The following is a 110,726-nucleotide window of genomic DNA, read 5'->3' on the forward strand; positions in this document are numbered from 1 at the left end:
ACCGAGGGCGAGACGATCCTTGCGATGAACAACGCCGAGGAGCCGTTCAACGACCCCGAAGTGCGTGAAGCCGTGGCCCATGCCATCGACCGGCAGGCGATCATCGATGGCGCGATGTTCGGCCAGGGCACGCCGATCGGCACGCATTTCGCGCCGCACAATCCCGATTACGTCAACCTGACGGATCTGTCGCCCTACGATCCCGAGATCGCCCGCCAGCTTCTGGCCGATGCGGGCTACGAAGAAGGGTTCTCGACCACGCTCAAGCTACCGCCGCCGTCTTATGCGCGGCGCGGCGGCGAGATCATCGCAGCGCAGCTTCGCGAGGTCGGTATCGAGACGGAGATCACCAATCTCGAATGGGCCCAGTGGCTCGAGGAAGTCTTCCGCGGCAAGGATTTCGGCCTGACCATCGTCAGCCATACCGAGCCCTTCGATATCGGGATCTACGCGCGCCCGGATTACTACTTCTCCTACGACAATCCCGAGTTCCAGGAACTGATGGCGACCCTGACCGCGACGACCGATCCCGCCGAGCGTTCCTCGCTGGTGGCCGACGCGCAGCGCATGATCTCGGAAGATTACGTCAACGCCTACCTCTTCCAGCTGGCCTATCCGACCGTCGCCGATGCGCGGCTTCGCGGCCTCTGGGAGAACCAGCCGACCCAAGCCAACCCGCTGGCCGGTGTCAGCTGGAGCGAGTGAGCGTTCGGCTGCGGCGGGCACCAGACGGAGAGGCATCATGCGGATCAGGCCGACACACCCGGACGATGTGACGGGGATCAGCGAGATGCTGACGGCGCTTGCCGATGCCGGCAAGCGCACCCGTCCGAGCGATCCCGATTTCGTGCGCTCGACCTATGTGGAGAACGATGCGCTCGTCTCGAGCCATGTCGCCGAGGGCGAAAGCGGGCGCATTCTGGGACTTCAGGTCGTCATCCTCGCCGGGCCGGACGACCCTTTCGGCGTGCCAGAGGGTTATGGCTCCATCGGCACGCATGTGGCACCCGATGCCGGCCGTCGGGGGATCGGATCGCGTCTCTTCGAGGCGACGGAGGCCGTGGTTCGCCAGTCCGGGCTGCCCGCGGCTGATGCGAGCATCGCGGACGACAACGCCGAGGGGCTCCAGTATTACGAGGCGATGGGATTCCGGACCGACCGGGAAGGCGCGGGCCGGATCGTAAAGCGCCTGTCCTTCGCGTGATGCCGCGCCGGATTCGCGCATGTTGAGATACGCCCTGAACCGCCTGGTCTCGCTCGGGCTGAGCCTCATCGTGGCCTCGCTCGTGATCTTCCTCGTCGTGGAGGTCGCGCCCGGCGATCCGGCGAGTTTCATGCTCGGCATCAACGCGCAGCCCGACACGGTGGCGGCGCTCCAGGCCGAGCTCGGGCTCGATGTGCCGAAATGGCAGCGTTACCTGACCTGGGTCGGCGGCATGCTGACGGGCGATTTCGGCACCTCCTACACCTACCGCACCCCGGTGTCGGAGATGGTCGCGGATCGGCTCTGGATCTCCCTGCCTCTCGCGCTCTACGCCTTGGCGCTGTCGACCGCGCTGGCCTTTCCCGCCGCGCTCTATGCCGCCTCGCGTCGGGGCCGCCCCGGCGACATGGCGGTGATGGGAGCGACGCAGCTCGGTATCGCGGTGCCGAATTTCTGGTTCGCGATGCTGCTGGTCCTCCTCTTCGCGATCAATCTCGGCTGGTTCTCCGCGGGGGGCTTTCCGGGCTGGGACGATCCTCTTGCCGCGATGAAGGCGCTGACGCTTCCCGCCATCGCGCTTGCCCTGCCGCAGGCGGCGATCCTCGCGCGGGTCATGCGCTCCGCGCTCATCGACATCATGGCCGAGGATTTCATGCGGACGGCCCGGGCCAAGGGCCTGACACGCAGCCAGACGCTCTGGCGGCACGGTGTCCGTAACGCGCTGATCCCGGTTCTGACGATCATCGGGCTGCAATTCTCCTTCCTGCTCGCGGGTGCGATCATCATCGAGCAGGTCTTTTTCCTGCCGGGCCTCGGGCGGCTGATCTTCCAGGCCATCTCCCAGCGTGATCTGATCGTCGTCGAAAGCGTCGTGATGCTTCTCGTTTTCGCGGTGATCCTCGTGACCTTCCTGACGGATCTGGCCTATGCGGCGGTCGATCCGCGGCTGAGGCGGCGGGCATGATGCGTCGTCTCGCCCCCGGCGCGGCGCTGAGCGCGGTCTTCGTGATCGCGGCGCTCCTGTCCTTCCTGTGGACGCCCTACGCGGTCGACGGGATGGCCATCGCGAACCGCTTGCAGCCGCCGTCGGCGGCGCACCTTCTTGGCACGGATCACTTCGGGCGGGACATCCTGTCAATGATCATGGTCGGCGCGCGCACCTCCATCGCGGTGGCGCTGGTCGCGGTCGGGATCGGCATGGGGCTCGGCGTGCCTCTGGGCCTCGCGGCTGCGGCGCGGCATGGCGGCCTTCTCGACGAACTCATCATGCGCGGCAACGATCTGGTCTTCGCCTTTCCGAGCCTTGTCATCGCGATTCTCATCACGGCCATCGCGGGCCCTTCTGCGGTCAACGCGATCATCGCGATCGGCATCTTCAACGTGCCGGTCTTCGCGCGGCTGACCCGCGGCGCGGCGCTGGCGCTCTGGTCGCGGGATTTCATTCTGGCGGCCCAGGTCGCGGGCAAGGGCCGTGCACGGATCTCTCTCGAGCATATCCTGCCGAACGTGACGAACCTCCTGATCGTGCAGGGAACCATCCAGTTCTCGCTCGGCATTCTGGCGGAAGCTGCGCTGTCCTATGTCGGCCTCGGCGCGCAGCCGCCGATCCCGTCCTGGGGCCGGATGCTTGCCGACGCGCAGACGATGGTCGCGATGGCCCCTCATGTCGCGCTGATGCCGGGGCTCGCGATCGTGCTGACAGTGCTTGGCCTCAACCTTCTGGGCGATGGCTTGCGCGACGCGCTCGATCCCAAGCTTGGCGAGGGGCGGGCATGAACGTGCTGTCGGTCGAGGCCCTCTCGGTCCGCATCGGCGCGGCAGAAATCCTGCGCGATGTCTCCCTGACCGTCGCGCCCGGCGAGATCGTCGCGCTGACCGGCGAAAGCGGGTCCGGCAAATCCATGACCGCGCTTGCGACGATGGGTCTTCTGCCTCGCGCGGCCGAGGCGTCAGGTGAGATCCGTGTCGGAGGCGCTCGGATTTTGCACCGGCCCGAAGCCGCGCTGTGCCGGATGCGCGGTGCGGAGATGGGCATGGTCTTCCAGGAACCGATGACCGCGCTCAACCCGGTGCAGACCATCGGGCGGCAAGTGTCCGAGACCGTGCGCCTGCACAAGGGCGCGTCCTCCGCACAGGCGAAAGAGCTGGCCCGCGCCGCGCTCGACCGCGTGGGCCTGACCGAGATCCCGCTCGATCGTTATCCGCATGAGCTCTCTGGCGGGCAGCGCCAACGCGTCGTGATCGCGATGGCGACCGTGCTGCGCCCGAAGCTCCTGATCGCGGACGAGCCGACCACGGCGCTCGACGTGACGACGCAGGCGCGCATCCTCGATCTTTTGCGCGGGCTCGCGCGGGACGAGGGCATGGGACTGCTGCTCATCACCCACGATCTCGCTGTCGTGCATGGCATCGCGGACCGGCTCGCGGTGATGAAGGCGGGCGAGATCGTCGAGGCGGGACCGACCGCCGATGTCTTCGCGGCGCGCGCGCATCCCTATACCGCCGCGCTCTTCGCCGCGTCCGGACACCGCGCCAGCTTGACCTCGCGCGCGGCGGACGCACCGCTTCTGTCGGTCGACGGCCTCGATCAGAGCTATGCCTTGCCGCGGACGAGCCTCTTCGGTGCGCGGCCGCGCTTCCCCGCGCTGAAGGGCGTCTCGCTCGAGATCCGAGCGGGTGAGCGGGTTGGGCTCGTCGGCGAGTCGGGCTCCGGCAAATCGACGCTGACCCGCGCGATACTGGGGCTCGAGACGCCCGACCGGGGCGAGATCCGTCTCGGCGGCGCGGCGATCGTGCCCGGCGCAACACTGGCCGAGACGCGGGCGGATATGCAGGTCGTCTTCCAGGATCCCTATGGCAGCTTCAATCCGCGCCACCGGGTCGAGCGGCTCGTGGCCGAACCTTTTCACCTCATGGCCGATCCGCCGCGCGGCGCGGCGCGTCAGCAGGCAGTGGCGGACGCGCTCGAGGCCGTGGGGCTGAAGCCCGAGGACGCACGCCGCTACATCCACGCCTTCTCGGGTGGGCAGCGTCAGCGCATCGCCATCGCGCGCGCGCTCATCACCCGGCCGAAATTCATCATCTTCGACGAGGCGGTCTCGGCGCTCGACGTGCGGGTGCGCGCGCAGATCCTCGACCTGATTGCCCGCCTCTCGGACGAATACGGGCTTGCCTATCTCTTCATCAGCCATGACCTTTCCGTGGTGCGGGGGATCACGACGCGGGTGCTGGTGCTGAGGCGCGGCGAGATCGTCGAGGAGGGGCCGACCGAAGAGGTCATGGGCGCGCCGCGCCATCCCTATACGCAAGAGCTGATCGCGGCCGCGCCGCGTCTGCCGGAAGATCAGGCCCGAACGGAGGAGAGCCATGCGACTTGAAGGAAAACGCGCCATCGTTACCGGTGGCGGCTCGGGCTTCGGCGCAGGTATCGCGCGCGCCTTCGCCGCCGAAGGGGCACGGGTCATGGTGGCCGACATCAACGAAGAAGCCTCGCGCGCCGTTGCCGCCGAGGTGAATGGCGTTGCGGCCCGCGCGGATGTGGCCTCGGGCCCGAGCGTCGATGCGATGGTGCGCCGTGCGCGCGAAGTGATGGGCGGTGTCGACATCCTGGTGAACAATGCCGGGATCACGCACATGCCGACGCCGCTGGAGGATGTCTCCGAAGAGGAGTTCGACCGTGTCTTCGCGGTCAATTGCAAATCGGTCTACCTGACCGCGCGCGCGGTGGTGCCGCTGATGAAGGAGAGCGGTGCGGGCGCCATCGTGAACATCGCGTCTACCGCCGGCCTCTCGCCACGCCCGAAGCTCAATTGGTACAACGCCTCGAAAGGCTGGATGATCACCGCGACAAAGACAATGGCCGTGGAACTCGCGCCCTCCGGCATCCGTGTGAACGCACTCTGCCCCGTTGCGGGGGAAACGCCGCTTCTTGTGTCTTTTCTTGGCGAGGACACGCCCGAGATGCGTGCGAAATTCCTCGCCACGATCCCGATCGGACGCTTCTCGACGCCCGAGGATCTGGGCCGCGCGGCGCTGTTTCTGGCCTCCGACGAGGCGTCGATGATCACCGGCACTGCGATGGAGGTCGACGGTGGCCGCTGCATCTGAGCCGAAGACGGGCCCGCGCAATACCATCACCGACGTGACGGGGCTGCATGTGGGAAGCGCCGAGGACCGTCGCCTGAAATCGGGCGTGACCGTCCTGACGGCGGGTTCGCCCTTCACGGCGTCGGTCGCGGTGATGGGCGGTGCGCCGGGCACGCGGGAGACCGACCTTCTGGCGCCCGACAAGACCGCGCCCGGCGTCGATGCGCTGGTCCTCTCGGGCGGATCGGCCTTCGGCCTCGCGGCGGCTCAGGGAGTGATGGACGCGCTCGCAGAGGCCGGGCGGGGCTTTGCCGTCCTGTCGGCGCGGGTGCCCATCGTGCCCGCGGCGATCCTCTTTGACCTCTTGAACGGCGGCGAGAAAGGCTGGGGCGAGAACCCTTATCCGGCGCTCGGCCGGGCCGCCCTCGGTGCCGCTGGCGCGGACGTCTCGCTGGGATCCGTCGGGGCGGGAGCCGGCGCGCAGACCGCTCAGGTCAAAGGCGGGCTCGGCTCTGCCTCGCTGGTGCTGGACAGCGGAGTAACCGTCGGCGCGCTCGTGGCCGTGAACCCGATGGGCTGCGTGACGACGCCGTCGGGTCGGCACTTTCACGCGGCCCCGTTCGAGATCGGCGCCGAATTCGGCGGTCTTGGGCCCGACCCCGCACGCGGGCTGCAAATGGCTCCGCCCTCGAAGAAGCTCGCGGCGATGGCGAGCCTTGGAAACACGACGATCGGTGTCGTCGCGACGGATGCGGCACTTGATAAAGCGCAATGCCACCGTATGGCGATCGCCGCACATGACGGGCTGGGCCGCGCGATCATGCCCGCGCATTCGCCTCTCGATGGCGATCTCATCTTCGGGGCCTCGACCGGCGCGCAAGCCCTGTCCGATCCGGCGGGCGAGCTTGCCGCAATCGGCCATGCGGGTGCGATCTGCATGGCGCGCGCCATCGCGCGGGCGATCTGGGAGGCCAGTCCCGAGCCGGGCGATCTGCTGCCGACCTTCCGCGAGACGTTGGGCTGAGATGCGAGGGGCCAGCCCCTCGCGCTCCCCGCGGGTATTTGGGCCAATCCAAAGAGACAGTCAGTCCGTAAGCAGGAGCTTCTCGAGCACCCGGGCCATCACGCGGGCGCTTTCGAGCATGTCCGTGACCGAGATCCATTCGTCCGGCTTGTGGGCCAGCTCCAGCTTCCCCGGCCCGTAAGCCACGCAGTTCTTCAGACGGCCGATGCGGTCGATATGTTTCTGGTCGTAGCTCCCCGGTGAGGCCACATGCTGGGCCTTCGACCCGAGCGTCTCGGCGATGGCGGCTTCGAGCGTCATGACCACCGGCGCGGCAGGATCGGTCATGGAGGGGATGACGCGATTGATCTCGCGCAGCTCGTAATCGAAATTCGCGCGCCGCGCTTTCAGCCCGTCGAGAAGGCCGCGCATCTCTGCCTCGACCGCCTCGATGCCCTCCTCGATCAGGAAGCGGCGGTCGATGGTGATCCGGCAGCTGTCCGGTACACAGTGAACGGGCAGGGAGGTGCTGTCCTCTGGCTCTTCCGGCTGGCCGCCATGAATCGCGTTGATGTTCATGGTCGACGAGCGCGCGCCATCGGGAATGACCGGCATCTCGGTGCGCCGCGCGGCAAGGGCCGGAAAGAGGTCGCGTTCGAACGCGTCTAGAACCGCGCCCATGTGCCGGATCGCGCAATCGCCAAGGAAAGGCATCGCGCCGTGGGCGATTTCGCCCTTCGTTTCGATCTCGGCCCACCAGCCGCCACGATGGCCGAGGCAGATCCGATCCTTGCCGAGAGGTTCGGGGATGATGACGTGATGCACGCGGTCCGGATCGAACCAGCCCTGTTCGGCAAGATAGGCAACCCCGCCATAGCCGCCCGATTCCTCGTCCGCCGTGCCGGAAATCTCGATCGCGCCCGCGAAATCGGGATGCTCGATCAGGAACGCCTCGGCGGCGAGGATCGAGGCGGCAAGCCCGCCTTTCATGTCGCAGGCACCGCGCCCGTAAATCCGGTCGCCGTCTAGCTCTGCGCCGAACGGGTCTCGGGTCCAACCGGCGCCCACTTCCACGACGTCGATATGGCTGTTGAAATGCACGCATTGTCCGGGCCGCGCGCCTTCGCGCCGCGCGACGAGGTTCCAGCGGGGATACGCGTCGCTATCGCCCGGCGCGCCCGTCGCACGGACCAGGTGCGTCTCGAACCCGGACAGTGCGAGCCGTGTTGCCAGATCTTCGCAAATATCGCGGTAATGCGCACCGGGCGGGTTCAGCGTGGGCACGCGCAACAGGCTTTGCGTCAGCGCGATCAAGTCGTCGCGCGCATCCTCGATGCGGGTGGCCAGCCGGTCGGTCATGGCCATACTCTCAGGTCTTGGCGCGCCGCGCGCAAGCGCTCAGGAGCGTGGCAGAGCGGGAATGCGTCCCAGCGGCAGAGGCCCGAGCCTGACGCGACCGTCGTCGATCCGCAACTCGGCACTCGGATTGCCGCCGCCGGAGATCCGGCCGAGCACCGAGAGAACATTTTGCAGCGGCGGAACCAGGATGGCGGGAAGCCGGCCGCTCTCCTGCGCCTCCTCGAGAAGCGCCTCCCAGTCTTCGGCGCGCAGCGCCAGTGTGCCGGTGGCACGACCATCGCTGCCGAATGACAGAGGCCCGGACAACGCAACGCGGCCCGCACCATCGGCATATTCGAGCGTGGAGAGGTCGATCTCGCGCAGCGTTCGAGGATCGGTCGGATCACTGGTGCCGAGCATGGCGTTCAACGTCACACGGGCGTCCGTGGCAGCGGCGTCCGCGCTTTCGGCCGGATAGGCATTGAAAGCCGCGCGCCACATCTCGGGGCCGCCCGAGGATTGCAGCGCAGCTGTCATCTGGGCGAGGTGAACGGACCCGGCTTCGTTATGCGCGAGGCTGATTGCGCCGCTTTCGGCGGCGACGCGATCGAGGCGGCCCTCCTGCCACACCGCGCTGGCCCGAAGACCTTCGCCGTCGATGCGCCAGGTGGTTCCGCCGCGCTCGACAATCTGCTCGCCGGATGCCGCGACGATGAGGTGGTTCGGGCGGTAGACAAGGCGCATGACCTGCAATTCGGGCACCTGCCAGCGGGGCCCGTCCTCGGGCGCGAGCACCAAGTCCGAGAAGCGCGCATCGAGGCGGTTGGGAAATCCTCTGACAGCGATCTCGGACGCCTCGGCGGTCCAGCCTTCGGCGCGGCGGGCCTCGAACCAGGTATCGATCTCGGCGCGCAACGCGCGGGCCTGCCAGACCCAGAGTCCCGACCAAAGAAGGGCGGCCAGGATGACGGCGAGTGTCAGTCTCTTCACGGGGGATGCCTTTCCTGCACGTGCGATCCGTGTTTAGAGCCATGCCAGGCAAAGGACCAGAAACCATGACGCTTTGGGTCTTCGGATACGGATCACTTCTTTGGAACCCGGGCTTCGAGGTGATCGAGCAGGTGCCGGCGCGGCTCTCGGGGTATCGGCGGAGCTTCTGCATGCGCTCGATCCACCATCGCGGCACACCGGAAGAGCCAGGCCTGGTTCTTGCGCTCGACGCATCGGACGAGGCGCATTGCGACGGCCTGGCACTGGCCGCCGCGCCTGACCAGAGCGAAGCGGTCCTCGCCTACCTGCGCGAGCGGGAGCTTGTCTCGGCGGCCTATCTCGAACGTCTTTTGCCGCTCGCCCTCGAAGATGGGCGCGACGTGACGGCGCTCGTCTATGTGATCGACCCCGATCATGTGCAATATTGCGCGCTCGATCTGGAGGAACAGGCACAGATCATCGCACAGGCTGTCGGGGGCCGCGGGCCGAACAGTGAATATCTCTATAACACCTCCGCGCATCTGGAGACTTTGGGCCTGCCCGATGCAGAGCTGCAATGGCTGGACAAACGGGTGCGTGAGTTGACCGCATAAACCTTTCCTTGACTGGGCAAGGCGTCTAACCTTCGCCCAACGATAACCGAGCGTCAGGAGCGATCCCCTTGGATCAACCGGACCTAGAGGCCGAGCCGCATTTTTCGCAACCGCTGCGCCAGGTGTTCCTGATGCTGGCGGTGCTTGGCCTGTCGGCCTTCGGCGCGATCATGGCCTTGCCTTCGGTGCTGCCGGTCTTCCAAGCCAATCCCTATCTCAACGGCTTCATCCTGTTCGTCTTCGGGATCGGGGTGCTCGCGTGTTTCTGGCAGGTGGTGCAGCTGATGTACTCGGTCCGCTGGATCGAGGATTTCGTGCACGGCAAGGCCAAGGCGGGGCGCGCGCCGCAGCTGCTGGCTCCGCTTGCAACGCTCTTGCGGGCACGCGGTCGGCGGATGAAGATTGCCACGACGTCGAGCCGGTCGATCCTTGACTCGGTCGCGCAGCGGATCGACGAGGCGCGGGAAATCACCCGCTACATCGTCTCGCTGCTGATCTTTCTTGGACTTCTCGGCACGTTCTGGGGGCTTGCAACGACGGTTCCGGCGCTCGTGGATACGATCCGCGGGCTTGCCCCGCAGGAGGGCGAGAGCGGAACGGATGTTTTCTCGCGGCTCATCGGCGGGCTGGAAAGCCAGCTCGGCGGCATGGGGATCGCGTTTGCCTCCTCGCTTCTGGGGCTGGCAGGATCGCTGATCGTGGGGCTCCTCGAGCTTTTCGCGGGGCATGGCCAGAACCGCTTCTATCGCGAGCTCGAGGAATGGCTGTCGTCGATCACGCGGATCGGCGTGTCGGCCGGGGATGGCGAAGGCGCGGGCGAGATGTCGGGCGCGGCCTTGGCGCTCGAGCAGGTGGCCGATCAGCTCGACGGAATGCAGAGGCTTTATGCCCGCTCCGAGGATGGGCGCTCTGAGATCGAGGGGCGTCTTGCACAACTGGCGGACAGCGTGGAGCGCATGACCGAGCGGATCGAGGCCTCCTCGCCGTCTGCAGCGACCTTCGCGCGACTCGCGGACGGGCAGGAACGGCTGATCGAGGCATTGTCGCACCAGGAAGAGACCGGGCTCGACGCCGAAAGCCGGATGCGTCTGCGGTCGATCGACGTTCAGATGCTGCGTATCCTCGAAGAGATGTCCGCGGGCCGGCAGGAGAGCATGGCAGAGATCCGCACCGATCTGGCCGCGCTCAGCCGCGTTCTGGGGCAGATGAGCCGCCAGCAAGGGCGTTCGGGCGATACGCCAACACGGCCGCAGCGCGTCACCCGTCGGCAGGAGGGCTGAGTCATGGCGCTGTCGCGCCGGACAGGGCAACGGTTCCAGAGCTCGATCTGGCCGGGATTCGTGGACGCGATGACCGGGCTTCTCCTGGTGTTGATGTTCGTGCTGACGATCTTCCTGGTGATCCAGGCGGTCCTGCGCGAGACGATCACGGGCCAGGAAACGCAACTGACCTCGCTCACCGAACAGATTGCGGCCCTGTCCGAAGAGCTTGGCATGGCGGAGCGGCGCAACACTGCGCTCTCGAACAATGTCAGCTCGCTGGAAGCCACGCTCGACAACCGCGACGCGCGGATCCTTGAACAGGAAAGTATCATCACCTCGCTCAGCGCCGAACGGGACCGGCAGGCTGCCGCGCTCGAAGAGGCGGAAGGGCAGATCAGCGATTTCGAAGACCGTGTCGCGGCGCTTCTGGCCCAGCAGGATCGCGCGGAGGAGCGGATCGCGGACCTGACCGCATCGCGTGATGAGCTGGAAGCGGCACAGCAAGAGCTGATCTCGGAGCAGGAGGCGCTTCAACTGGCACTGTCCCAGGCCCGCGACGAGGTCGATGCCAACGAGGAAGCGGCGCGGCTCGCGGCCGCCCGGCGGGAGGCGCTCGAAGCGCTTGTCGCGGATCTGCGGGCCGAAAATGCGGGCGCCGAAGATCAGCTCGCGCAGCTCTCGGGACAAGTCGATGAGCTGAGCGAGGCGTTGAGCGAGGAAGAGGCTGCCCGGCTGGCCGAAGCAGAGGCCGCCCGTGCCTTGCGCGCCCGCCTCGAGACCGCCGATGCCGAGCTGACCGCGATGACCCTGCGCCTCGAAGAGCAGCGCCGCGAGGCCGAGGAAACGCTCACGCTGTTGGCGGCTGCGCGCGCGGCCGAGGACGAATTGAACACCCGGCTCGCTGCCGCGCTCGAAGGACGCGAGGCATCCCGGGAGGTCGAGGCCGATCTGCGCGAGGAGCTGGCGCGGGCCCTCGCGGCTCAGGCAGCCTCGGAAGCCGCCGTCGAAGAGGCGATGAGCGAGGCGGAGCAGCAGGCGACGCTTCTGGCCACTGCGCGCGACACGCTGTCAGAGGAGCGCGAGCGGGCCACGGAAGCGGAGCGCGAAAGCGAGGCGCTTAGCCAATCGCTGGCGCAGGTGCGCCGGCAACTCGCCTCCCTGCAGGAGACCTTGCAAGCCGCCGAGGCGGCGGATGATGCGGCGCAGGTCCGGATCGACAATCTTGGCTCGCGGCTGAACGCGGCGCTTGCAAGGGCCGCTGACGAGGAGCGTCGCCGCCGGGAAGCCGAAGAGGAAGCACGGCGCCTCGAGGCGGAACGCGCGGCACGGCTCGAGGAGGAGAACCGCAACCTCGCACGCTATCGCTCGGAGTTCTTCGCCGAGCTGCGCGACCTTCTGGCGGACCGCGAGGGTGTGCGGATCGAAGGCGACCGGTTCGTCTTCTCCTCCGAAGTGCTGTTCGCGCCGGGTTCCGCGGATCTGTCGGCGGGGGGGCGCCAGCAGATCGCCAATGTCGCGGGCATCCTGCGGGACATCTCGGACCTCATTCCCGAGAGTATCGACTGGGTCATCCGGGTTGATGGACATACCGATTCCACACCGCTTCTGCCCGGTGCGGAATTCGCCGACAACTGGGAGCTCAGCCAAGCGCGGGCCTTGTCGGTCGTACGGTTCCTGACCGACACGCAAGGGATCCCGCCTTCACGGCTCGCGGCGAACGGCTTCGGGGAATACCAGCCCATCAATGAGGCCGATACCGCAGCGGCGCGTGCTCAGAACCGCCGCATTGAGTTAAAACTGACCGAGAAGTAGCTCTTTCGCCCTGTCAGGCGCTATCGCACCGAGACATAGGCGTGGCGCACCGCGATTACCGTCTCGCCGCGCATGAGACGGGCCGTGCCGGTATAGTCGCCGGAGGGCCAGCCTTCCTCGGGCGCGCGTCGACCGAAGGCGCGAAAGGCCTGGGCGTCATCCGTTTTCACGAGGATCGAGTGGTCGAAGACGGAACGGTCCGGTCCCTTCGCCTCGAGATGCAGGACATCGCCGCGCTCTGCGTGGAACATGTGTGCATAAAGCACGAGCGCTGTGTCCGCGGCGAGACTATCGACGCGGGCATCGCCATTCTGCACCTCGGAAAACTCGGGCACCTGGTTCGAAAATCCTGCCGTGAAGAGTCCGGTCTCGACGTAAGGTGGCGCGTCCTCCCAGAGGGTCGGCGCAGTCGCGCCGCAGATGCCAGCCGCCTCGTAGTCGAACGGATCGATGCTCTCTCCGTCGCGGAGCACGGTGAAATGCAGGTGCGGGTAATTCGTTTGACCCGAAAGGCCGATGCGCCCAAGCGCCTGCCCCCGTTCCACGCTATCGCCCTCGGCGACGGTCAAGGAGCCTTTGGCGAGGTGGCAGTAAAGCGTCTGCAGCCCATCCCCATGATCGAGGCGCACCGCGTTGCCGCATTCGATGCCCGAGATGTCTTCCGCGTTGTCCATGCGCCGGTCTTCGACGCCGTCCCTGAGCGCGGCGATGCGTCCCGGTGCGGCGGCGAGAACATCGACCCCGGCGAGGCGCTGTGCGTCGGACAAAAGCGCGATGTCGGTGCCGCTATGCTCGTCCCGGCTTTTGAGGCCGCACATGAAGTCGCTCATGCCCGGGCCGGGCGTCGCATCCACGTAATCTTCGATGAAACAGGTGCGGCCGTTGTCGCAATCGACAGGCCAGGAAAGCAAAACCTCCGCCGCGGTGGGCGCGGCGGAGGTTCCTGCGATCAGCGCGAGAAGCGCCGACCTAATCATTCAGCCGTCAGGAGCGGCGGCTTCTTGGAGGACAGGCGCCGCTTTTCGGGCCCGTCGAGCTGCAGGTCGAGCTCGCCGTCCTTCACCGCGACTCGAACGATCCCGCCCTTGGAGAGCTTGCCGAACAGAAGCTCCTCGGCGAGCGGCTTCTTGATATGCTCCTGAATCACGCGGCCCAGGGGACGCGCGCCCATCTTGTCGTCGTAGCCGCGCTCTGCCAGCCACTCCGCGGCGGGCTGCGTCAGCTCGATGGTCACGTTGCGGTCCAGAAGCTGCGCTTCGAGCTGCAGGACGAACTTCTCGACCACGCGGAGGATCACCGACTTCGGCAGCGGCTGGAATGAGATCACCGCGTCGAGACGGTTGCGGAATTCCGGCGTGAACGTCCGCTCGATCGCGGCGGTATCCTCACCCTCGCGGCGGTCACGGCCGAAGCCGATCGCCGCTTTTGCCTGCTCGGTCGCACCCGCATTCGAGGTCATGATGAGGATCACGTTGCGGAAATCCACCGTGCGACCGTTATGGTCGGTCAGCGTGCCGTGATCCATCACCTGCAGCAGGATGTTGTAGACATCCGGGTGCGCCTTCTCGATCTCGTCGAGCAGAAGCACGCAATGCGGGTGCTGGTCCACGCCGTCGGTGAGCTGGCCGCCCTGGTCGAAGCCGACATAGCCCGGAGGCGCGCCGATCAGGCGGCTGACCGCGTGCTTCTCCATGTACTCGGACATGTCGAAGCGCAGCAGCTCCACCCCGAGAGAATCGGAGAGCTGTTTGGCCACCTCGGTCTTGCCGACGCCGGTCGGGCCCGCGAACAGGTAGTTGCCGATCGGCTTGTCAGGCTCGCGCAGGCCTGCCCGCGCCAGCTTGATCGCCGAGGACAGCGCCTCGATCGCGAGGTCCTGCCCGAAGACGACGCGCTTCAGCGTGCTCTCGAGATCCTTGAGCACCTCGGCATCGTCTTTGGAGACGTTCTTCGGCGGGATCCGCGCGATCTTGGCGACGACGGCCTCGATTTCCTTCGTGCCGATGGATTTGCGGCGCTTCGATTCCGCCAGAAGGTGCTGAGCCGCGCCAGCCTCGTCGATCACGTCGATCGCCTTGTCGGGCAGCTTGCGGTCGTTGATGTAACGCGCCGACAGCTCGACCGCGGTCTTGATCGCGTCGTTCGTGTACTTGATCGCGTGGTGCTTCTCGAAATAAGGCTTGAGGCCCTTGAGGATCTTCACGCTGTCCGCGACCGTCGGCTCGTTCACGTCGATCTTCTGGAACCGGCGCGACAGGGCGCGATCCTTCTCGAAGTGCTGACGGAACTCCTTGTAGGTGGTGGACCCCATCGTGCGAAGCTTGCCGCCCTGAAGCGCGGGCTTCAGGAGGTTCGAGGCATCCATCGCGCCGCCCGAGGTCGCGCCCGCACCGATCACGGTGTGGATCTCATCGATGAACAAGACCGCATCGGGATGCTCTTCGAGTTCGGTCACGACGGCTTTCAGACGCTCCTCGAAGTCGCCGCGATAGCGGGTGCCGGCGAGCAGCGCGCCCATGTCGAGCGAGAAGATCGTGGTCTTGGAGAGAACCTGCGGCACCTCGCCCTGCACGACCTTGCGCGCGAGACCCTCGGCGATGGCGGTCTTGCCTACGCCCGGATCGCCCACGAGGAGCGGGTTGTTCTTGCGGCGGCGGCAAAGCACCTGGATGCAGCGCTCCACTTCCTGCTCGCGGCCGATCAGCGGGTCGACATCGCCCTTGCGCGACTTCGCGTTGAGGTCGACGCAATACTTGGCGAGCGCGGATTCCTTACCATCGTCGGACGGCGCAGCATCGGCTGTCTGGGCATCCTCGTCATCGCTCGATCCCTGGACGGGACGGCTTTCGCCGTAAGCGGGGTTCTTCGCGACACCATGCGCGATGAAGTTGACCGCGTCATATCGGGTCATGTCCTGCTCTTGCAGGAAGTAGGCCGCGTTCGACTCGCGTTCGGCAAAGATCGCGACGAGGACGTTCGCGCCCGTCACCTCTGTCCGGCCGGAGCTTTGCACGTGGATTGCCGCGCGCTGGATTACGCGCTGGAAGGCCGCAGTAGGCACGGCTTCGGAGCCTTCGATGTCGGTGACGAGGTTCGACAGATCATCGTCGATGAACTCCACCAGCGTTGTGCGCAGCTCTTCGGTATCCACGTCGCAGGCTTTCATCACGCGGGCCGCGTCTGGCTCGTCGATAAGGGCCAGCAGGAGATGCTCCAGCGTGGCGAACTCGTGGCTGCGCGAATTGGCAAGCGCCAGCGCCGCGTGGATGGACTGCTCAAGAGAGTTCGAGAATGAAGGCACGGGCGGTGCTCCTCTTGTCTGCGCCGAGGCGGTTTCCCCAGCATTGCCTCTTGAAGTTAAAGTTTGGTCGATTGCCGCACTGCTTCAAGTTTTTTCTGTGGCCTTGATGGTCACAAATCCGGAACTGTCATGCAATCGCCCGCATCACAGGCGATCAGAATGAATCCTTCCGGCGTCGTATTTCAGCGAAGACCTCCGCCGCAGGCGCATCTGTCATTCCGAGGTTTTCCCGGACTTGGGCGTCGCCCGCACGCAAGAAGGGGTTGGTGGCCAATTCTTCCGACAGACGCGAGGGAACAGTCGGCTCACCCTTCGCACGGGCCGCTGCCACCGCGTCTACACGAGATTTAAGCGCATCGCTGTCCGGTTCAATAGTGAGCGCGAAACGTCCGTTCGCTTCGGTGTACTCATGGCCCGAGCAGATCGTCGTCTCGGGTGGCAGTTTCGCGAGCTTGGAAAGGCTCTCCCACATCTGCTCCATCGTGCCCTCAAAAACACGCCCGCAGCCGAGCGCCATGAGGCTGTCGGCGGTGAAGGCGATTTCCTCTTGCGGCAGATGGAAGGCGATATGCCCGATTGTATGGCCGGAGACATCCATGACATGCACTTCGCGGCCGGCGAAATCGAAGCTGTCGCCATCGCCGACCTTGCGATCGAGATCGGGAAGGCGGTGAGCGTCGGCGCCTGCACCCGTCACCGTGGCGGATCGCCCGTCGAGCAGCGCGCCCAGCCCCTGGACATGGTCTGGATGGTGGTGCGTGATCCACACCTCCGACAGGGTCCAGCCCCGGCTGTCGAGCGCTTCCGCGAGGGGCGCTGCCTCGGGCACGTCGATCACGGCGGTCGCGCCGCTATCGGGATCGTGCAAGAGGTAGGCGTAGTTGTCCGAAAGGCAGGGCACGGTCACGAGCTCAAGGGGCATGGCGTTTTCCATCACTCTTTGTCAGGGTTCTCTTAAGGCTAGGACGGCGGCAGGGGCCCGGCAATGCATCTCGACGTGCGCGATCTGAAGGACTTCTATTACAGAAGCGCGCTCGGCCGCGAAGTGCAGAAGGTGATCCGCACACAGGTGCGCGCCACCTGGCCCAATACTCACGGTCACACCGTTGCAGGCTACGGGTTCGCCGCGCCGCTTCTACGACCGTTCCTCTCGGACAGCCGCCGTGTCGTGGCACTGATGCCAGCGCCGCAGGGCGTGATCTCCTGGCCGGCGGGACTGCCGAATGTTTCGGTCCTTTGCGAAGAAACGCGCTGGCCGCTCGAGACGGGCCATGTGGACCGGCTCGTCGTCATGCACGGGCTCGAGACATCCGATGATGCCTCGGCGCTCCTCGATGAATGCTACCGCGTGCTGGGGCCGGGAGGCGAGGCGCTGTTCATCGTGCCAAATCGCACGGGGCTCTGGGCGCGGTCCGACCGGACACCCTTCGGATATGGCCGCCCCTATTCGCTGAGCCAGCTCGAGAACCTTCTTTCCTGGCACGATTTCGTGCCGGACGATCACGTCTCGCTGCTCTACCAGCCGCCCTCTACCCGGCGATTCTGGATGAAGACCGGCGCAATGTGGGAGCGGATGGGCCGCGCCATTCCGGCGGTGATGGCGGGCGGCGTCATGGCGGTGCGCGCGGTCAAGCGGCATCCTCCGCGTCCGCGCGGCACGCAAGAACGGGTGCGCGCGCCCCTTGGCGCGCTGGCGCCCAAACCGTTGGCAAAGCCGGTCTGACCGCAATTGGGGCCGGGCAGATCGCGGGAATCGTTTCAAAAGGTTGAAATTTCGTTGCCGCTCAGGGGGTTCGGAGCGGCACAGAAGGTCGCACCTGGCGATGTCTCGGGCTAAGTCCTTGGATTCACAGGAAACGGCGGTTTTCTCTAAAAGCGCCCTAGCATGTTGCGGGGTCGGGTATGCTCTGCTACATCCGCGCTGATTTCAGCGCCCCGGCTCCTGCCGGGAGACAAAAACGCCTCCGGGTCCGCATCGCGACGGGCCACGGGGGCTTGATAGCGGAAGGATGGACGTGTCTGAACCAGCTTCGATTTCCTCCGGCATCGCAGAGCGCTATGCAGCGGCCGTCTTCGAACTCGCCCGGGAGGCTGATGCGCTCGACACGCTCGAAGCCAATCTCGACGATCTCGCCCAGGCTCATGCGGACAGCAGCGATCTGCGCGACCTGATCCACTCGCCGGTCTACAGCCGCTCCGTTCAGGAGCAGGGCATCCGGGCCGTGGCCGACAAGATGGGCCTGATGGATACTCTCAAGAACGCGCTCGCGCTGATGGCTTCGAAGCGGCGCCTCCTCGTGCTGCCCGCGCTCATCGTGCAGCTGCGCGAGATGATTGCCGATGCCAAGGGCCTCGTGACCGCCGACGTGACCACTGCGGTGGAACTGTCGAGCGAGCAATCCAAGAAACTTGCCGAAACGCTCAAGGCCTCCGTCGGCCGCGACGTCCAGATCAAGACGACCGTCGACGAGAGCCTCATCGGCGGTCTTATCGTTAAGGTGGGCTCGAAGATGATCGATACCTCGATCCGCTCGAAGCTCTCCTCCCTACAGAATGCAATGAAAGAGGTCGGATAAATGGGTATCCAAGCAGCCGAAATTTCTGCGATCCTGAAGGAGCAGATCAAGAACTTCGGTCAGGAGGCCGAGGTTGCCGAGGTGGGTCGCGTTCTGTCTGTCGGCGACGGGATTGCCCGTGTGCACGGTCTCGACAAGGTGCAGGCCGGCGAGATGGTCGAATTCCCCGGCGGGATTCGCGGCATGGCGCTCAACCTCGAGCAGGACAATGTCGGTGTCGTGATCTTCGGTTCCGACCGCGACATCAAGGAAGGCGACACGGTCAAGCGCACGAACTCGATCGTGGACGTGCCCGTCGGTGATGGCCTTCTCGGCCGCGTCGTGGACGGTCTCGGCAATCCGCTCGACGGCAAGGGCCCGATCGAATCCACCGAGCGCCGGCTCGCGGACGTCAAGGCGCCCGGCATCATGCCGCGCAAATCGGTGCACGAGCCGATGGCGACCGGCCTCAAGGCCGTCGACGCGATGATCCCGATCGGCCGCGGCCAGCGCGAGCTGATCATCGGCGACCGTCAGACCGGCAAGACCGCCGTGGCGCTCGACGCGATCCTGAACCAGAAAACCTACAACGAGCGCGCAGGCGACGACGAGAGCCAGAAGCTCTACTGCGTCTACGTCGCGATCGGCCAGAAGCGCTCCACCGTGGCGCAGCTGGTGAAGAAGCTCGAAGAGACCGGCGCGATCGAATACTCGATCGTCGTGGCCGCGACCGCGTCGGACCCCGCGCCGATGCAGTATCTCGCCCCGTACACCGCGACCGCGATGGGCGAATACTTCCGCGACAACGGCCGGCATGCGCTGATGGTCTACGATGACCTCTCCAAGCAGGCCGTGGCCTACCGCCAGATGTCCCTCCTGCTCCGCCGCCCGCCGGGCCGCGAAGCCTACCCGGGCGACGTCTTCTACCTTCACTCCCGCCTGCTCGAGCGTTCGGCGAAGCTGAACGAAGAGAACGGGTCCGGCTCGCTCACCGCGCTGCCGATCATCGAAACCCAAGGCGGCGACGTCTCGGCCTTCATTCCGACCAACGTGATCTCGATCACCGACGGCCAGATCTTCCTCGAGACCGACCTCTTCTACCAGGGCATCCGCCCGGCGGTGAACACGGGCCTCTCGGTGAGCCGCGTGGGCTCCTCGGCGCAGACAAACGCGATGAAGTCGGTCGCGGGCCCCGTGAAGCTCGAGCTCGCGCAGTACCGCGAGATGGCGGCCTTCGCCCAGTTCGGCTCGGACCTCGACGCGGCGACCCAGCGCCAGCTGAACCGTGGTGAGCGTCTGACCGAGCTGATGAAGCAGCCGCAATACTCGCCGCTGACGAACGCCGAGATCGTGGTCATCATCTTCGCCGGCACCAACGGCTACCTCGACAAGATCAAGACGTCCGATGTGGGTCGTTTCGAGCAGGGTCTCCTGCAGCACCTGCGCGGCAAGCATTCCGATCTTCTCGACTGGATCACCAAGGAAGATCCGAAGGTGAAGGGCGATGCCGCCGACAAGATCAAGGCTGCGCTGGACGAATTCGCCGCCGACTTCGCGTAAGGAGAGAGCCTCGTGGCAAATCTCAAGGACCTGAAGAACCGGATCTCCTCGGTCAAATCGACCCGGAAGATCACGAAGGCCATGCAGATGGTCGCGGCGGCCAAGCTCCGCCGTGCCCAGGACGCGGCCGAGAGCGCGCGTCCCTATGCCGAGCGGTTCAACGCCGTCATGGGGTCGCTCGCGGCTTCGGTCGGGGACAGCGACAGCGCGCCGCGTCTTCTGCGCGGCACGGGCAGCGACAAGGTGCAACTTCTCGTCGTGATGACCGCCGAGCGCGGTCTGTGCGGCGGGTTCAACACCAATATCGCCAAGCTTGCGCGGTCCCACGCGCAGAAGCTCAAGGCCGACGGCAAGGAGGTCAAAATCCTCACCGTCGGGCGCAAGGGCCGCGACCAGCTCAAGCGTGACCTCGGCGAGCACCTCGTCGGGCATGTCGATCTGTCGGACGTGAAGCGCCTGTCCTACCCGGACGCGCAGAACATCGCTAAGGATCTGCTCGAGCGGTTCGACAACGAGGAATTCGACGTCGCCACGATCTTCTATTCGAAGTTCGAAAACGTCGTGAGCCAGATCCCGACCGCGCAGCAAGTCATCCCGGCCGATTACGACACCGAGGAGGCAGACGGCTCGGAGGGCAGCACGCTCTACGACTACGAGCCCTCGGAAGAAGAAATCCTGCGCGATCTTCTGCCGCGCGGTGTGGCGACGCAGATCTTCGCGGCGCTCCTCGAGAACGCGGCCTCCGAGCAGGGCGCACGGATGTCGGCGATGGACAACGCCACGCGCAATGCGGGCGAGATGATCGACGACCTCACGATCGAGTACAACCGCACCCGCCAGGCCGTGATCACCAACGAGCTGATCGAAATCATTTCGGGCGCCGAAGCCCTTTAAGAACCGGAGAAGACACATGGCAAACGCGAAAGGCAAAGTGACGCAGGTCATCGGCGCCGTCGTTGACGTGCAGTTCGACGATCACCTGCCCGCGATCCTCAACGCGCTCGAGACCGACAACAATGGCAAGCGCCTTGTTCTCGAAGTCGCGCAGCACCTGGGCGAGAACACTGTCCGCTGCATCGCGATGGACGCGACCGAAGGCCTCGTGCGCGGTCAGGAAGTCAGCGACACCGACGGTCCGATCACCGTGCCGGTGGGCAACGCGACCCTCGGCCGTATTCTGAACGTCATCGGTGAGCCGGTGGACGAGGGCCCGGAGGTCAAGGCGGACGAGTATCGCCCGATCCACGCAAACGCGCCCGAGTTCAACGAACAGTCGACCGAGTCCGAAGTGCTCGTGACCGGCATCAAGGTGATCGACCTGCTGGCCCCCTACGCCAAGGGCGGCAAAATCGGCCTCTTCGGCGGTGCGGGCGTCGGCAAGACCGTTCTCATCATGGAGCTCATCAACAACATCGCGAAGGTGCACTCGGGCTTCTCCGTGTTCGCCGGCGTGGGTGAGCGCACCCGTGAAGGCAACGATCTCTATCACGAGATGGTCGAGTCCAACGTGATCAAGCCCGACAACCTGCCCGAGAGCCAGGTGGCTCTGGTCTACGGTCAGATGAACGAGCCTCCGGGGGCACGTGCCCGCGTTGCGCTGACCGGCCTGACGCTGGCCGAGCAGTTCCGCGACCAGTCGGGCACGGACGTTCTGTTCTTCGTCGACAATATCTTCCGCTTCACCCAAGCGGGCTCCGAGGTGTCGGCGCTTTTGGGACGTATCCCCTCCGCCGTGGGCTACCAGCCGACGCTGGCGACCGACATGGGCCAGATGCAGGAGCGGATCACCTCCACGAAAGCCGGCTCGATCACCTCGATCCAGGCCGTGTACGTGCCCGCGGACGACCTGACCGACCCCGCTCCGGCGACGACCTTCGCGCACCTCGACGCGCAGACGGTTTTGAGCCGCGCGATCTCCGAGCTTGGCATCTATCCCGCCGTGGACCCGCTTGATAGCTCGTCGCGCCTGATGGACCCGCAGATCGTTGGCCAGGAGCATTACGATGTGGCCCGCGAAGTGCAGGGTATCCTTCAGCGCTACAAGTCGCTGCAGGACATTATCGCGATCCTCGGCATGGACGAGCTTTCCGAAGAGGATAAGCTGACCGTGGCCCGCGCCCGGAAGATCCAGCGCTTCCTGTCGCAGCCCTTCGACGTGGCGAAAGTGTTCACCGGCTCCGACGGTATCCAGGTGCCGCTGGAAGAGACGATCTCGTCCTTCAAGGCGGTCGTCGCGGGTGAATACGATCACCTGCCGGAAGGCGCCTTCTATATGGTCGGCGGCATCGAGGACGTGAAGGCCAAGGCCGAGAAGATGGCCTCCGAGGCCGCCTGATCCGCATGGAACATTGGGGCGGGCTCGCGTCCGCCCCGGTATGGCATGGCTTCTCGAGCCGGACGTTCTCCGGCTCGCCGACGGCCTGAAAGGAACGAGACATGGCAGACACGATGCAGTTCGACCTCGTCAGCCCTGAACGGCGACTTCTGCAGGCCGAGGTCACATCGGTGCAGATCCCCGGTGCGGATGGCGACATGACCGCGATGCCGAACCACGCGCCGCTCATCACGACGCTGCGCCCCGGTATCCTGACCGTGGAGACCACCAACGGCACCGAGGAATTCGTCGTCACCGGCGGCTTTGCCGAGATGGGCGAAGGGCTTTCGGTTCTCGCGGAACGCGCCTTGCCGCGCGGTGACATGGACCAGGAGACCTACGACAAGCTCGTAGAGGACGCCGAGACCGAGTACCGCAAGGCGAAAGAGACGTTCAAGAACGAGCCGGGCCCGGTTGACGATGCCGCGAAACTCCTCGCGGACATGGTCGCGGTCGGCACGCATATCGGTCTTTCGACCAAGCAGCCGAACCTCTGATCCGGCTGACTTTCGACGCAATCCTGCCCCCGGCCGCTCGGTCGGGGGTTTTTCTTTGCGGACAATCTGCGCGACACACGCCGTGAGGTCGCTTTAAACCGGTCTTTCGTCCGCCACGGGAATTCCCCATTATCGCTCAACACCTTTGCTATCGAGCGGCTCCATGAAGAAACTCGCATCCCATCTTGTCGGCATTGATCAGGGCGAGGTCGAGCTGTTCTCGGATTTCGCCTCTGGCGGCGACATGTGGACGGGAGACGGCTCCCGCGAGCGCCGCAAGCGCGTGACCTTCTCCGAGCCCTTCCGCGAGCCGCCCAGCGTGCAGGTCGCGCTGTCGCTCTGGGACATCGACAGCAGCGCCAATATCCGTGTCGATCTCGGAGCGCAGAAAATCGACACGAAAGGCTTCGACATGGTCTTCAGAACATGGGGCGACAGCCGCATCGCGCGCGTGCGAATGAGCTGGACCGCCTTCGGCGAGGTGAAAAGCGACGACGACTGGGACCTCTATTGAGGCCTCAGAGAATCCCCTCGTAGATTGGCCCGAGCGTGTCGATCTCGAACAGGGACGAGACCGACGTGCCGTTCCAGATGTTCAGGATGGCCTGCGCGAACATGGGCGCGGTCGGCACGACGCGGATATTCGGTGCGGCTTCGGCTTCTTCAGTGCGAGCGATGGAATCGGTTATGACCAGCGACTTCATCACGCTGCCCTTGATCCGCTCGACCGCCGGGCCCGAGAGGACGCCGTGGGTGATGTAAGCGTGAACCTCGGTGGCGCCGTGCCCCATGAGGATTTCCGCCGCCTTGCACAGCGTGCCCGCCGTATCGCAGATGTCGTCCACGATGATGCACTTCTTGCCTGCGACATCGCCGATCACCGTCATCTCCGCGACTTCGCCGGCCTTCTCGCGCCGCTTGTCGACGATGGAGAGCGGCGCGTTGATGCGCTTGGCCAACTCGCGGGCACGGGCGACGCCGCCCACATCCGGCGAGACGACCATCAGATCGTCCATCGACCCTTTGAATTGCGATTTCACGTCGAGCGCGAAGATCGGCGAGGCGTAGAGGTTGTCGACCGGGATGTCGAAAAAGCCCTGTATCTGAGCCGCGTGCAGATCCATCGTCAGAACCCGCTCAATGCCGGCTGAGACCATCATGTTCGCCACGAGCTTGGCGGTAATCGGCGTGCGCGCCTTGGTGCGCCGGTCCTGACGGGCGTAACCGAAATAGGGGATCACGGCAGTGATCCGCGCTGCGGAGGACCGGCGCAGCGCGTCGGCCATGATCAGAAGTTCCATCAGGTTGTCGTTGGCAGGGTTCGACGTCGGCTGGATCACGAACATGTCCTCGCCGCGCACGTTCTCGAACACTTCGACGAAGATTTCCGCGTCGTTGAACCGTTCGATACGGGCATCCACGAGTCCGACGGACATGCCTCGGTAGAGGGACATGCGGCGGGCGATGGATTTCGCCAGATCGAGATTGGCGTTGCCCGAGATGAGCTTGGGTTCGATGACGGTGGGCATGGAGGCGCTGTCCCTTTGGGATTCGATATTGCCGGGGCCTTAGCATGGGCTAGGCTGGGCAGGGAAGCGCGACGCCCGAGGACCATTGAAGATGCCGCATATCGATTACTATTTCGCCACGATTTCCCCCTTCACCTATCTCGCGGGCACGAAGCTCGAGGAGTTGGCGAAGACCCACGGCTGCACGATCACGTACAAGCCGCTCGACATCATCACGCTCTTCTCGCGGACCGGCGGCACGCCACCCAAGGACCGGCACCCGTCGCGGCAGGAATATCGTGCGCAGGATCTGCCACGGCAGGCGAAGAAGGCGGGGCTGCCGCTGACCCTTCATCCCGCGCATTGGCCTACGAACCCCGCGCCGTCCTCCTACGCGATCATCGCGGCGCAGCAGGCGGGGGGCGGCGATCTCGGCGGGCTTGTCCACGGAATCTTGCGCGCCTGCTGGGCCGAGGAAAAGGACGTCGCCGAAGACGAGGTGATCCGGGCCTGCCTCTCGGATGCCGGGTTCGATCCGGACCTGACGAATAGCGGTCTTCTGTCGGGGGCGGAGACCTATGGCCGCAATCTCGAAGAGGCAGTCGCGGCCGGCGTGTTCGGGGCGCCGTTCTACGTGCTCGACACCGGACAGAAGTTCTGGGGCCAGGACCGGCTTGAAGATCTCCAGATGCATCTCGAAGGCAAGCTCTGATGCCCAAGGACTTGCGGGACGGCGCATCCGTTCACTGGATCGAGCTTGGCGACGAGAGCGGCGCACCCGCGCTCGCGCTGCATTGCGCCCTTGCTCATTCCGGCGCCTGGGGCGGCTTGGCCAAGGCGCTTGGCGGACGACTGTCGATCATCGCGCCCGACATGCCCGGTCATGGCCAGAGCGCTGATTGGGACGGGCCCGAAAGCGGCGATTTCCACGACAACGTGACCGGGATAGCCGAGACCTTCCTCGAGGACGGCATGACGCTGATCGGTCATTCCTTCGGTGCGACCGTGGCCCTTCGGCTCGCCGAGACCCATCCCGACAAGATCCGCCGCGTTATCCTGATCGAGCCGGTGCTCTTCGCTGCCGCTCGGGAAAGTGCGCCCAAGCTTTTCGCCGAGCGCCGGGAAGCCGCGCGCCCGATGATGGAAGCGCTCGAGCATGACGATCCCGAGACCGCGGCGCGGGCCTTCACCGGCACATGGGGCGTGGGGCGCAGCTGGCACGACATGAACGACCGGGCCCGCCGTCAGATCATGCGCCAGATGCGGATCGTGCAGAACACCGAGACTGCGCTGACATGGGATGGTGCGGGTCTGTTGCATGACGGGCGTCTCGAGGCCTGCACGATGCCGGTGCTCTTTGTCCGCGGGGAACAGACCGAGCCGATCCTGGCCGAGATCCACGCCACGCTGATGTCGCGGTTGCCCGACGCGCGCGAAGCGGTGATCGAAGGTGCAGGGCACATGTCGCCGATTACCGCGCCGGACGCGGTCGGACAGGCGATCGCGGCGTTCCTGGACGAAAGCTAGGGCTTCTGCCCGACCTTGGGCTCGGTCCCTGCGCGCAGCCGCGCGATGTTCTGGCGGTGCCGCCAGTAGATCAGCAGCGTCATGAGAATTCCGAGGAGAAGCGTTTCTGGCCGCGCCAGGAGGATCATCCAGATCGTGGAGCTTGCCGCCGCCAGGAGCGCGCCCATCGACGAGATCCGTGTCAGTGCGAGACCCGCGATCCAGACCGCGCAGGACAACAGGCCGACCACGAAGTTGAGGGCCAGCAACAGCCCGAGGAAGGTGGCGACGCCCTTGCCGCCACGAAACCGCAGCCAGATGGGATAACAATGGCCGATGAAAGCGGCGAGCGCCGCGATCTGAGCGGCGTCCTCTCCGGCGAGGAACCGCGCGAGTAGAACGGCTGCGACGCCCTTCAGCGCATCGAGCAGCAGGGTCAGCGCCCCTGCCGCCTTGGAGCCGGTCCTCAGCACGTTCGTCGCGCCGATATTGCCTGACCCGATCCCGCGCGGATCCTGAAGGCCCATCGCTTTCGTGACGACCAGTCCAAAGGGGATCGAGCCCAGAAGGTAGCCGATCAGAGCCCAAAGCCCCAGGATCAATGACGTGTTTTCGATCAGTGGCATGATTGGCTCCGGTCCCGGTCGGTATCTGGCGCGACATTACAGCGCGCCGACGGGCGGTCAAACCGGTAGAGCAGCCCGTGGAAACGCGGACGGCAATCGTGGCAGATCAGGCCCGGTAGACCGCCTTGCCGCCGACGAATGTCGCGAGCACCCGGCCTTGCAGGCGGGCATTGTCGAACGGTGTATTCTTGGATTTCGACAGGAGCTTGAACCGGTCAAGGATGAAGGGCTTGTCGGGGTCCAGCAGCACAAGGTCCGCCGGAGCGCCCTTGGCCATGCGCCCGCTTTCAAGCCCGAGCCGCTTTGAGGGGTTCAGCGACAGCGCGCGGAACAGTGTCGGCAGATCGAGATCGCCTGAATGATAGAGCCGCAGCAGCACCGGCAGCAGGGTTTCGAGCCCTACCGCGCCGCTTGCCGCCTCCTCGAAGGGCAGGCGCTTCGATTCCTCGTCCTGCGGCGTGTGCATCGACGAGATCACGTCGATCAGGCCCGAGCGCACCGCCTCGATCACAGCCTGGCGGTCTTCTTCGGCGCGGAGCGGCGGCTTCACCTTGAAGAAGGTCCGGTAGTCCGAGACGTCTAGCTCGTTCAGCGTCAGGTGATGGATCGAAGTGCCGGCTGTCACGTCGAACCCGTTGTTCTTCGCGCGTTCCAAGGCGGGCAGGGCGCGCATCGCGGTGATCTGGTCCGCGTGGTAGCGCGCGCCTGTCATCTCGACCATCGCGATGTCGCGGTCGAGGCCCATCCGCTCGGCCATCGGCGAGACGGCGGGCAATCCGCGCAGCGAAGCGAATTTGCCCGAGGTCGCCGCCGCCCCCGCCGAAAGGCCGGGCTCCTGCGGATGGCCGATGATGAGCGCGCCGAGAGCCTTGGCATAGGTCATCGCCCGGCCGAGCACCTTGGTGTCGCGCACGGGACGGTCGCAATCGGTGAAGGCGACGGCACCCGCATCGAGAAGAAAGCCGATCTCGGTCATCTCTTCGCCGGCGCGACCCTTGGTGAGTGCAGCCATTGGCAGAACCCGCACAGGAGCGACTTCGCGGGCACGGCGGCGGATGAACTCGAGCGCTTCGGGCGTGTCGACCGCCGGATCCGTATCGGGCCGCGTGACCATCGTCGTGACGCCGCCCGCCGCCGCGGCAGCCCCGGCGGTCTTATAGCTTTCCTTGTGCCGCTCACCGGGCTCGCACACCTTCACGCCGATATCGACGATGCCAGGGGCCAGCACTTTGCCGTTCGCATCGATGCGGTTCTCGGGCGCGGCGCGTGCGCGCAGACCCTCTCCGCTCTCGGCGGTGATCTCCGTGATGACGCCCTTCTCGATCAGGACGTGGCCTTCGGTGACGCTCCCAGCTTCGGGGTCGACGATACGCGCATTCTCGATCAGCGTTGCGATCATGCCTGGCCTCACCCGAACAGCACGTAGAAGAGAACACCGAGAAGCGCCGCGCCGATGACGATCAGAATCGCCCTCAAAAGCGGCGAGCCGCCCTTGGCGAGAGGGTCTTCCGGCCCCTCGCCGCGTGGCACCGCGCCCTTGACGCTCTGGCTGCGGATGGGCTGGGCCTCGGTCTCCGGCTCGACTTCCGAGAAGGTGCCGATCCAGCGCAGGGGGCTCGCGACGGTCAGGGTCTGGCTGGTATTTCCGAAAGCCTGGCTCGGCAGGATCACCACGTGCCCCTTGAGCCCGTCGATCTGCGGGCGCAATCGCGCGAAGTCCTTCCCGGTCACACCATGCGCCTCGGCAAGGTAATCGGACAGCCGCATCTGCCCAAGAACCTTGATCGCGACGGTTTCCACGAAGCTGGGGCGCAGCTTATCGGCCCCGAGCGCGTAGGAAAGCGGCCATTCCCCGGTGCCCGCCTGTGTGGTGAAGCGATCGACGGCCTCGGGGGGCAGGTCGAGATGAAACAGGCGGGTGACGCCGGTCTCCGTGCCCTTGATGTCCATCTTGGTCATGCCATCACCTCGTTCGGTCGCGCGCGCAGGTTCCGGGCGAGCAGATCGAGCGCGGCCATACGCACCGCGACCCCCATCTCCACCTGCTCCTGGATGACGGAGCGGTTGATGTCGTCGGCAATGGTCCCGTCGATCTCGACGCCGCGATTCATCGGTCCGGGATGCATCACGATCGCGTCGGATTTGGCGAAGGCCAGCTTTTCCGCGTCGAGACCGTAGCGGTGGAAATATTCCCGTTCGGAGGGGATGAAGCCGCCATCCATGCGCTCTTTCTGAAGGCGCAGCATCATCACCACATCGGCGTCGCGCAGTCCTTCGGCCATGTCGTGATAGACCTCGACGCCGAACTCCCCGATGCCGGCGGGCATCAGGGTCGGCGGGCCGATCAGGCGCACGCGGTTTTCCATCTTGTGAAGAAGCAGAAGGTTCGACCGCGCGACGCGGCTATGCGCGATGTCGCCGCAGATGGCGACGGTCAGCCGGTGGAGCCGCCCCTTGGCCCGCCGGATCGTCAGCGCATCAAGCAGCGCTTGCGTGGGGTGTTCGTGCCGCCCGTCGCCAGCGTTCAGAACCGCGCAGTTCACTTTCTGCGCCAGAAGATCCACCGCACCCGAATTGGGGTGCCGCACGACCAGAAGGTCGGGATGCATCGCGTTCAGCGTCAGCGCCGTGTCGATCAGGGTCTCGCCCTTCTTGAGCGAGGAGGCCTCCATCGCCATCGACATCACGTCCGCGCCGAGCCGCTTGCCCGCCAGCTCGAAACTCGCCTGCGTGCGCGTCGAGTTCTCGAAGAACATGTTGATCTGCGTGAGGCCCGACAGGATGCCCGACCGCTTCTGCCGTGAGCGGTTGAGCGTGGCATAGCGATCCGCGAGGTCCAGAAGCGTTGTGATCTCGTCAGGGCGCAAGGGCTCGATGCCGAGAAGGTGACGCTGGTCGAAACGCATCGGGGAAGGTGCTCCGCTCGGGGGTGATCGTGGCGTTATAGGAAGCCCCTGTCACGGCAGCAAGAGGGCGAAACCCGATCGGAAATTCGCCGCCTTCCTGCCGCCTTCGGCGAGGTCTATGCTGCCTTCCGATGGATTCGCTCGATTGGCATAGCGCGCAGGCGATGCTCGCCTGGCAGGCGGAGATGGGCGTGACCGAGACGATCTCGGAAATGCCCGTCGACCGGTTTGCCGCCGCGGAGGCCGCGCTGGCCGAGACCGCGGCAAAAGCGACCGCTGCGGTGGCGGGCGCCAGCGTTGCCGAGGCCGAGGTCGACCCCGTGGGTCTGGCGCGGCAGGCGGCGGCATCGGCTGGGGATCTTGCCGCGCTGAAGGCCGCTCTCGGGGCATTCGAGGAATGCGAGCTGAAGCGCGGCGCGCGGAATCTCGTGTTCGCGGATGGCATGCCGGAGGCCCGCGTGATGATCGTCGGCGAGGCGCCGGGGCGCGATGAGGATCGCGAGGGGCGTCCCTTCGTCGGACGCGCGGGACAACTGCTCGACCGGATGCTGGACGCCATCGACATGGGCCGCGGGAAGGATGGTCCGAAAGGTGTTTACATCACGAACGTCCTGCCCTGGCGGCCGCCGCAGAACCGCGAACCCACGACCGAGGAAATCGCGATGATGCTGCCCTTTTTGGAGCGGCACGTCGCCTTGGCTGATCCCGACATCCTGATCGTGATGGGCAATATCTCCGCATCCGCGGTTCTTGGTAAGCGCGGCATCACCCGGCTCAGGGGCCAGTGGACAGAAGCGATGGGACGGCCTGTCTTGCCGATGTTCCATCCGGCATACCTCTTGCGGAACCCGCAGATGAAACGCGAGGCCTGGGCCGACCTCTTGGAATTGCAGGCGAAACTGGAGACGACAGCGACATGAACCGTATCGACGAGACGCGCGACTTCATTCCCGTCCGCATCGCGGTGCTGACCGTGTCGGATACGCGCCAGGTCGAGGACGACCGCTCGGGCGACACGCTTGTGGCACGCATCGAGGCGGCCGGGCATGTCCTTGCGACCCGCGCCATCGTGCCCGACGAGCGTGAGATGATCGCGGGCAAGCTCCGCGAATGGTGCGAGAACCCTGATATCGACGTGGTGATCTCCACCGGCGGCACCGGCCTGACCGGGCGCGACGTGACCGTCGAGGCGCATCGCGATGTCTACGAGAAAGAGATCGACGCCTTCGCAATCGTCTTCACCCATGTCTCGATGGCCAAGATCGGCACCTCCGCCGTTCAGTCCCGTGCCACGGGCGGCGTTGCGATGGGAACCTACCTCTTCGCGCTGCCGGGAAGTCCCGGCGCTTGCAAGGATGCCTGGGACGAGATCCTGTCGTTTCAGCTCGATTACAGGCACCGTCCATGCAACTTCGTGGAGATCATGCCGAGGCTCGACGAGCATATGCGCCGGAAGTAGCGCGCCCGGCCGAATTTTTTTCGACGGATACCGGTGTCCGCTTCGTAAAAGGGTGGTGAGGTGCGGTCCCGACGCTTTGGAAAAGGTCTCGGGACGGCTACCTTTTAACCAGTGCGGAGGATGATCCTCCGGTCCACGCCGAGGTGCCATGCGGTTTCTAAGACGTTCTCTGACCGGACTTTTTCTCCTGGCAGCCACGCTGGGCCTCTTGGTCTATGCCGGTGCGCTTGTCTGGGGTGCCGTCGAGACGCGCATGGCCGACGAGCCGCGCATCCCCGATGCCGAGGAGCGCGTCTTCTCGGTCAACGTGGTCGAAGCGACGCCGCGCACCGAAACGCCGGTCCTGACGGCCTATGGGTCGGTCGAAAGTCGCCGCACGCTCGAAATCCGGACCGAAGCCGCCGGGCGGATCGTGGAGCTTGCGGAGGATTTCGACGCCGGTCGCCAGGTCGAGGCAGGTCAGCTTCTGGCGCGCATCGACCCTGCGGATGCGGAAGCGGCGCTCGATCGGGCGCGGTCGGCCCTCACCGATGCCCGCGCGGAGGCTCGCGATGCGCGCCGCGCGGTGGAGCTCGCCCGCGAGAACCTGGCCGCCGCCGAGGAACAGGCCCAACTTTACGAGCGCGCATTCACCCGGCAGCAGGATCTCGTGGACCGCGGTGTCGGCAGCGCCTCGGCGGCGGAGACCGCGGAGCTGCAGGCTTCGACCGCCCGCGCCGCGGTGATCCAGCGCCGCCAATCGCTCAGCGATGCGGAGGCGAGGGTCAGCCAAGCCGAGACCGCCATCTCCCGCACCGAGATCGATGTGGCCGAGGCCGAGCGCCGGCTCGAGGCGACCGAGATCCGTGCGGATTTCGCAGGTGTTCTCAGCGACGTTTCTGTGGTCGAAGGCCGACTCGTCTCGACCAATGAACAGATCGCCACCCTGATCGATCCCGACGCGCTCGAAGTGGCCTTCCGTGTCTCGACCCAAGGCTTTGCGCGCCTTCTGAACGAATCCGGCCGGGTGCGCCCCGCCCCGGTGACCGCGACGCTCGATGTCTACGGCACCGACCTTGTTGCCGAAGGCAGGATCGACCGCGCGAGCCCGCAGGTCGGCGAAGGCCAGACCGGACGGCTCGTCTATGCCCGCCTGACCTCCTCGGCAGGCTTCCAGCCAGGTGATTTCGTCACGGTCCGGGTCGATGAGCCCGATATCGAGAACGTGGTGCGTCTGCCCGCTACGGCTCTTGGCCCGAACGGAGATGTGCTGCTCGTGGGCGCGGATGATCGCCTTGAGGCCGCTGCCGTGGAACTCGTTCGCCGCCAGGGCGACGACATCCTGGTGAGTGCCGGAACGATCACAGGCCGTCAGGTCGTCGCTCAGCGCACCCCGCTTCTGGGGTCGGGCATAAAGGTGCGGGCGCGCAGCATGGCGCCGCCGGAGGACGCCGAAGCGCGCGTCGAGGACGACCTGATGGACCTCTCCGAAGAGCGCCGCGAACGCCTTCGGGCGTTTGTCGAAGGCAGCGACCGGATGCCGGATGCGGCCAAGGAACGTATCCTGGCCCAGCTTAGCGAGCCGCGCGTGCCGGCGGCGATGGTCGCCCGGCTCGAAGCGCGGATCGGGGGCTAGGGTATGGACCGTAGCAGAACGCCCTTCTTCGGTCTGTTCTCATACTTCACGCGTCACCGGACCCTGGCGAACCTCCTTCTGGTGTTGATGATCGCCGCTGGCGCCTTTGCGGTGCCGAACATGCGCGCGCAGTTTTTCCCGGACGTCATCGTCGACGAGATCGACATCTCCGTGCGCTGGGACGGCGCGGGCGCGGAGGACGTGGATCAGGGTATCGTGCAGCTTCTGGAGCCTGCGCTTCTGGCGGTGGAGGGCGTCGAGTCGAGCGAGGCGCGATCGCGCGAGGGATCGGCCCGGATCGAGCTCGAATTCCAGCCCGGCTGGGATATGGGGCGCGCGACCAACGATGTCCGGCAGGCGGTCGACAGCGTCACGCAGCTCCCCGAGGAGGCCGATGAGCCCGAGATCAGCCGCTCGACCTGGTTCGACCGCGTGACCGACGTGGTGATCCAAGGCCCGGTCGCGCCGGAGCAGCTTGCCAATTACGCCGATCTGTTCGTCAATCGTCTCTTTGCGGAAGGCGTGACGAATACGACGATCCGGGGCCTCTCCGCTCCGCAGACCATCGTGGAGGTGCCCTCCACCAATCTCATCGCTCACGATGTGACGCTGCGCGAGATCGCGGCGGCCATCGGCGGCGAGGTCGACGCCGATCCGGCGGGTGAGGTGGACGGTGCCAATGCCCGCGTGAGGACCGGGACCGAAAAGCGGAACGCCGACGAGATCGAGACCATCGTCCTGCGCTCCAATCCGGACGGCACGAAGCTGACCGTGGGCGATGTCGCCAATATCCGCGTCGAGGGCGTGACCCGCGAGCGCAGCTATTTCGTGGGCGAGAACCCCGCGATCTCGATTCGCGTCGACCGCACGGCCCAAGGGGATGCCATCGCGATCCAGCGGCAGGTCGAGGAAGTTGCGGCGGAATTGCAGGCGGAGATGCCGGAGGGGTCCTCCATCGACCTCATTCGTACGCGGGCCGAGGCGATCTCGGGGAGGCTCAACATCCTTGTCGACAACGGGCTGATGGGCCTCGGCCTCGTCGTTGTGCTCTTGTTCCTGTTCCTCAATGCCCGCATCGCTTTCTGGGTCGCGGCGGGCATACCGACGGCGATGCTGGCTGCCATCGCGCTGATGTATGTGGGCGGGCTCACGATCAACATGATCTCGCTTTTTGCGCTGATCATCACGCTCGGGATCGTGGTCGACGATGCCATCGTCGTGGGCGAACATGCCGATCACCTCGCGCGGCGCGGGCTCGGACCGGCCGAGGCTGCGGAGACTGCCGCCGCGCGCATGGCGATGCCGGTATTCTGCGCGACCCTGACGACGCTCATCGCCTTCTTCGGGCTCGTGGCCATCGGCGGGCGCTTCGGCGGTCTGATCGCCGACATCCCCTTCACGGTGATCGCGGTCCTGATCGCAAGCCTCGTCGAGTGCTTCCTGATCCTGCCGAACCACATGCGCCATGCGCTGCACCATGCGAATGCGCGCCACTGGTACGATGCGCCGTCGCGCGTGGTGAACCGGGGTTTCCGCTGGGTTCGTGAACGGCTGTTTCGCCCGTTGATGGCGGGGGTCATCGCGGGCCGCTACGTCGTTGTCGCCGCCGTGATCGCGCTTCTGGCGAGTCAGGCCGCGCTCCTGATCAAGGGCGATGTGCCGTGGCGCTTCTTCAACGCGCCAGAGCAGGATTCCGTGACCGGCAACTTCGCGATGGCGCCGAGCGCGGGCCGCGAGGACAGCATCGAGCAGATGCGCGCGATGCAGGCGGCGGTGAACGATCTCGCCGCCGACTACGAGGAGCGCTACGGCCGCAGCCCGGTTGCTTACGTCCTGTCGGAGATCGGCGGCAATTCGGGGCGGGGCCTGGCGGGCAGCGATACGAAAGAGCCCGAACAACTCGGCTCCATCGCGATCGAGCTCATTTCGGCGGACCTGCGCCCCTATTCCGCCTTCCAGTTCGTCGGCGAGTTGCAGGACCGCGTGGAGCAGCATCCGCTTGCCGAGACGATCAGTTTCCGCGGCTGGCGGTCGGGTCCGGGGGGCGACGCACTCGACGTGCAGTTCTTCGGCGCTGATGCCGACACCCTGAAGGGCGCGGCCGAGGATCTGAAGACCGCGATGGCACGGTTTCCGGAAGTCTCTGCCGTCGAGGACGACCTTGCCTACGACAAGGACGAGCTGGTGCTCGATCTGACGGCGCGGGGGCAGGCGCTGGGCTTCGACATCGACTCTCTCGGTCAGACGCTTCGTGCGCGGCTTGGCGGCGTCGAGGCGGCGACCTATCCGGTGGGCCCGCGCTCCGCCGCGATCCGGGTGGAGCTGCCCGAGAGCGAGCAGACGGCTGATTTCCTCGAACGGATGCAACTCCGCACACCGGAGGGGCAATACGTGACACTCGCCGATATCGTGCAGGTGGAGCGGGAGGTCGGATTCTCGACCGTCCGGCGCGAGAACGGGATCCGGCTCATCTCGGTCAACGGGGATATCTCGGAGGACGACCCGGCCGCCGCCGCCGAGGTCATGCAGGCGCTCGAGGACGAGATCCTGCCGACAATCGCCGCTGAGCGGCAGGTCGATTACCGGCTCTCGGGCCTCTCCGAGCAGGAGGACGAGTTCCTGGCTGACGCGCTCGCCGCCTTGGTGATGGTGCTCCTTGGAATTTACCTCGTCCTCGCCTGGGTCTTCGCGAGCTGGTCGCGTCCGATGGTCGTGATGGCGATCATCCCCTTCGGCCTTGTGGGCACGATTTACGGCCATGCGCTCTGGGACGTGCCGATGTCGATGTTCACGGTGGTCGGCCTTCTCGGCATGACTGGAATCATCATCAACGACTCGATCGTGCTGGTGACGACCATCGATGAATATGCCGCGGATCGGGGCATTCTGCCGGCCATCATCGACGGCGCGGCAGACCGGCTGCGGCCCGTGCTTCTGACGACACTGACCACGGTTCTCGGCCTCGCGCCGCTTCTCTACGAAGGGTCGAGCCAAGCGGAGTTCCTGAAGCCCACCGTCATCACGCTGGTCTACGGGCTCGGCTTCGGCATGGTCCTGGTGCTGCTGGTGGCGCCCGCCCTCATCGCCATCGGAGAGGATTTCGCGCGTGCCAAGGCCAGTGTCCGCAGGGGCCTTCGCTACCGCGATGCGCGGGTGCGCGGCGGGTATCTCGCGGGGCTTGCCGCGCTTGTTGCCTGGCTGGGCGTCACGCTCGGATGGCATGTCGCGACGGGCGCGCTGCCGGTGCCGCTGTCGGCGCTCGTTCCGGGTGCCGGCCTGTCCGCAGCCTTCGCGATCTTCCTGGCGGGGGCCGCGCTGGCCGTGCTCGTCGCCTATGCCGTCGCGGCGCTTCTGATCGGGCTTGGCCGGAGAAGGCGCGCCGCGGGCTGACCCCTCAGCGGCTGCAGCCTTCGATCTCGACGGCGTGGCTCGATCCGAGGACCGTGAAGGTCAGGCTCGAGCGGTCGAGGGCGAAGGGCCGCTTCTCGACGTGCCGCACTTCGGCGCGGGTCACGAGCGTGTCGCCCTCGCGGCGGCTTCGCGGCTCTGAGACCCAGAGAAGCGGATTGCCGGTTTCGATCACGACATCCTCACGTGTGCCGGCAGGGTCGACGGCGATCTCGGCGGTCAACGTCATGCCCTTCTCGGAAGGATCGACGCGGCACTCTGCCGACGCGCCACCGACATCTGCCGCCGTGAACGGGCGATCGGCGAGCGCGGCCACGATGGCCGGATCGCGTGGCGACGGAGCGGCGGGCAGCACGGCCGAGAAACTCAGCTCGTGCGGCATGCAGATGTCCTTGCAGATGCCGAGCCGCATATCGCCCGCAAGCCGCACGTCGCCACCCGACGCGGGCCGGATCGCAAGCGGCAGGATCACTTCGTCATGGTAGCCGATGCTGCGCATGCCGCCCTGCTCGAACACGTCCGGGCGCGGCCAGACCACCGACACGCCCGAGAGGTTCGCCGAACCGCGCCAGCCGAATTCAGGGGGAATGCCCGCATCGCCGGGCGCACGCCAATAGGTCTTCCACCCCGGTGCCAGCTTCAGATGCAGCGCGGCCATATGCGTGCCGTCGGCCTGACGCCAACCCGGCCGCAGCTCGGCAGAGACAACCCGGTCGATATCCTGCGCGCCAGCGATACGCGGCGCGGCGGAGAAGAGGCAGGCCGCAGCGGCGGCAAGGCAGAGCGATCTGAACATCCAACTTCTGTGCCCCGGTCGTCCTGAAATGAAAAGTCACGTCTCAGCGAAGGTGGCGGACTTGCCACGCGCCCGGTCGCGCCCCATCCTTGCATGGATGCAGGATTCCGAGCCCGACACCAGCGACAGCGATCTCACCGGCCGCATGCTGATTGCCATGCCCGGCATGGGCGATACGCGATTCGACCGCGCGGTCGTTTTCCTGTGCGCCCATTCGGCGGACGGGGCGATGGGCCTCATCGTGAACAAGCCTGCGCCGGGACTCGAGATCGCAACGCTTCTCGAGCAGCTCGAGATCGTGAGCGAAGAGGATCGGGCGATCGGATTCGAGCCCGTCTTCTTCGGCGGTCCGGTCGAGACGGGGCGGGGATTCGTCCTGCACAGCCGCGATTTTCAATCCGACGTGACCTCGCTCGACGTGAACGAGGGCGTGTCGATGACCGCCACGCTCGATATTCTGGAGGAAATCGCCGCCGGACGGGGCCCCGAGCGGCGGCGCATGTGTCTTGGCTATGCTGGCTGGGGGCCGGGGCAACTCGAGGAAGAGCTGCAGCAGAATGGCTGGCTCGTCTGCGATTCTTCCGACGCGCTGATCTTCGGCCAGGATGCGGATGGGATATGGGAGGCCGCGCTCGGCTCTCTCGGTGTCTCCTCGCTGATGCTGTCGGAGGAAGGCGGACAGGCGTAGGCCTAGCGCGGTGCTGCCGCGCGGCTCAGCCGGTCGTTGATCGCGATGCCGAGGCCGCGATGTGGCACGGGCGCCACCGCGATGACCTCCCGCCCGGAGCGGTCGAGGGCGTGCAGATGCGCGAAGAGATTCGCCGCTGCTTCGCTCAGATCCTCGCTTTGCGACAGATTTAGATCGCAGGGCATATCGCCGAACCCGAGCGTCGCCTCCCCGTCCTGCCATTCGGCCGCGTTTAGGCGGAGCGTTGCGCGCGGCGCATAATGCGAGGGGGTCTGGCCGGGCGCGGAGATTGCCTCGGTATCGCGGCGGGTGAAGACATGCGTGCCAAGCGTGCCCACGAGCGCCTCGGCGGTGATACCGCCGGGCCGCAGAAGCGTCGGTTTACCGGTCAAGCCAAGGATCGTCGATTCGAGACCCACCTGCGATGCGCCGCCCGCGACCACCGCATCGATCCGCCCGTCGAGCGTGTCGAGCACATGCTCGGCCCGCGTCGGGCTGATCCGGCCCGAGCGATTAGCGGACGGCGCCGCGACACCGCGGCCGAAGGCGGTCAGCAGGCGGCGCGCGACGGGATGCGCGGGCATTCTTATCCCGATCGTGTCGAGCCCCGCCGTCACCAGCCCGGAGACGGGCGCGCCATCGCGCAGCGGCAGGACCAGCGTCAGGGGGCCGGGCCAGTATGCAGCCGCGAGCGCCTCGGCCCGGTCGCTCCACACTGCGAGCGCCTTGGCCTGGTCGAGGCTGGCCACATGGGTGATGAGCGGATTGAAACTCGGCCGGTCCTTGGCGGCGAAGATCGCCGCAACGGCTTTGTCGTTGCCGGCATCGGCACCGAGGCCGTAGACCGTCTCGGTCGGGAAGGCGACGAGGCCCCCTGCGCGCCAGATCTCCGCAGCGCGCACGATGTCCGCCTCGGCCAGGGTCAGACGTTCGGTCATGGTTCTGTCTCCGACGCTCGTGACGCGGCGTTTGTATTGCCCGGACCAGATGGCCGGGCCACCCTTCGCTGCGAAAACATGCGCTATCCTGGCGCGGCGTGGTACTGGATGACCGCCCCGTTGCCAAGATGCGAGAGGAAGCGAAGCCTATGCCCTATACCGCACCCGTTGCCGATTTCCGATTCCTGTTCGAACATGTCGTGGACCTCGGGCAGGTCACCTCGCAGGACCGCTACGCCGATGCCACGGCGGACGTCATCGACGCGATCCTCACCGAGGCGGGGCGTGTCTGCGAAGAGGTGATCGCGCCGACCCGCCGGGCGGGCGACACCGATCCCGCGCGCCTCGAGAACGGCGTCGTTCGTACGAGCAAGGGGTTCAAGGAGGCATATGCCGCGCTGGCCGAGGGCGGCTGGGTGGCCGTTGCGGCCGGGCAGGAGCATGGCGGCATGGGCTTGCCGCAAGCGATGGCGACGGCCGTCAACGACATGCTCTCGGCAGCCAATCTGTCGTTGCAGCTCTGTCCGCTTCTGACGCAAGGCCAGATCGACGCGCTCGAAGCCTGGGGCACCGAGGAGCTGAACGCGCTCTACCTGCCGAAGCTGATTTCCGGCGAGTGGACCGGCACGATGAACCTCACCGAGCCGCAGGCAGGCTCAGACGTGGGCGCGGCGCGGGCGAAGGCAGAGCCCAACGGCGATGGCAGTTTCGCGGTGTCGGGTCAGAAGATCTACATCTCCTGGGGCGATCACGACGTGGCCGAGAATGTCTGCCACCTCGTCCTTGCGCGACTGCCCGATGCGGCACCGGGCACAAAGGGTCTGAGCCTCTTCATGGTGCCGAAATACATCCCGAACGAGGATGGCAGCCTCGGACCTGTGAACGATCTGCGGGTCGTCTCGCTCGAGGAAAAGCTCGGTCTGCATGGCTCGCCCACGGCGGTCATGGAATATGACGGCGCAAAGGGCTGGCTCGTCGGCGAGGAGCATGGCGGCATCAAGGCGATGTTCACGATGATGAACAATGCCCGGCTCGGGGTCGGCGCGCAGGGCGTGGGCGTGGCTGATGGCGCCTACCAGCACGCGCTGGCCTACGCACAGGACCGCACCCAGGGCAAATCCAAGATCGAAGGGGCGACGGGCAGCATCGTCGATCACGCCGATGTCCGCCGGATGCTCGCTTCGATGAAGGCCGACACGTTCGCGGCGCGAGCCATTGCGCTGGCTTGCGGTGTCGCGATCGACATGTCCCGCGCCACGGGCGAGGCCGAATGGGAGGCGCGCGCGCAGCTGCTGACTCCGATCGCCAAGGCCTTCGGGACCGAAACCGGCATCCGCGTCGCCAACGAGGGCGTCCAAGTTCACGGCGGAATGGGCTTCGTCGAGGAGACGGGCGCGGCGCAATTCCTGCGCGATGTGCGGGTGACCGCGATCTACGAGGGCACGAACGGCATTCAGGCGATGGACCTCGTGGCGCGCAAGATGATGGATGGCGGCGAGGCGGCGTTCGCGCTTCTCGATGAGATCGAGGCCTTCGCAGAGACAGCCCGCGCGGACATGCCCGACCTGGCCGAACCTGTCTGGCAGGCGACAGAGACCCTGCGCGAGACGGTTGAATGGCTGGTCGCGACGGAGGACATGAATGCGCGCTTCGCAGGCTCCATGCCCTTCCTGATGGGCTTTGCCCGCGTGCTCGGCGGCTATTACCACCTGCGCGCAGCCAAGGCCGATCCGGAGGGCAGCCATGCGCGGCTCGCGCGGTTCTACATCACGCGGCTTCTGCCGGAGCATACGGGCCTTCTGGCTCATGCGCGCGGCGGCGCGGACGACCTCTACGCGATCACGCCCGACGATCTCGCGGCATGAACGCGCCCGCCCGCGGCATACGTTACCCTTGGGAGACGCCGCCTGCCGAGGGCGAGGCGATCGAGGTTGCCGACGGTATCCTTTGGCTGCGCCTGCCGCTGCCGATGGCGCTCGACCACGTCAACGTCTACGCTCTTGACGACGGTGAAAGCTGGACCCTGATCGATACGGGCGTGCATTCGCGCCGCTCGGTCGCGCTTTGGGAGAAGATCCTCGCGGGTCCGCTCAGGGGGAAACCCGTCACCCGCTTGATCCTGACCCACCACCATCCCGATCACGTGGGCATGGCCGGCTGGTTCATGGCGCGCGGAGCCGAGCTTGTGACGACGCGCACGGCGATGCTGATGTCGCGGATGCTGACGCTCGATGAGCAGGAGCGCCCGACGCCCGAGACGCTGCGTTTCTGGCGGCATTGCGGGATGGAGCGGCGGATCTACGATGAACGCGCCGAGACGCGCCCCTTCAACTTCGCCGACATCGTGCACCCGATCCCGCTCGGATATACGCGGATCAAGGAAGGCGACCGCCTTCATGCTGCGGGGCGTGACTGGGACGTGCGGATCGGCAACGGCCACGCACCCGAGCACGCGACGCTATGGTCGACGGACGGCACGTTGATCCTTGCAGGCGACCAGATCCTGCCCTCGATCAGCTCGAATATCGGTGTCTACGCGACAGAGCCCGAAGCCGATCCGGTCAGCGACTGGATCGAAGCCTGCGAACGGCTGAGCACCCATGCCACGACCGAGCAGCTCGCGCTCGGCGGGCACAAGCTGCCGTTCCGCGGGGTGCCGACGCGGCTGCGCCAGCTCATCGACAACCACCACGGCGCGCTCTCGCGGCTCGAGGACTTCCTGTCTGAGCCGCGCACGGCTGCGGAGTGCTTCCCGCCGCTCTTCATGCGCCGGATTTCAGACGGCGAATACGGGCTCGCTCTCGTGGAAGCGATGGCCCATTGCCTGCACCTCTGGCACGAGGGCCGGGCCGAGCGGATCGTCGGCGAGGACGAGGCGTGGCGGTTCCGCGCCATCTGACGGGCCTGCGGCGGAATGGCCGCGCGCGGTATCGTGACACGCGCGCTCGAATCCGCTAATCCCCGCCCGAACGACATTTGGAAGGACGCGTCATGGCTGAGCACAAGCACGGCGAGATGGATACAACCGAGCAGCAGAAGACCTTCGACGGGTTCGTGACCTTCACGATCCGCACGGTCATCGTCATCCTCGTGGCGGTGGTTCTCCTGGCGATTTTCAACGCCTGAGGATTCATCGCGCAATGATCCGTTGCTTACGTCTCGGGCTGGCCGCCCTCGGTTTGGCGGCCCTTTCCGCCTGTGCGCCGCAGGGGCAGGGGCCGGATGCGAGCCTTGAAGAGGTCAGCCGCGCGGTCTATCGCCATGACGGGCCGCCGGCGCTGACGCTCTACACGATGGTGTCGAACCGGTCGGGTGAGGGCGCGCATACCAGCCTGATGATCAATGCCTCGCAGCGGGTGATCTTCGATCCCGCAGGATCCGTGTCGAGCGATCGCATCCCCGAACGGGGCGATGTCCTTTACGGGATTACGCCGCAGATCGAGGATTTCTACGAACGCGCCCATGCCCGCGAGACCTATCACGTGGTGATCCAGCGCGTCGAAGTGCCCCCAGAGGTCGCGGAGCAGGCGCTGCAACTTGCGATGCAGAACGGCCGGGTGGGGCAGATGTTCTGCACCTCGGCCACGGCTGGTATCCTGAAACAGCTTCCGGGGTTCGACGGCATCCGCTCGACCTTCTTCCCGACCGCCCTTTCAGAGCAGTTCGCGAAGCTGCCGGGCGTCGAGACACGGCGGGTCTACGAGACCGATGGCGACGACAAAGGCGAAGCCATCGCCGAGTTCGAGGCCGAACTCTAAGGCTCAGCCGAAAAGGCCGAGCCCGATCCCCAGGATCGCCGCGCCCGTCAGCATCGCCGCGATGACGTTTTTCGTGACGTAAGCCACGGCCAGCGTCGCCATCCCTGCGGAAAAGCGCACCGGTTCGAATTCGCCGCCCGCGCCCCGCGGCCAGAGGATCAGCGGCGCAATCAGAGCGGGCAGGATCGCGACGGCCGTGTACCGCAGGTGCCGCAGCGCCCATTCGGGCAATTCGCGGTCGCCGACGAGGCCCAGGAATACGAAGCGCAGCCCGAAGCTGCCGATCCCGAGCCCTGCGATGATGAGCCAGAGGGTCGTTCTGTCGATCTCGATCATGCCAGCTTCCTCTGCATCATGCGCCGTTCGGCTTCGGCCCCGGCGATCATGCCCGACAGGCCGCCCGCGATGAGGCCGAGATTGAAGGGCAGCCAGGCAAAGAGGATCGCGGCCAGCGCGCCGACCAGCGCCGCGACTACGTGCGGCCCGGTGCGGAGCATCGGTCCGATCATCGCAAGAAACGCGATGGGCAGTGCGAAATCGAGCCCGTATCCGGTCGAGATCGCCCCGCCCGCCAAGGCTCCGATCAGGGTCGCGACGTACCATATCGGGCAGATCGGCGTGACGACCCCCATGAAGTAGGCGAACCGCTGTCCGGCGCTTTCCGCAGGGTGGCGTTCATAGTCGAGCGCGGCGCAGGCATAGACCTGGTCGACAAGGAAATAGGCCGCGATGGCGCGCTTCCAGATCGGCAGCTTGCCGAGATAGGGCGTCATCGACGCCGAATACATCGCCATCCGAAGATTGATCGCGAGCGCCGAGCCGAGCACGATGAAGGTCGGCGCTTCGTCCTGCAGAAGCTGCAGCGCGGTGAACTGCGCCGCGCCCGCGATCACCACGACCGAAAAACCGAGCGCCTCGGCGACCGACAGGCCCGCCTCGGTCGCCAGAACCCCGAAGAGCATGCCGAACGGCACGATGACCAGCAGGAACGGCAGTCCGTCCCGGACGCCGCGCCGATAGCTTGACATTGCGTCTGAACCCGCCATGACTCCTGCCCCGATCCTGCGCCTCGTTTGGAGGCTTACGCCCGCGACAGGGAATGTGCAATTGCCAGGCAAGCTCGACCATCAAAGCCGCTATATCATCGCCCCCGACCCCGGTCGCGCGGGTCTCACGAGGCGGTTGACCGGCACCGATCAGACCGGCGCGGAGGTCGAGATCCCGGTCGTCGAGGAACGCCCCCTGACGATCTATCTCAATTCTCAGGAAATCGTGACCGCGATGACGATCGGGGATTATCCCGAATATCTTGCGGTCGGTTTCCTGCGTAATCAGGGCATGCTCGCGGACGCGGAGACGATCACCGGCATCGACTTCGACGAGGAACTGGAAACGGTCGTCGTTCGCACCGCCTCCGCGACAAGCTACGAGGACAAGCTGAAGAAGAAGACCCGCACCTCGGGATGCGCCGTGGGCACTGTCTTCGGCGACATGATGGAGGGGCTGGCGGATGTGACGCTGCCGGCGACGGAGCTTCGCACGTCGTGGCTCTACGCGCTGGCCCACGAGATCAACACGACGCCGTCGCTATACCTTGAGGCGGGCGCGATCCACGGCACGGTGCTTTGCCACCAGGACCGGCCGCTCGTCTACATGGAGGATGTCGGACGGCACAACGCGGTCGACAAGATCGCGGGCTGGATGTTCCTCGAGGATGTCGATCCGGCGGACAAGATCCTTTACACGACGGGCCGGCTGACGTCCGAGATGGTCATCAAGACCGCGCTCATGGGCATCCCGGTTCTCGCGTCGCGGTCCGGCTTTACGGCCTGGGGCGTGGAGATCGCGCGCGAAGTGGGGCTGACCTGTATCGGCCGGATGCGCGGCAAGCGCTTTACCTGCCTCTCCGGGGCGGAGCGGCTCCTGCGTGATGCCGACCCTGACGCCGTGCCCGAGGAAAGCGCGAAATCGCGCCGCAAAGGCGCAAGCGCATGACCGCGCCCCGAGGCGGAGCCGCCGAGCAGCACGCAGAGACGATGCCGCGTCTTGATCCCGCGCATCAGGAGGCGGTGGGAGCCGCGCTTGTCTTCATCGCGGAGAAGCAGCGGGGCGACTGGCACTCGGTGGCCTCGGTGGTGCTGACCGCCTCGGGCGCGCGGTATCTCGGTCTCAATCTCGACAGCACATTGCCCCGTGCGAGCGTTTGCGCCGAACCGGTCGCGCTCGGCATGGCGATGGCGGCGGATCCGGACGATCCCGTGACCTTCGTCGCGGCGGTCAATCGGCGCGGCGAGGTGATCCCGCCCTGCGGGCCATGCCGCGAGCTGATGCTCGACTACGCGCCGCGCGCGCTGGTCGCGATCCCCGAAACCCACGGGCCGGAGACGCGCGGGCCCGGGCGGTTCGTGGCGGTCGAGATGGCGGCGCTGATGCCGACCGCCTACAAACACGACCGGAGAAAGCCGTGAGCGCGCCGCTTGGTGTCATTCTCGCCGGCGGTCGCGCAACGCGCATGGGCGGCGGCGACAAGGGCCTGCTCAAAGTTTGCGGACGCACGCTCCTCGCGCATGTGATGGAGAGGCTCGCGCCGCAGGTCAGCGGCATGGCACTTAATGCCAACGGCGATCCGTCGCGGTTCGGTGCGCTGGGCCTCGATGTGCTGCCGGACACCGTGTCGGACTATCCCGGCCCGCTCGCGGGTGTTCTCGCCGGGCTCGACTGGGCCGCGGGGAAGGGTGCGGACCGGATCGTGACCGTCGCTGCCGATACGCCCTTCTTTCCCCGCGATCTTGCCGCGCGTCTCGAAGACACGGGCACTGGCATGGCGCATCCGCTCGTCCTTGCGGCGACGCCCGATCCAGACCGGGGGCAAGTGCGGCACCCGACCTTCGGCCTCTGGCCGGTGGCGCTCCGCGACGATCTGCGCGCCGCGCTGGAAGACGGTGTGCGAAAGGTCGTGATCTGGACCGACAGGCACGGTGGGCGCGAGGCGCTGTTCGACGGAGAGGGCGAGCCGTTCTTCAACGTCAACACGCCCGAAGACCTCGTGCGCGCCGGGGAGATCGCGCCATGAAGCTTTACGGTGTCACGGGTTGGAAGAATTCCGGCAAGACGGGCCTGATGGAGCGGCTCGTCGCGGAGATCACGGCACGGGGCTTTTCCGTCTCCACCGTCAAACACGCGCATCACAGCTTCGACGTCGACCAGAAAGGGCGTGACAGCTATCGCCACCGGGAGGCCGGCGCGCGCGAGGTGCTGCTGTCCTCGCGCAACCGCGTCGCGCTCATGACCGAACTCAGGGGCGAAGAGGAGCCCACGCTCGAGGCTCTGCTCCAGCGTCTCGCGCCCGTCGATCTTGTGCTGATCGAAGGCTACAAGCGGGACCGCCATCCCAAGATCGAAGCGCATCGCGCCGAGACCGGGCAGCCGCTGATCGCCCCCGAGGACGAGACGATCCGCGCCGTCGCCTCGAATACCCGCCCGGACGTGGACCGTCCGCTTTTCGATCTCGACGACACGGCGGCGATTGCGGATTTCATCCTTCGCGAGGTGGGGCTGTGACGGGCTTTGACACATTTCTCGTTGCCGATTGGTCAGCGGCGCAGGGAGTCCGCCGGGCTGGAAAGGACGCAATTTGGATCGCCCTTGCCCAAGACGGGGCTGTGAAGCCTGCACGTCATTTCTCGACGCGGCTCGACGCCGAGGCATGGATCGCGGAGACAATCCGCGCAGAGATCGCCGCAGGTCGCAGGGTCATGGCTGCCTTCGACTTCCCTTTTGGATATCCCACAGGCGTTGTGGAGATCATCTGCGGTGCTGCTGATCCGCTCGCACTCTGGGATTGGCTCGCGGCGCGAATTACAGACGATGCGCGTGGGCGCAACAACCGCTTTGCCGTCGCCGAAGAGATCAACGCGCTTTTCCCGGGCGAGGGGCCATTTTGGGGAAAGCACAATCGCGACGCATATCCCGGCATCCCCTATGGCGGGCGGTCCCGTACCGCCGAAGTGAGTGAGAAGCGGGCTTGCGATATTTCGGCCAAGGCTTCCTCGTCAGTTTGGCAATTGGCATTCCCGCCAACGGTTGGAGGTCAGGCGCTCATGGGCATGCCGATGCTCTCACGCCTGCGCCGGATACAGGGCTGCGCCGTTTGGCCTTTCGAGGCATGGCAGGAGGCGCAGGCGGTCCTGACCGAGATTTGGCCGGGGCTTATCGAACCGGCCGTGCGCGCGTCAGACGATTTGCGCGACCGTGCTCAGGTTGAGGGCCTGGCGCGCGCTCTTTCTCGACTGCCGTTAGCCGAGCTTGAGCGGATGATGGACATTGATGCGCCGGAGGAGGGCTGGATCCTTGGTGCGGGACACGGCGAAAGATTGACCGATCTCGCCCGTCCCAATTCGCTCCGCCCGCCGCCCTTGCGCAACGATTGCTTTGCCTTGCCCGCCGGTGTCGACTGGACGCCGGTCGACACAGCGCTCGCTCTTCTACGAGAGCGCCTGCATCCGGTAACGGGGACAACGAAGTCGGGGCTCTTCGAGGCGGAAGGACGCATCCTTGCCGAGGACGTGATCGCCCGCCGCGCGAACCCGCCGCATCCCAACACCGCCGTGGACGGCTACGGGTTCGCCGCGGCATCGGTCGGTGAAGGGGACGCGGTGCTGCCTCTCGTCCAAGGACGGGCGGCCGCTGGCGCGCCGTTTGAGGGGCCGGTGCCCAGAGGCTCGGCGCTCCGCGTTCTGACCGGCGCGGATCTGCCCGCGGGCGTCGATACGGTCGTCCTCGACGAGGATTGCAGCGTCGGAGATGGCCGCGTCGCGTTTCGGGGCGGGGTCAAGCCCGGTGCGAATACCCGCAAGGCCGGCGAAGACGCAGGCGAGGGCGACCGCGTGCTGAGCGCAGGGCGGAAGCTGACCGCGCCCGATCTCGCTCTTGCCGCCGCTGTGGGCCACGGCACCCTCCCGATCCGCGAGAAGCTGCGCGTTGCGGTTCTGTCCACCGGGGACGAGTTGACCGAGCCCGGCGACGTGCCGGGTGCGGGAGGTATCTTCGACGCGAACCGGCCGATGCTTCTGTCGACGCTTGCGCGTTGGGGGCATGTGCCCGTCGATCTCGGACGTATCCCCGATGACCGCTCTGCGGTTGCCGCCGCATTCGACCGCGCGGGCCGGGACGCGGACGTTCTTCTGACGTCTGGCGGCGCGTCGGCCGGGGACGAGGACCATGTCTCTGCGCTCCTGCGCGAGGCCGGGGCGATGCAGGAATGGCGGATCGCGCTGAAACCGGGGCGCCCGCTTGCGCTTGGCCTCTGGAACGACATTCCCGTGTTTGGCCTGCCGGGAAATCCCGTCGCCGCTTTCGTCTGCACGCTGATCTTCGCGCGGCCCGCCTTGACGGTTCTTGCAGGCGGCAATTGGGCCGAGCCCCAGGGGTTCGAAATCCCCGCCGCTTTCGAAAAGCGCAAAAAGCCCGGACGGCGGGAATACCTGCGCGCGCGGATGCGCGACGGGTGTGCCGAAGTCTTCCCGTCCGAAGGGTCGGGCCGCGTCTCGAGCCTTTCCTGGGGCGAAGGGCTCGTCGAGATCGAGGATGGCGAGCGCCATATCCGGCCCGGCGATCCGGTCAGGTTCATCCCTTACGGATCGTTCGGCCTCTGACGCGCGTCAGTCGAAGGTGCCCGTCACCCGCCCGATGAGCATGAACGCCCGCGCGCTGCGCGTATCGGCGAGGGCTTGAATGTCGGTGTCGCTGGCCTCGGGCTCGAACCGCGCAAGCCCCTTGTCGAAGAGCCGCAGGAAATGATGGGCGGCGTCGCGGAAGATCGCGTCTTCCTTCATCCGTGTATTGGTAAGCGCCAGGGAAGTGCGATCCCGCACGCCCCCGAGCGCCGCGACGGCGCGTCCGCGTTCGCCCTGGGCGAAGCGGCGCCAGAGTTCGGGCCGCGCCATGTCCGGGCGCAGGTCGTCCATGTAGATGCCGTCCTGGCTCAGAAGGGTCAGCACGTCCTGACTCGCCTGGACGAGCTGTGCCGATGGCCGATGCTTGAGCGCCCGGCGGAGCGCCGCGAACCCAACCTCGTCCTCGGCGGTATCGGGGAAGTTCAGCGCACGAATGAAATCGCCATTGGACAGCGGCTTGGCGAAGGCTTCGGCGGGGGTGCCAAGCGCGAGATCCTGCTGATCGGTCTCATTATGTGCCGGGCCGCCGGGGCTCTGGCGGCTTGTCACGGCCTCTCTCGCGCGGGTCGATGTGAACATCGCGAGCGCCGTCTCGGTCTTCTTCTGCGTCGCTGCGATCTCGTCGAGTTTCTTGGCGATGGCCGCGCTCGTCTCGGGCGCGGCATCGCGCGTCTGCTGGACATAAGCCTTGCGAAGCGCGTCGACCGCTGTTTCGAGCCGCTGCGCCTCGATCCGCATCACCCGCGTCGCCCGAAGCGCCATTGCGGCGACCCAGATCATCGCCACGGGAAGGAACACCACCATCAGCGTCAGAAGGAAACGCAGACCGCCTTCGCCATCGATGCCGACGAGCAGGAAGAAACCGACGGCGATCAGCAGCCACAGACCGCTGAGGCCGACCGCCATGCGTTCCACTCCGGTGACGCCGGGCATGTCGCGGGCGGGCGGTGCCACCTGAGCGGTCGGGCGGCTCTGTCTGGGATCGACGGCCATCTGCCGGTGCCCTCGCGCTGTCAGATGTAGTCGATCGAGAGGATCTCGTAGGACTTGTCGCCACCGGGCGTCCGCACCTCGACGCTGTCACCCTCTTCCTTGCCGATCATGGCACGGGCAATGGGCGATTTCACGTTGAGCAAACCCTTCTCGATGCTGGCCTCGTGTTCGCCCACGATCTGCCAGGTCTTTTCCTCGTCGGTGTCCTCGTCGACGACCTTCACGGTCGCGCCGAACTTCACCGGGCCCGAGAGAGTCTTGGGATCGACAACCTCGGCGAGGCCAAGCACGCTCTCGAGCTCCTTGATCCGGCCCTCGATGAAGCCCTGTTTCTCACGCGCGGAATGGTATTCCGCGTTCTCCTTGAGATCGCCAAGCTCGCGCGCTTCCGCGATCGCCTGAATGATCGCCGGGCGCTCTTCGGACTTGAGCTGCTTCAATTCGGTTTCGAGCGCGGTGTAACCCGCGCGGGTCATCAGTATCTTTTCCATGGTGCCGTCCGAACGTCTTTGGTCCTGGGCCCGGTTCCCTGCGAAACTGCCCAATTGTTATGAAATACCTGACGCGAGCGGCGTTCGATTGCAAGGGGCGCGCGCCGCATCACGTCACGCTACCAGAGCCAGATCACCATGCCCGTCGTCGCGATCAGAAGCACTAGACCCCAAAGCAGCGGGCTCGTGTACACGGGAGTCCCGACTTTCGTCAGCAGCTCGCGCGCTTCGGCGGAGGACCATACCAGCTCGTCCACGCCCTCTTTCTTCGGCTGGCGGGTCGCGGCGGAGATCCCGAGGTTGAGGGCGATACCGACGAAGAACAGGATCGTGCCCATCACGGTGTAGTGGATGTCGGGCAGGCCGATGCCATCCCAGACGCCCGTGACCTCCTTCAGGATGAAAGTCGGAATGCCGACGGCCAGCCCGAAGATGATCGTCCAGAACGCACCTGTGCCGTTCGCCCATGTCACCCCGAGGCCCACCATGTAGGTCGCGACGATCGTCGGCACGATGTAGCTCAGCGAGGACTGGAAATAGCCGAAGAGCGTGCCGAACGACCCGATGAAGGGCGCATAGACCGCCGCGAAGGCAAGGAACCCGCCCGTCGCGATCTGGCCGATGATGACGAGCCGACGCTCGCTCATCTCGGGGTTCATGGGCTGCACGAAGTCCTTCACGACGAGGGAGGACAGTGCCGTCGCAGCCGAGTCCACCGAGGACATGATCGCCGCGATCAGCGCCGCCATGATGATGCCCCGGATGCCGATGGGCATGAGTTCGAAGGCGAGCTTGGGAAAGGCGAGGTCCGGCGTTTCGAGGTCGGGATAAAGCTGTAGCGCGATAAGCCCGGGAATGATCATAATGAAGATATTCGGCAACTTCAGAAAGCCCGCGAACACTGCGCCGAGCCGACCGTTCTTGAGGTCTTTCGCCGCGAGCGTCCTCTGGGCGACGAACTGGTTCATGGTCCAGAGGTAGAAGCTCAGGAGCGTCACGCCCCAGAGCCCGTGCCACGGCGTGAAGTCGTTCTCGCGCGGCAGGATGAGATGCTGCTTGGACTCCTCGACATTCCAGATCTCGCTCCAGCCGCCGATTTCCTGCAGGCCGAGCCAAAAAATCAGGAGACCCCCGAGGATGAGCAGGATCGACTGAACCGTGTCGGTCACGACGACCGCCGCGAGACCCCCGAGAACCGTATAGATCCCCGCGATCAGCGCAAGAATCGCCGCGGCGGTCCAGATGTTGAGGAACGAAAAGGTGTTGGCGATGACGAGTCCGCCCGCATAGAGCGCACCCGCCACGTCGATCAGCATCACCGCGAGGATGGTGAAGATCGAGTAAGCCTTTCGGGAGCGCACGTCGAACCGCAATTCGAGGAATTCCGGCGTCGTCGCGATCTTGGCGCGCAGGTAGGACGGCAAGATGAAGATCGCGAAGAGGATGAGGACGATCGCCGCCGTCCATTCGTAATTGTAGATGGCGATGCCGTTCTCGTAAGCGCCGCCCATCAGGCCCACGAAGCTCGAACCGGACATGTTCGAGGCGAAAAGCGAGAAACCGATGACGAACCAGCCTAGATTGCGGCCCGCGAGGAAATAATCGTCAGACTCACCGCCCCGCTTCTTCGAAACGTAGACGCCATGCGCGATGATGCCCACGAAATAAACAACGACGATCAGGGAATCGATCAGATGGAGCTCGAATTGCGCTTCGCCCATGCCGTTCGTCCTTCGCGCGATGCTGGCGTTGCCACTCAACCCTGCTGAGAAAGTGCAGTTCCGTCAGCAACTTATGCCGCAGCGCGGAAAGTCGGCGCGGCGCCGACAATCGTCTTTGATAACCAACATCTTAAACTCATCAAAAATATTTTGGTGCGGGCGGGATGGCGACACGCTGTCAGGGCGGCTCATCGGTCGGGCGCCGCCAAGCGACCATTCGCGGAACGGGTCGCGAACGCCGCTTTCGGTACATTCCGGTGCATGAAATCGGGGCAAAAGCCGCGCAAAGAGGCCATCGGGACGCGGTGTCACAATTGACCCCCGCCCCTTGCGCCCTTTAATCCACTGCAGGTTTTCACGAAAAGGGGCCTCCGGCCCCGAAGGGAGCGACATGACCGAGATCCAGCGCGAGGCGATGGAATATGACGTGGTGATCGTGGGCGCAGGGCCGGCCGGCCTTTCTGCCGCGATCCGCCTGAAGCAACTCGATGCGGACCTGAACGTGGTCGTGCTCGAGAAAGGCTCCGAGGTCGGCGCGCATATCCTCTCGGGCGCGGTGCTCGATCCCGTCGGGCTCGATGCGCTCATCCCTGACTGGAAGGAAAAGGGTGCGCCGCTCAATACGCCGGTGAAGGAAGACAATTTCTATCTCCTCGGCGAGGAGGGCAAGGTGCGCGTGCCGAACTGGCCGATGCCTCCGCTCATGAACAATCACGGCAATTACATCGTCTCGATGGGGAATGTCTGCCGCTGGATGGCCGAACAGGCCGAAGAGCTGGGAGTCGAGATCTTCCCGGGCATGTCCTGTTCCGAACTCGTCTATGGCGAGAACGGCGAGGTGAAAGGCGTGGTCGCGGGCGTCTTCGGGCTCGAGGCTGACGGCTCCTACGGGCCGAACACCGAGCCGGGCATGGAGCTTCACGGCAAGTATGTCTTCCTTTCCGAAGGCGTGCGTGGATCGCTCTCGAAAGAGGTGATCGCCAAATACGATCTGGCCAAGGACAGCGAGCCGCAGAAATTCGGTCTCGGCATGAAGGAAATCTGGGAGATCGACCCGGAGAAGCACCGCGAGGGCACGGTCACCCATACGATGGGCTGGCCGCTTGGCAAGAATGCGGGCGGCGGCTCGTTCATCTACCACCTCGAGAACAACCAGGTTTATGTCGGCTTCGTGGTGCATCTCAACTACGAGAACCCGCACCTCTACCCCTACATGGAGTTCCAGCGCTTCAAGCATCACCCAATGGTCGCCGAGCTTCTGGAGGGCGGCAAGCGGGTGGCCTATGGCGCTCGGGCGATCTCCGAAGGCGGCTACCAATCGATGCCCAAGATGGTCGCGCCGGGCGTGGCGCTGCTCGGCTGCTCCGTGGGGATGGTCAACGTGCCGCGCATCAAGGGCAATCACAACGCGATGCTTTCGGGCAAGGCGGCGGCCGAGGCGGCCCATGCGGCGCTGGCCGGAGGTCGCGCCTCTGACGAGCTGACGGCCTACGAGACCGAAGTGCGGACCGGCGCAATCGGCGAGGATCTCAAGAAGGTCCGCAACGTCAAGCCGCTGTGGTCGAAATACGGGCTCACCACGAGCCTCGTCGCGGGCGGGCTCGACATGTGGACGAACACGCTCGGCTTCTCGTTCTTCGGGACGGTCAAGCACGGCAAGTCCGACGCCGAGGCGACCGGCAAGGCCAAGGATCACAAGAAGATCGATTATCCCAAGCCCGACGGGAAACTGAGTTTCGACCGGCTGACCAATGTCTCCTTCGCGGCGACGAACCACGAGGAAAGCCAGCCGTCGCATCTCAAGCTGAAGGACGAGAAGACGCCGGTGGCCGTCGATTGGACCGAGTATGCTGGACCGTCGCAACGCTACTGCCCTGCTGGCGTTTACGAGTTTGTCACGCCCGACGAGGGCGGCGAGCCGAAGTTCGTCATCAACTTCCAGAACTGCGTGCACTGCAAGACCTGCGACATCAAGGATCCCGCGCAGAACATCGTCTGGACGGTTCCGCAGGGCGGCGACGGACCGAACTATCCCAACATGTGATGCGCTTGCGTTATGATGCATGACGCCTGGGGCGGTCTTTCGGGGCCGCCCTTTTCGTATTCTGCGCTCTGCAAAGCAGCCCTCACCGCATCGTGCGAGCCTGTGCAGATCCCTGTGGCGCTGTCCGCATTGCAAGCCGGGGCGGGGCAGGGTTAGTCTTATGGGAAATACGAGGCCCGAGCCGAAGGATATGCCAATGACCGGCCCCACCACGCATTGGACGAAAGCCGCGCTGGCGTCACTGGCGCTTGCCCTGCCCATCGGCGCAGAGGCGCAAGGTGTCGCGGGCGATTACCTCGCCGCCCGCCATGCCGGCATGAGCGGCGATTTCGAAGCCGCCGCGCGGTATTTCGATCGCACGCTGATGCATGACCCCGAGAGTCTCGAATTCCTGGAGCGCTCCGCCCTGGCGCATATGTCCCTCGGCAATGTCGAGCGCGCCGCGGACCTCGGAGAACGCATTCTGGAGACCGGCCAGAATACGCAAGTCGGGCAAATGGCGGTGCTCGCCGCGGACATGGAGCGCGAAAACTACGCCGCGGTCCTTGCGGCGATCGATAACGATCGTGGCGCGGGCCCGCTCGTCGATGGCCTGATCCGTGCCTGGTCGCTGTTGGGGCAGGGCGACATGTCATCTGCGCTGAACGCCTTCGACGCGGTGGGCGAGACGCAAGGACTGGCGCCGTTCGCGGCCTATCACAAGGCGCTGGCGCTCGCCTCCGTCGGCGATTTCGAAGGGGCGGATGCGCTCTTTTCCGGCGAGATGGGCGGCGGTGTCGATTTCACCCGCCGCGGCATTCTTGCGCGCACCGCCATCCTCAGCCAGCTCGACCGCAACGAGGAAGCGCTCGCGCTGATCGACCAGAGCTTCAATTCCGGGCTCGATCCCGAACTGCGTGACCTAGTCGCTCGGCTGGACGCCGGTGAGACAGTGCCGTTCGACATGATCCGCGGCGCGAAGGACGGGCTTGCGGAGACGTTCTTTACCATCGGCTCTGCGCTGACGACGGATGCGAGCGAGGATTTCACCCTTCTCTATGCGCGTGTCGCCCAGCATCTCAAACCGGACTTCGCGGATGCGACCCTCATGGCTGCCGAGCTGCTGCGCGCGCTCGAGCAATACGAGCTGGCCGCCGAGACCTATGACACCGTCCCGCGCGACGATCCTGCCTTTCATGCCGCCGAGATCGGCCGCGCCGAGGCGCTGCGCGAGATCGGCCGCACCGATGCCGCGCTCGAAGCGCTGCAGAGCCTCGCGGAGACCCATGGCGATTTGCCCGTCGTGCAATCGACCCTCGCGGATTTCCTGCGCCGCGAAGAGCGGTATGACGAGGCGATCGCGGCCTATACCCGCGCGCTCGACAGCTATGAAAAGGAAGCGCGCGAGCAATGGTTCCTCTACTATGCCCGCGGTATCGCCTATGAGCGCTCTGGCAATTGGGAGCAGTCCGAAGCCGATTTCCGCGCCGCGCTGGAGCTTAACCCCGAACAGCCGCAAGTTCTCAACTACCTCGGTTATTCGCTGGTCGAGCAACAGGTGAAACTCGACGAGGCGCTCGACATGATCGAACGTGCCGTCGCGGCGCGCCCGGATGCGGGCTACATCGTCGACAGTCTCGGCTGGGTCTACTACCGGCTCGGCCGCTACGAAGAGGCGGTGGATCAGCTCGAGCGCGCCGCCGAACTCATGCCCATCGATCCGGTCGTGAACGACCATCTCGGCGATGCCTACTGGGCCGTGGGGCGCGAGCTTGAAGCCGAATTCATGTGGAAGCGCGCGCTTTCCTTCGTCGATTTCGAGAACGTCTCCGAGGATGCCGATCCCGAGAGGATCCGCCGCAAGCTCGAGGTCGGGCTTGACCGGGTTCTCGAAGAGGAAGGATCCGCGCCCCTCGACGTGGCCGTTGGCAATGGTAATTGAGGAACGCGCACCAGCCAAACTCAACCTCTCGCTACACATCACCGGACGACGGGCCGACGGATATCACCTCCTCGACAGCCTTGTCGTGTTCGCCGATCTTGGCGACGTGGTGCGGGTTGAGGCAGCCGAGGATCTGTCGCTCGATGTGACAGGTCCAATGGCGGATGGCGTGCCGGATGGCGAGGACAACCTTGTCTTTCGGGCGGCGCGGTTCCTGGATCCAGTACGCGGGGCGAAGATCACGCTTGAAAAGCACTTGCCGAGCGCAGCCGGGATCGGCGGCGGATCGTCGGACGCCGCGGCTGTCTTGCGGGCCCTGTCCGAGCTCTGGGGCATGCCCCTGCCGCGTCAGGCGATGGCGCTTGGCGCGGATGTGCCGATGTGCCTCGATCCCAAGGCGCAGCGCATATCGGGCGCAGGCGAGGCGATCCGGATCGTGCCGGGCTTGCCGAAGATACCCGCCGTTCTTGTCAATCCGGGTGTCGGCGTGTCGACGGCGGAGATCTTCAGGACTTTGACGGCGCGAGAAAACCCGCCGATGCCCGAGACCTGGCCCGAAACGCGCGATGTCGCCGATGTCGCCGATTTCCTTTCCGGCACACGGAACGATTTGACCGCGCTAGCCATAGCCGCCGCGCCCGAGATCGAAACCGCGCTCGCGGCGCTGGACGATGCGCTTTTCGCACAGATGTCGGGATCGGGCGCGACCTGTTTCGGAATCTATACCGATGCAGGGGCCGCCGACGCGGCGGCAAACCGGATCTCAGCCGCGCAGGGCAATTGGTGGGTTCGGGCCGTAACGCTCAACCCGTGAAGGGCGAGGGGCGCTGCCCCTCGCGCTCCCCGCGGTATTTGAGCCAACCCAAAGAAGGGGAGCGGCGTCTCAGACGAACCGGTTCACCAGGTTCTCGAGGCGTTCTTGACGCCCCGAACGCGGGCTTGGATTGATGTTCTCTTCCAGAACCCGCTCGTAGAGCGTGCCGAGGTCCTGGCCGAGGACATCAGAGCTGTCATAGCCCGCGTAGCGCGCCACTCTCGCCTCTTCGAGCGAGCCGTCCTCGAGCATCGCCCAGGCCGCCTTGAAGCCGCGTGCGCAGGTGTCCATTCCGCCAACATGCGCCAGGATCAGGTCTTCCGCATCAAGCGATTGGCGGCGCAGTTTGGCGTCGAAATTGGTGCCGCCCGAAACGAACCCGCCTGCTCGCAGCACCTCGTAATAGGCCAGCGCGACTTCGGGCACGTTGTTCGGGAACTGGTCGGTGTCCCAGCCCGATTGGTAATCGTTCCGGTTCATGTCGATCGATCCAAGAATACCGAACGCCGCCGCCATTGCCAGCTCGTGTTCAAAGCTGTGGCCCGCCAGGATCGCGTGACCCTGCTCGATATTCATCTGCACCTCGTTCTCGAGGCCGAATTCCTTGAGGAAGCCGTAGACCGTGGCCACGTCGTAATCGTACTGGTGCTTGGAGGGCTCCTGGGGCTTCGGCTCGAGAAGGATCGCGCCCTCGAAGCCGATCTTCTTCTTGTAGTCGACCACTGCGTTCAGGAACCGTCCGGCCTGCTCACGCTCTCGCTTCAGGTCGGTGTTCAGCAGCGTCTCGTATCCTTCGCGCCCGCCCCAGAGCACGTAATTCGCGCCGCCGAGCTTCTTGGTGGCATCCATGCAGGATTTCACCGTCGCTGCCGCATAGGCGTAGACATCGGGGTCGGGGTTGGTTGCCGCGCCCGACATCCAGCGGCGATGGGTGAACATGTTGGCCGTGCCCCAGAGAAGACGCGTGCCGGTCTCGTCCATTTTCTGCCCGAGATAATCGGTGATCTCTTCAAGGTTGCTCAGGCTTTCCGCGAAGGTCTCGCCCTCGGGACGCACGTCGACATCGTGAAAGCAGAAGAAGGGCTGGCCGAGGATGCGGAACATCTCGAAGGCGGCGTCGGCCTTCATCTTGGCAGCGTCCATCGTGTCTCCGAACCAGGGCCGCTCGAAGGTCTGGCCGCCGAAGGGATCGCCGCCCTCCCAGGCGAAGGAATGCCAGTAGGCGACCGAGAAGCGCAGATGCTCGGCCATGGTCTTGCAGCCCAGCGTTTCGGACGGGTCGTAATGGCGGAAGGCGAATTCCGTGTCGCTCTCAGTTCCCTCGAAGCGGATTGGCGGGATGTCCTTGAAGAAATCAGTCATGTCAGGTCCTTGAGTGCGTGGTAGGCCGCGCGGTAGCGGGCATGTGCATCGGCGAAGGCATCGCGAAGCGCGGGGTCGGGGGCGAAGACGCGGTCGGTCTCTGGCGGTTGGGCGATATCCGCGCTCGCACCATCGGCCATCATTGCAAGCCGCGCCGCGCCGAAGGCACCGCCGAAATCGCCCGAGACGGGCCGTTCGACCGAAAGATCGAGCGAGGTGGCCAGCGCCGACAGCCAGTAGTCGGACCGCGCGCCGCCACCCACGGCGATCAGCTTTTCGATCCGTGTGCCCGTGGCGGTCAGCGCATCGAAACAATCGCGGATGGCGTGGGTCACGCCCTCCAGGACCGCGCGCGTCAGCGCGGCCTGGTCGGAGGCGTGATCGAGATTGAGGAACGCACCGCGAATGCGCGCATCGTTATGCGGGGTCCGCTCGCCGCCGAGATAGGGGAGAAACAGCGTTCGCGCCGGAGGTTCGAGCGCCCCGAGCGCGCCGGTCAGCGCCGAAGCCTCTTTGCCGGTCGTACCCGCATACCAGTTGAGCGCATCGGTCGCGGCAAGGATCACGCCCATCTGGTGCCAGGTGCCGGGCAATGCGTGGCAGAAGGTGTGAACCGCCGTTTCCGGCGCGGGCTGGTAGGCATCGGCGGCCGCGAAGAGGACGCCGGACGTGCCGAGCGAGACAAAGGCTTCGCCTGCGCGCACCACACCGCAGCCGATGGCCGAGGCCGCGTTGTCGCCACCCCCGCCCGCAACGGTGACGCCTTCGGGCAGGCCCCAGCGGCTGGCAAGTTCGGGCCGGACGATGCCGGAAGGCTCCGACCCTTCCACGAGGCGCGGCATGTGTCCGCGCGAAAGCCCTGTCAGCGACAAGAGCTCGTCCGACCAGTCCCGCGCGCCGGTATCGAGCCACGACGTCCCCGCCGCATCGGACATCTCGGCCACGGCCTCGCCGGTCAGCCAGAGGCGCAGGTAATCCTTCGGCAGAAGGACGCGCTTGGTTGCGGCGAAGGCTTCGGGCTCGTGACGGGCGGCCCAGACAAGTTTCGGCGCCGTAAAGCCCGGAAAGACGATATTGCCGGTGATTTCGCGCCAGCGCGGGTCCGCATCCAGTTCCGCGGCCTCTTCGCTCGCGCGCGTGTCGTTCCAAAGGATTGACGGGCGCAGCGCGCGGTCATCCGCGCCGACAAGCGTCGCGCCGTGCATCTGCCCCGAGAGCCCGATCGCGCGTACGGCAGAGAGATCGCCAAGCCCGGCCATCGCCTGATCCGCCGCCTCGCACCAGCTTTCGGGATCCTGTTCGGACCAGCCGGGCGCGGGGCGGGCGACGGTGAGCGGGACGGTCTTTTCCGCGCGAATCGTTTGCGTGTCGTCGACGAGAACGGCCTTCAGGCCCGACGTTCCGAGGTCCAGTCCGATATACATGAATTACCTCAGGCGACCGCTTTTTCGCGAGGATTCTTGCCAAGGATGATCATCGACAGGATGTCGTCCTCGGTCACGTCCTCGACCCGTTCGGTGCCGATCAGCTGGCCGTTCTTCATCACCGAGACGCGGTCGCAGAGCTCCATCATCTCGCGCGTGTCATGGCTGATGAGGAAGATACCCAGACCTTGCGCCTTCAGCTCCTTGATGAGGTCGGCGACCATCTGCGTTTCGTGGACCCCGAGCGCGGCGGTCGGCTCGTCCATGATCAGGATCCTGGCGTTGAAATAGACCGCGCGGGCGATGGCGACAGACTGGCGCTGGCCGCCCGAGAGCGCCGAGACCGGCTCGGTGATCTTTTTGAAGTTGGGATTGAGCCGCTTCATGATCTTGCGCGTCTCGGCTTCCATGCGCGCATCGTCGACGAGGCCGAAGACGTTGGTCAGCTCGCGTCCGAGAAAGAGGTTCGACGGTGCATCGAGATTGTCGGCCAGCGCGAGGGTCTGGTAGATCGTCTCGATGTTGTGTCGGCGCGCATCGCGGGTGGAGGAGATGTCCACCTTCTCGCCGTTGATACGGATCTCGCCGGAATCCATCTTGTAGGCGCCCGACAGGATCTTGATGAGCGTCGACTTGCCCGCGCCGTTGTGGCCGAGGAGGCCGAGGACCTCGCCGGGCATCAGGCTGATGGACACATCGTCCACCGCCTGCACGCCGCCGAAGGCGATCGAGATGTTCTTGAGTTCGACCAGGGGAGTCGTCATTTTCCTTCTCCCGTCCATTTGCGGTACTGGATGTCGATCCACACGGCGAGGACCAGGACGCCGCCCACGACGATGTTCTGGAACGGCGCGTCGACGCCCATCATCGCCATGCCCGATTGTAGCGATTGCATGATGAGCGCGCCGAGGATCGCGCCGTAGATCGTGCCGATCCCGCCCGAGAGCGCGGTGCCCCCGATCACGGCGGCTGCGATGACGCGCAGCTCGTCGAGCGTGCCGATATCGTTGGTGTGGTTGGCAAGGCGTGCAGAGGCCACGACCGCGGAGATCGCGCAGAGCGCGCCGAGGATCGCGAAGACCTTTACCGTGAGAAGCTTGGTGTTGATGCCCGACAGCTCCGCCGCGTCCGGGTTGCCGCCGGTTGCGAAGATGTAGCGGCCTAGGCGCGTGCGCGTTGCGATGATCGTCATGACGATGGCGACCGCGATCAGGACGAGGACCGAGAATGGCAGGCCGTAGGACGCGGTATAGCCTTCGGGCAGAACGCGGCCCGCGGCTTCGAAGTCGCGCTCCAGCACGCGCTGGGGGATCTCGTAGGAGGTCAGGATCCAGACGAAGCCGAGGATGCCGCCCGCGATGATCGCCGCGACCACACCTTCGGCCCAGAGCGGCTTGACCGGGAAGTCGTGCGCGACCTTGTTGCGGCGTGCGGACCATAGGCCGACGAGTGCCGCCGCGACGGCGATGAGGCCGACGACCCAGCTCCAGAACGAGCCGAGAGTGCCCTGGATGCCGCCGAAGGCGGAGTAGGTCTCGTTGAGTGGCCCGATTGTCTGTCCGTCCGTGAGATACCAGGCGACGTTTCGCCAGACGAGCAAGCCTCCGAGCGTCACGATGAAGGCCGGGATGCCTTGGTACCCCGCGAGCCAGCCCTGGAAGGCGCCGATGATCGTGCCGACGATGATGCCCGCGCCGATGGCGAGCCAGGGCAGAAGCGGATGGCCGAGATCGAAGCCCAAGTCGAGCAGCCAGCGCGTCTGCATCATTGCCATGACCGCCGAACAGGTCGCCAGAAGCGCGCCGACCGAAAGATCGATGTGCCGGGTGACGATGATGAAGACCATGCCGGTCGCCATGATCGCGACCGAGACCGTCTGGATCGTCAGGTTGAAGATGTTGCGCGGCGTCAGGAACCGCCCGCCCGTCATGATGTTGAAGATGACCGCGATGGCGATGAACGCCCCGATCATGCCGAGGAGGCGTGGGTCGATCTCGAGGCTCTTCCAGATGGATCGGCGCTGCCGTCCGCCGGAGGAGGAGGCTTGGGTCGTGTCGCTCATGGGATTGGCTCGTCTCGGGGCTCGGACCGGGCGCGGCGCGTGAGGGGCGTCCGGGCGGTGCGATTGGGGGCTTGAAGTGAAAGTCCCGCGGCGGCTGTCCGCCGCGGGACGTGTTCAGATCGTCAGGATCAGTTGCAGGGCGCGGGGCCGTTCTCGACGCCCTGGCAGAGCGCTTCCTGCTCGATCCAGCCGGCATCGACGACAACGGAGAGGTTGTCCGCCGTGACCGGGACCGGCTCGAGGAACTCGGCCCAGAGCGTCGTGCCCGCGGGCGACGTCCACTCTTCGGCGCCTTCGATCTCGGACATCTCGGTGCCGCCAGCGAGCGACAGGGCGATCTCGCCCGCGCGGTTTCCGAGGTCGCGGGCGTCTTTCCAGACGGACACGGTCTGCGTGCCTTGCGCGATGCGGTTCAGCGCGGCGTGGTCGCCGTCCTGGCCGGAGACCGGGATACCCTCCATGCCCTGAGCGGTGAGCGCTGCGACAGCGCCGCCGGCGGTGCCGTCATTGGAGGCGACGACCGCATCGACGTTGTTGTCCTGCGCGGTCAGGATCTGCTCCATGTTACGCTGCGCGTTCGCGGGGAGCCACTGATCGGTATAGGCCTCGCCGACGATGGTGATGTCACCCGCGTCGATGGCTTCCTGCAGGACTTCCTGCTGACCGCCGCGCAGGAAATCCGCGTTGGGGTCGGTGGGCGAACCCTTGATCATCACGTAATTGCCGGTGGGCGCTTCTTCGAGCACGGCACGGGCCTGCATCCGGCCGACTTCGACGTTGTCGAAGGTCAGGTAGAAGGCGCGGTCGTCCTCGATCAGACGGTCATAGCCGACGACCGGAATGCCTTCCGCGAAGGCTGCGTCGATGGCGGGGCCGATGGCCTGTGAATCCTGCGCGAGAATGATGAGCGCGTCGACGCCCTGCGCGATCAGGCTCTCGACATCCGAGAGCTGCTTGGCGGACGAGGATTGCGCGTCGGTCGAGACATATTCTGCGCCAGCCTCGTCGAGTGCGGACCGGATCGCCGCCTCATCGGTCTTCCAGCGCTCTTCCTGGAAATTCGACCAGCTCACGCCCACGGTCAGGTTGTCCTGGGCGATGGCTGCCGAACTGAAGCCGACCGTCGCGACGACGGCGGCAAGCAATGCCTTATGCATGTCTTCCTCCCTATGCGTGTCGCCCGCCTCTCCAGGACGGACGCCGAGTCTTGTGACCCTGACCAAGGAAGATGCGTTTATTATCTTCACGTGTCAAAATAAAATTGACAGGATATACGTGAAAATGTCGAAATCGGCGGCGGGGAGAGACAGTCTTGCGCTGGAATGAGGAAAGTATGGCCGACGAGCAGACCGCTTATATTCGAGATGTAAAGAAATTCGGTGCGCCATCAGCGCTTGATGCGGGTGGCGATTCGCTTATGGCCGAGGGGTGCGGCCCGCTCCTGCGCGGTGACAATGGCGAGGCGAAACCGCTGCGGCAACAGGTATTCGAGCATGTGCGTGCGCGAGGGCGGGCCACCCGCGCCGAGACCGCCCGCGATGTCGGGATCAGTGCCGGCTCGGTCACGCAGATCTCGGCGGATCTGATCGCGCGCGGACTGCTCGAAGAGGTCGAGGAAACGGATCGTGCCGCCGTTCGGGGCCGCCCACCCATCGCGCTCAGTGTCGTCGGGTCTTCGGGCTGCGTTCTCGGTGTGAAGCTCTCGGACCAGATCCACTCCGCGATGATCTCGGACTTCGCGGGGGCGGAGCTTGGCGCGCTCACGTCCGAGGCGCGCGCCGGTCGGCGCCCGATGGCGGAGCGGGTCGACGAGGTCGCCGCGCTGGTCGAGAGGACACTGACACAGGTCGGACTTGATCTATCCGCGCTTTCGGCCCTGGCGGTAGGATTGCCGGGGCTTGTCGATCACGATCGCGGCCACGTGCTCTGGTCGCCCCTGATGCGCGAGACCGACATCGATCTCAAAGCAGCGCTCGAGGCGCGGCTCGGTCTTCCGGTCCATCTCGACAACGACGTCAACATGCTCGGCCTCGCCGAGCTCTGGTTCGGCGCGGGCCGCGCGAAAAGCGACTTCGCCGTCGTCACGATCGAGCAGGGCGTCGGCATGGGCATGGTCCTCGGCAACCGGCCGTTCCGCGGCTCGCGCGGGATGGGCCTCGAACTTGGTCACACGAAGGTGCAGCTCGACGGCGCGCTCTGCCGCTGCGGCAAGCGCGGCTGTCTCGAAGCCTATGTCGCCGATTACGCGCTCGCCCGCGAGGCCGCGATCGCGCTCGACCACGGACCGGAGACCATTGCCGCGCCGCACCGCGCCATCGAGGCGCTGTTCCAGGAGGCGCGCGCCGGCAACCGGGCCGCCCGCACGATCTTCTCCCGCGCCGGGCGCTACCTCTCGCTCGGCCTGTCGAACGTCGTGCAGCTCTTCGATCCCGAACTCATCATTCTATCGGGCGCGCGCATGCGCTACGATTACCTCTATGCCGACGAGGTGCTGGCCGAAGTCGCCGCGCTCTCGCTCAACGAGGGGCGCACGCCCGCGCGCATCGAGATCCACGCCTGGGGCGACCTTGTCTGGGCGCGCGGCGCGACGGCGCTGGCCCTCTCGGCAGAGACGGACCGCATTCTCGGAGGCGCGGCATGAGGACCATCCTGGCCGTGGCGCTGATCGCCAGCCCTGCATTCGGCGAGCCGCGATTCGAGCGGATCGACACTCCGCTCGATGACCATGTCTATTCCGGCGGATGGGAGCATTTCGTGGGCGGCGGCGTCGCGGTCTTCGATTGCAACGACGACCGTTTGCCCGAACTCTTCGCCGCCGGTGGCGAGACCCCCGCGGCGCTGTTTCTGAACGAAGGGGGCATGCAATTCGCAAAGGGCGACCTGCCGGAACTGACGGGAGTGACCGGAGCCTATCCGCTGCATCTCGATGATGACGCGGAGATCGACCTCTACGTGATGCGCGTCGGCCCCGACTTGGCCCTTCTGGGCGATGGGGATTGCGCGTTTCGCGACGGCACCGAAGAGATCGGCCTGCCACAGACGGATCAGTGGACAACGGCCTTCACCGCATGGTTCGAACCCGGCGAGGACCGGCCGACGCTGGCAGTGGGTCACTATGTCGACCGCAGCGATCCGGACGGCCCGTTCGAGGTCTGCGACGCCAACGCGATCCTGCGGCCTGGCCCAAACGGTTACGAGGCCGAGGAATTGACGCCGGGCTTCTGCCCCTTGTCGATGCTCGCCGCGAAGGATTGGCGCCGCGAGCCCACGCTGCGTATCTCCAATGACCGGCATTATTACGTGCGCGGCGGGGCCGAGCAGATGTGGGATATTGGCGAGCGGCGCTTTCTGACCGAAGCGGATGGCTGGGATGGCCCGCAGCTCTGGGGCATGGGCATCGCCGCGCGCGATCTGACCGGGGACGGGCGCGCGGAAGTCATGCTCACCTCGATGGGCGACCAGCTTTTGCAGATCGCGGGTCGGGATGGCTACAAGGCCGCCCCGTTCGAGATCGGCACCTACGCGCAGCGGCCCTTCACCGGCGGCGATGGCCGACCCTCGACCGGCTGGCACGCGGAGTTCGGCGATGTGAACAACGACCGGCTCGACGATCTCTTCATCGCGAAGGGCAATGTCGACCAGATGCCCGGCATGGCGATGGACGATCCCAACAACCTGCTGATGCAGGAAGAGGACGGCACGTTCGTTGAGCATGGCGAGAGCGCTGGCATTGCGACGCTGGACCGTGCGCGGGGTGCGGCGCTCAGCGATCTCGATTTCGACGGCCGGCTTGATCTCGTCGTGGTCAATCGGCGTGCCGGGATGGAGCTATACCGCAACGTGACCGAGGAGACCGGGAACTGGATCGCCATAGATCTCGTGCAGCCCGGTCCAAATCCCGGCGCCGTCGGTGCCGAGGTTCGGGTGAACGGCCGCTTGCAGGAAGTCACGGTTGGCGGCGGCCATGCCGGCGGCGATGCCGGGCCTCTGCATTGGGGCCTTGGGGATGCCGGCTCGGCACGGGTCGAAATCACTTGGCCCGACGGCACGCAGGCCGGCCCGCTGCGGCTCAGGCTGAACGGGCTCCACCGCCTCGTCAGGGAGTAGGCACGGGCAGGCCGCTCGGGACCGATCCCGGAATACCGAGACGACCTTCGCGCGCCGCAGGATCGGTCAGGGCCTCGAGGAAGGCGACCAGCGCTGCGATCTCGCCCTCGCCGAGAGGGGCGGGCGCGCGATGAACCGCGGCTGCAATCGCGGCGCGCTCGTCGCTGTCCGAGAGAATCCGCCAATCCTCCGTCTGAAGCGCGGGCAGCACCGCACTTGTCTCGTAGCTTTCCAGCTTTGCGCGCGGGTCGACATGATGACGAAGATACGCGGCAAGCTCGTCATAAGCGCCCGCGTGACCGTAAGGCGACGTCAGCGCGACATTGCGAAGGGAGGGCGTGCGAAACGCGTAGGCGTCGGCCGGATCGCCGGTCACGCGCATGCGTCCCTCATCGCGCGCGTGGCTTTCGAAAGCGGCGGCCTTGCCCGGGCCGAGCTGCACATCCCCCATCGCGTGGAACCCGTGATCGGTCTGGAATTTGCCCGAATGACACTCCGCGCAGCCTGCCTCGCCGTAAAACAATTCCATGCCGCGCTCCGCTTCGGTGCTCAGGGCATCCTCGCCGCGCAGGTAGGCGTCGAACGGGCTCTGATCCGAGCGCCATTCGAATTCGATGAAGGCGGCGATCGCGTCCGAGATACGGGTGAAGGTGATGTCCTCGGGTGTCTCGATATCCGCATAGACCGCCGGGAAGCTTTGCGCGTAGCCCTCAACCCCCGCGACACGCCGGGCGATGAGATCCCAGGCCCCGCCTTCGCCGGTCAGGCGACCTTGGCGCACGGCGGTCGAGATCTCGTTTTCCTGGTGATGCCCGGCCATTTCATCGGCCGACAGGACAGGAAACATGGTCTGCGCGGAGAGGAGCGAGGCGAAATCCTCAACCATGTCCTGCCCAAGCGGGGTGCGGATGGAGCCATCCTCGCGGATCTCGACGCGGCCATCGTGGAACATCACCCGGAACTCGTGAGCCCCGAGGTTCCACAGCGCCTGGGCGTTGCGGGGAATACGCTGCTCCGGCATGTTGTCAGGGTTGGGCGTGCGCTTCGGCCCCATCCCGATGCCGCCATCGCCGAGCCCGAGCGAGAGCCCGTCACCGGTTCCGAACTCCGGATGGTGGCAGGACGCGCAGGCCACTTCACGGTTGCCCGACAGGATCGGATCGTAAAAGAGCTGCTGGCCGAGCCAAGCCTCGGAGATCCTGACCGGGCGGTAGTCGTCGTCTGTGACGGGCGCAGGCAGATCGGCCGCGACAAGCGCGGTCGGGATCAGAAGCGGGGCGAGGATCGTGGAGCGGCGCATGAGAAACCAGTCAATCGCTTTGCCCTCAGCGTGGCTGAGCCTTGCCCCTCTGGCAAGGCCCTAGCTGATCCGCGCGACCACGTAATCCGCCAGATCGATCAGCATCTCGCGCAGATCGCTTCGCGGAAGTTTGGACATCGCGTCCTTTGCCTTCGCCGACCAGCCGAGCGCATCGTCTCGCGTCGCCTCGAGCGCGCCGTGCCGGTCGAGCAGCATCAGCGCATGATCGAGATCGCCGTCTTCCTGCTTGCCCTTCTCGATGACGCGAGACCAGAAGGCACGCTCTTCGGCGTCTGCCTGAGCGACGGCCTTTATGACCGGCAGCGTCAGTTTGCGCTCGCGGAAATCGTCGCCGACATTCTTGCCGGTGGCCTTCGTATCGCCTTGGTAGTCAAGCAGATCATCGACGATCTGGAAGGCGATGCCGAGCGCGTCACCGTAGTCGAAAAGCGCCTCAACCTGCGCCTCGTCGACGCCCGCGATCACGCCGCCGACCTCGGTCGCCGCCGAGAAGAGCGCGGCGGTCTTGCCGCGCACGACCTTGAGGTAGATGGACTCGTCTGTCCGAAGATCCTGCGCGGCGGAAAGTTGCAGCACCTCACCTTCGGCGATCGTCGCAGCGGCGTTCGACAGGATGTCGAGCACGCGCAGATTGCCTGTCTCGACCATGAGCTGGAAGGAGCGGGCGAAAAGGTAGTCGCCCACCAGAACGCTCGACTTGTTGTCCCAGAGAAGGTTTGCGGTCGGCCGCCCGCGCCGCTGGGCGCTCTCGTCCACGACGTCGTCATGCAAGAGCGTCGCGGTGTGAATGAACTCCACCGTCGCGGCGAGATGCACGTGGTAGGGACCGGGATACCCGCACATCTTCGCCGCGGCGAGCGTCAGCATCGGGCGCAGACGTTTGCCGCCCGCTTCAACAAGATGCGCGGTGACTTCGGGGATGCGCGGCGCATGTTCAGAGGCCATCCGCGTGCGGATGAGCGTGTTGACCTCGCCCATCTCTGACTCGAGAGCGGCGGCGAGGCGGTCATGCGGTTTCTGCGCGGGGTGATCCAGGCTCATGGGGTCTCCGGGCTCTCGACACTCGAAATAGCAGAAGGTTAACTCGCGCCCATGGAAGAATTGCTGCGCACGAATGACATCACGCTGATCCCCCTGGCTCGAGCCATACTCGACGACGAGGGTATAGAGAGCTTCGAGTTGGACGTAAACATGAGCGTCCTCGAAGGCTCCATCGGCATTTTGCCGCGCCGCCTTATGGTGCGCTCGAGCGACCTGGCGCGTGCGAGGACGGCACTTTGGGAAAACGGGGTCAAGCTTGACGGCTGACGGGCTCGGCTTCGCCGAGGCGGAGCTGAGCCATGACGCGTTTCTTGGCGGACGGATCACGCTTTATCAGCCGAAATCGGGATACCGCGCGGGGATCGACCCGATTCTCCTGGCCGCCTCCGTGCCCGCGCGCCGAGGCGAGCGGGTGCTGGACCTTGGGTGCGGGGCGGGGCCGGCACTTCTGGCGCTGGGCGCGCGTGTGCCTGGCCTGTCGCTGACCGGGCTGGAGCGACAGGCGGCCTATGCCGACCTTGCGGTGCGAAACGCTGCGGCGACGGGCATCGCCGCGCGGATCTTCGCGGCGGATTTGCGGGAGATGCCGGCCGAGCTCCGGGCCGAGAGTTTCGATCATATCATTGCCAACCCGCCCTATTTTCAAGCGGCTGACCGGACCGCCGCGCGGGATGCGGGCCGGGAGGCCGGACGCGGCGAGGAGGCCCCGCTTGCAGATTGGGTACGCGCGGGATCGAAGCGCCTCGCGCCAGCCGGGCGTCTTACGATGATCGTCCGGGCCGAGCGCCTGCCGGAGCTTTTGGACGCGATGCAGGGCTTGCTTGGCAGCCTCGAAGTGCAACCTCTCGCGCCGCGATCAGGCCGCGCGGCGCGGCTCGTGCTCGTGCGAGGCCGCAAGGGCGGACGCGCGGAGTTTCGCCTTCACGCGCCGATCGTCCTCCATGAAGGCTCGCGTCACGTCCGAGATGGAGAAGACTATGCCCCGCGCATACGTGCGGTGCTCCGCGAGGCGGCTGCGCTCCATTTCGGGGCATCCGATCAATAAAATTACAATCGGCGGTGTTTTGCTTTGCGGATTTTGCGCCTGCAGCGTGACTTCCTATGTCTCTTATGCTCCACTTCGGAGTCTCACATCAGTCTAGGAGGTCTACCATGAGCCTGAGTTCGCACCTGTCGGAGCTGAAGAAAAAGCATGCGATCCTGTCGGACAAGGTGGAGGCGGCCCAGCGCTCTCCCGGGACGGACGGTCTTCGCGTGGCTGAGCTCAAGAAGCAGAAGCTGCGGCTCAAGGAGGAAATCTCGCGTCTGTCCGCGCATCCCATGCACTGACGCGGCGCGATGATCCTTTTCGGCACCGCGCGATCCGCGGTGCCGGACAGTTGAGGACTTGTTCAGTCAGGACAGAAATTCGGACAGAGCCTCGATCTCGGAATGCGCGATCTCGTGACCGCCGGGATGCCAACGTGCGGTGACATCCGCGCCTTGGTCTCCAAAGTAATCAACGAGTGCCTGTGTCTTCGGTTCGGGACAGATCGGATCGCGCTCGCCCGCGCTGATCAGGATGCGCCGGCCCGAGAGACCCGGCTGCGAGGCAGGGGCCCACGGAATCAGCGGGTGCAAAAGCGCCAAATCGGTAAAGATCTCGGGCGCTTCGAGCGCAACCGCCGCGACGATATTCGCGCCGTTGGAGTACCCGAGCGCTATAACGCTGCGCGCCCCCAGCCGAGAGACGTGAGCCTTCAGAAATCCCGTCATCGCGGCGCGTCTCTGCGCCAGATCTTCCATGTCGTAGACGCCTTCGCCCGTTCGACGGAAGTAGCGCAGGGCGCCATGTTCCGAGACATCGCCGCGCGGCGAGATGACATGCGCTCCCGGCACGAGGTCCGAGGCGAAACGGTGGAATTGCTGCTCGGTCCCGCCGGTGCCGTGAAAAGTGAAGACGAGGGGCGCACCGGGTGCGCCCTCCGTTTCTGCGAAGGTATAGGCCGCCTCAGTCATGGATCGGCTCCAGATACCGGCTTTCGAGCGCGGCGCGCAGGTGCTCATGCTGGCTTGGCAATTTCAGCGCTTCGCCGAGATGCGCGGTATCCTCGTCTCGGTCGAAGCCGGGCTCGTTGGTCGCCACTTCGAAGAGCACGCCGCCGGGCGTGCGGAAGTAGATCGCCCAGAAATAATCCCGGTCGATCACCGGCGTGACCTGATATCCCGTGTCGGAAAGCGCCCGGCGCACTTCGAGTTGCGTCTCGCGGTCCTCGACGGCGAATGCGACGTGGTGGACCGAACCAGCCCCCTGATCGGCATGTGGCGCGGCGATCTTGGTAAGGTCGATCGTGTTGGCGTCGTTGCCGCCCGGAATGGCAAAGCGCGTGACTTCCCCCTGCGCGTCCACCTTCTCATAGCCCATGAAGGTCAAAAGCTCCGCCGTCGCAGCGGTGTCGGTGAGCCGCATATCAGTTGAGTGGAAGCCGCGGATGGCCACATCCGCCGGCACGCCGTGACCCGTCCAGGGCGTGCGGCTGTCGCTGTCGACCTCAGCGAGCGCGAAGCCGTCGCCGTCGGGCCCCGCGAAGCGCAGCCTTTCTTGGCCGAAGCGGCTGTCACGGGTGAGGTTGGGAGTGCCAGCGGCAGACAGCCTTTCTTCCCAATAGCCAAGGGCGCCTTTCGGCACGGAAAACACGGTTGTTCCGACCTCTCCGGTACCGGCGCGGCCGCGGCGGGCGTTAGGGAAAGGGAAATAGGTCATGACCGTACCGGGCGTGCCGATCTCGTCACCGTAATAGAGGTGATAAACCTCGGGCGCGTCGAAATTCACCGTCTTCTTGATCCGGCGAAGGCCGAGCGTCTTGGTGAAGAAATCGTTGTTCGTCTGGGCGCCCGATGCCAGCGAGGTGACATGGTGCAGGCCTTGGATGTCCTTGATCATGGGATGTCCCTCCATCTCTGTTCGCGGCAAAGATAGGCGCGCAGATCTGCGCGTAAATGCGAGTTTACGCGCGACGTCTGTGCGAAAAAGCAAGAGCCCCGACCGAGGGGACGGGGCTCTTTCGCCCTTGCGGGCGGCATTGCAGCGGAGATCAGACGAAGAACTGAGCGCCGTTGGCGGAGATCGTCGAGCCGTTGATGAATTGCGAGTCGTCCGAGGCGAGGAAGGTCACGCAGCGCGCGATCTCCTCGGGCTCGCCGAGGCGGCCTGCGGGGATCTGGCCGATGATCGCTTCGCGGACCTTCTCGGGGACGGCCATGACCATTTCTGTCGCGATGTAGCCGGGGCAGATCGCGTTGGCGGTGATGCCCTTGCCCGCGCCTTCCTGCGCCAGCGACTTGACGATGCCGAGATCGCCCGCCTTGGTCGCGGCGTAATTGACCTGCGCGAACTGGCCTTTCTGACCGTTGATCGAGGAGATGACGATGATCCGGCCGAAGCCGCGCTCGCGCATGCCCGGCCAGAGCGGGTGGACCGTGTTGAAGACGCCGGTAAGGTTGGTGTCGATGACCTCCTGCCATTGCTGGGGCGTCATCTTGTGGAAGGGCGCATCGCGGGTGATGCCGGCATTGGCGACGACGACCTCGATCGGGCCGAGATCGGCCTCGACCTGGGCGAGGCCCTCCTTGGAGCTCTCGTAGTCGGCAACGTTCCACTTGTAGGTCTTGATGCCGGTCTCGTCGGTGAAGGCCTTGGCCTTCTCGTCATTGCCGGCATAGGTCGCCGCAACTTCGTAACCTTCGGCTTTCAGCGCTTTCGAAATTGCCGCGCCGATGCCCCGGCTACCGCCAGTGACCAATGCTACACGTCCCATATGTCTTCCTCCTCGCTTGGTAATAGTGTTGCTATCGCGCGCCCCTCACGCGCAACATTATTTCATGTGTCGAGAGACCATCAATCCAGCTTGCCGTCAAGCCACCGCCGCGCATCGGCCTCGCCCTGCTCCCAGGTCAATCGCAGTTTCTGTGGATCGGTGAAGTCGATCTTGTCGGCGGGTGTCGCCTCGCTCGGTGCGATATAAGTCAGACGATCCTCGTCTCGCAGGTTCCGGTAGCGCCGGGTCAGAAGGATCGTCGTGTCGCCTTCGTCGGGATCGGGCATCGGGGCCTGGTCGGCCATGCCGCCGTCGATCACCGGCTTGTCGTCCCATTGTGGCGGCTTGAACACCGGGGGGATCGTCGCCGCTGCGCAGACGAGATGCACGAGCTTGCCCTCGCGTGCGGCCTTGTTCGCATCGACGAGCGAATAGGTCAGACCCATCTTCTCGGCCCAGCCGAAATGCGGGCTCGACTTGATGTAGAGCTCGGCCTGATAGGCCATCGCCATCGCTGCGCCCGTCGTGGCCGGCGCCTTCGAAGCGGGCGGATGGGCGATCAGGATCTGCAGCTGCGGACCGTCGGCAATGCGCCGCTCCGCCTCCGCATCGATGGCGTTCTCGACCACCTTGCAGTAGATTTCCTGATGCGGGGTCAGCCCGCCTTCCTTCTCGTCGAAGAGCGAGTCGGCATTGTGGTTGCGGTGCTGTTCCTCGAAGGCGGCGCACATCTCGTCATAGAGATCGTGTTCGCGGCCCGAGAGGAACCCCACCGCCGAGAGCGCGCCGCCCGACACGCCGGTGACCCGCTTGGGCGCGATCTCGTGCTCCTTGCAGACGACCTCGAGAAAGCCGCCCTGCCAGAAGCAGCGCAGACCGCCTCCGGAGAAGACGAGTTGCGTGGGGGGCATGAACGCGTGCGCCATGAAAAAAGGCGGGGAGTTTGACCCCCGCCCGCTCTTTCAGTCGCGCTCGACGCAGAGGGCGACGCCCATGCCGCCGCCGATGCAGAGTGTCGCGAGTCCCTTCTTGGCGTCGCGGCGCTTCATCTCGAAGAGAAGCGTATTCAGAACGCGCGCGCCCGAAGCGCCGATCGGGTGGCCGATGGCGATTGCGCCTCCGTTGACGTTCACGATCTCGGGGTCCCAGCCCATGTCCTTGTTGACCGCGCAGGCCTGTGCCGCGAAGGCCTCGTTCGCTTCGACGAGATCGAGATCTTCCGGTTTCCAGCCTGCCTTCTCGAGCGCCTTGCGCGACGCGTAGATCGGACCGACGCCCATGATCGACGGATCGAGGCCCGCGGTCGCGTAAGACGCGATGCGCGCCAGCGGCTCGATGCCGCGCTTTTCAGCATTCTCGGCGGTCATCAGAAGCGCGCCGGCAGCACCGTCATTGAGACCCGAGGCGTTGCCCGCGGTGACGCTGCCATCTTTCGTGAAGGCGGGGCGCAGCTTCTGCATGTTGTCGATGGTCGCGCCGAGGCGGATGTACTCGTCCTTGTCCACCACGATATCGCCCTTGCGGGTCTTGACCGTGAAGGGGATCACCTCGTCGTCGAAGCGGCCAGCCTTTTGCGCGGCTTCGGCCTTGTTCTGGGAGGCGAGGGCGAATTCGTCCTGCTGCTCGCGGCTGATCTGCCACTTCTCGGCGACATTCTCGGCAGTCTGGCCCATGTGGTAGCCGTTGAACGCGTCCCAAAGTCCGTCGCGGATCATCGTGTCGATATACTTGACGTCGCCCATCTTGTGGCCGGCGCGCAGATGCGCCGCATGGGGGCTGAGAGACATGCTTTCCTGACCGCCGGCGCAGATGATCTCCGCATCACCGAGCATGATGTGCTGCGCGCCGAGCGCAACGGCGCGAAGACCCGAGCCGCAGACCTGGTTGATGCCCCAGGCCGCGCTTCCTTCAGGAAGGCCAGCGTTAATGTGCGCCTGTCTTGCTGGGTTCTGGCCTTGGGCCGCCGTGAGAACCTGGCCGAGGATCGTCTCCGAGACTTCGGACTTGTCGATGCCCGCACGCTCCACCAGCGCCTCCAGAACGGCGGCGCCCAGATCGTGGGCCGGAGTGGCGGCGAAACTGCCGTTGAAGCTGCCGACGGCTGTCCGTGCGGCGGATGCGATCACGATATTGGTCATGGCCCATTCTCCTCTCGTGCATGGGTCGCTCGGGCCCGCACCAGAGGCGCACGGGCCGTGCGCGTTGCCCAACTCGTATCGGATGCATCCGGGCTCGGCAACAGACCTGCACCACGTGCCAAGGGACTGTTAGCGTCAGTCACGGCTGTTTTTCCATGCTGTCGCGCGCCAGGGCGGCTCGAGCGTGGGCGCGGCGAAGAAATACCCCTGCAGGCAATCGATCCCGGCATCGCGGGCGAAAAGAGCGTCTTCAAGCGTTTCGATGCCTTCCGCGACGGTGAACAGATCGATCTCCCGTGCCATGGCGAGGATCGCGCGCAGAAGCGATTGCCGGTCAGGATCGGCGCCGACGCCCCTGATGACGGTCCCGTGGACCTTTATGATGTCGAACGGAAACCGCGTCAGCATGCCCAGATCGCTGGGCCCCTGGCCGAAATTGTCGAGTGTGAAGGAAATGCCGGTCCTCGCGTATCGGTTCATGAAATCCCAAACGAGTTCGGGGATGCGCTGTACCGAGGCATCGCGCAGCTCGAGGATCAACCGCTCTGCTATCGTTGGGTCGTCACCGAGGCCCTGCTCGAGAATACGCGCGTATTTTCTGTAGCCGACGGACCGCGCCGATAGGTTGAGAGCGAGGCGGACGCCCGGATTGCGCGCCAGGATGCCGAGCCCCTCGCTCAGCACTACGCAATCGAGGGCACGGCCTGCCTCCTCCTCTTCTATGACGCGGATGAAATCGGCGGCGGGCAGGCTGCGGCCATGAGGATCCTGCACGCGGGCAAGCGCCTCGTGATAGGCGATGCGGTCCTGCGCGGCCGCCTGCACGACCGGCTGGAAGGCGAGCTTGACACGCCGGTGCCGGATCGCGTCCCGCGCCAGCGCAGGGGCGTCGCGCACCCGCGCCTGAACGGCGACGTCGAGCGCGTTTCGCGGCTGGTCGATATCAGTGAGCCGGGACATGCGGCGGACTCCGAAGACTGCGGTGTCGCGCCAGATTTCACGCAACATCTTACCGCGGCCCTAACGATACAGCGCGCCACGGCAGGAAAAGCCCGCTCAATGCGATTGAATTCGTTGGGGCACGGCATGTGTTGACTCACGGCCAAAGGCCGATATAACCGCGCCTTCATTGGTGTTGGTGGCCCCCGCAAGGGGATGCCTGTCAGGGTGCAAAGCACCCAGAGGACAACGCCCTTCACAGATGCCGGGCCGACCACCCGTCTGGCATCGCATCAGAAGGAGATCAGACGGTGACCAAACGCACCTCTGCCAAGTACAAGCTCGACCGCCGGATGGGCGAAAACATCTGGGGTCGTCCGAAATCCCCGGTCAATCGCCGTGAATACGGCCCCGGCCAGCACGGCCAGCGCCGCAAGGGCAAGATGTCCGACTTCGGCCTTCAGCTTCGCGCCAAGCAGAAGCTCAAAGGCCATTACGGCGATCTGACAGAGAAGCAGTTCCGCCGCATCTTCGCCGAAGCCGAGCGTCAGCGCGGCGATACCGGCGAGATCCTCATCGGCCTTCTGGAGCGCCGCCTCGACGCGGTCGTCTACCGCGCGAAGTTCGTGGCGACCGTCTTTGCCGCGCGCCAGTTCGTGAACCACGGCCACGTCCTCGTGAACGGCCGCAAGGTGAACGTGCCGTCCTACCGCGTGAAGGAAGGTGACGTGATCGAGGTTCGCGAGAAGTCCAAGCAGCTCGCATCCGTGATCGAAGCCTCCCAGCTGCCCGAGCGCGACGTGCCCGATTACATCGAGGTCGACCACTCCAAGATGACGGCGACCTATCTGCGTCAGCCGGGCCTTTCGGACGTGCCGTTTGCCGTTCAGATGGAACCGAACCTCGTCATCGAATTCTACGCGCAGAACTGATTTTTCCGTTCTGCCTCAGCGCATTCGAAAGCCGCGTCCCGAGGGGCGCGGCTTTTTTGCATTACTCCCGAACGAATTTTTTTCCTCAATCAATTTCCGGAACACAAATCTGCAAATTCGGGTTTCTTGTTCATCCAATCGCAGGGAGCCAGTTATGACACCGTTTCTCGTTTTTTGCCTGATGGCGATTACCGTGGTCGCGTCCTTCGCGACCTGGGGTGCGATCTTGTCGATCGTGGACCGCAAGGCGCGTCTGGCAGAGATCCAGGACATCCGCACCTGATCCCGCCCGGCATCAAAAAAACCGCTCCGGACTCCGGAGCGGTTTTTTTCATGTCGATCCGACGCGATTTCAGGCGAACATGATGTCCCGGAAAACGTGCCGGGCGATATCTTCGCGGCGCAGACCGCGCTCGGCGAGCTGTTCATCGGACATGGCGTGCAGGGCCTGTGCCTGTTGCACGCGCCTGTTGTTCTCTCCGATCCAGATCATTCCATCGAGGATGCGAGCGAAGATGTTCTTGGATTTGCCCGTGCGGTGGGCGTGGATGTCGGCGAATGCCATTTTGGATCTCCGTGCGGTTATCTACGGTTCGATCCTCCCTTGGCTTGAGAGATACGCCCGGCCTCTTGAGGCTTCCAGCGCCAGAATGGAAACCCCGCATCCCTCTGGATGCATGGCTCGCGTCGCATGAAAGTGGGGGGCAGCAGATGCCGCCCCCCGATAATCGAAACACAGAGAATGAATAGCCGGGTAGGTCGTTCGGAAGTCACGATGCACGTCGGAGCGACCAGGAAACATGGGTTGGTTACAGCGAGTCGGTGACAGCTGCGTGACGATTCAGCGTTTCTTGAGCGTATCGCCCGGTTTGACGCGGGGCGTCAGTTCCACGATCCGGTCGATCTGGGCGTCAGGGGTCTCGACAAGGGTCGCGACGATCTTCGCCGCGGCGCGTCCGATCTCGGCGCGGCCGGCATCCATGGTCGCCAGCCGGCGGGGAAGGCCATCCAGAAGCTCGACGCCGTTGAACCCGGCCAGCCCGATCTCGCCCGGAATGTCGACGCCCTTCTCGAGCAGGTAGAGCATCCCGCCAGCGCCGATCATGTCATTGGAATAATAAAGAAAGTCGAGCTCGGGCGTGCGCGCCAGCATGGCTTCGGTCAACTCGCGCCCTTTGGCGAGAGAGGAGCCGCCGGAATAGAACTCGCGGTCGATGATCTCGACCCCGGCCTTCGCCAGTGTCTCGGTGAACCCTTCGAACCGTTTCCGCGCCCGGTGATCCAGCGGCATCTTCGTGCCCATGAAGCCGATATTCGTGTAGCCGGCCTTCAGAATCGCCTGCGCCATCTCGCGTCCCGCGCGGCGGTGCGAAATCCCGACCATCGCGTCAATCGGCGTGCCATCGGTGTCCATGATCTCGACGACGGGAATGCCGGAGGCCGCAAGCATCGCACGCGAGGCGTCGGAATGTTCGAGTCCGGCGATAATGACCGAAGAGGGCCGCCAGGACAGCATCTCGTAGAGGACGCGCTCTTCCTTCTCGGGCAGGTAATCCGTGACGCCGACGACCGGTTGAAGCTCCGTATCCTCGAGAACCGCGCTGATCCCCGACATGACCTCCGGAAAGACCATGTTGCGAAGGCTCGGGATGATGACGGCGACGAGGTTGACGCGCTGGCTGGCGAGGGCACCGGCGATCTTGTTGGGCACGTATCCCAGCGATTTCGCGGCCTCGAGAACCTTCTCGCGGGTCGCCACACTCACGTCGCCCCGATTGCGAAGGACGCGCGAGACCGTCATTTCGGAGACGCCGGACGCTTCTGAGACGTCGCGCAGGGTCAAGGGTCGCGGGGGTGTCGGCGCCAAGGGCATGTCCTCATTCTGCCGTGTTGCGAGAAGGTTAGCCCAAAGCCCGTGCCGGTCACAAGCGGGCTCGTCGACGGGTGACAGCCGCGCGCGGGACGGCTACAAGGCTGGCAAGCGGCCCCGTGGCTCAACTGGATAGAGCAGCCCCCTCCTAAGGGGCAGGTTGCAGGTTCGAATCCTGCCGGGGTCGCCATTCGCCGCCTTGCCCGTCCGCGTCAGCGTGGTGTCGCGCCGGGCGCTCCCGTGGCAGTATCCTTCCTGCAGATATAGGCGATGTCATTCCACATACCGAAATAGGCCATGTCTTGAGCGCTCAGGAGATCTGCAACGGTCAGGGGCTCAACGTGAAAACCCGCATAGGTGATCCGTTGGGCGATGTCGGTGCCGTAGCGTCGAACGTGATCGAACTGGCCGAAGCGGCGCTTTCTTTCCTCGGGGTCTGCAAGCGACGTATCCTCGACTGTTGCCGTGGCATCCTGATCGACGGGAACTTGCAGAACGAGCCGCCCGTCCGGTCGCAGGATCCGATAGAGTTCAGCGAACCCTGCCGCGTCATCGGCCACATGTTCCATGACATGCGAGCAGAGGATCAGATCGAAGCTGTCGCTCGGTGCGTCGATGGCCGTGATATCCCAGTGTCTGTCGACGCCCGGCGCGGAATAATCGGCGGTGGTCAGGTGGACCGAAACCTTCTGCGCGAGCCACTTCTGCACACCCCAATCCGGGGCGAAAAACAGCACCTCGGTGGCCGGTCCCGGATCGCGGGCCAGAAACCGGTCGAGCCAAAGAACGAGCAGCTTGTGACGCGTCGCGGAACCGCAATAGAGGCAGGGTTCCTTGCGCGCGTGACCGGCCCATCTCTTGGTGCATACCGGGCAATGGAAATGGTCGCCGCGATAGGCAACGGCGCGATATTCCCGCCGCACGATCCGCACAGCGTCCGAAATCAAGGGAATGTACCTGTAGGGCGACGCCCGCATGGCCTGACCGTCATCGTCTGCGCCGATACGTGACGCTAGATCATCGCGAGACGCCCATCAATGGCGGCTGTGGCTCGATCCGAACCGCGATAGATCAGATCACTTCAATTACGTCCTTGTCGACGGCGAGCATGTAGCCGCGTTTCGCGATGGTTTTGACCAAGAGCTCCGAGACGATCTGGTTGCCGAGCCCGTCTCTCAGGCGCTTGACGCGCGTTGCACCGGCCGCCTCGTCGCAATCGCTTGCGTCGCGCCCCGAGATCATCGCCTCGATCTGCGTGCCGGTCAGCATCTCCTCGTCGAGACGTGCTTCGGCGAGGATGGCCAGCGTCTCCATCATCGCCTCTGTGAGGTGAAAGCCCATCGTGTTGAGGTAGACGGTGTTCTCGCTTCGGCTGATGATAAGCGAGCGCACCTCGATCCCCGACCGTTCGATTGCCGCCATGCGCCGGTTGAGTCCGACCAGCATCACCAGGAAGATCAGCGCAGCCAGCAGCAAGGCCGTGGCGAAGACGAGAAGAACGAAGATCGTCAGGCGGTAGCTTTCAAGCGTCTCGGCAAAGGCCGTGCCCGATTGCGCGAGGATCTCGAGCAGCTTCACTTCGGCCTGTGCCGTCAGGTCGTCATTCTCGATGAAGAGCCGCTCGACGCGATCGTTGAAGGCCCCGGCCTCCGGCAGGGTGACGAACAGCCAGATCCCGGCCAGCACAAGAAGCGCGACGATGGCCGCGATTCCGAACGTTACGACACGGGTGCCCGACCGGCGCGCGTCAGTAACGGAGAAAGTTCTGTCCGGCACTGTCTCTCCTTTCCTCAAGCCCGTCTTCACCGAAAACCGAGACGATATTCAGCAGCGACCAGCCCGCGCTTTCAAGACGCGGTGCCAGTTCGCTCGCGGCGCCGTCCCGTGAACAGGAGGCGTCCGGGATCTCGGCCACGCCGTAATGCAGCCGAAGAGGATTGTCGCGCTTTGCCTTGTAATCGGCATAGCAGGCGGCCTCGGCGCCCATCGGGGCGAGGACCAGCATCAGGGTGAGAAGACAGGCATGAGCTTTCATGTCGGGCACTGTGGCGGGCACCTTCACGTCATTCAATATCCAAGGCCGGGCCAGAGCCGTTATGTGATAGCCTTGGTGGTGTCATTGCTTCACCGGCATGCCAAGCGGGACGATCCCGGCAGCCGGCCCCTCCGCAGTCCCGCATCCCGCGCCGGCCTTCACCACAAGGAAGGAGACCGTCCGATGTCGAACCGTTTCATAGCCATGATCCTCGCGGCCAGCACGGCCATCGCCGTGACCGCCCAAGAGGCGCGCGCCAAGCCCGAAGACGTGGCCAAGGTCGTGGGAGGTATCGCGCTTCTTTACATCGTCGGCGAGGCGCTGGCCGCCGAGACTCGCAAGGACAGTAACAATGAGACGACCGTTGTGGTCCACGGCAAACCCGCGAAGGCAGGCCACAGGCAGGCCAATGGTCGTGGACGGGTGGCGTTGCCGCAGCGCTGCCGAACGGTCGTTGACACCCATCGCGGCAAGCACCGTCAGGTGTATATCGCCCGCTGCCTCGAACGGAACTACGTCGACGTCGCGCGTCTGCCGGAAGCCTGCGCGTTGCCGGTCAACACGAACCGAGGCCGTCGGCTCGCCTATGGCGCGCGCTGTCTCGAACGCTACGGCTTCGACACGCTTGGCCGCAGATGACCATCTGCCGGCTTGCGGTTTCCTCTGGCAGAGGAACCGCCGCCGGCGCTAATCAGGCGCCATGACCGATGCGACCGACCGATATGAACAAGACCTCATCGCGCAAGGCGCACGCCGTGTTGTCGGTGTCGACGAGGTGGGGCGCGGCCCGCTTGCAGGCCCCGTGGTCGCCGCAGCGGTTCTCTTCGACCCGGCGCGCTTGCCGGCCGGGCTTGCCGACAGCAAGCGGCTCACGGCAAAGCGGCGCGAGGCCCTGGCCGAGGTGCTCCTCGCGGAGGCGGAGGTCGGTATCGGCGCGGCTTCGGTCGAGGAAATCGACGAGATCAACATCCTGCGCGCCTCGCATCTTGCGATGATGCGGGCGGTCGACGCGCTTTCCGCGCCGCCGTGTCATCTGCTCATCGACGGCAATCTCGTGCCGCGTGAATGCAAGCATCCCGCGACCCCTCTGGTGAAGGGCGACGCGCTCTCGGTGAGCATCGCCGCGGCCTCGATCGTCGCCAAATCACACCGCGACAGGCTCATGCGGGATTTGGCGCAACACTTTCCCGGATACGGCTGGGAGACCAATGCGGGCTATCCGTCGAAAAGCCACAGATTGGCGCTTCAAAATCTCGGGGTGACCCCACATCATAGAAAAAGCTTCGCCCCTGTGCACAAGATATTGTGGCAAGCGTAATTGGCAAACCTCTGATTCAAAAAAAGAAATTGACCAAGAATCGGCTTTGACTCAGTCTTTGTCCAACCTTCACGAGAGCGCTAAAGCGCCGCGGGTCTTGGGGCAGAGAAATGACGAAGATGACGAATTTGAAGAGCGCGCAAGCGCTCCCTCTCAACACGATCCTGGCAGGGGATTGCATCGAGGTGATGCAAAGCCTCCCGGAAGCCTCGGTCGATCTGATCTTCGCGGACCCACCCTATAATTTGCAACTTAAGGGCGAATTGCATCGCCCCGATAACTCCCGTGTCGATGCGGTCGACGACGACTGGGACCGTTTTGCCAGCTTCGAGACCTACGACGCCTTCACGCGCGCCTGGCTCGCTGCGGCGCGCCGGCTTCTGAAGCCCAACGGCGCGATCTGGGTGATCGGCTCCTACCACAACATCTTCCGCGTGGGCGCCGCGCTTCAGGATCAGGGCTACTGGATCCTGAACGACGTGGTCTGGCGCAAATCGAACCCGATGCCGAATTTCCGCGGCAAGCGTTTCACCAACGCCCATGAAACGATGATCTGGGCATCGAAAGGCGAGGGCGCGCGATACACCTTCAACTACGAAGCGCTGAAGGCTCTCAATGATGGCGTTCAGATGCGTTCGGACTGGGTTCTGCCAATCTGCAACGGCAATGAACGGCTGAAAGACGCGGACGGCGCCAAGACGCACCCGACGCAAAAGCCGATCTCGCTTCTGCACCGCGTGCTCGTGGGCGCATCGAATGTGGGCGACGTTGTGCTCGATCCGTTCTTCGGGACCGGCACGACCGGCGCGGTCGCCAAGATGCTGGGCCGCGACTGGATCGGGATCGAGCGGGACGCGGACTATCGCGCCGCCGCCGAGGCGCGGATCGCCAAGGTCCGCAAGTTCGACAAGGTCGGACTCGAGACCACCAAGGCCAAGCGCGCAGAGCCGCGCGTGCCCTTCGGCCAACTTGTCGAGCGCGGTATGCTCAGCCCTGGCGAGACGTTGATTTCGCCGACCGGCAAGAGCGCGAAGGTTCGCGCGGACGGCACGCTGGTCGGGCTCGATGTGAAAGGGTCCATCCACCAGGTGGGCGCGCATCTCGAAGGCGCCCCATCGTGCAACGGCTGGACCTATTGGCACTTCAAGCGCGACGGCAAGACCGTGCCAATCGACGTTCTGCGCCAGCAGATCCGCGCGGAGATGGCCGAGCACGGCTGATCCCAAGTCAGAGAGTTACCGCCAGCCTCCCGCACCGCCTGCGGTGAGGTAACTGACCCCGCCTGCCTCGCGCCGGCGGGGCCTTTTCGTTCACGCCTCGGGCGCCAGGGGCCAAGCCAGGTCCGGTCCGGTGCGGAAATACGAGACATTGTTCGTGAAGACGCTGTCCGGGACGAGCCGGATCAATCGACCGCCCGGATCGTCGATGGCAGCGATAGTCTCGACGAACCAGGTGTTCCATTGCGCTTCGTCAGGTCCGAGATACTTCCCGAGAAGCCTGCGGAAGAGCGCGGCGTCCATCTTCCGGATCTCTGCGGCGCCGCGAAATCCCAGATGCAGGAGGATTCCGGCGGCATTGTCGTAATCCACGATCTCCACGGCGCAGCGCGGATCCCGCGTGAGCCGCCGTACCGACGCCCCGTCCTTCGTTCCGAGCATCCAGAGCGCCCCGTCCTCCCACTGGAACCAGACAGGTGCGTTGCGCGGCGCACCGTCCGCATCCACCGTGGCGAGATTCGCCATGAGCGGTTTGGAGAGCAGCACGTTCGGATCGAAATTCCGGGCCATGCGAGGACGTTACCGCACGCCACTCTCGATGTCCTGCGCCATTCGGGAATCGGACAATCTGGTTGCGTCCATGAATGCGGCGGGGTCATGTGGCCGCAGGAAAGGAGCCCTCATGGATATCCGCGGCATTCTCATGGGCCTCGCCTTCGCGGCGATGTGGTCTTCGGCCTTCACCTCGGCACGCATCATCGTGCAGGCCGCGCCGCCTTTGATGACGCTGTCGCTGCGCTTCCTGATCTCGGGGCTCATCGCTGTCGGCATCGCGCGGGCGCTCGGGCAAAGCTGGCATCTGAACCGCGCGCAATGGCGCGGAGTCGTGATCTTCGGGCTTTGCCAGAACGCGATTTATCTGGGCCTCAATTTCGTCGCCATGCAGGCCGTGCAAGCATCGCTCGCCGCGATCATCGCCTCTGCCATGCCGCTTCTCGTGGCGCTTCTGTCCTGGATCATGTTGCGAGAGAAACTGCCCGCCCTGGGCGTCTTCGGCCTCGTCGCCGGGGTGGCGGGTGTCGCCGTCATCATGGGCGCGCGGCTCTCGGGCGGAGCGGATCTTTGGGGGGTGGCTTTGTGCGGGCTTGCGGCCCTGTCGCTCGCCATCGCGACGCTGACGGTGCGCGGAGCCACATCCCGCGGCAACGTGCTGATGGTTGTTGGCTTGCAGATGTTCGTGGGCGCGGCGGCGCTGGCCGTGCCGGCTATGGCCCTTGAGACGCTTGAGGTGACGTGGTCGCCCGCGCTCGTCATCGCGTTCTGGTACACGGTTCTCGTGCCAGGCGTTCTCGCGACGCTGGTCTGGTTCCTGCTGGTGGACCGCATCGGGGCGACAAAGGCCGCGACCTTCCACTTCCTCAATCCGTTTTTCGGGGTGCTCATCGCCTGGGCGCTTCTGGGCGAGGCGCTCGGCATCTGGGACGTGATCGGCGTGATCGTGATCGCGGGGGGTATCCTCGCGGTGCAGCTCGCCCGTGCGGAGGTGAAGCGCTCCGCATGAAAAATCCCCCGCGCCGAACGGCGCGAGGGATCGTAATCAAGGTCTGCGGGATGTCTTAGGCGACGAGTTTCGGCGCCTCTTCACCTTTTCCCATGAACGTGTCGTGCAGGATCTTCACGCAGGTGTCGCGATCCTCGCGGTCGACGACGAATTGCGCGTCGACCGTGCGAGTCGTCTGGTGAGCCGAGATGACGTCGATCCCCGCCTCGCGCAGCGCACCGAGACCGCGTTCGAGAACGTGCAGCCCGCGAAGATCACGCCCAATGACCGAGACGATCGCTGTCGACCGGACGTTCAGCTCCGAGTTGGGGTAGGCATTCGACAACTCCGACTCGACCGAGCGGATCGCGCTCAGTGGTGCATCCACGTAATGCGTGATCGTGTTGGCGTTGGACGTCTTGGAGACGATCCGCACGCCATGCTTGGTCAGCGTGTCGAGGGTCGTCGCGTCATAGCCTTTCACGCCGACCATATCCTGCTCGAAGAGCTCGAGCGCGAAGACGTCGACGCCGCAAACGATCTCGGCCACGCCTTTCTCGGCCTCCGCCTCGTCGATCAGCGTGCCGGGGTCGTGCGGCTCGAACGCGTTCGTGACCCGCAGCGGCACCTGCGCCTGGCGCAGCGCCTTGGCGGCGGTGGGATGGATCGCTTCCATGCCCATATTCGACAGCTGATCGGCCACGTCGTAGTTCGTGTGACCCAGCTTGCGGACGTTTTCCGCACCGACGAGCTTGGGATCGGCAGAGCTCAGGTGGAACTCCTTGTGGATGATCGCCTCGCGCGCCTTGGTGATCGCGGCGATCTGGCTGAAGGTGACCTCGGAATAGCCGCGGTCATACTTGTTCATCAGCCCTTCGGCGCATTGCGCGTAGCCCGTGACGATCGGCATCTCGGTCGAGATGTCGATGTCCTGCAGTCCGTCTGTGATACGCTCCTCGAGGTTCATCTCGCGGTCATCGCGCCACCCCGAGAGGTCCACGAAGCGCGCAGAGACGCCACGGCGCCGCAGCAGCAGCGACGTGACATAGGCCGAATGCGCTTCACCGAGGCCCGAGAGCAATTCGCGTGTGACCTGCATGTGCGCCGATAGCCGGAAATGGCCGTAGGAACACAGGCGGTGCAGGTCGATCAGGCAGTTGCGCGCGCCCTCGACGCGGTCCCGAACGAAATCGTTGGCATCGTTCTTGTCGGCAGAGTGGTCGAGCAGCCGGTCATGGGCCTCGCGCATCGCGCGATCCACCTTCGACAGCGCACTCATCCAGCCATGCTCTTCGGTGTTCTCGGCGAAATGGGCGTAGACGCCAGCTTCACCGCTTTTCTTGTGCTCAAGCAGGAGGTCGGTGATGCCGCCGAAGGCCGAGACGACGAAAAGCCGCCCGTATTCGGGATTATCCACCTGGAACAGCGGATCGAGCAATTCGTCGAGACGGGACATCGACGTGCCGCCGATCTTCTCGACCGTATGGTTGTTGAAGTCGATCTTGGTCATCTGATCCCTCGAGATTGCTTAGGCAGCCTCATCGGGCGCGGCGTAGGAGCCATCTTCGCGATGCACTTCCTTGCCGGTGACGGGCGGGTTGAAGCAGCAGGCCAGAACCAGCTCTTCCTCGCAGCGCACAGTGTGCTTGTCATGCTTGTCGAGCGCATACATCACGCCCGGCTTGATCTCGTGGACCTCGCCGGTCTCCAGATCTTCGATGGAGCCCTTGCCGGACACGCACCAGACGCTCTCGAAATGGTTCTTGTAGTGGAACGTGTGCTCCGATCCCGCCTGGATATACGTGATGTGAAAAGAGAACCCCATCTGGTCGTCCGCCAGAAGCATGCGGACAGACGTCCACTGGGCGTCGGACACGGATCGGTCGGTGTTTTTCAGTTCATTGACGTTGCGAATGATCATAGCTGTTACTCCGCTGCGATTTTGTGGCTTGCGGTCGCTTCGCGGGCGGCTTCGAGCAGGATGTCGAGCCCTTTGCGGAGCGTTTCTGTGGGGACGGTCAGCGCGACGAGCACCTTGACCACCTCGTCATCGGCACCCGAGGTCTCGATGATGAGGCCCTTCTCGAAGGCGCGGGCACAGATGTCGCCGGCAAGCTCGCCGCCGCCAACGTCGATGCCCTGCATCATGCCGCGACCCTTGAGGCGCGAATTCGGAACGATATCCGCGACCGCCTGAAGACCCGAGGTCAGCATCATCGCCTTCTCGTGGATCTCCTGCTGGAACGCGTCGTCTTTCCAAAACTTCTCGAGCGTCACGCGGCCCGTCACGAAGGCATGGGTGTTGCCACGGAAGGTGCCGTTATGCTCGGCCGGCTTCCAGATGTCGTGGTCTTTCTTGATAAGAAGGCACGCGAAGGGCAGCCCGAACCCCGAAAGCGATTTCGCCTGGGTGATCATGTCCGGCTCGATGCCCGCTTCCTCGAAGGAGAAATAGGTGCCGGTACGGCCGCAACCCGACTGGATGTCGTCGATGATCAGCATCGCGCCGTATTTCTTGGCGAGTCGCGCAACGCCCTGCATCCATTCGTTCGATGCAGCGTTGAGGCCACCTTCGCCCTGGACGGGCTCGAAGATGAAGGCTGCCGGGGCATCGACGCCGGACGAGGAGTTGTCGAGCATCATCTCGATCTGCTTCAGCGTCTCGACACCTTCGCCGAAGGCGCCGTCATAGGGCATGTGCGTCACGCCGCAGAGGCCGGCACAATTGTTGCCCGCGCCGGCACGCTTCGACGCATTGCCGGTGAGCGACAGTGCGCCCATCGTCATGCCGTGAAAGCCGTTGGTGAAGGTGATGATGTTGCGCCGGCCAGTGACCTTGCGCGCGAGCTTCATGGCGGCTTCGACGGCGTTGGTGCCCGTCGGGCCGGTCATCATGATCTTGTAATCATCCATGCCACGCGGCTTGAGGATGATGTTCTCGTAAGCTTCGAGCCACGCAGCCTTCTCGACGGAGTACATATCGAGGCCATGCGCGATGCCGTCATCGGCGATGTGCGAGACAAGAGCCTGCTTCATGTCCGGGTCGTTGTGCCCGTAGTTCAGCGAGGAGCAGCCCGCGAGGAAGTCGATATACGTTGTCCCCGCCTCGTCGGTCATCTCGGAGCCGACTGCCTTGGTGAACACGGTATCGAAACTGCGGCAATAGGAGCGCGCTTCGGATTCGCGGCGCTCAAACACGGATTTATCGGTCGTGGACATGATGTGTCCTTTCGCAATGAGGTAGAATTTGGAAGTAGGGGGAAAAGCCGGGGTGGCGAGCGCTTATGCCGCGCTCTGCTGCACCGCTTCCCGGAAGGTGATCGTGAGCATGTGCTCCGTCGCGTGTTCACCGTTGAAGTGCGTGTCACGCGTGAAGTGCGCCTCGGAGTCGAGGATCGCGTTGTTCTTCTCGGCAAACTTGGTGAAAAGCGCCCAGGATGCGTCGTTGTCGAGCGTGATGGTCGTCTTCATCCGCTTGCAGTCCGACGCTTCCTCGCGCGTCATCAGGGCCGACAGCATCCGCGTGCCAAGACCGATGCCGCGCGCTTTCTCAGACACGGCGACCTGCCACACGAACATAGAATCGGGATCTTGCGGCGTGATATACGCCGAGACCCAGCCTGCGATCTCGTCATCGACGAGCGCGACGACGCAGGTGTCACGGAAGTGATCGGCCTGCAGCAGGTTGGCATACATCGAGTTCTCGTCGAGCGGCTTGCAGCTACGGATGAGTTCCCAGATCGCCGCGCCGTCCTCGCGGACCGGCTTGCGGAAGGTCACAGCACCATCGGTTTTCGTCTCTTGCATCGTCTGCACGGCTTCAGCCCTCAGTTCGCTATACTTGCTTTGATGAGCTGAATATAACGCGTGATGCGGATACTTCAACCGACTAAGTAATTTTCTTCCCCCGGGGCAGAGGTGATGGGGAAATCTCTTTATTTATTGAGAAAATCGCTCAATCTGTCCAAGTCGACCGCGAAAATTAGCTTCTTCATGCGAATTTTCTTGCCTGTCATTGCTTGTGGATGAATATAGTTAGCACTAACTAAATATCGTTATGAAGAATACCGGACACCAGACAGCCGCGAGCCGATGCACCTTCATGGGACCGCATTTGCAGCGACCCCGCGATCAGTTGGATGTGACGATGGACAGGACGGATATAAGCCTCATTGCTCTGCGCAGGATCTTGCGAGCCACGGACAGCTATGGCCGGGATCTGGCACGGGATGCGGGCCTGACCGCCGTCCAGCTGCGCGTCCTGCAGATCATAGCGGAGAAGGGCAAATGTCATCCCTCCGAAGTCGCGAGCCGCATGAGCGTCAGTCAGGCGACGATTTCGGTCATCATCAAGAAGCTCGAAAGCTGGGGACTCCTTGCGCGCGACCAATCGGAAGATGATCGGCGCCAGATCGATTTGACCCTGACCGAAGACGGCAAGGCACGCCTGTCTGCCGCGCCGGATGCGCTCCAGCAGCGCTACGTGAAGAAGTTCGAGGCGCTGCCGGAATGGGAGCAGTCGATGATCGTCTCGGTCCTGCAACGTGTCGCAGGAATGCTCGACGAAGGCGAATTCGACGCCTCGCCCGTCCTCGCAACCGGTGAGATCACGCGCCACGAAGCTGCCGCCGCGCGCCGCAAGACGGCGAACGGCTGAGCCTCAGTAATCCCGCTCGTAATAAATCCCGACACCGGTATTGCCCGTTGATGTCACCGTTCCACGAGCGGTGATGCTGTCTGTAATATCGAGGTTGAGATTGATATCGGTCTCGCCGCTCGAACTGACGGTGACGTCCGTATAAAGGTTTTCCCCGATATACTTGCCGACGCTGACCGACGTGGTGCCGTCCTGAGCGGTCTGCAGGTCGAGGTTGTCGAGCCCGGTATTGGCACGCAGCGTCTCGGTGATGCCGGGTCCGCCGCCTGTCAGCGTGTTGATGGCTGCTGCGATCCGCAGTGCCTGGAAGGCCGAGATCTCCGACAGATCGCGTCCGAACAAGAGAAGCGCCAGCACTTCTTCCTGCGGCCGATCCGGGGTCGAGCTGAACGTGACCTCGGGGTCCGAAGCCGGACCGGAGATCGTCACGCGGATCTGCGTATCACCGCTTTGGGTCTCGGCAACCACGGTGACGAACGGGTTGAAATCGCCCTCGATGGAGACCGACGCCTCATCAAGCTCGATCCGCTGGCCAAGAATATCGAGCCGCCCGCGAATGAGATCGAACCGGCCTTGCGGCACGACGTTCTGGGTCGTTCCGCCGATGCGGAGCTGCCCGCCGACCTCGGCATCGAGGCCACGGCCCCGGATAAAGATCCGCGAGGGCGCGTTGATGAGAAGGTCGAGGCGGTAATTGACGCCTCCACCGCTGCCGCCCGATCCACCCTCGTTCGGGCTTTCGATGAGGCCAGCACGCTGGCGTGTCAGGCGCACCGCCGCGCTTTCGTTCACGTGGTCGATGGGAAAGCCCAAGGTCTGGATTCCGCCACCCGAGGGGATCCGCACTTCGGTCTGGTCGAGGTCGATCTGTCCCGACAGCGTCGCGGTCGAGGCCAGCGGCCCGACCAAGGTCAGCGTGCCATCCACATCGGTCTGGTACAGCCCCGGATCCTCGACGATGACGTCGTCGAGCGTGATCGTGAGATCGCCGTTGAAGGGCGGTGACAGGGTCACGGGGCCCGTCACGTTGATATCTCCGCCGGTGGCCACATCGCCTTGCAGCTCGATATTCGCCTGCCCGCCATTCAGGCTGACCTGCGCGCCGATATTCTCGAGCGCGATGCCTTGGTTCGGAATGGTGAATTGCGCGCCTTGCGTCACAATCTGTCCAGACAGCGCGTCGAGCCCCGGAGGCCCGTTCACGGACAAATCGAAATTGGCGATGCCGCCGATCAGGTTCGGCTCGAGAAACGGGTTGGCAAGCCCGAGCGGCGCGGAGCCGTTGATGTCGAGGTTGAGCGTCGAGGCGTCCGCCGCGACCGTGCCAGAGACGTCGGCACTGGTATTGCCCGGCGCGGTCAGCGCGGCATTCACGCGCCAGTCGCCGCCGGAATTCGCCGCGGTACCCCGCGCCGTGGCCGGTCCGTTGAATTCGGGCACGAAGAGGCCGACATTCGCGAGCCGCACGTCATACTCGATCTGCCCGCCGTTTGCGCCGTAATTGCCGCTGGCGGTTGCGTCGATCTGAGGTGCATCAAGGTTCAGGCTGTCGATGCGGAACGCTCCGCTTTCGAGACGTCCGCCGCGGAACTGGAGATCCGTCACACCGCCGCGGAGGAGCTGGTCCACGGCTTCAATGCCGGTCACGGGGTTCCGCGCCTCTGCATCGAGCGTGACTTCCGCGACACCGCTGTCGGGATTGAACGTGCCGTTCGCGTCGGCGCTGATTTGCGGCGCGTCGAGGTCGAGGCTCTCGATCACCAGCGTGCCGTCCTCTTGCCGACCGCCGCGGAAGGCAAGGTCGGTCACGCCGCCGCGCAACAGCTGGTCGACCGGCGCGATGCCGGTCACGATGCTGCCCGCTTCGGCATCGAGCGTCAGCTGGCCCGCGCCGCTCTCGAAATCATAATCGCCTGAGGCGGTCGCATCGACCGAGCCCGAAAGCGAACGTCCGACAAGGCCCTCGTAGGGGCGCAGGGTGTTGACGCTGAGCGAGACGTCTCCGCGAACCGATTGCGGCACCATCTCCTCGAGGGCGGCTGTTGCGTCGATATCGGCTGTGAGCCCACCGGGACCGGCCGCGTCGAGCACGATATCCCAGTTATCGCCCATCTGATCGGCGCGGCCGGTGACGTTGGCGGAGCCCGACATCGTCGGAACGACGTCGGCGAGATCGTCCAGCCGGACATCGAATCTCAGACCGCTATCCTCGGGCCGGTATGCGCCCTCGGCCGTGGCGGAGAGGCGTTGTCCTGTCACATCGAGATCGCGCAAGAGATACCCGTCGGTTGTTTTGGCGCCGTCGACCGAAAAAGTCGTGTTGCCGGCGAGAAGGCGGTCGACCTCGGCGATCCCGGTGATCGGATCGGTGACATCACCGCTGGCCGCGACACTGACCGTGTTCAACTCAAGATCGGCGCTGCCTTTGGCTGAGATATCCGCCGCACCGCCAAGGGGCCGGCCGGCGATCTCGGAATAGGCGGAGAGATCGGCGACATTGGCATCGAGAGTTCCGCCCACGGCGCGGAGTTGGCCTTCCACGAGTTCGAGCGCGGCATCGATAATGGCCTCCGCCCCGCCGGGACCGGCGACATCGCCGCTGACCTGCCAGCTCTCACCTTCTTTCCGGGCCGTGCCGTCGAAGGAGAGCGCACCTTGCAACTCGGGCAGGATTTCCGACAGTTCCGCGACCCGCAGGGAGATGTCGGCATTGCCGGTCTCGGCACCCAGGCCGCCCGATGCCGTCAGGTTCGCCTCGGGAGCGCTGACCTCGAGCTGTCGGAGCAGGATGCCCTGCTCGTCGCGCTGCGCGCTGAGCAGAAGTTCGGTCTGACCGTCGAGAAGTCGATCCGCCTCTGCGATACCGGTCACGAGGTCGTTCACCGTGCCGTCGAGCTCGGCGTCGAACGCGCCCGACAGCGGCTCGACGCTGCCCGAGGCGCTCAACCGCGCGCCACCTGACAGCTCGCGGCCCGCCAGCCCGGAAAACCGTGCGATATCCGAGGTTTCGACGTTCACGTCGCCCTCGATCGCGATGTTGAGCTCGTCGGTCAGACCGGTGATGTCGAGCGCGCCGTCGATGGCGATGCCCGCGCCATCGAGCGCGATCTGCGTCAGGCGCAGGGGCTCGCCCTCGCGGTAGTCGAATTCGAGGATTCCGGACAGGGTCGTGCCGACGGCTTCAGCGAGCGAGGGGTCCGCGAAGGCGAGCGCCTCGGTCGCGATGTCGAAGCGGCCATCCACTTCGCCGACAGCAGTGCCTTCGCCGCGTAGGAGCGTGCCCGAGCCGTCGAGGCTCAGCCGTTCTGCCGAAAGGGTGGGGCGGTCGAGGCCCGTCACGGCAAGTTCCGCCTGCCAGGCATCGCCGGTTTCGGCATCGTATTGCACGTTCAGATCGGCGCGATCGACGCGCGTGACCTCGCCGGGAATGGGCAACTGGATCGGCGCGCCGTCCCGCCCGGCGATATCGCCCGTCAGATCGATCCGCTCCGGCCACTTGTCGGGGCCGAGCGCGATGAAACCGTTGATGTTGATCGCCTCGGAGGCAAGCTCCAGCGTGTCGATGGTCAGAGCGCCCGACTCGAGGCTTTGGCCCGCCACGTCGAGACTGAGATCGGCACCGAAGAATTCGCGGTTCTCGGGCGTCAGCAGGGGACGGATGTCGCCTTGGACATCCGCGGAGAAACCGGTGCCCGCGACATCCCCCTCAAGCGCTGCCACCGCGACGCGGCCCGTGAGGCGATCCTCGCCATCCGTGGCAAGTTGCAGATCGGCGGCGAAATCCGACAGCGGGCCTTCGCCCTCCACGCTCAGCGCGACAGGCGGTGTGCCCGGCAGGCCGATCAAGGTCGCGGCGATACCGCCTTCGGGCTCGTCGAGCGACAGATCGAGCGACAGGACGTTGGTTTCGTTCGCGTAGGAGCCCTCAAGGCTGATCTCGCCGCCCCGGTCGAGCCGGTCGATCGAGAGCGAGACATCGCCTTCTCCGCCCGCAAGGCTCGCCGAGCCTTCGAGCGCGAGCACGGCCTCGACACCGATCACCGGCTCGCCAAGCTCCACCCGCTCGGCCGCGATGCGTCCGATCTGCACCGAGACCGGCAGTTCGGGAAGAGAGAACGGCTGGGCCTGGGCGTCGGGGACTTCGGTCGTCTCGCCGCCCTGTGGCAGGCGCGGGACGAGGATCTCTTCGGCGATCAGCTCATCGACCGAGACCCGCCCCCGCAGAAGCGCCGCGCGGTTCCAGTCGAGGGTGACGCCTCGCAGGGTGAGCCAGGGGCCCTCGGCATCCGAAAGGATTAGCTCTTCCACCGTGGCTTGTGAAGAAAGCGCGCCCTGGAAGCCGACAATATCGACGCCGAAATTCTCGCCCGAGAGGTTGTCCTCGATCAGGGCCTCAAGCCGGCCGCGCTCGCTGTTGTCATCCTGTTGCGCCAGCACGGTCGTCGCGCCGATGCCCGCCGAAAGGGTCGTCGCGGTGAGAAACTTGCCAAGATGTCTCAAAATGCCTGTCCGATACCGATGTAGAATTGCACGCCTTCGCCGGTCTCTCCGCCGGTGGGGCCGGCCACGTCGACGCGGATCGGGCCGATCCCGGTCTGGTAGCGAATCCCGAGCCCCGCGCCCGAATGCCATTCGCCCGAGCCGTCATAGAAGCTTTCTTCGCCGATATAGCCCGCATCGTAGAACCCCACGACGCCGATATTCTCGGTCACGTCGCGGCGCAGCTCCGCCGAGATGCCGAGGAAGGATCGCCCGCCGATCTCATCGCCATTGCCGAGATCGACCGCAAGCGAGCGGAAAGGCTGGCCACGCACGGTGCCGCCGCCGCCGGAGGTGTAGAGGAAATCGGGCGGCGCGTCGGTGATGTCGGGCCCCGCAACCGAGCCGAGCTGAATCCGCAGCGCGGCAACGGTCGCATCATCCATGCCGAACCCCTGGTAGGCCCGCGCATCCGCATCGAACTTGAGCCCGCCAGGCGAACCCATGAGCCCCACGAAGGGCGTCGCGGTCGCGGTGACGTAATAGCCGCTCACGGGGTTCAGATCGTTGGACCGCGTATCGTAGGTCAGGGTGCCGGGAAGCGTGAGCAGCAGGAACTCGCGCTCGCCAAGGTCGTCCTCGGTCTCGCTGTAGCTGAGGCCCAGACCAATCTCCGCGGTGTAGCGGTCGTTGAGGCGGCGGGTCGCGCCGATCTCGAATTCGGCCCGGTTGGAAATGAAGGTCGGCTCGTCTTCGCGGGTCAGCGAGGCCTGGACGTAGCCATCCGTTTCCGCGCCGTAAATCGCCGGGATCTCGAGCCGCCCCGAGAGCGAGTAATCCATACCGCTGTCACTTGCGCCGATGTTCGAGACCGAAGCATCGAACCGCAGCCGCTCTGCGCCGCCGAAGATGTTGCGGTGGAGCCAGAACGCGGTGAGCGCGCCACCCTCGAGCGTCGAGACCTCCGCACCGAAGCCGATCCGGCGGGGTTTGCGGTCACTGACGGACAGCAGCATGTCCATGCTGCCGTCGGGCTCGACCACGTCTGCCTCGCTGAGCGTCACCGAGGAGAACGCGCCGGTGCGTCGCAAGCGGTTCACCACGCGGTCCACATCGTCGGGATCGAAGCGTTCTCCGGCCGGGAAGCCCGCGATGCGCCGGATCGCGGCTTGCCGCACAGCGCTGTCGGTCGTGATCTGCATATCACCGAAACTGACGCGAGGGCCGGGATCGATGCCGATCCGCACGTCGAGGCGCGCGATATCGTGGAGCGCCGTGGCCTGCTCGCTGTCGGGCATGGCCTTGGCGTGGCCGCGCTGGCGCCAGCCTTCGATGGACGCTTGCGCGGCCTCACGGATCACTCCCGTTTCCGCTGGCTGTCCTTGAGCAAAGCCGTCGGGCAGTTCGGTTCTTGCCGCGAGCGGCGCAATCTCTGCCTGCCTGAAGCGGAATTGCGGACCGGTCTCGACACGGATTTCCGCGCGTTGGAAGGCTGGCGGCAGGTTGAGCAGCTCCAGATCCGCGACTTCGCGGCCATCGAGCCGGATCGAGACGACGCCGCTGTAGAACCCCGCATCGTAGAGGGCCTCGACCACGGTTTGGTAATCCGAGAGGGCCGCCGCGGCGACCTCCTGCGGCGTTTCGAGACCTTCGGGGGTAGCCGTCGTCAGGCTCGACGTGTTGCGGATGGCCCGGCCAATGCGGTTGCCCGCTTCGGCATCGTCGGTGGCGATCTCGATATCGATGTCTTCAAGCGCATCTGCGGGCAGTGCCATTACCGAGACGCCTAATGCAAAAGCGGTCGCGACACGTAAAGTCGTACTTGGAAACAAGAGAAAGGCTCCCCCACCGGTATTGCGGCTCGAACGGCTTCATGCAGCCTAACGAGTGACGTCCGGACGTTCCAGCACTGTCACGGGCCTCATGGCTCACAAAAGAGCCATCCGCGGCAAGGGATGAAAGGGCGGGCGGTTCTTCCGCCACGCCCTTTTCGCATATCAGGCCAAAAGGCGCCGCGCGATCACCTGCGCCTGGATCTCTGCTGCGCCCTCGAAGATGTTGAGGATGCGCGCATCGCAGAGGATCCGGCTGATCGGGTATTCCAGCGCGAAGCCGTTGCCGCCGTGGATCTGGAGCGCATTGTCCGCCGCTGCCCAGGCGACGCGCGCGCCCAGAAGCTTGGCCATGCCTGCCTCGAGATCGCAGCGCCGACCTTCATCCTTCTCCCGCGCGGAGAAATAGGTGAGCTGGCGTGCCACCATGATCTCCACCGCCATCATGGCAAGCTTGGAGGCGACACGCGGGAAGGCGATGAGCGGCTTGCCGAACTGCTTGCGGTCCTCGGCGTAGCGCATGCCCTGGTCGAGCGCCGATTGTGCGACCCCGATGGCCCGCGCGGCGGTCTGGATGCGCGCGCTTTCGAACGTCTCCATCAGCTGCTTGAAGCCCTTCCCCTCTTCGCCGCCGAGAAGGTTCTCGCCCTTCACTTTGAAGTCGTCGAAATTGACCGTGTATTCCTTCATCCCGCGATAGCCGAGCACTTCGATCTCGCCGCCCGAGATGCCCGGATCCTGCCAGGGCTGTTCGTCGGTGCCCGGGGTCTTTTCCGCCAGGAACATCGACAGGCCCTTGTAATCATCGGTGCCGGGAACGGAGCGCGCGAGCACGGTCATCACGTGGGTGCGCGCCGCATGGGTGATCCATGTCTTGTTGCCGTTGAGGATCCAGTCGCCGTTCTCGTCCTTGGCCGCCTTGGTTCGCAGGCTGCCGAGGTCGGAGCCGGTATTGGGCTCGGTGAAGACGGCGGTCGGCAGGATCTCACCGCTTGCAAACCCGGGAAGCCAGCGCGTTTTCTGGTCGTCGGTGCCGCCTGCGATCACCAGCTCCGCCGCGATCTCCGAGCGGGTGCCGAGGCTGCCCACGCCGATATAGCCGCGCGAAAGCTCCTCGGAGACGACGCACATCGACGCCTTGGAGAGGCCCAGTCCGCCGAATTCCTCGGGGATGGTCAGACCGAAGACACCCATCTCCGCGAGTTCCTCGATCACCTCCATCGGGATGAGTTCGTCCTTGAGGTGCCATTCATGGGCGTGCGGCTCGATCTTGTCTACGGAGTAGCGGCGGAACTGCTCGCGGATCATCTCGAGCTCTTCGTCGAGCCCGGTGCGGCCCACCGTGATTTCGGCGGAGCGCTCGCGCATCAGCTCGACGAGCCGCACGCGCGCCGCCTGGGTGTTGCCGCCCTGGGTCAGCGTCATCACCGCGTCGGACATGAGCGCGCGCATGTCATCCTGAGCGAGCCCAAGATCCTGCAAGCGCACGACCTCGCCCTGGTTCATCTGGATGCCGCCATAGATCTGCCAGAGGTATTCGCCAAACGCGATCTGGTGAATGAGCTGCTCGACCTCGCCGAACGTGCCTTCGTCCTGCATCCGTTCGGCCCAGCCCTGCATCTCGCGCAGGGACTCGACGTAGGTTGCGAGCCAGGCGAGCCCGTGCGCGGCTGTCTGGTGCGCCTCGAGCTTGGAGCCCGACACCCGGTCGCCATCCATGACGAGCGCCGACACCGAGGCTTTCGCGCGGGCCAAAACGTCGTCGCAGGGTCCGAGCGCGGCCTTCGTCAGAGCGAGAAGATCGGGAAGAAGCGCGGTCTCCGCGAGTGTCAGATCCTGACCGTCATGTGCCATGGTTCACATCCTCTTTTCGTTTGGCCTCGACATAGCGCCCTCGCAGGCGCAGCGCAACAAAGATACGCTGCGATGCGGCAAAACGTTCAAAAATTGCGCGACCGTTTTCGCTGGTCGTCCGCCATTTGTTTGATAACACAGCATGCATGGAGCTTCTTTCGGACCTTTTGACGCCCGCGCAATGGGCGCTCGCCCTCGGGGTGACGTTCCTTGCGGGATTCGTGAAGGGCGTCGTGGGGTTCGCCATGCCGATGATCATGATCTCGGGGCTGGGCTCGATTCTCGCGCCGGACGTGGCGCTCGCTGCACTGATCCTCCCCACGCTGATGTCCAACGGGATGCAGGCGCTCCGGCAGGGTCCGCGCGCTGCGGCGGGATCGGTCAAGAAATTCAGGGTCTTCCTGATCGTCGGTGCCGTTATGCTGATCCTTTCGGCACAGCTCGTCGCCGTGATGCCGGTCTCGGTCATGCTGGCGCTGATCGGCGTGCCCATCGTCGCTTTCGCGATCGCGCAGATCGCTGGCTGGGATGGACGGCTGCCCGCCGGGCCGACACGGGTGTTCGAGGTCGGGATCGCCGCATTCGCGGGCTTCATCGGTGGTTTCTCGGGTGTCTGGGGGCCGCCGACCGTGGCCTACCTGATGGCACTCGATACCGAGAAGACCGAACAGATGCGCGTCCAGGGGGTCATCTACGGCCTTGGCGCCGTCGTTCTGACGCTGGCGCATATCGGCTCGGGTGTTCTGAATAGCGCGACGGTCTGGCTATCTTTGGCGCTGATCCCGCCGGCGGTGCTGGGCATGTGGGCCGGCGGGCAGGTGCAGGACCGGATCGACCAGCGCTTCTTTCGGCGTGCAACGCTCTGGGTCTTGCTGATCGCCGGACTGAATCTTCTGCGCCGCGCCTTTCTGGCCTGACCTCAGGAGAGCGGGATGCCCTCGCACATCGCCGCGATCTCGGGTGCTTCGGCCGCTGTCACCACCCTGAAGCGCGCCTCGTAAAGCACCTCACCATTCTGTTCGGCGCGAAAGGTCCAGAGGCCGGGAACCTGCTCCTCGGGCACATCGAACGTATAGGCGTTGATCGAGGTGCCGGTCCCGCCAAGCGACGTCACGTAGGCTTGCCGGGTCGTGCCGGTCTCGGTGAAGGGCGGGTGCGTCAGGGTCAGGACAACACCGGGATAGGCTGCCCCGTCGAGGCTTTCCGTCTTTATGCCAAAGCTCACATCCGGCACGGCAGGCACCACGTTGGTCTGCCACTGGAACTCCGGGATCGTCTCGAAAAGCTCGATCTTGCCCGCGACCGTGCCGGGAGCCTCCATTTCTCCGACCGACGGGACATCGCAGAACACGCCCTGTTCTACGGCGAACTGAGCCGGGTCATAATCGACCTCGGAAAAAGCCGGGCTGGCGATGAGGCAAAGAAGGACGGGCAGGGCGCGCATTGGGTGAAGGGTGCAGCCGAGCGCCCCGGTGTCAATTCCCGAGGTCGTGAAACGAAAACGCCCCGGCGGTGTCCCGCCGGGGCGTCCTGATCCTAAGCGGGACGCGTTACCCGATCGCGACCGCTTTCACGTCGTCGTCGATATAAGGGATGTACTGCTCGAAATTGTCGGCGAACATCGCGACCAGCTTCTCGGCCTGCGCGTCATAGGCGGCCTTGTCGTCCCAAGTGCGGCGCGGGTCGAGCAGAAGCTCGGCAACGCCTTCGACCTTCACCGGAACCTCGAAGCCGAAATTGGGGTCTTTACGGTATTCAGCGGAGGACAAACGCCCCTCGAGCGCTGCCGACAGAAGCGACCGCGTCGCCTTGATCGGCATCCGGCTGCCCTGTCCGTAGGCGCCGCCGGTCCAGCCGGTGTTCACCAGCCAGCATGTCGCACCGTGCTTGGCGACCTTGTCGCGCAGAAGGTTGCCGTAGACTTCCGGCCGGCGCGGCATGAAGGGCGCGCCAAAGCAGGTCGAGAAGGTCGGTTGCGGCTCGGTCACGCCCCGCTCGGTTCCGGCGACCTTCGCGGTGAAGCCCGACAGGAAGTGATACATCGCCTGCGCGGGCGTCAGACGCGCGATCGGGGGCAGGACGCCGAAGGCATCGCAGGTCAGCATGACGATGTTCTTCGGGTGCCCGCCAAGCGCCGTCGACGAGGCGTTCGAGATGTAATCGAGCGGATAAGCACAGCGCATGTTCGCGGTGAGGCTGTCGTCGTCGAAATCGAGCTCGAGCGTCTCGGGATCGAATATCATGTTCTCGATCACAGTGCCGAACTTGGTCGTGGTGGCGTAGATCTCGGGCTCGGCCTCTTCGGAGAGGTTGATGGTCTTGGCGTAGCAGCCGCCCTCGAAATTGAACGTGCCCCGCTCGGACCAGCCATGCTCGTCGTCGCCGATGAGGACCCGGTCGGGATCGGCCGACAGCGTTGTCTTGCCGGTGCCCGACAGGCCGAAGAAGATCGCCGTATCGACCGGGTTACCCTTCGCGTGGTTCGCCGAGCAGTGCATCGGCATCACGCCCTTCTCGGGCAACAGGTAATTGAGCAGGGTGAAGACCGATTTCTTGTTCTCGCCCGCATATTCGGTGTTCGCGATCAGGATCAGCTTGCGGTCGAAATTGAGCGCGATGACTGTCTCGGACCGGCAGTCGTGCTTGGCCGGGTCGGCCTTGAAGCTTGGGCAGTTCACGATGGTGAAATCGGCGGTGAACTCGTCGAGGCTTTCGCGATCGGGGCGGCGCAGCATGTGGCGGATGAACAGACCGTGCCAGGCGAGCTCCGTGACCACGCGCACATTGAGCTGGTGCGTCGGATCGGCTCCGCCGAAAAGATCCTGCACGAAATAGTCTCGGCCCTTCATGTGCTCGAGCATGTCGGCATAGAGCGCATCGAAGCCTTCGGGCGACATCTCGGCGTTGTTTTCCCACCAGATATCGTTCGCGACACTGTCCGTTTTCACGACGTGCTTGTCCTTGGGCGAGCGGCCGGTGAACTTGCCGGTGGTGACAAGAAACGCGCCGCCGCGGCCAAGAGTGCCCTCGCCGCGCCGAAGCGCCGCGTCGATCAGCGCCGGCTCGATCTGGTTGTAGTGAACCTCTCCCAGCCCCTCGATCCCTTGGTCCTCGAGGCGGAAGTTCGGATTGACCCGTCCGGATGTCATTGTTTCGGCTCCTCCGGCCATCTGCGTGGCAAGGCGCGCCAGACAGGCACGCGAACCCGGCGTTTGCGGCCGGGTGACATGGGCATAACACGCGTATTTTGCAGGCCGAAAGGTGCCAAAGTGTCCGTTAGCGCAACCAAATGACCTTTAGCGCAATCATCTTGCGCGGGCGTCCGCCCAACGGGCTACCTGCGTGACCATTAAGCCGCTCGTGAGAAAAATTGCGTTTAAATTGTGACGCTCTGCGAACCGATTCGCAGAATGGAATTGTTCGAGGCGCTCGCGACGCGCATAATGGCGCAAAAAACAATGTGAGCAGTACAAGGATCGCAACGATGAACAAGATCGCTCTTGTCGATGACGACAGGAATATCCTGACGTCCGTGTCCATCACGCTCGAGGCGGAAGGGTTCGAGGTCGAGACCTATAACGACGGGCAGCAGGCGCTCGACGCATTCAACAAGAAGATGCCCGACATGGCGGTCTTCGACATCAAGATGCCCCGCATGGACGGCATGGATCTGTTGCAGCGCGTGCGCCAGAAATCCCGCATGCCGGTCATTTTCCTGACCTCCAAGGACGACGAGATCGACGAGGTGCTGGGACTGCGGATGGGCGCGGACGACTACGTCAAGAAGCCGTTCTCGCAGCGCCTCCTGGTTGAGCGCATCCGCGCGCTGCTGCGCCGCCAGGAAGCGATCGAAAGCAACGTGGTCGGCGAGACCGAGGAAACCAAGCTGATGACGCGCGGCGCCCTGACAATGGACCCGCTGCGGCATTCCGTGACTTGGAAAGGGCAGGACGTTTCGCTTACGGTGACGGAGTTCCTGCTCCTTCAGGCGCTTGCCCAACGCCCCGGCTTCGTGAAGTCGCGCGACCAGCTCATGGATGTGGCCTATGATGACCAGGTCTACGTGGACGACCGCACCATCGACAGCCACATCAAGCGGCTGCGCAAGAAGATGCGCAGCGTGGATGACGAATTCTCCGCTATCGAGACGCTCTACGGTATCGGCTACCGATACAACGAAGAGTAACGGTCATGGCCTTGGCCGAACGTATCCCCATGAATGACGAGTCCTCGCCCGAAAACCGGCGCGACGACGATGTCGTGCTCGGGGATGACTGGGTCGCGCCGGACGCCACCGTCGAGAAGGAATTGCAAGAGAGCCGCGCGCGCCGCGGCCTCTTCGCGCTCAACCGCTCGCCGCTGACGCGCAAGATCATCATCTTCAACCTGATCGCGCTCAATATCCTCGTGGCGGGAATCCTGTTCCTGAACTCGTCCCGCGATACGCTGGCGATCCAGCGCGCCTCGGCGATGGAATCCGAGGTCGAGCTGATCGCGGATGTCTTCGAAGCGCAAATCGCGGGCGATGAAGTGAACCTCGCGACCGATGAGGGCGTGAATGTCGCGGCAACGCTTGAAGGCCTCGATCTGCGCCAGGATGCGCGGCTCTTCGTCTTCGATGACCAGCGCTTCCTCGTCGGGGAGACACGGGGCGCGCTCGCCCTGACCAACGCGCTGGCAACCGATTCCGAGCCCGAAGAACCGACTGTCCTGTCCGATTTCCTAGGCAATCTCTTGCAGACGCTATCGAGCGTGTTCACCATCCTGTCTGGCGATCCCCCGATCACCGAGGAGGACCGTCTGCGGCAACTGATCGAGGCGCAAGGCCAGGCCGGAACCTATGTCGGGCAGGCTGTGAACGACGCCGGCGAGACCGAGTTCACGGCGCTCACGCCGATCCGTTCGGGCGGCGCCGTCGTCGGCACGCTTGGGCTTGTCTCCTCTGCCGAAGAGATCGATACCGCCGTGCGTCTCGAACGCGACCGCGTCCTGCAGATGTTTGTCATCGCGACCGTCGTCTCCATCGCGCTCAGCCTTGTTCTGGCCTCCACCATCGCCAATCCGATTTCCGATCTGGCCGCCGCCGCCGAGATCGGCCGCGACCGCAACAAGCGTTCGAGCCAGCCGGGCCGCATCCGTATCCCCGACCTCACCGCCCGCCCGGACGAGATCGGGCGGCTCTCGGGCGCGCTGCGGGGGATGGTCGGCGCGCTCTACGACCGGATCGACTCCAATGAACAATTCGCCGCCGATGTGGCGCACGAAATCAAGAACCCGCTCGCATCGCTGAGATCGGCGATCGGCTCCCTTCGGATCGTCAAGAAGGAAGAGCATCGCGACAAGCTTCTCGACGTGATCGAACACGATGTGCGCCGCCTCGACCGCCTCGTCTCCGACATCTCCAACGCCTCGCGTCTCGACAGCGAGCTGGTGAAAGAGGAGGAGCAGGAGTTCAACCTGCTCGAGATGCTCGACAACCTGACTCAATATCTGGGTCAGGACGCGCGCAAGAAGGGCATCGAGTTCATCACCGACCTGCCGCTGCGCCCGATCGAGATCAACGGCCTCGAGGCGCGCCTGGCGCAGGTCTTCGTCAACCTCATCACGAACGCGATCTCCTTCTGCGAAGATGGCGACGCGATCCGCGTTTGGGCGCGCAAACGGGATAACCGGGTGCTCGTCGTGGTCGAAGATACCGGCCCCGGCATTCCCGACCAGGCGTTGACCAAGATCTTCAAGCGCTTCTATTCGCAGCGTCCTGAAGGTGATTTCGGCAACAATTCAGGCCTCGGTCTCGCGATCTCCAAGCAGATCGTCGAAGCGCATGGCGGTGTCATCTGGGCCGAGAACATCCGCCCGACCGAGGCCGATATCAGCTCGGAGCCGCTCGGGGCGCGTTTCGTGGTCGGCCTGCCGATCTGAGGTGACGCGCATGCCGGACGAGACGGGCGGCGCAGCGGAAGAGGCCGAGATCCTCCATGCCAGCGCCGTGGCCTTCGAGGGCAAAGCCTGTCTCATCCTCGGCCCCTCGGGCAGCGGCAAGTCGACGCTCGCATTCGAGCTGATCGCGCTTGGCGCGAGCCTCGTCGCCGATGACAGGGTGATCCTGACCGCCACGGCAACCGAACTCGTCGCGTCCTCGCCAGGGCCCATCCTCGGCATGATCGAAGCGCGGGGCGTTGGTCTCCTGGCCTCAGAGCCCGCGCCGCCGACACCGCTCGGCCTCGTGATCGATCTGTCCCGCACGGAAACGGAGCGACTGCCGCCCGAGCGGCACACAACGCTCCTCGGGCGATCCTTGCCCTGTCTTCACAAGGTCGCGTCTCCGGTTTTCGCCGTCGCGATCCGGCAGTATATGCGATTGGGAAGACGTGCATGAGATCCATATGAGCCAGGACAGCACCATACCTCGCGTGATCGTCGTGACCGGGCCTTCGGGCGCCGGGCGGACGACTGCGATCAACGCGCTTGAGGATTTCGGCGTCGAGGCCATCGACAATATCCCGATTTCGCTGATCCCCCGGCTTCTTCAAGCACCGATTGCACCGGGCGGCATCGCGCTCGGTGTGGATGTCCGCAATCGTGATTTCGGCGTGCCGGCGCTTCTGGATCTGATTGCCGCGCTCCGCACCCGCGAGGACATCTCGGTCGAACTTCTGTTTCTCGATTGCGGCAAGGATGCTCTGATCCGCCGGTTCTCCGAGACACGCCGCCGGCATCCGCTCAGCCCCGATACGACGCCCGAGGATGGTATCGCGCGCGAGATCGCGCTGCTGGAGCCGGTTCGCGCAGCGGCGGACAGCCTGATCGACACGACCGCGACATCGCCGCATGATCTCCGCGCGGAGATCGCCCATCGTTTCACCCGGCCCTCGGAGGCGCGGCTGACCGTGTCGCTCCTGTCGTTTTCCTACAAGCGCGGGTTGCCGCAGGGCGCTGACATGATCTTCGATTGCCGCTTTCTCAGGAACCCGCATTGGGACGAAAGCCTGAGGTCACTGACCGGTTTGTCGGGCGACGTGCGTGCCTATATCGCAGAGGATGCTCGGCTCGCGCCCTTCCTTCGCCAGATCACGGAGCTGCTCGAATTCCTGCTTCCGGCACATCGGGAAGAAGGCAAAGCGCATATCACCGTCGGCATCGGGTGTACCGGCGGGCAACACCGCTCGGTCGCCGTGACAGAAAGCGTGGCGGCTGCTCTTGCGGAGACGGGCTGGCAGGTGTCAACTGAACATCGCGAACTTGAGCGGCGGGGGCTTCTCCCGGGGGACGAGCAGTTTGCACACGGCGGAAAGGACGGAAGGCGGCTTTGATCGGGATCGTCATCGTAGCGCATGGCGGATTGGCGCGTGAGTATCTCGCGGCGATCGAACATGTCGTGGGCGCGCAATCCGGTATTCTTGCCATCGCGATCGAGCCGGACCACGACCGCAGCTCCAAGCAATCCGAAATCTGCGCCGCCGCGGACAATGTCGACCAAGGGCAGGGCGTGGTGATCGTCACCGACATGTTCGGCGGCTCCCCCTCGAACCTCTCGCTCCGGGCGTGCCAGCCGGACAATCGCCGCATTCTCTACGGTGCGAACCTGCCGCTGCTCATCAAGCTTGCCAAGTCGCGCCATCTGGCCGTGCCCGATGCCGTCCGCATCGCGCTAGAGGCAGGGCGCAAATACATCGACAGCCAGAATATCGGGCCCAGTGGCGTGATCCCGGCGAAGACGGCGTGACCCGGAGCGAGGCCCTGAAATGAGCGAGAGCGTTCGCCGCGAGTTGAAGATCGTAAACGAAAAGGGCCTGCACGCGCGTGCGTCCGCGAAACTCGTCGAGGTCGTCGAGGGGTTCGAGGCGAGCGCGGAGGTGAGCCGCGAGGGAATGTCCGCCTCGGGGGACAGTATCATGGGGCTCCTGATGCTCGCTGCTGCCAAGGGCTGCACCATCGACGTCGAGACCCGCGGCAGCGATGCCGAAGCGCTCGCCGACGCAATCGAGGCGCTGGTGTCGGACCGGTTCGGCGAGGCCAACTGAGATGCGGCTGGATCCGCTCCAGCCACACGGGCCGCCACGGGATCCCGAAGAAGAACCGGTGCAGGTCGAACCTGTCCAGGCGCCCTACGACAAGCGCAAGCTCAGCTACGCCAATACCTTTGCCAACCCGTCCAAACGGCTCGCCATCCGCACGCTGGAATGGCTGACCGGCAAGCTGACCCTTCTGCGTATGGTCCGGCGGTTCGAGCGGATGGGCCTCGTCGAAGGGCAGGCCTTCTGGGCGCGCGCGCTCAAGATCATGGGGATCGAGCTTGGCACGCCCGATCACGAGATCGCCCGCATCCCGCGCGAGGGGCCCGTCATCATCGTCGCCAACCATCCGCATGGGCTCGTCGATGGCATGGTTCTGGCAGAGCTGATCGGACGCGTCCGCGAAGATTACAAGATCCTCACCCGCTCGCTCCTGACCGGGGTCGAGGAAGTCGGCCGCTTCATGATCCCCGTGCCGTTCCCGCATGAACCCGATGCGCGCCAGCAAAGTCTCAGGATGCGGAACGAAGCGATGGCGCATCTCGAAGCGGGCGGCGTGATTGTGCTTTTCCCGTCGGGCGTCGTCGCGTCTTCGGACACCGCCTTCGGCCCTGCAGAGGAGCGCGACTGGAACCCCTTCACCGCGAAGATGGTCCTGCGGTCCGGGGCGACCGTGGTGCCCATCCGGTTTCCCGGCCAGAATTCCCGCGCCTACCAGATCGCGAACCGGGTTTCGCCGACGCTCAGGCAGGGGCTCTTGATCCACGAGGTCGTGGCTGCCTGCAACAAGCCGCAAGCGCCGATCGTCGGCACGCCGCTAACGCCGCGCGACATCGCGGAACTGGCTCCGGGCGGTCGGGATCTGTCCGCCAGGCTCCGTGCGCTAACGATGGCGCTCAGCCGGTAGGAACGGGCACCATCGTGCCGGTCAAGAGCGCGACATGTGTCTCTTCACCGTCCAAGACCGCAAAGACATCTGCCGCAACCACGATCAGCCGCCGTCCGAAGCGCACCACGCGGCCCCGCGCGACAAGACGCTCGCCGCGCGCAGGCGCGAGAAGATGAATGCGCATCTCGGACGTCACGACCTCCATATCCGCACCAAGAAGGCTGAGCGCCGCATAGCCCGCCGCACTGTCGCCCAGCGAAAAGGTCAGCCCGGCATGCGCGAAGCCGTGCTGCTGCAACACGCCCGGCCCGATCGGCGCGGTAATCTCGACGGCACCATCCGCGACCGAAAGGATCTCGGCCCCGAAGGTCTCCATCAGGCTTTGCCGGGCAAAGCTGTCGTGAATGCGGGTGTCTGTCATGGCTGTATCTGGTCACGCGCCGCACGCGGCGGCAAGACCCTAGCGCGGCATCGGGACGGCAAGAGGCTTCGGCCCGGTCAGGATCGCCTGCGCGCCCGGCTCCATGAGACCCGAAAGAGCGGCGTTCGAGGTCCAGAGGCCACCGGTATAGGCACCGTAGGCCGGCATGATGAGCCGGCACGCATCAACGAGGAAACACGCCCGCGAGATCGATCGTCCGCGCAGCGCAAGCCGCGCCTTGGGATGATAGTGCCCCGAGACCTCGCCAAACCCGTCCCGCGTCGCGATATGCCGGAAGACGAGCGGCCCGCGCCGGGCCTCAGCCGCATGTGTGCCGCCGATCCCGACGGGGCCGGGATCGTGATTGCCCTCGATCCAGAGCCAGCTTCGTCCTGCCTGCATCCGGGTCAGCCAGAGCTCGGCCTCCTCGGGTAGCGTGGCACCGGCCTCCACGCTGTCGAAACTGTCGCCAAGGCAGACAACCTCGCCCGCGCCCGTCGCGTCGAGATCCGCATCGAGCCGCGACAGCGTCTCGACCGTGTCGTAGGGCGGCAGCATCGCACCCCCGTTCGCCACGAGCCGCGCGCATTTGCCGAGATGCAGATCCGAGACCACGAGAAGCCGCTGATCCGGCCAGAAAAGCGCGCCCGAGGGCAGCGCGTGCAACTGCGTTCCGCGAAAGTGGAAAGCGTGGGTGTTCATGGCCTGTTCTTATGCATCGCGCGGCGCGTTACGCAACCCCGTGCGCGCCGCTTGGCATCTTACCAAGGAACCCGCCAGACCGGTTTCGCTGGCGCATCGACCTGCGCGAGCCCGCTCTCGTCCAGAAGGCGCGTGACCTCCTCCTCGATCAGCCGCTCGTCCGCCGATCCCTGGATCGGCACGCGGCCGGGCTCGAGAAACAGCGGCGCGGCGAGGGGCGTCACCCGCTCGAGCCGCAGCAGGTCGATCCGGTTGCCCACCCGCTGGCACATCTCCCGAATGCGCGAGAAATCTACGAGCCCGCGCATCGCCTCGGCGCGCGTGATCTCGAGCATCAAGTGGTTGGGATCGTATTTCACCAGCGTATCGTAGAGGATGTCCGAGGACATCGTCGCCTGCCGCCCGGTCTTGCGCTGCCCGCCCACCTGCCGTTCGATCAGGCCCGCGATCGTGGCCGAGGCGCGGAAGGTCCGCTTCATCACCGCGTTGCCTTGCAGCCAAGTGTCGAGCCCGACTTCGAGCCGCTCGAGATCGAAGAGCGGCCGGGGGTCGCTTACTGCGTCCAGCCCCCAGATCAGCGTCGCGTAATCGGTGGCGACGAAGCCCATCGGCGCGAGCCCTTCCTCTTCCATCCGCTTGGTCAGGAGAAGTCCGAGCGTCTGCATCGCGTTGCGCCCCGCAAAGCCGTAGACGACCAGTTGCTCGCGCCCGTCATGGGGGAAGCTCTCGATCAGGAGCCGTCCGGGCTCGGGCAGACGGGAGACCTCGCGCTGAAGGCTCAGCCATTCGGCGGTATGGCCCGGCAGCTCCGGCCAGCGTTCGTTCTGGAACATCCGCACGATCCGGTCGGAAAGCTGCGTCGAGGTGGCGAACTTGGTGCCCATGAAGGTCGCGATCTTGGGTTTTTGCGCGGCATCCCGGCTGACCTCTACGACCATCTCGCGCAATCCCTCGTAGCGCACGATCTGCCCGCCGATCAGGAAGGTGTCGCCCTTGCTCAGCGTCGCGGCAAAGCCTTCCTCGACCTCGCCGAGCGGTTTGCCGCCGCGGCCGCGCATGCGGACCTTGAGCGTGTCGGTGTCCTGGATGGTGCCGATATTCTGCCGGATGCGCGCTGCCGAGCGCGGATCGCGAAGCTCCCAGAGCCCGTCCTCGCGCTGGCGGATTCGCCGCCACTGGTCGTAGGCCCGAAGCGCGTAGCCGCCCGTCGCGCAGAAATCGAGACAGGCGTCGAACTCGGCGCGCGTCAGTCCGGCATAGGGTCCCGCCGCGTTCATCTCGACATACAGCATATCGGCATCGAACGGTCCCGAGGCGGCGGCGATCAGGATGTGCTGGCAGAGTACGTCGCGCGGGCCCGGCCCGCGCGGCTCCCCGTCGAGATCGCGGTCCCGCACCGCCTCGAGCGCGGCCACGCATTCCACCACCTCGAACCGGTTCGCCGGCACCAGGAGCGCCTTCGATGGCGCGTTGTAGCGGTGGTTGGCTCGCCCGATCCGCTGCACGAGCCGCTTGACGTTCTTCGGCGCGCCGACCTGGATCACCAGGTCCACGTCTCCCCAATCGATGCCGAGATCGAGGCTGCCTGTGCAGACGATGGCCCTGAGATCGCCGCGGACCATCGCCGCTTCCACCCGCTCGCGCTGGACCCGGTCGAGCGAGCCGTGATGGATGCCGATGGGCAGCGCCTCCTCGTTGGCGAGCCAGAGATTGTGAAAGAAGATCTCCGCCTGCGCGCGGGTATTGTGGAAGATGAGCGTCGTGCGGTGCTGCCGGACCGCCTCCAGAACCGCCGGGATCGCGTATTTCGCGCCACCGCCAGACCAGGGCGGGCGCTCTTCGGTCACGAGCATGGAGATGTCCGGCTCGGGGCCGGGATCCGCCTCGACGATCTCGCACGGGTCGGGATGGCGCGCCATCAGTCGCGCGATGGCGTCCGGGTCATCCACCGTCGCCGACAGCCCGACGCGGCGCAGCCCTGGCGCCAGCGTTTGAAGCCTTGCCAGCGCCAGCATGAGCTGATCGCCCCGCTTCGATTCCGCGAGCGCATGAATCTCGTCCACGACGACCCGTTTCAGCCCGGCGAACATCCGGCCCGCATCCTCGTAGGAGGTCAGCAGCGCGAGGCTCTCGGGCGTCGTCAATAGAATATGCGGCGGATCGGCGCGCTGACGCTTCTTGCGGCTCGCAGGCGTATCGCCCGTGCGGTCCTCGACGCGGATCGGCAGACCGGCCTCCGAGATCGGCGTGGACAGGTTGCGCCTTATGTCGGAGGCCAGAGCTTTCAGCGGACTGACATAAAGCGTATGCAGCCCCGGCTCTGGACGCTCCGCAAGCTCGGCAAGGCTCGGCAGGAAGCCTGCCAGCGTCTTGCCGCCGCCCGTTGGCGCGATGAGCAGAAGCGCAGGCGCACCGGCCCGCTCCAGCATGGTCTGCTGATGCGGGTGCAAGTCCCAGCCGCGCGCGTCGAACCAGGTCTTCAGCGCTGCTGGCAGCTCGGTCATGGGAATTGGCGCACCGGAGCCGCGCAGCGCCCGCGCCCCTCTTTGGATTGGCGAAAATACCGTGCGGGGGGTCTGGGGGGCGCAAGGCCCCCCAGCCGTGTCGTCTCAGCCGCCATAGGGATCTTTCGCGCTGCGATCTTCCGAAAGCGTCTGCTGGCGCCGGGAGACGAGCAGTTCGATCGCGTCCGCAAGATGGATCTCGGCGATGCTGTAATCGCCGCGTGCCACGCGCATGCGATGCGCCTCGATCATCACGTCCGCATGGGTGCAGCCGGCGGGCGGCTCGAAGCGGTAGCAGGCCAGTTCGATCAGCAAGCCCAGCGGATCCTTGAAATAGATCGAATCCATGAAGCCACGGTCCTTGGGGCCCGAATGCTTGATCCCGCGCTCATCAAGCCGGGTGACGACCTGGCTCCAGACCGCTTTCGAGACGTTGAAGGCGATGTGATGAACGCAGCCGGGATCCGTCGGCGTCCGGCCATGCACGGGCTTGCGTTTCTCGCTCGTGAAGATGGTGATGAGCCGCCCGTCGCCCGGATCGAAATAGAGATGCCCTTCGTCGGCATCGTCGAGATTGGGCTGATCGAAGATGAAGGGCATTCCGAGTATGCCCTCCCAGAAGTCGATCGAGGTTTGCCGGTCCGCCCCGGTCAACGTGATGTGGTGAACTCCCTGGACCTGTAACTTGCGCATGACGCCCGCCTTCCGATGTGACCCGTTTCCTCTCGCAGGGACATGATAGGGCGCAAGACCCCGCCCGGCGACCGCGTGTTTTTCTCGACAGGCGTGTTTGGCCCGCGCAAGGTGGAAAGGCCCCTCAAGATGGTATGCCAATGTTCCGGCATCTTGCTTTGCCTGTTTGCCTTGCCGCAGCGCTCGGCCTTGCGCCGGACGTGGCGCTGACGGCGGGCTGTGCCGAGGATGCGATGATCGTGCTCGACGGGTCAGGGTCCATGTCGGGCATGGGGTTCGACCGCAGACGCGACGCCAGGATCGTCGAGGCCCGCGCGGCGCTTGGCGAGGTTCTGCCCGGTATCGAGCGGGTGCGCCGTCTTGGCCTCGTGACCTACGGGCCGGGAGAGGGCCGCGTCTGCGAGCGCGTCGATCTTGTCTTCCGGCCTGCGCCCAACGCGGCCGGACCGATCCTCTAGCGGGTGGAGGCGCTCTGGCCCGCGGGCGCAACGCCGCTCACCCGCGCGGTGCGGACGGCGGTGGCGGCTCTGGACGGAGCCGGAGGAACGGTGGTCCTTGTTACCGACGGCAAGGAGACCTGTGGCGGCAACCCCTGCGCGCTTGCGGATCGCCTGGCGCTCATGCGGCCGGGACTGACGGTTCACGTGATCGGCTTCCGCGTCACCGGAGGCAGGCTGTCGCGGGGCGACGAGGTCGACCGCGACTATGGTCGCGCGGTCGCGGATGCGCGCTGTCTGGCCGACCGCACGGGCGGGCGGTACATTGACGCGCAGGATGCCGAGGCCCTGATCGCCGCCCTGCGCGAGACGCTCGGCTGTCTTGCGATCGGAGATGCGACATGGCTGCCGGAACACATTTTCGCACGCTGAGCGTTGCCGCCTGCCTCGCGCTTGCGGGGACGGGTCAGGCAAGCGAGGTCTGCACCGAGGATGCGGTCATCGTCTTCGACGGCTCGGGTTCGATGTCCGAGATGGGGTTCAACAATCTCGGCGAGCCGCGCATCTTCGAGGCCCGCCGCGCCGTTCGGCAGGTCGTGCCCGAGATTGCGCGGATGCGCCGCCTCGGGCTGGTGATCTACGGGCCGGGTGCGCCCGAAACGGATAGCTGCGACACGGTCGACACCCGCTTCGCGCCGCGCTGGGAGGCCGATGGCCTCATCATCTCCGAGATCGAGGCGCTGAGACCGTCTGGCGAGACGCCCATCGCGGATGCTGTCGCCCAGGCCGCCGAGCTGCTGCGTTACCGCGAACGACCCGGAGCGATCGTCCTCGTCACCGACGGCAAGGAGACCTGCGGCGGCGCGCCCTGCCAGCTGGCCGCCGAACTGGCCGCGACGGGAGCCGACCTCACCGTGCATGTCATCGGCTACAAGGTGCGCGGCGATTTCTTCGCCTGGGAAGGCCAGCCCGGCGACTATGCCGATACCGAAAGCACCGCGCGCTGCCTCGCCGATGCGACGGGCGGCGAATATGTCGGTGCGGAAAGCGTGGACGATCTCATCGCGGCGCTTCGGGTCACGCTCGGCTGCAATGTCTATGGCGTGCTCGAGCCTCTGCCCGGCGCGCGCGCAGAATAGAAAAAGCCGTCCCGGATCGCTCCGGAACGGCTTCTGTCTTGCGGATGGCCGCGATCAGTTCGGGATGTCGCCCGTCAGACCCTCGACGTAGAAATCCATGCCGAGCAGCGTCTCATCGGTCGCCGTCTCGCCCTCTTCGAGCCAGACCGAGCCGTCCTGACGATTGATCGGGCCGGTGAAGGGGTGGTATTCGCCGGAGGCCAGCTGCGCCTTCAGCTCCAGCGCTTCGGCCTTCACATCCTCGGGCACCGCGTCCGAAATTTCGCCGATTCCGACCATGCCTTCCTCGATGCCGTGCCAGACATCCTGGCTCTCCCAGGTGCCGTCCATGACCGCCTGCACGCGGTCGATGTAATAGGGCGCCCAGTCGTCGATGATCGAGGAGACGCGCGGCAACGGCGCGAATTCGGACATGTCCGAGGCCTGGCCGAAGGTGATGACGTTACCAGCTTCCTGCGCTGCAGCCTGCGGCGCGGTGGAATCGGTGTGCTGCAGGATCACGTCGGCACCGTTCTCGATGAGCGCGCGGGCGGCATCCGCCTCTTTCGCCGGATCGAAC

Annotated in this window: 110 protein-coding genes and 1 tRNA gene (2 of these 111 only partly in view); 60 read left to right on the forward strand and 51 right to left on the reverse strand. The window is 65.1% G+C overall.

Going from position 1 to position 110,726, the window contains the following annotated elements; translation table 11 throughout:
- The 7 genes in view from BM171_RS10115 to BM171_RS10145 are tightly spaced (at most 37 nt apart) and all read left to right on the forward strand, a layout consistent with a single transcriptional unit that may run on beyond the window.
- Positions 1-705, forward strand: partial view of an ABC transporter substrate-binding protein gene (locus BM171_RS10115; RefSeq protein ID WP_093011442.1) — the 3' end only. Its footprint begins 762 nt before the window's first position; 705 of the gene's 1,467 nt are visible here — the last part of the coding sequence; the start codon falls outside the window, past its left edge; its stop codon occupies positions 703-705.
- A gap of 37 nt (positions 706-742) precedes the next feature.
- Positions 743-1,204, forward strand: coding sequence for a GNAT family N-acetyltransferase (locus tag BM171_RS10120; protein WP_175497531.1), 462 nt, complete (start codon positions 743-745; stop codon positions 1,202-1,204).
- A gap of 19 nt (positions 1,205-1,223) precedes the next feature.
- Entirely contained in the window at positions 1,224-2,168 is a 945-nt protein-coding gene (locus BM171_RS10125; protein WP_093011447.1) for an ABC transporter permease, read from the forward strand.
- A complete protein-coding gene (locus tag BM171_RS10130) occupies positions 2,165-2,980 on the forward strand; it encodes an ABC transporter permease (RefSeq protein WP_093011450.1) in 816 nt (271 codons plus the stop codon). The genes BM171_RS10125 and BM171_RS10130 overlap by 4 nt, the downstream gene beginning before the upstream one ends.
- Entirely contained in the window at positions 2,977-4,581 is a 1,605-nt protein-coding gene (locus BM171_RS10135; RefSeq protein WP_093011452.1) for an ABC transporter ATP-binding protein, read from the forward strand. Before BM171_RS10130 ends, BM171_RS10135 begins: the two co-directional genes overlap by 4 nt.
- Positions 4,571-5,311, forward strand: coding sequence for a glucose 1-dehydrogenase (locus BM171_RS10140; protein ID WP_093011455.1), 741 nt, complete (start codon positions 4,571-4,573; stop codon positions 5,309-5,311). The genes BM171_RS10135 and BM171_RS10140 overlap by 11 nt, the downstream gene beginning before the upstream one ends.
- Positions 5,295-6,314, forward strand: coding sequence for a P1 family peptidase (locus BM171_RS10145; RefSeq protein WP_093011458.1), 1,020 nt, complete (start codon positions 5,295-5,297; stop codon positions 6,312-6,314). Before BM171_RS10140 ends, BM171_RS10145 begins: the two co-directional genes overlap by 17 nt.
- A gap of 60 nt (positions 6,315-6,374) precedes the next feature.
- Here BM171_RS10145 and BM171_RS10150 read toward each other — a convergent pair whose 3' ends face one another.
- Positions 6,375-7,652: an acetylornithine deacetylase/succinyl-diaminopimelate desuccinylase family protein gene (locus BM171_RS10150; RefSeq protein ID WP_093011799.1), complete on the reverse strand. Its 1,278-nt coding sequence runs from the start codon at positions 7,650-7,652 to the stop codon at positions 6,375-6,377.
- A 39-nt stretch (positions 7,653-7,691) separates the two neighbouring features.
- Positions 7,692-8,621, reverse strand: coding sequence for a DUF2125 domain-containing protein (locus BM171_RS10155; RefSeq protein WP_175497532.1), 930 nt, complete (start codon positions 8,619-8,621; stop codon positions 7,692-7,694).
- Positions 8,622-8,686: 65 nt separating this feature from the next.
- On the opposite strand from BM171_RS10155, the gene BM171_RS10160 reads away from it, so the two are divergent.
- From BM171_RS10160 to BM171_RS10170, 3 genes are all read left to right on the forward strand, one after another.
- Positions 8,687-9,214, forward strand: coding sequence for a gamma-glutamylcyclotransferase (locus tag BM171_RS10160; RefSeq protein ID WP_093011464.1), 528 nt, complete (start codon positions 8,687-8,689; stop codon positions 9,212-9,214).
- A 68-nt stretch (positions 9,215-9,282) separates the two neighbouring features.
- Positions 9,283-10,494, forward strand: coding sequence for a biopolymer transporter ExbB (locus BM171_RS10165; protein WP_093011467.1), 1,212 nt, complete (start codon positions 9,283-9,285; stop codon positions 10,492-10,494).
- Positions 10,495-10,497: 3 nt separating this feature from the next.
- On the forward strand, positions 10,498-12,288 hold the full coding sequence (locus tag BM171_RS10170) for a peptidoglycan -binding protein (protein WP_093011470.1): 1,791 nt from the start codon (positions 10,498-10,500) through the stop codon (positions 12,286-12,288).
- Positions 12,289-12,308: 20 nt separating this feature from the next.
- Here BM171_RS10170 and BM171_RS10175 read toward each other — a convergent pair whose 3' ends face one another.
- The 3 genes from BM171_RS10175 to gloB form a co-directional block, all read right to left on the reverse strand.
- On the reverse strand, positions 12,309-13,265 hold the full coding sequence (locus BM171_RS10175) for a M23 family metallopeptidase (RefSeq protein WP_245760228.1): 957 nt from the start codon (positions 13,263-13,265) through the stop codon (positions 12,309-12,311).
- Complete coding sequence (gene clpA / locus BM171_RS10180) at positions 13,262-15,589, reverse strand: ATP-dependent Clp protease ATP-binding subunit ClpA (protein ID WP_093011473.1); 2,328 nt, start codon at positions 15,587-15,589, stop codon at positions 13,262-13,264. Before clpA ends, BM171_RS10175 begins: the two co-directional genes overlap by 4 nt.
- Before the next feature lie 154 nt (positions 15,590-15,743).
- Positions 15,744-16,511, reverse strand: coding sequence for a hydroxyacylglutathione hydrolase (gene gloB / locus BM171_RS10185; protein WP_093011805.1), 768 nt, complete (start codon positions 16,509-16,511; stop codon positions 15,744-15,746).
- 63 nt (positions 16,512-16,574) lie between these two features.
- Between gloB and BM171_RS10190 the strand changes: the two genes are divergently transcribed.
- The 7 genes from BM171_RS10190 (at position 16,575) to BM171_RS10220 (ending at position 23,089) form a co-directional block, all read left to right on the forward strand.
- A complete protein-coding gene (locus tag BM171_RS10190; RefSeq protein ID WP_093011476.1) occupies positions 16,575-17,312 on the forward strand; it encodes a methyltransferase domain-containing protein in 738 nt (245 codons plus the stop codon).
- Positions 17,313-17,598: 286 nt separating this feature from the next.
- Positions 17,599-18,165: a F0F1 ATP synthase subunit delta gene (locus BM171_RS10195; protein WP_093011479.1), complete on the forward strand. Its 567-nt coding sequence runs from the start codon at positions 17,599-17,601 to the stop codon at positions 18,163-18,165.
- Positions 18,166-19,704 carry a F0F1 ATP synthase subunit alpha gene (atpA, locus tag BM171_RS10200; protein WP_093011482.1) on the forward strand — a complete coding sequence of 513 codons (1,539 nt, stop codon included), beginning with the start codon at positions 18,166-18,168 and terminating at the stop codon, positions 19,702-19,704.
- Positions 19,705-19,716: 12 nt separating this feature from the next.
- Entirely contained in the window at positions 19,717-20,598 is an 882-nt protein-coding gene (locus BM171_RS10205) for a F0F1 ATP synthase subunit gamma (RefSeq protein ID WP_093011485.1), read from the forward strand.
- Positions 20,599-20,614: 16 nt separating this feature from the next.
- The gene (atpD, locus tag BM171_RS10210) at positions 20,615-22,039 is read left to right on the forward strand and encodes a F0F1 ATP synthase subunit beta (RefSeq protein ID WP_093011488.1); all 1,425 of its coding nucleotides are present in this window, start codon (positions 20,615-20,617) and stop codon (positions 22,037-22,039) included.
- Between the two features lie 101 nt (positions 22,040-22,140).
- Positions 22,141-22,575 carry a F0F1 ATP synthase subunit epsilon gene (locus tag BM171_RS10215; RefSeq protein ID WP_093011490.1) on the forward strand — a complete coding sequence of 145 codons (435 nt, stop codon included), beginning with the start codon at positions 22,141-22,143 and terminating at the stop codon, positions 22,573-22,575.
- Between the two features lie 163 nt (positions 22,576-22,738).
- Positions 22,739-23,089 (forward strand): H-type lectin domain-containing protein, encoded by a 351-nt coding sequence (locus tag BM171_RS10220; RefSeq protein WP_093011493.1) that lies wholly within the window; start codon positions 22,739-22,741, stop codon positions 23,087-23,089.
- Positions 23,090-23,093: 4 nt separating this feature from the next.
- On the opposite strand, the gene BM171_RS10225 is transcribed toward BM171_RS10220, so the two are convergent.
- A complete protein-coding gene (locus BM171_RS10225) occupies positions 23,094-24,104 on the reverse strand; it encodes a ribose-phosphate pyrophosphokinase (RefSeq protein ID WP_093011496.1) in 1,011 nt (336 codons plus the stop codon).
- 91 nt (positions 24,105-24,195) lie between these two features.
- Here BM171_RS10225 and BM171_RS10230 point away from each other — a divergent pair, with 91 nt between their 5' ends.
- Complete coding sequence (locus BM171_RS10230) at positions 24,196-24,795, forward strand: 2-hydroxychromene-2-carboxylate isomerase (RefSeq protein ID WP_093011499.1); 600 nt, start codon at positions 24,196-24,198, stop codon at positions 24,793-24,795.
- Entirely contained in the window at positions 24,795-25,610 is an 816-nt protein-coding gene (locus BM171_RS10235; protein ID WP_093011502.1) for an alpha/beta fold hydrolase, read from the forward strand. The genes BM171_RS10230 and BM171_RS10235 overlap by 1 nt, the downstream gene beginning before the upstream one ends.
- On the opposite strand, the gene plsY is transcribed toward BM171_RS10235, so the two are convergent.
- The 4 genes from plsY to BM171_RS10255 all read right to left on the reverse strand — a co-directional run bounded on the left by plsY (position 25,607) and on the right by BM171_RS10255 (position 29,121).
- Complete coding sequence (gene plsY, locus BM171_RS10240) at positions 25,607-26,215, reverse strand: glycerol-3-phosphate 1-O-acyltransferase PlsY (RefSeq protein WP_093011505.1); 609 nt, start codon at positions 26,213-26,215, stop codon at positions 25,607-25,609. The two genes, BM171_RS10235 and plsY, sit on opposite strands and share 4 nt — an antisense overlap.
- A 106-nt stretch (positions 26,216-26,321) precedes the next feature.
- Positions 26,322-27,614: a dihydroorotase gene (gene pyrC / locus BM171_RS10245; RefSeq protein WP_093011508.1), complete on the reverse strand. Its 1,293-nt coding sequence runs from the start codon at positions 27,612-27,614 to the stop codon at positions 26,322-26,324.
- An 8-nt stretch (positions 27,615-27,622) separates the two neighbouring features.
- The gene (locus tag BM171_RS10250; protein WP_245760229.1) at positions 27,623-28,174 is read right to left on the reverse strand and encodes an aspartate carbamoyltransferase catalytic subunit; all 552 of its coding nucleotides are present in this window, start codon (positions 28,172-28,174) and stop codon (positions 27,623-27,625) included.
- Positions 28,171-29,121 (reverse strand): aspartate carbamoyltransferase catalytic subunit, encoded by a 951-nt coding sequence (locus tag BM171_RS10255; RefSeq protein ID WP_093011511.1) that lies wholly within the window; start codon positions 29,119-29,121, stop codon positions 28,171-28,173. The genes BM171_RS10250 and BM171_RS10255 overlap by 4 nt, the downstream gene beginning before the upstream one ends.
- A 131-nt stretch (positions 29,122-29,252) precedes the next feature.
- Between BM171_RS10255 and BM171_RS10260 the strand changes: the two genes are divergently transcribed.
- The 4 genes from BM171_RS10260 (at position 29,253) to BM171_RS10275 (ending at position 35,585) form a co-directional block, all read left to right on the forward strand.
- On the forward strand, positions 29,253-30,041 hold the full coding sequence (locus BM171_RS10260; RefSeq protein WP_093011514.1) for a uracil-DNA glycosylase: 789 nt from the start codon (positions 29,253-29,255) through the stop codon (positions 30,039-30,041).
- Complete coding sequence (gene moaB / locus BM171_RS10265) at positions 30,038-30,580, forward strand: molybdenum cofactor biosynthesis protein B (protein ID WP_093011517.1); 543 nt, start codon at positions 30,038-30,040, stop codon at positions 30,578-30,580. Before BM171_RS10260 ends, moaB begins: the two co-directional genes overlap by 4 nt.
- A 148-nt stretch (positions 30,581-30,728) precedes the next feature.
- Positions 30,729-32,195: an efflux RND transporter periplasmic adaptor subunit gene (locus BM171_RS10270; RefSeq protein ID WP_093011520.1), complete on the forward strand. Its 1,467-nt coding sequence runs from the start codon at positions 30,729-30,731 to the stop codon at positions 32,193-32,195.
- A 3-nt stretch (positions 32,196-32,198) separates the two neighbouring features.
- The gene (locus BM171_RS10275; protein WP_093011523.1) at positions 32,199-35,585 is read left to right on the forward strand and encodes an efflux RND transporter permease subunit; all 3,387 of its coding nucleotides are present in this window, start codon (positions 32,199-32,201) and stop codon (positions 35,583-35,585) included.
- A 4-nt stretch (positions 35,586-35,589) separates the two neighbouring features.
- Here BM171_RS10275 and BM171_RS10280 read toward each other — a convergent pair whose 3' ends face one another.
- On the reverse strand, positions 35,590-36,399 hold the full coding sequence (locus BM171_RS10280; protein ID WP_093011525.1) for a protein-disulfide reductase DsbD domain-containing protein: 810 nt from the start codon (positions 36,397-36,399) through the stop codon (positions 35,590-35,592).
- Positions 36,400-36,496: 97 nt separating this feature from the next.
- On the opposite strand from BM171_RS10280, the gene BM171_RS10285 reads away from it, so the two are divergent.
- The gene (locus tag BM171_RS10285) at positions 36,497-37,087 is read left to right on the forward strand and encodes a YqgE/AlgH family protein (RefSeq protein ID WP_175497537.1); all 591 of its coding nucleotides are present in this window, start codon (positions 36,497-36,499) and stop codon (positions 37,085-37,087) included.
- Between the two features lie 2 nt (positions 37,088-37,089).
- Here BM171_RS10285 and BM171_RS10290 read toward each other — a convergent pair whose 3' ends face one another.
- Positions 37,090-38,025 carry an L-threonylcarbamoyladenylate synthase gene (locus BM171_RS10290; protein WP_093011531.1) on the reverse strand — a complete coding sequence of 312 codons (936 nt, stop codon included), beginning with the start codon at positions 38,023-38,025 and terminating at the stop codon, positions 37,090-37,092.
- Positions 38,026-38,174: 149 nt separating this feature from the next.
- On the opposite strand from BM171_RS10290, the gene BM171_RS10295 reads away from it, so the two are divergent.
- From BM171_RS10295 to BM171_RS10310, 4 genes are all read left to right on the forward strand, one after another.
- The gene (locus tag BM171_RS10295) at positions 38,175-39,890 is read left to right on the forward strand and encodes an acyl-CoA dehydrogenase (protein ID WP_093011534.1); all 1,716 of its coding nucleotides are present in this window, start codon (positions 38,175-38,177) and stop codon (positions 39,888-39,890) included.
- Complete coding sequence (locus BM171_RS10300) at positions 39,887-40,924, forward strand: MBL fold metallo-hydrolase (protein ID WP_093011537.1); 1,038 nt, start codon at positions 39,887-39,889, stop codon at positions 40,922-40,924. Before BM171_RS10295 ends, BM171_RS10300 begins: the two co-directional genes overlap by 4 nt.
- Positions 40,925-41,016: 92 nt before the next feature.
- Positions 41,017-41,151, forward strand: coding sequence for an aa3-type cytochrome c oxidase subunit IV (locus BM171_RS10305; RefSeq protein WP_093011540.1), 135 nt, complete (start codon positions 41,017-41,019; stop codon positions 41,149-41,151).
- A 14-nt stretch (positions 41,152-41,165) separates the two neighbouring features.
- Positions 41,166-41,783 (forward strand): hypothetical protein, encoded by a 618-nt coding sequence (locus BM171_RS10310; protein WP_245760230.1) that lies wholly within the window; start codon positions 41,166-41,168, stop codon positions 41,781-41,783.
- Positions 41,784-41,786: 3 nt separating this feature from the next.
- Here the strand turns inward: BM171_RS10310 and BM171_RS10315 are convergent, their stop codons facing one another.
- Positions 41,787-42,119 carry an AzlD domain-containing protein gene (locus BM171_RS10315; RefSeq protein WP_093011543.1) on the reverse strand — a complete coding sequence of 111 codons (333 nt, stop codon included), beginning with the start codon at positions 42,117-42,119 and terminating at the stop codon, positions 41,787-41,789.
- Positions 42,116-42,829, reverse strand: coding sequence for an AzlC family ABC transporter permease (locus BM171_RS10320; protein WP_093011546.1), 714 nt, complete (start codon positions 42,827-42,829; stop codon positions 42,116-42,118). The genes BM171_RS10315 and BM171_RS10320 overlap by 4 nt, the downstream gene beginning before the upstream one ends.
- 55 nt (positions 42,830-42,884) lie before the next feature.
- On the opposite strand from BM171_RS10320, the gene BM171_RS10325 reads away from it, so the two are divergent.
- From BM171_RS10325 to BM171_RS10345, 5 genes are read left to right on the forward strand one after another with little or no spacing between them, the layout of a single operon-like run.
- Entirely contained in the window at positions 42,885-43,778 is an 894-nt protein-coding gene (locus tag BM171_RS10325; RefSeq protein WP_093011549.1) for a formate dehydrogenase accessory sulfurtransferase FdhD, read from the forward strand.
- On the forward strand, positions 43,775-44,251 hold the full coding sequence (locus BM171_RS10330) for a cytidine/deoxycytidylate deaminase family protein (RefSeq protein WP_093011553.1): 477 nt from the start codon (positions 43,775-43,777) through the stop codon (positions 44,249-44,251). The genes BM171_RS10325 and BM171_RS10330 overlap by 4 nt, the downstream gene beginning before the upstream one ends.
- Positions 44,248-44,856 carry a molybdenum cofactor guanylyltransferase MobA gene (mobA, locus tag BM171_RS10335; RefSeq protein ID WP_093011556.1) on the forward strand — a complete coding sequence of 203 codons (609 nt, stop codon included), beginning with the start codon at positions 44,248-44,250 and terminating at the stop codon, positions 44,854-44,856. The genes BM171_RS10330 and mobA overlap by 4 nt, the downstream gene beginning before the upstream one ends.
- Positions 44,853-45,344 carry a molybdopterin-guanine dinucleotide biosynthesis protein B gene (gene mobB / locus BM171_RS10340; protein WP_093011559.1) on the forward strand — a complete coding sequence of 164 codons (492 nt, stop codon included), beginning with the start codon at positions 44,853-44,855 and terminating at the stop codon, positions 45,342-45,344. Before mobA ends, mobB begins: the two co-directional genes overlap by 4 nt.
- The gene (locus tag BM171_RS10345) at positions 45,341-47,437 is read left to right on the forward strand and encodes a molybdopterin-binding protein (protein ID WP_093011562.1); all 2,097 of its coding nucleotides are present in this window, start codon (positions 45,341-45,343) and stop codon (positions 47,435-47,437) included. Before mobB ends, BM171_RS10345 begins: the two co-directional genes overlap by 4 nt.
- A 6-nt stretch (positions 47,438-47,443) precedes the next feature.
- Here the strand turns inward: BM171_RS10345 and BM171_RS10350 are convergent, their stop codons facing one another.
- From BM171_RS10350 to BM171_RS10360, 3 genes are all read right to left on the reverse strand, one after another.
- Positions 47,444-48,451 carry a hypothetical protein gene (locus BM171_RS10350; protein WP_175497534.1) on the reverse strand — a complete coding sequence of 336 codons (1,008 nt, stop codon included), beginning with the start codon at positions 48,449-48,451 and terminating at the stop codon, positions 47,444-47,446.
- A 20-nt stretch (positions 48,452-48,471) separates the two neighbouring features.
- Positions 48,472-48,942, reverse strand: a complete 471-nt coding sequence (gene greA, locus BM171_RS10355) for a transcription elongation factor GreA (protein ID WP_093011565.1) — start codon at positions 48,940-48,942, stop codon at positions 48,472-48,474.
- Positions 48,943-49,061: 119 nt separating this feature from the next.
- Positions 49,062-50,663, reverse strand: a complete 1,602-nt coding sequence (locus BM171_RS10360) for a sodium:solute symporter family transporter (protein ID WP_093011568.1) — start codon at positions 50,661-50,663, stop codon at positions 49,062-49,064.
- Between the two features lie 391 nt (positions 50,664-51,054).
- On the opposite strand from BM171_RS10360, the gene BM171_RS10365 reads away from it, so the two are divergent.
- The 3 genes from BM171_RS10365 (at position 51,055) to BM171_RS10375 (ending at position 55,442) form a co-directional block, all read left to right on the forward strand.
- Positions 51,055-52,707: an electron transfer flavoprotein-ubiquinone oxidoreductase gene (locus BM171_RS10365; protein WP_093011571.1), complete on the forward strand. Its 1,653-nt coding sequence runs from the start codon at positions 51,055-51,057 to the stop codon at positions 52,705-52,707.
- Between the two features lie 196 nt (positions 52,708-52,903).
- Positions 52,904-54,628: a tetratricopeptide repeat protein gene (locus tag BM171_RS10370; protein WP_093011573.1), complete on the forward strand. Its 1,725-nt coding sequence runs from the start codon at positions 52,904-52,906 to the stop codon at positions 54,626-54,628.
- Positions 54,618-55,442, forward strand: a complete 825-nt coding sequence (locus BM171_RS10375) for a 4-(cytidine 5'-diphospho)-2-C-methyl-D-erythritol kinase (RefSeq protein ID WP_093011576.1) — start codon at positions 54,618-54,620, stop codon at positions 55,440-55,442. Before BM171_RS10370 ends, BM171_RS10375 begins: the two co-directional genes overlap by 11 nt.
- Before the next feature lie 69 nt (positions 55,443-55,511).
- Here the strand turns inward: BM171_RS10375 and xylA are convergent, their stop codons facing one another.
- The 5 genes from xylA to xylF all read right to left on the reverse strand — a co-directional run bounded on the left by xylA (position 55,512) and on the right by xylF (position 61,447).
- A complete protein-coding gene (gene xylA / locus BM171_RS10380; RefSeq protein ID WP_093011579.1) occupies positions 55,512-56,804 on the reverse strand; it encodes a xylose isomerase in 1,293 nt (430 codons plus the stop codon).
- A complete protein-coding gene (xylB, locus tag BM171_RS10385; RefSeq protein WP_093011582.1) occupies positions 56,801-58,228 on the reverse strand; it encodes a xylulokinase in 1,428 nt (475 codons plus the stop codon). The genes xylA and xylB overlap by 4 nt, the downstream gene beginning before the upstream one ends.
- A gap of 8 nt (positions 58,229-58,236) precedes the next feature.
- Positions 58,237-58,992, reverse strand: a complete 756-nt coding sequence (locus BM171_RS10390; protein WP_093011585.1) for an ATP-binding cassette domain-containing protein — start codon at positions 58,990-58,992, stop codon at positions 58,237-58,239.
- Positions 58,989-60,290, reverse strand: a complete 1,302-nt coding sequence (locus BM171_RS10395) for a sugar ABC transporter permease (RefSeq protein WP_093011587.1) — start codon at positions 60,288-60,290, stop codon at positions 58,989-58,991. The genes BM171_RS10390 and BM171_RS10395 overlap by 4 nt, the downstream gene beginning before the upstream one ends.
- 128 nt (positions 60,291-60,418) lie before the next feature.
- A complete protein-coding gene (gene xylF / locus BM171_RS10400; protein WP_093011589.1) occupies positions 60,419-61,447 on the reverse strand; it encodes a D-xylose ABC transporter substrate-binding protein in 1,029 nt (342 codons plus the stop codon).
- Positions 61,448-61,707: 260 nt separating this feature from the next.
- Between xylF and BM171_RS10405 the strand changes: the two genes are divergently transcribed.
- Both BM171_RS10405 and BM171_RS10410 read left to right on the forward strand, forming a co-directional pair.
- Entirely contained in the window at positions 61,708-62,931 is a 1,224-nt protein-coding gene (locus tag BM171_RS10405; protein WP_093011818.1) for an ROK family transcriptional regulator, read from the forward strand.
- Positions 62,928-64,397: an FG-GAP repeat domain-containing protein gene (locus BM171_RS10410; protein WP_093011592.1), complete on the forward strand. Its 1,470-nt coding sequence runs from the start codon at positions 62,928-62,930 to the stop codon at positions 64,395-64,397. The genes BM171_RS10405 and BM171_RS10410 overlap by 4 nt, the downstream gene beginning before the upstream one ends.
- On the opposite strand, the gene BM171_RS10415 is transcribed toward BM171_RS10410, so the two are convergent.
- Positions 64,387-65,697 carry a cytochrome-c peroxidase gene (locus BM171_RS10415; RefSeq protein ID WP_093011595.1) on the reverse strand — a complete coding sequence of 437 codons (1,311 nt, stop codon included), beginning with the start codon at positions 65,695-65,697 and terminating at the stop codon, positions 64,387-64,389. The two genes, BM171_RS10410 and BM171_RS10415, sit on opposite strands and share 11 nt — an antisense overlap.
- A 60-nt stretch (positions 65,698-65,757) precedes the next feature.
- Positions 65,758-66,759 carry a polyprenyl synthetase family protein gene (locus BM171_RS10420; protein ID WP_093011598.1) on the reverse strand — a complete coding sequence of 334 codons (1,002 nt, stop codon included), beginning with the start codon at positions 66,757-66,759 and terminating at the stop codon, positions 65,758-65,760.
- A gap of 51 nt (positions 66,760-66,810) precedes the next feature.
- Here BM171_RS10420 and BM171_RS10425 point away from each other — a divergent pair, with 51 nt between their 5' ends.
- The 3 genes from BM171_RS10425 to BM171_RS10435 all read left to right on the forward strand — a co-directional run bounded on the left by BM171_RS10425 (position 66,811) and on the right by BM171_RS10435 (position 68,088).
- The gene (locus BM171_RS10425; RefSeq protein WP_093011601.1) at positions 66,811-67,026 is read left to right on the forward strand and encodes a putative signal transducing protein; all 216 of its coding nucleotides are present in this window, start codon (positions 66,811-66,813) and stop codon (positions 67,024-67,026) included.
- Positions 67,016-67,804, forward strand: a complete 789-nt coding sequence (locus tag BM171_RS10430; protein ID WP_093011604.1) for a tRNA1(Val) (adenine(37)-N6)-methyltransferase — start codon at positions 67,016-67,018, stop codon at positions 67,802-67,804. The genes BM171_RS10425 and BM171_RS10430 overlap by 11 nt, the downstream gene beginning before the upstream one ends.
- Before the next feature lie 107 nt (positions 67,805-67,911).
- Complete coding sequence (locus tag BM171_RS10435; protein ID WP_093011607.1) at positions 67,912-68,088, forward strand: YdcH family protein; 177 nt, start codon at positions 67,912-67,914, stop codon at positions 68,086-68,088.
- 66 nt (positions 68,089-68,154) lie between these two features.
- Here the strand turns inward: BM171_RS10435 and BM171_RS10440 are convergent, their stop codons facing one another.
- From BM171_RS10440 to BM171_RS10465, 6 genes are all read right to left on the reverse strand, one after another.
- Positions 68,155-68,757 (reverse strand): alpha/beta hydrolase, encoded by a 603-nt coding sequence (locus BM171_RS10440; protein ID WP_093011610.1) that lies wholly within the window; start codon positions 68,755-68,757, stop codon positions 68,155-68,157.
- Entirely contained in the window at positions 68,750-69,682 is a 933-nt protein-coding gene (locus BM171_RS10445; RefSeq protein ID WP_093011613.1) for a VOC family protein, read from the reverse strand. Before BM171_RS10445 ends, BM171_RS10440 begins: the two co-directional genes overlap by 8 nt.
- A 151-nt stretch (positions 69,683-69,833) precedes the next feature.
- Entirely contained in the window at positions 69,834-70,556 is a 723-nt protein-coding gene (gene phbB, locus BM171_RS10450; protein ID WP_093011616.1) for an acetoacetyl-CoA reductase, read from the reverse strand.
- An 80-nt stretch (positions 70,557-70,636) separates the two neighbouring features.
- Positions 70,637-71,467, reverse strand: coding sequence for a patatin-like phospholipase family protein (locus tag BM171_RS10455; protein ID WP_245760232.1), 831 nt, complete (start codon positions 71,465-71,467; stop codon positions 70,637-70,639).
- Between the two features lie 51 nt (positions 71,468-71,518).
- On the reverse strand, positions 71,519-72,694 hold the full coding sequence (locus tag BM171_RS10460; protein WP_093011622.1) for an acetyl-CoA C-acetyltransferase: 1,176 nt from the start codon (positions 72,692-72,694) through the stop codon (positions 71,519-71,521).
- Positions 72,695-72,829: 135 nt separating this feature from the next.
- Positions 72,830-73,654, reverse strand: a complete 825-nt coding sequence (locus BM171_RS10465) for an EAL domain-containing protein (RefSeq protein WP_245760233.1) — start codon at positions 73,652-73,654, stop codon at positions 72,830-72,832.
- 290 nt (positions 73,655-73,944) lie between these two features.
- On the opposite strand from BM171_RS10465, the gene rpsD reads away from it, so the two are divergent.
- Complete coding sequence (rpsD, locus tag BM171_RS10470; protein ID WP_093011625.1) at positions 73,945-74,565, forward strand: 30S ribosomal protein S4; 621 nt, start codon at positions 73,945-73,947, stop codon at positions 74,563-74,565.
- A gap of 154 nt (positions 74,566-74,719) precedes the next feature.
- A complete protein-coding gene (locus BM171_RS19345; protein WP_256371896.1) occupies positions 74,720-74,848 on the forward strand; it encodes a hypothetical protein in 129 nt (42 codons plus the stop codon).
- Positions 74,849-74,917: 69 nt separating this feature from the next.
- Here BM171_RS19345 and BM171_RS10475 read toward each other — a convergent pair whose 3' ends face one another.
- Positions 74,918-75,130 (reverse strand): DUF1127 domain-containing protein, encoded by a 213-nt coding sequence (locus BM171_RS10475; RefSeq protein ID WP_093011628.1) that lies wholly within the window; start codon positions 75,128-75,130, stop codon positions 74,918-74,920.
- A gap of 276 nt (positions 75,131-75,406) precedes the next feature.
- Positions 75,407-76,432: a LacI family DNA-binding transcriptional regulator gene (locus BM171_RS10480; RefSeq protein ID WP_245760234.1), complete on the reverse strand. Its 1,026-nt coding sequence runs from the start codon at positions 76,430-76,432 to the stop codon at positions 75,407-75,409.
- 116 nt (positions 76,433-76,548) lie between these two features.
- On the opposite strand from BM171_RS10480, the gene BM171_RS10485 reads away from it, so the two are divergent.
- A tRNA-Arg gene (locus tag BM171_RS10485) sits at positions 76,549-76,625 on the forward strand.
- A 22-nt stretch (positions 76,626-76,647) separates the two neighbouring features.
- Here BM171_RS10485 and BM171_RS10490 read toward each other — a convergent pair.
- The 3 genes from BM171_RS10490 to BM171_RS10500 all read right to left on the reverse strand — a co-directional run bounded on the left by BM171_RS10490 (position 76,648) and on the right by BM171_RS10500 (position 78,470).
- Entirely contained in the window at positions 76,648-77,412 is a 765-nt protein-coding gene (locus BM171_RS10490; RefSeq protein WP_093011634.1) for a class I SAM-dependent methyltransferase, read from the reverse strand.
- A 94-nt stretch (positions 77,413-77,506) separates the two neighbouring features.
- Positions 77,507-78,211: a helix-turn-helix domain-containing protein gene (locus BM171_RS10495; protein WP_093011637.1), complete on the reverse strand. Its 705-nt coding sequence runs from the start codon at positions 78,209-78,211 to the stop codon at positions 77,507-77,509.
- Positions 78,183-78,470, reverse strand: a complete 288-nt coding sequence (locus BM171_RS10500) for a hypothetical protein (protein WP_093011639.1) — start codon at positions 78,468-78,470, stop codon at positions 78,183-78,185. Before BM171_RS10500 ends, BM171_RS10495 begins: the two co-directional genes overlap by 29 nt.
- Positions 78,471-78,653: 183 nt before the next feature.
- Here BM171_RS10500 and BM171_RS10505 point away from each other — a divergent pair, with 183 nt between their 5' ends.
- From BM171_RS10505 to BM171_RS10515, 3 genes are all read left to right on the forward strand, one after another.
- Positions 78,654-79,109 (forward strand): hypothetical protein, encoded by a 456-nt coding sequence (locus BM171_RS10505; RefSeq protein WP_093011642.1) that lies wholly within the window; start codon positions 78,654-78,656, stop codon positions 79,107-79,109.
- A 61-nt stretch (positions 79,110-79,170) separates the two neighbouring features.
- Positions 79,171-79,788 (forward strand): ribonuclease HII, encoded by a 618-nt coding sequence (locus BM171_RS10510; RefSeq protein WP_093011645.1) that lies wholly within the window; start codon positions 79,171-79,173, stop codon positions 79,786-79,788.
- A gap of 110 nt (positions 79,789-79,898) precedes the next feature.
- The gene (locus BM171_RS10515) at positions 79,899-81,008 is read left to right on the forward strand and encodes a site-specific DNA-methyltransferase (protein ID WP_093011648.1); all 1,110 of its coding nucleotides are present in this window, start codon (positions 79,899-79,901) and stop codon (positions 81,006-81,008) included.
- 90 nt (positions 81,009-81,098) lie between these two features.
- On the opposite strand, the gene BM171_RS10520 is transcribed toward BM171_RS10515, so the two are convergent.
- The gene (locus BM171_RS10520) at positions 81,099-81,575 is read right to left on the reverse strand and encodes a pyridoxamine 5'-phosphate oxidase family protein (RefSeq protein WP_093011651.1); all 477 of its coding nucleotides are present in this window, start codon (positions 81,573-81,575) and stop codon (positions 81,099-81,101) included.
- A gap of 112 nt (positions 81,576-81,687) precedes the next feature.
- Here BM171_RS10520 and BM171_RS10525 point away from each other — a divergent pair, with 112 nt between their 5' ends.
- A complete protein-coding gene (locus tag BM171_RS10525; RefSeq protein WP_093011654.1) occupies positions 81,688-82,566 on the forward strand; it encodes a DMT family transporter in 879 nt (292 codons plus the stop codon).
- Positions 82,567-82,621: 55 nt separating this feature from the next.
- On the opposite strand, the gene BM171_RS10530 is transcribed toward BM171_RS10525, so the two are convergent.
- The 4 genes from BM171_RS10530 to ectA form a co-directional block, all read right to left on the reverse strand.
- Entirely contained in the window at positions 82,622-84,055 is a 1,434-nt protein-coding gene (locus BM171_RS10530; RefSeq protein ID WP_093011657.1) for an aspartate kinase, read from the reverse strand.
- 18 nt (positions 84,056-84,073) lie between these two features.
- Complete coding sequence (locus BM171_RS10535) at positions 84,074-84,466, reverse strand: ectoine synthase (protein ID WP_093011660.1); 393 nt, start codon at positions 84,464-84,466, stop codon at positions 84,074-84,076.
- Positions 84,467-84,471: 5 nt separating this feature from the next.
- Positions 84,472-85,764, reverse strand: coding sequence for a diaminobutyrate--2-oxoglutarate transaminase (ectB, locus tag BM171_RS10540; RefSeq protein ID WP_093011663.1), 1,293 nt, complete (start codon positions 85,762-85,764; stop codon positions 84,472-84,474).
- A 63-nt stretch (positions 85,765-85,827) separates the two neighbouring features.
- Positions 85,828-86,352 (reverse strand): diaminobutyrate acetyltransferase, encoded by a 525-nt coding sequence (ectA, locus tag BM171_RS10545; RefSeq protein WP_093011666.1) that lies wholly within the window; start codon positions 86,350-86,352, stop codon positions 85,828-85,830.
- Positions 86,353-86,692: 340 nt separating this feature from the next.
- Here ectA and BM171_RS10550 point away from each other — a divergent pair, with 340 nt between their 5' ends.
- Complete coding sequence (locus BM171_RS10550; protein ID WP_093011824.1) at positions 86,693-87,202, forward strand: MarR family winged helix-turn-helix transcriptional regulator; 510 nt, start codon at positions 86,693-86,695, stop codon at positions 87,200-87,202.
- Positions 87,203-87,205: 3 nt separating this feature from the next.
- On the opposite strand, the gene BM171_RS10555 is transcribed toward BM171_RS10550, so the two are convergent.
- The 4 genes from BM171_RS10555 to BM171_RS18905 all read right to left on the reverse strand — a co-directional run bounded on the left by BM171_RS10555 (position 87,206) and on the right by BM171_RS18905 (position 95,515).
- Positions 87,206-91,702 carry a translocation/assembly module TamB domain-containing protein gene (locus tag BM171_RS10555; protein ID WP_093011669.1) on the reverse strand — a complete coding sequence of 1,499 codons (4,497 nt, stop codon included), beginning with the start codon at positions 91,700-91,702 and terminating at the stop codon, positions 87,206-87,208.
- Entirely contained in the window at positions 91,699-93,456 is a 1,758-nt protein-coding gene (locus BM171_RS10560; protein ID WP_093011671.1) for an autotransporter assembly complex protein TamA, read from the reverse strand. Before BM171_RS10560 ends, BM171_RS10555 begins: the two co-directional genes overlap by 4 nt.
- A 222-nt stretch (positions 93,457-93,678) precedes the next feature.
- Positions 93,679-95,367, reverse strand: a complete 1,689-nt coding sequence (locus tag BM171_RS10565; protein WP_093011674.1) for an acyl-CoA dehydrogenase family protein — start codon at positions 95,365-95,367, stop codon at positions 93,679-93,681.
- Positions 95,357-95,515, reverse strand: a complete 159-nt coding sequence (locus BM171_RS18905) for a hypothetical protein (RefSeq protein WP_175497535.1) — start codon at positions 95,513-95,515, stop codon at positions 95,357-95,359. Before BM171_RS18905 ends, BM171_RS10565 begins: the two co-directional genes overlap by 11 nt.
- On the opposite strand from BM171_RS18905, the gene BM171_RS10570 reads away from it, so the two are divergent.
- Entirely contained in the window at positions 95,514-96,284 is a 771-nt protein-coding gene (locus tag BM171_RS10570) for a sulfite exporter TauE/SafE family protein (protein WP_093011677.1), read from the forward strand. The genes BM171_RS18905 and BM171_RS10570 overlap by 2 nt on opposite strands.
- A 2-nt stretch (positions 96,285-96,286) precedes the next feature.
- Here the strand turns inward: BM171_RS10570 and BM171_RS10575 are convergent, their stop codons facing one another.
- Both BM171_RS10575 and BM171_RS10580 read right to left on the reverse strand, forming a co-directional pair.
- Entirely contained in the window at positions 96,287-96,811 is a 525-nt protein-coding gene (locus BM171_RS10575) for a DUF3859 domain-containing protein (protein ID WP_093011680.1), read from the reverse strand.
- 106 nt (positions 96,812-96,917) lie between these two features.
- The gene (locus tag BM171_RS10580) at positions 96,918-98,516 is read right to left on the reverse strand and encodes a phosphoenolpyruvate carboxykinase (RefSeq protein ID WP_093011683.1); all 1,599 of its coding nucleotides are present in this window, start codon (positions 98,514-98,516) and stop codon (positions 96,918-96,920) included.
- A gap of 335 nt (positions 98,517-98,851) precedes the next feature.
- Here BM171_RS10580 and BM171_RS10585 point away from each other — a divergent pair, with 335 nt between their 5' ends.
- The 7 genes from BM171_RS10585 to BM171_RS10615 are packed head-to-tail and all read left to right on the forward strand — an operon-like array spanning position 98,852 to position 104,289.
- Positions 98,852-99,553 (forward strand): response regulator transcription factor, encoded by a 702-nt coding sequence (locus tag BM171_RS10585; RefSeq protein ID WP_093011686.1) that lies wholly within the window; start codon positions 98,852-98,854, stop codon positions 99,551-99,553.
- A gap of 5 nt (positions 99,554-99,558) precedes the next feature.
- Entirely contained in the window at positions 99,559-101,289 is a 1,731-nt protein-coding gene (locus tag BM171_RS10590; RefSeq protein ID WP_093011689.1) for a sensor histidine kinase, read from the forward strand.
- Between the two features lie 10 nt (positions 101,290-101,299).
- Positions 101,300-101,746, forward strand: a complete 447-nt coding sequence (locus tag BM171_RS10595) for an HPr kinase/phosphorylase (RefSeq protein ID WP_093011692.1) — start codon at positions 101,300-101,302, stop codon at positions 101,744-101,746.
- A gap of 7 nt (positions 101,747-101,753) precedes the next feature.
- Complete coding sequence (gene rapZ, locus BM171_RS10600) at positions 101,754-102,680, forward strand: RNase adapter RapZ (protein ID WP_093011695.1); 927 nt, start codon at positions 101,754-101,756, stop codon at positions 102,678-102,680.
- The gene (locus BM171_RS10605; RefSeq protein ID WP_093011698.1) at positions 102,677-103,093 is read left to right on the forward strand and encodes a PTS sugar transporter subunit IIA; all 417 of its coding nucleotides are present in this window, start codon (positions 102,677-102,679) and stop codon (positions 103,091-103,093) included. The genes rapZ and BM171_RS10605 overlap by 4 nt, the downstream gene beginning before the upstream one ends.
- 19 nt (positions 103,094-103,112) lie before the next feature.
- Complete coding sequence (locus tag BM171_RS10610) at positions 103,113-103,391, forward strand: HPr family phosphocarrier protein (protein WP_093011701.1); 279 nt, start codon at positions 103,113-103,115, stop codon at positions 103,389-103,391.
- A gap of 1 nt (position 103,392) precedes the next feature.
- Positions 103,393-104,289 carry a lysophospholipid acyltransferase family protein gene (locus tag BM171_RS10615; RefSeq protein ID WP_093011704.1) on the forward strand — a complete coding sequence of 299 codons (897 nt, stop codon included), beginning with the start codon at positions 103,393-103,395 and terminating at the stop codon, positions 104,287-104,289.
- Here BM171_RS10615 and BM171_RS10620 read toward each other — a convergent pair.
- The 4 genes from BM171_RS10620 to BM171_RS10635 form a co-directional block, all read right to left on the reverse strand.
- Complete coding sequence (locus BM171_RS10620) at positions 104,279-104,692, reverse strand: PaaI family thioesterase (RefSeq protein WP_093011706.1); 414 nt, start codon at positions 104,690-104,692, stop codon at positions 104,279-104,281. The two genes, BM171_RS10615 and BM171_RS10620, sit on opposite strands and share 11 nt — an antisense overlap.
- Before the next feature lie 39 nt (positions 104,693-104,731).
- Entirely contained in the window at positions 104,732-105,394 is a 663-nt protein-coding gene (pdeM, locus tag BM171_RS10625) for a ligase-associated DNA damage response endonuclease PdeM (protein WP_093011708.1), read from the reverse strand.
- Between the two features lie 59 nt (positions 105,395-105,453).
- Positions 105,454-107,898 carry a ligase-associated DNA damage response DEXH box helicase gene (locus tag BM171_RS10630; protein WP_093011711.1) on the reverse strand — a complete coding sequence of 815 codons (2,445 nt, stop codon included), beginning with the start codon at positions 107,896-107,898 and terminating at the stop codon, positions 105,454-105,456.
- Between the two features lie 105 nt (positions 107,899-108,003).
- Positions 108,004-108,591: a VOC family protein gene (locus BM171_RS10635; protein ID WP_093011714.1), complete on the reverse strand. Its 588-nt coding sequence runs from the start codon at positions 108,589-108,591 to the stop codon at positions 108,004-108,006.
- Between the two features lie 140 nt (positions 108,592-108,731).
- Here BM171_RS10635 and BM171_RS10640 point away from each other — a divergent pair, with 140 nt between their 5' ends.
- The 3 genes from BM171_RS10640 to BM171_RS10650 all read left to right on the forward strand — a co-directional run bounded on the left by BM171_RS10640 (position 108,732) and on the right by BM171_RS10650 (position 110,167).
- Entirely contained in the window at positions 108,732-109,049 is a 318-nt protein-coding gene (locus BM171_RS10640) for a vWA domain-containing protein (protein ID WP_093011716.1), read from the forward strand.
- 90 nt (positions 109,050-109,139) lie between these two features.
- Positions 109,140-109,460 (forward strand): vWA domain-containing protein, encoded by a 321-nt coding sequence (locus tag BM171_RS10645; RefSeq protein ID WP_139218693.1) that lies wholly within the window; start codon positions 109,140-109,142, stop codon positions 109,458-109,460.
- Positions 109,430-110,167: a vWA domain-containing protein gene (locus BM171_RS10650; RefSeq protein WP_093011721.1), complete on the forward strand. Its 738-nt coding sequence runs from the start codon at positions 109,430-109,432 to the stop codon at positions 110,165-110,167. Before BM171_RS10645 ends, BM171_RS10650 begins: the two co-directional genes overlap by 31 nt.
- 54 nt (positions 110,168-110,221) lie before the next feature.
- On the opposite strand, the gene BM171_RS10655 is transcribed toward BM171_RS10650, so the two are convergent.
- A protein-coding gene (locus BM171_RS10655; RefSeq protein ID WP_093011724.1) for a BMP family ABC transporter substrate-binding protein crosses the window boundary here: on the reverse strand, positions 110,222-110,726 show its 3' end. It continues 572 nt past the right edge of the window; only the last 505 of its 1,077 coding nucleotides appear in the window; its start codon lies off the right edge, out of view — the gene reads right to left on this strand; it ends in the stop codon at positions 110,222-110,224.

It is taken from the genome of Roseivivax halotolerans, from assembly GCF_900115815.1.
In the GTDB taxonomy this organism is placed as follows: Bacteria; Pseudomonadota; Alphaproteobacteria; order Rhodobacterales; family Rhodobacteraceae; genus Roseivivax; species Roseivivax halotolerans.

Bases quoted from the DNA above. Each gene is read 5' to 3' on its own strand.
- BM171_RS10375 (WP_093011576.1), top strand. From the start codon at position 54,618: ATGGTAATTGAGGAACGCGCACCAGCCAAACTCAACCTCTCGCTACAC.
- greA (WP_093011565.1), bottom strand. From the start codon at position 48,942: ATGGAAAAGATACTGATGACCCGCGCGGGTTACACCGCGCTCGAAACC.
- BM171_RS10560 (WP_093011671.1), bottom strand. From the start codon at position 93,456: ATGGCACTGCCCGCAGATGCGCTTGAAGACATCGATATCGAGATCGCC.
- atpD (WP_093011488.1), top strand. From the start codon at position 20,615: ATGGCAAACGCGAAAGGCAAAGTGACGCAGGTCATCGGCGCCGTCGTT.
- BM171_RS10420 (WP_093011598.1), bottom strand. From the start codon at position 66,759: ATGAGCCTGGATCACCCCGCGCAGAAACCGCATGACCGCCTCGCCGCC.
- BM171_RS10395 (WP_093011587.1), bottom strand. From the start codon at position 60,290: ATGAGCGACACGACCCAAGCCTCCTCCTCCGGCGGACGGCAGCGCCGA.
- pyrC (WP_093011508.1), bottom strand. From the start codon at position 27,614: ATGATCGCAACGCTGATCGAGAATGCGCGTATCGTCGACCCCGAAGCT.
- BM171_RS10415 (WP_093011595.1), bottom strand. From the start codon at position 65,697: ATGCGCCGCTCCACGATCCTCGCCCCGCTTCTGATCCCGACCGCGCTT.
- BM171_RS10315 (WP_093011543.1), bottom strand. From the start codon at position 42,119: ATGATCGAGATCGACAGAACGACCCTCTGGCTCATCATCGCAGGGCTC.
- BM171_RS10255 (WP_093011511.1), bottom strand. From the start codon at position 29,121: ATGCGTTTCGACCAGCGTCACCTTCTCGGCATCGAGCCCTTGCGCCCT.
- atpA (WP_093011482.1), top strand. From the start codon at position 18,166: ATGGGTATCCAAGCAGCCGAAATTTCTGCGATCCTGAAGGAGCAGATC.
- BM171_RS10635 (WP_093011714.1), bottom strand. From the start codon at position 108,591: ATGCGCAAGTTACAGGTCCAGGGAGTTCACCACATCACGTTGACCGGG.
- BM171_RS10230 (WP_093011499.1), top strand. From the start codon at position 24,196: ATGCCGCATATCGATTACTATTTCGCCACGATTTCCCCCTTCACCTAT.
- BM171_RS10320 (WP_093011546.1), bottom strand. From the start codon at position 42,829: ATGGCGGGTTCAGACGCAATGTCAAGCTATCGGCGCGGCGTCCGGGAC.
- BM171_RS10280 (WP_093011525.1), bottom strand. From the start codon at position 36,399: ATGTTCAGATCGCTCTGCCTTGCCGCCGCTGCGGCCTGCCTCTTCTCC.
- BM171_RS10465 (WP_245760233.1), bottom strand. From the start codon at position 73,654: ATGTCCCGGCTCACTGATATCGACCAGCCGCGAAACGCGCTCGACGTC.
- BM171_RS10130 (WP_093011450.1), top strand. From the start codon at position 2,165: ATGATGCGTCGTCTCGCCCCCGGCGCGGCGCTGAGCGCGGTCTTCGTG.
- BM171_RS10500 (WP_093011639.1), bottom strand. From the start codon at position 78,470: ATGAAAGCTCATGCCTGTCTTCTCACCCTGATGCTGGTCCTCGCCCCG.
- BM171_RS10505 (WP_093011642.1), top strand. From the start codon at position 78,654: ATGTCGAACCGTTTCATAGCCATGATCCTCGCGGCCAGCACGGCCATC.
- BM171_RS19345 (WP_256371896.1), top strand. From the start codon at position 74,720: ATGACACCGTTTCTCGTTTTTTGCCTGATGGCGATTACCGTGGTCGCG.
- BM171_RS10120 (WP_175497531.1), top strand. From the start codon at position 743: ATGCGGATCAGGCCGACACACCCGGACGATGTGACGGGGATCAGCGAG.
- BM171_RS10440 (WP_093011610.1), bottom strand. From the start codon at position 68,757: ATGACTGAGGCGGCCTATACCTTCGCAGAAACGGAGGGCGCACCCGGT.
- BM171_RS10225 (WP_093011496.1), bottom strand. From the start codon at position 24,104: ATGCCCACCGTCATCGAACCCAAGCTCATCTCGGGCAACGCCAATCTC.
- BM171_RS10365 (WP_093011571.1), top strand. From the start codon at position 51,055: ATGACCGAGATCCAGCGCGAGGCGATGGAATATGACGTGGTGATCGTG.
- pdeM (WP_093011708.1), bottom strand. From the start codon at position 105,394: ATGAACACCCACGCTTTCCACTTTCGCGGAACGCAGTTGCACGCGCTG.
- BM171_RS10405 (WP_093011818.1), top strand. From the start codon at position 61,708: ATGGCCGAGGGGTGCGGCCCGCTCCTGCGCGGTGACAATGGCGAGGCG.
- BM171_RS10455 (WP_245760232.1), bottom strand. From the start codon at position 71,467: ATGCCCCCCACGCAACTCGTCTTCTCCGGAGGCGGTCTGCGCTGCTTC.
- BM171_RS10250 (WP_245760229.1), bottom strand. From the start codon at position 28,174: ATGACCAAGATGGACATCAAGGGCACGGAGACCGGCGTCACCCGCCTG.
- BM171_RS10580 (WP_093011683.1), bottom strand. From the start codon at position 98,516: ATGACATCCGGACGGGTCAATCCGAACTTCCGCCTCGAGGACCAAGGG.
- BM171_RS10270 (WP_093011520.1), top strand. From the start codon at position 30,729: ATGCGGTTTCTAAGACGTTCTCTGACCGGACTTTTTCTCCTGGCAGCC.
- BM171_RS10360 (WP_093011568.1), bottom strand. From the start codon at position 50,663: ATGGGCGAAGCGCAATTCGAGCTCCATCTGATCGATTCCCTGATCGTC.
- gloB (WP_093011805.1), bottom strand. From the start codon at position 16,511: ATGCCCCTTGAGCTCGTGACCGTGCCCTGCCTTTCGGACAACTACGCC.
- BM171_RS10410 (WP_093011592.1), top strand. From the start codon at position 62,928: ATGAGGACCATCCTGGCCGTGGCGCTGATCGCCAGCCCTGCATTCGGC.
- BM171_RS10590 (WP_093011689.1), top strand. From the start codon at position 99,559: ATGGCCTTGGCCGAACGTATCCCCATGAATGACGAGTCCTCGCCCGAA.
- xylB (WP_093011582.1), bottom strand. From the start codon at position 58,228: ATGTATATCGGACTGGACCTCGGAACGTCGGGCCTGAAGGCCGTTCTC.
- xylA (WP_093011579.1), bottom strand. From the start codon at position 56,804: ATGACTGATTTCTTCAAGGACATCCCGCCAATCCGCTTCGAGGGAACT.
- BM171_RS10530 (WP_093011657.1), bottom strand. From the start codon at position 84,055: ATGACCAAGATCGACTTCAACAACCATACGGTCGAGAAGATCGGCGGC.
- BM171_RS10390 (WP_093011585.1), bottom strand. From the start codon at position 58,992: ATGACGACTCCCCTGGTCGAACTCAAGAACATCTCGATCGCCTTCGGC.
- BM171_RS10585 (WP_093011686.1), top strand. From the start codon at position 98,852: ATGAACAAGATCGCTCTTGTCGATGACGACAGGAATATCCTGACGTCC.
- BM171_RS10350 (WP_175497534.1), bottom strand. From the start codon at position 48,451: ATGGCCGTCGATCCCAGACAGAGCCGCCCGACCGCTCAGGTGGCACCG.
- BM171_RS10170 (WP_093011470.1), top strand. From the start codon at position 10,498: ATGGCGCTGTCGCGCCGGACAGGGCAACGGTTCCAGAGCTCGATCTGG.
- BM171_RS10525 (WP_093011654.1), top strand. From the start codon at position 81,688: ATGGATATCCGCGGCATTCTCATGGGCCTCGCCTTCGCGGCGATGTGG.
- BM171_RS10515 (WP_093011648.1), top strand. From the start codon at position 79,899: ATGACGAAGATGACGAATTTGAAGAGCGCGCAAGCGCTCCCTCTCAAC.
- BM171_RS10650 (WP_093011721.1), top strand. From the start codon at position 109,430: ATGGCTGCCGGAACACATTTTCGCACGCTGAGCGTTGCCGCCTGCCTC.
- BM171_RS10190 (WP_093011476.1), top strand. From the start codon at position 16,575: ATGCATCTCGACGTGCGCGATCTGAAGGACTTCTATTACAGAAGCGCG.
- BM171_RS10565 (WP_093011674.1), bottom strand. From the start codon at position 95,367: ATGGCACATGACGGTCAGGATCTGACACTCGCGGAGACCGCGCTTCTT.
- BM171_RS10305 (WP_093011540.1), top strand. From the start codon at position 41,017: ATGGCTGAGCACAAGCACGGCGAGATGGATACAACCGAGCAGCAGAAG.
- BM171_RS10150 (WP_093011799.1), bottom strand. From the start codon at position 7,652: ATGACCGACCGGCTGGCCACCCGCATCGAGGATGCGCGCGACGACTTG.
- BM171_RS10595 (WP_093011692.1), top strand. From the start codon at position 101,300: ATGCCGGACGAGACGGGCGGCGCAGCGGAAGAGGCCGAGATCCTCCAT.
- BM171_RS10640 (WP_093011716.1), top strand. From the start codon at position 108,732: ATGTTCCGGCATCTTGCTTTGCCTGTTTGCCTTGCCGCAGCGCTCGGC.
- BM171_RS10490 (WP_093011634.1), bottom strand. From the start codon at position 77,412: ATGCGGGCGTCGCCCTACAGGTACATTCCCTTGATTTCGGACGCTGTG.
- BM171_RS10135 (WP_093011452.1), top strand. From the start codon at position 2,977: ATGAACGTGCTGTCGGTCGAGGCCCTCTCGGTCCGCATCGGCGCGGCA.
- BM171_RS10140 (WP_093011455.1), top strand. From the start codon at position 4,571: ATGCGACTTGAAGGAAAACGCGCCATCGTTACCGGTGGCGGCTCGGGC.
- BM171_RS10290 (WP_093011531.1), bottom strand. From the start codon at position 38,025: ATGACCGAACGTCTGACCCTGGCCGAGGCGGACATCGTGCGCGCTGCG.
- plsY (WP_093011505.1), bottom strand. From the start codon at position 26,215: ATGCCACTGATCGAAAACACGTCATTGATCCTGGGGCTTTGGGCTCTG.
- BM171_RS10575 (WP_093011680.1), bottom strand. From the start codon at position 96,811: ATGCGCGCCCTGCCCGTCCTTCTTTGCCTCATCGCCAGCCCGGCTTTT.
- BM171_RS10520 (WP_093011651.1), bottom strand. From the start codon at position 81,575: ATGGCCCGGAATTTCGATCCGAACGTGCTGCTCTCCAAACCGCTCATG.
- phbB (WP_093011616.1), bottom strand. From the start codon at position 70,556: ATGGGACGTGTAGCATTGGTCACTGGCGGTAGCCGGGGCATCGGCGCG.
- xylF (WP_093011589.1), bottom strand. From the start codon at position 61,447: ATGCATAAGGCATTGCTTGCCGCCGTCGTCGCGACGGTCGGCTTCAGT.
- BM171_RS10620 (WP_093011706.1), bottom strand. From the start codon at position 104,692: ATGACAGACACCCGCATTCACGACAGCTTTGCCCGGCAAAGCCTGATG.
- BM171_RS10275 (WP_093011523.1), top strand. From the start codon at position 32,199: ATGGACCGTAGCAGAACGCCCTTCTTCGGTCTGTTCTCATACTTCACG.
- BM171_RS10475 (WP_093011628.1), bottom strand. From the start codon at position 75,130: ATGGCATTCGCCGACATCCACGCCCACCGCACGGGCAAATCCAAGAAC.
- BM171_RS10285 (WP_175497537.1), top strand. From the start codon at position 36,497: ATGCAGGATTCCGAGCCCGACACCAGCGACAGCGATCTCACCGGCCGC.
- BM171_RS10460 (WP_093011622.1), bottom strand. From the start codon at position 72,694: ATGACCAATATCGTGATCGCATCCGCCGCACGGACAGCCGTCGGCAGC.
- BM171_RS10535 (WP_093011660.1), bottom strand. From the start codon at position 84,466: ATGATCATTCGCAACGTCAATGAACTGAAAAACACCGACCGATCCGTG.
- BM171_RS10310 (WP_245760230.1), top strand. From the start codon at position 41,166: ATGATCCGTTGCTTACGTCTCGGGCTGGCCGCCCTCGGTTTGGCGGCC.
- ectB (WP_093011663.1), bottom strand. From the start codon at position 85,764: ATGTCCACGACCGATAAATCCGTGTTTGAGCGCCGCGAATCCGAAGCG.
- BM171_RS10370 (WP_093011573.1), top strand. From the start codon at position 52,904: ATGACCGGCCCCACCACGCATTGGACGAAAGCCGCGCTGGCGTCACTG.
- BM171_RS10510 (WP_093011645.1), top strand. From the start codon at position 79,171: ATGACCGATGCGACCGACCGATATGAACAAGACCTCATCGCGCAAGGC.
- BM171_RS10125 (WP_093011447.1), top strand. From the start codon at position 1,224: ATGTTGAGATACGCCCTGAACCGCCTGGTCTCGCTCGGGCTGAGCCTC.
- BM171_RS10610 (WP_093011701.1), top strand. From the start codon at position 103,113: ATGAGCGAGAGCGTTCGCCGCGAGTTGAAGATCGTAAACGAAAAGGGC.
- BM171_RS10445 (WP_093011613.1), bottom strand. From the start codon at position 69,682: ATGATCAAGGACATCCAAGGCCTGCACCATGTCACCTCGCTGGCATCG.
- BM171_RS18905 (WP_175497535.1), bottom strand. From the start codon at position 95,515: ATGCATGCTGTGTTATCAAACAAATGGCGGACGACCAGCGAAAACGGT.
- BM171_RS10615 (WP_093011704.1), top strand. From the start codon at position 103,393: ATGCGGCTGGATCCGCTCCAGCCACACGGGCCGCCACGGGATCCCGAA.
- BM171_RS10215 (WP_093011490.1), top strand. From the start codon at position 22,141: ATGGCAGACACGATGCAGTTCGACCTCGTCAGCCCTGAACGGCGACTT.
- BM171_RS10195 (WP_093011479.1), top strand. From the start codon at position 17,599: ATGGACGTGTCTGAACCAGCTTCGATTTCCTCCGGCATCGCAGAGCGC.
- mobB (WP_093011559.1), top strand. From the start codon at position 44,853: ATGAAGCTTTACGGTGTCACGGGTTGGAAGAATTCCGGCAAGACGGGC.
- BM171_RS10550 (WP_093011824.1), top strand. From the start codon at position 86,693: ATGGACAGGACGGATATAAGCCTCATTGCTCTGCGCAGGATCTTGCGA.
- BM171_RS10330 (WP_093011553.1), top strand. From the start codon at position 43,775: ATGACCGCGCCCCGAGGCGGAGCCGCCGAGCAGCACGCAGAGACGATG.
- BM171_RS10425 (WP_093011601.1), top strand. From the start codon at position 66,811: ATGGAAGAATTGCTGCGCACGAATGACATCACGCTGATCCCCCTGGCT.
- BM171_RS10295 (WP_093011534.1), top strand. From the start codon at position 38,175: ATGCCCTATACCGCACCCGTTGCCGATTTCCGATTCCTGTTCGAACAT.
- BM171_RS10235 (WP_093011502.1), top strand. From the start codon at position 24,795: ATGCCCAAGGACTTGCGGGACGGCGCATCCGTTCACTGGATCGAGCTT.
- BM171_RS10160 (WP_093011464.1), top strand. From the start codon at position 8,687: ATGACGCTTTGGGTCTTCGGATACGGATCACTTCTTTGGAACCCGGGC.
- BM171_RS10630 (WP_093011711.1), bottom strand. From the start codon at position 107,898: ATGACCGAGCTGCCAGCAGCGCTGAAGACCTGGTTCGACGCGCGCGGC.
- BM171_RS10220 (WP_093011493.1), top strand. From the start codon at position 22,739: ATGAAGAAACTCGCATCCCATCTTGTCGGCATTGATCAGGGCGAGGTC.
- ectA (WP_093011666.1), bottom strand. From the start codon at position 86,352: ATGCAAGAGACGAAAACCGATGGTGCTGTGACCTTCCGCAAGCCGGTC.
- moaB (WP_093011517.1), top strand. From the start codon at position 30,038: ATGAACCGTATCGACGAGACGCGCGACTTCATTCCCGTCCGCATCGCG.
- BM171_RS10175 (WP_245760228.1), bottom strand. From the start codon at position 13,265: ATGATTAGGTCGGCGCTTCTCGCGCTGATCGCAGGAACCTCCGCCGCG.
- rapZ (WP_093011695.1), top strand. From the start codon at position 101,754: ATGAGCCAGGACAGCACCATACCTCGCGTGATCGTCGTGACCGGGCCT.
- BM171_RS10435 (WP_093011607.1), top strand. From the start codon at position 67,912: ATGAGCCTGAGTTCGCACCTGTCGGAGCTGAAGAAAAAGCATGCGATC.
- BM171_RS10300 (WP_093011537.1), top strand. From the start codon at position 39,887: ATGAACGCGCCCGCCCGCGGCATACGTTACCCTTGGGAGACGCCGCCT.
- BM171_RS10570 (WP_093011677.1), top strand. From the start codon at position 95,514: ATGGAGCTTCTTTCGGACCTTTTGACGCCCGCGCAATGGGCGCTCGCC.
- BM171_RS10260 (WP_093011514.1), top strand. From the start codon at position 29,253: ATGGATTCGCTCGATTGGCATAGCGCGCAGGCGATGCTCGCCTGGCAG.